99 protein-coding genes, 2 tRNA genes and 3 pseudogenes (1 of these 104 running past the window's edge) are annotated in these 115,343 nt (G+C 41.6%); 29 read left to right on the forward strand and 75 right to left on the reverse strand.

Translation table 11 applies throughout. The features are described 5' to 3' along the window. From ACGF63_RS08505 to ACGF63_RS08595, 19 genes and pseudogenes are all read right to left on the reverse strand, one after another. On the reverse strand, nucleotides 1-648 hold a 648-nt coding region (locus ACGF63_RS08505), incomplete at its 3' end, for a tail fiber protein (RefSeq protein WP_387630098.1). Between the two features lie 2 nt (nucleotides 649-650). After that, nucleotides 651-1,223 carry a DUF2612 domain-containing protein gene (locus tag ACGF63_RS08510; protein ID WP_387630101.1) on the reverse strand — a complete coding sequence of 191 codons (573 nt, stop codon included), beginning with the start codon at nucleotides 1,221-1,223 and terminating at the stop codon, nucleotides 651-653. Beyond that, complete coding sequence (locus ACGF63_RS08515; RefSeq protein WP_387630103.1) at nucleotides 1,220-2,413, reverse strand: baseplate J/gp47 family protein; 1,194 nt, start codon at nucleotides 2,411-2,413, stop codon at nucleotides 1,220-1,222. Before ACGF63_RS08515 ends, ACGF63_RS08510 begins: the two co-directional genes overlap by 4 nt. Beyond that, the gene (locus ACGF63_RS08520) at nucleotides 2,406-2,753 is read right to left on the reverse strand and encodes a hypothetical protein (protein WP_132352640.1); all 348 of its coding nucleotides are present in this window, start codon (nucleotides 2,751-2,753) and stop codon (nucleotides 2,406-2,408) included. Before ACGF63_RS08520 ends, ACGF63_RS08515 begins: the two co-directional genes overlap by 8 nt. Further along, nucleotides 2,750-3,505 carry a Gp138 family membrane-puncturing spike protein gene (locus ACGF63_RS08525; protein WP_132352638.1) on the reverse strand — a complete coding sequence of 252 codons (756 nt, stop codon included), beginning with the start codon at nucleotides 3,503-3,505 and terminating at the stop codon, nucleotides 2,750-2,752. The genes ACGF63_RS08520 and ACGF63_RS08525 overlap by 4 nt, the downstream gene beginning before the upstream one ends. Beyond that, the gene (locus ACGF63_RS08530; protein ID WP_036848146.1) at nucleotides 3,505-4,458 is read right to left on the reverse strand and encodes a phage protein; all 954 of its coding nucleotides are present in this window, start codon (nucleotides 4,456-4,458) and stop codon (nucleotides 3,505-3,507) included. The genes ACGF63_RS08525 and ACGF63_RS08530 overlap by 1 nt, the downstream gene beginning before the upstream one ends. A 247-nt stretch (nucleotides 4,459-4,705) precedes the next feature. After that, nucleotides 4,706-4,882, reverse strand: coding sequence for a hypothetical protein (locus tag ACGF63_RS08535; RefSeq protein ID WP_192903078.1), 177 nt, complete (start codon nucleotides 4,880-4,882; stop codon nucleotides 4,706-4,708). Between the two features lie 93 nt (nucleotides 4,883-4,975). After that, a complete protein-coding gene (locus ACGF63_RS08540) occupies nucleotides 4,976-5,512 on the reverse strand; it encodes a hypothetical protein (protein ID WP_132352634.1) in 537 nt (178 codons plus the stop codon). Between the two features lie 297 nt (nucleotides 5,513-5,809). Then, nucleotides 5,810-6,115, reverse strand: coding sequence for a phage baseplate plug protein (locus tag ACGF63_RS08545; RefSeq protein WP_036848149.1), 306 nt, complete (start codon nucleotides 6,113-6,115; stop codon nucleotides 5,810-5,812). Next, nucleotides 6,100-6,705, reverse strand: coding sequence for a phage baseplate protein (locus tag ACGF63_RS08550; protein ID WP_036848153.1), 606 nt, complete (start codon nucleotides 6,703-6,705; stop codon nucleotides 6,100-6,102). Before ACGF63_RS08550 ends, ACGF63_RS08545 begins: the two co-directional genes overlap by 16 nt. A gap of 2 nt (nucleotides 6,706-6,707) precedes the next feature. After that, a complete protein-coding gene (locus ACGF63_RS08555; RefSeq protein WP_387630110.1) occupies nucleotides 6,708-8,477 on the reverse strand; it encodes a hypothetical protein in 1,770 nt (589 codons plus the stop codon). Continuing rightward, the gene (locus ACGF63_RS08560) at nucleotides 8,467-8,637 is read right to left on the reverse strand and encodes a DUF6889 family protein (RefSeq protein WP_165577095.1); all 171 of its coding nucleotides are present in this window, start codon (nucleotides 8,635-8,637) and stop codon (nucleotides 8,467-8,469) included. The genes ACGF63_RS08555 and ACGF63_RS08560 overlap by 11 nt, the downstream gene beginning before the upstream one ends. A 32-nt stretch (nucleotides 8,638-8,669) precedes the next feature. Then, a complete protein-coding gene (locus ACGF63_RS08565; protein WP_152961670.1) occupies nucleotides 8,670-9,080 on the reverse strand; it encodes a phage tail assembly chaperone in 411 nt (136 codons plus the stop codon). Nucleotides 9,081-9,179: 99 nt separating this feature from the next. Next, entirely contained in the window at nucleotides 9,180-9,620 is a 441-nt protein-coding gene (locus tag ACGF63_RS08570) for a DUF3277 family protein (RefSeq protein WP_036848161.1), read from the reverse strand. Nucleotides 9,621-9,629: 9 nt separating this feature from the next. Then, nucleotides 9,630-11,099 (reverse strand): DUF3383 domain-containing protein, encoded by a 1,470-nt coding sequence (locus ACGF63_RS08575; RefSeq protein WP_387630114.1) that lies wholly within the window; start codon nucleotides 11,097-11,099, stop codon nucleotides 9,630-9,632. Between the two features lie 3 nt (nucleotides 11,100-11,102). Continuing rightward, a complete protein-coding gene (locus tag ACGF63_RS08580; RefSeq protein WP_387630117.1) occupies nucleotides 11,103-11,648 on the reverse strand; it encodes a hypothetical protein in 546 nt (181 codons plus the stop codon). Continuing rightward, on the reverse strand, nucleotides 11,635-11,784 hold the full coding sequence (locus ACGF63_RS08585; protein ID WP_387630120.1) for a hypothetical protein: 150 nt from the start codon (nucleotides 11,782-11,784) through the stop codon (nucleotides 11,635-11,637). Before ACGF63_RS08585 ends, ACGF63_RS08580 begins: the two co-directional genes overlap by 14 nt. Before the next feature lie 180 nt (nucleotides 11,785-11,964). Beyond that, a pseudogene (locus tag ACGF63_RS08590) lies at nucleotides 11,965-12,246 on the reverse strand (antiterminator Q family protein); the annotation flags it as partial. A 67-nt stretch (nucleotides 12,247-12,313) separates the two neighbouring features. After that, a complete protein-coding gene (locus ACGF63_RS08595) occupies nucleotides 12,314-12,823 on the reverse strand; it encodes a DUF6622 family protein (RefSeq protein WP_387630123.1) in 510 nt (169 codons plus the stop codon). Between the two features lie 521 nt (nucleotides 12,824-13,344). Between ACGF63_RS08595 and ACGF63_RS08600 the strand changes: the two are divergent. Then, nucleotides 13,345-13,720: pseudogene (locus tag ACGF63_RS08600) on the forward strand (transposase); the annotation flags it as partial. 218 nt (nucleotides 13,721-13,938) lie between these two features. Here ACGF63_RS08600 and ACGF63_RS08605 read toward each other — a convergent pair. The 14 genes from ACGF63_RS08605 to ACGF63_RS08670 form a co-directional block, all read right to left on the reverse strand. After that, complete coding sequence (locus ACGF63_RS08605) at nucleotides 13,939-14,697, reverse strand: hypothetical protein (protein WP_387630125.1); 759 nt, start codon at nucleotides 14,695-14,697, stop codon at nucleotides 13,939-13,941. A gap of 8 nt (nucleotides 14,698-14,705) precedes the next feature. After that, complete coding sequence (locus tag ACGF63_RS08610) at nucleotides 14,706-15,767, reverse strand: citrate/2-methylcitrate synthase (RefSeq protein WP_387630128.1); 1,062 nt, start codon at nucleotides 15,765-15,767, stop codon at nucleotides 14,706-14,708. Further along, nucleotides 15,757-16,575: a hypothetical protein gene (locus tag ACGF63_RS08615; RefSeq protein ID WP_387630131.1), complete on the reverse strand. Its 819-nt coding sequence runs from the start codon at nucleotides 16,573-16,575 to the stop codon at nucleotides 15,757-15,759. Before ACGF63_RS08615 ends, ACGF63_RS08610 begins: the two co-directional genes overlap by 11 nt. A gap of 78 nt (nucleotides 16,576-16,653) precedes the next feature. Further along, nucleotides 16,654-17,469: a hypothetical protein gene (locus ACGF63_RS08620; protein WP_387630134.1), complete on the reverse strand. Its 816-nt coding sequence runs from the start codon at nucleotides 17,467-17,469 to the stop codon at nucleotides 16,654-16,656. A gap of 3 nt (nucleotides 17,470-17,472) precedes the next feature. Then, entirely contained in the window at nucleotides 17,473-18,654 is a 1,182-nt protein-coding gene (locus tag ACGF63_RS08625) for an AMP-binding protein (protein ID WP_387630137.1), read from the reverse strand. 1 nt (nucleotide 18,655) lies between these two features. Next, nucleotides 18,656-19,321 (reverse strand): class I SAM-dependent methyltransferase, encoded by a 666-nt coding sequence (locus ACGF63_RS08630; RefSeq protein ID WP_387630140.1) that lies wholly within the window; start codon nucleotides 19,319-19,321, stop codon nucleotides 18,656-18,658. A gap of 220 nt (nucleotides 19,322-19,541) precedes the next feature. Continuing rightward, nucleotides 19,542-20,090 carry a hypothetical protein gene (locus ACGF63_RS08635; protein WP_387630142.1) on the reverse strand — a complete coding sequence of 183 codons (549 nt, stop codon included), beginning with the start codon at nucleotides 20,088-20,090 and terminating at the stop codon, nucleotides 19,542-19,544. 110 nt (nucleotides 20,091-20,200) lie between these two features. Continuing rightward, nucleotides 20,201-21,616 (reverse strand): AMP-binding protein, encoded by a 1,416-nt coding sequence (locus ACGF63_RS08640; RefSeq protein WP_387630145.1) that lies wholly within the window; start codon nucleotides 21,614-21,616, stop codon nucleotides 20,201-20,203. Between the two features lies 1 nt (nucleotide 21,617). Beyond that, the gene (locus ACGF63_RS08645; protein WP_387630148.1) at nucleotides 21,618-22,913 is read right to left on the reverse strand and encodes a beta-ketoacyl-[acyl-carrier-protein] synthase family protein; all 1,296 of its coding nucleotides are present in this window, start codon (nucleotides 22,911-22,913) and stop codon (nucleotides 21,618-21,620) included. 7 nt (nucleotides 22,914-22,920) lie between these two features. Next, on the reverse strand, nucleotides 22,921-23,985 hold the full coding sequence (locus tag ACGF63_RS08650; RefSeq protein ID WP_387630151.1) for a hypothetical protein: 1,065 nt from the start codon (nucleotides 23,983-23,985) through the stop codon (nucleotides 22,921-22,923). Between the two features lie 9 nt (nucleotides 23,986-23,994). Continuing rightward, nucleotides 23,995-24,372, reverse strand: coding sequence for a hypothetical protein (locus tag ACGF63_RS08655; protein ID WP_387630154.1), 378 nt, complete (start codon nucleotides 24,370-24,372; stop codon nucleotides 23,995-23,997). A 1-nt stretch (nucleotide 24,373) separates the two neighbouring features. Continuing rightward, the gene (locus tag ACGF63_RS08660) at nucleotides 24,374-25,144 is read right to left on the reverse strand and encodes an SDR family oxidoreductase (protein ID WP_387630157.1); all 771 of its coding nucleotides are present in this window, start codon (nucleotides 25,142-25,144) and stop codon (nucleotides 24,374-24,376) included. 344 nt (nucleotides 25,145-25,488) lie between these two features. Next, complete coding sequence (locus ACGF63_RS08665; RefSeq protein WP_387630160.1) at nucleotides 25,489-25,908, reverse strand: antiterminator Q family protein; 420 nt, start codon at nucleotides 25,906-25,908, stop codon at nucleotides 25,489-25,491. Nucleotides 25,909-27,123: 1,215 nt separating this feature from the next. Further along, a tRNA-Thr gene (locus tag ACGF63_RS08670) sits at nucleotides 27,124-27,199 on the reverse strand. Between the two features lie 669 nt (nucleotides 27,200-27,868). Here ACGF63_RS08670 and ACGF63_RS08675 point away from each other — a divergent pair. From ACGF63_RS08675 to ACGF63_RS08710, 8 genes are all read left to right on the forward strand, one after another. Further along, the gene (locus tag ACGF63_RS08675; protein WP_387630163.1) at nucleotides 27,869-28,222 is read left to right on the forward strand and encodes a Dabb family protein; all 354 of its coding nucleotides are present in this window, start codon (nucleotides 27,869-27,871) and stop codon (nucleotides 28,220-28,222) included. 1 nt (nucleotide 28,223) lies between these two features. Then, on the forward strand, nucleotides 28,224-28,646 hold the full coding sequence (locus tag ACGF63_RS08680) for a DUF2000 domain-containing protein (protein ID WP_021325278.1): 423 nt from the start codon (nucleotides 28,224-28,226) through the stop codon (nucleotides 28,644-28,646). Nucleotides 28,647-28,652: 6 nt separating this feature from the next. Beyond that, the gene (locus ACGF63_RS08685; RefSeq protein ID WP_387630166.1) at nucleotides 28,653-30,056 is read left to right on the forward strand and encodes a phenylacetate--CoA ligase family protein; all 1,404 of its coding nucleotides are present in this window, start codon (nucleotides 28,653-28,655) and stop codon (nucleotides 30,054-30,056) included. Beyond that, nucleotides 30,053-31,000 carry a branched-chain amino acid transaminase gene (locus ACGF63_RS08690; RefSeq protein WP_387630169.1) on the forward strand — a complete coding sequence of 316 codons (948 nt, stop codon included), beginning with the start codon at nucleotides 30,053-30,055 and terminating at the stop codon, nucleotides 30,998-31,000. The genes ACGF63_RS08685 and ACGF63_RS08690 overlap by 4 nt, the downstream gene beginning before the upstream one ends. A gap of 19 nt (nucleotides 31,001-31,019) precedes the next feature. Next, the gene (locus tag ACGF63_RS08695) at nucleotides 31,020-31,598 is read left to right on the forward strand and encodes a prephenate decarboxylase (protein WP_387630172.1); all 579 of its coding nucleotides are present in this window, start codon (nucleotides 31,020-31,022) and stop codon (nucleotides 31,596-31,598) included. 193 nt (nucleotides 31,599-31,791) lie between these two features. Beyond that, the gene (locus ACGF63_RS08700) at nucleotides 31,792-32,334 is read left to right on the forward strand and encodes a carboxymuconolactone decarboxylase family protein (protein ID WP_387630175.1); all 543 of its coding nucleotides are present in this window, start codon (nucleotides 31,792-31,794) and stop codon (nucleotides 32,332-32,334) included. A 28-nt stretch (nucleotides 32,335-32,362) separates the two neighbouring features. Next, a complete protein-coding gene (locus ACGF63_RS08705) occupies nucleotides 32,363-33,313 on the forward strand; it encodes an ornithine cyclodeaminase family protein (RefSeq protein ID WP_387630177.1) in 951 nt (316 codons plus the stop codon). A 152-nt stretch (nucleotides 33,314-33,465) separates the two neighbouring features. Next, complete coding sequence (locus ACGF63_RS08710; protein ID WP_036848188.1) at nucleotides 33,466-34,092, forward strand: LysE family translocator; 627 nt, start codon at nucleotides 33,466-33,468, stop codon at nucleotides 34,090-34,092. Between the two features lie 140 nt (nucleotides 34,093-34,232). Here ACGF63_RS08710 and ACGF63_RS08715 read toward each other — a convergent pair. Continuing rightward, nucleotides 34,233-34,320: transfer RNA gene (locus ACGF63_RS08715), tRNA-Ser, on the reverse strand. A gap of 215 nt (nucleotides 34,321-34,535) precedes the next feature. On the opposite strand from ACGF63_RS08715, the gene rcsD reads away from it, so the two are divergent. Beyond that, on the forward strand, nucleotides 34,536-37,226 hold the full coding sequence (gene rcsD / locus ACGF63_RS08720) for a phosphotransferase RcsD (protein WP_387630180.1): 2,691 nt from the start codon (nucleotides 34,536-34,538) through the stop codon (nucleotides 37,224-37,226). Between the two features lie 5 nt (nucleotides 37,227-37,231). Next, on the forward strand, nucleotides 37,232-37,885 hold the full coding sequence (gene rcsB / locus ACGF63_RS08725; RefSeq protein ID WP_036848192.1) for a response regulator transcription factor RcsB: 654 nt from the start codon (nucleotides 37,232-37,234) through the stop codon (nucleotides 37,883-37,885). A gap of 67 nt (nucleotides 37,886-37,952) precedes the next feature. Here rcsB and rcsC read toward each other — a convergent pair whose 3' ends face one another. Then, complete coding sequence (gene rcsC / locus ACGF63_RS08730; protein WP_071992991.1) at nucleotides 37,953-40,799, reverse strand: two-component system sensor histidine kinase RcsC; 2,847 nt, start codon at nucleotides 40,797-40,799, stop codon at nucleotides 37,953-37,955. Nucleotides 40,800-40,973: 174 nt separating this feature from the next. Continuing rightward, complete coding sequence (gene gyrA / locus ACGF63_RS08735) at nucleotides 40,974-43,601, reverse strand: DNA topoisomerase (ATP-hydrolyzing) subunit A (protein ID WP_387630185.1); 2,628 nt, start codon at nucleotides 43,599-43,601, stop codon at nucleotides 40,974-40,976. A 167-nt stretch (nucleotides 43,602-43,768) separates the two neighbouring features. Here gyrA and ubiG point away from each other — a divergent pair, with 167 nt between their 5' ends. The 4 genes from ubiG (at nucleotide 43,769) to yfaE (ending at nucleotide 48,563) form a co-directional block, all read left to right on the forward strand. Continuing rightward, nucleotides 43,769-44,491 (forward strand): bifunctional 2-polyprenyl-6-hydroxyphenol methylase/3-demethylubiquinol 3-O-methyltransferase UbiG, encoded by a 723-nt coding sequence (ubiG, locus tag ACGF63_RS08740; protein ID WP_387630187.1) that lies wholly within the window; start codon nucleotides 43,769-43,771, stop codon nucleotides 44,489-44,491. Nucleotides 44,492-44,862: 371 nt separating this feature from the next. Continuing rightward, a complete protein-coding gene (gene nrdA / locus ACGF63_RS08745; protein WP_036848199.1) occupies nucleotides 44,863-47,154 on the forward strand; it encodes a class 1a ribonucleoside-diphosphate reductase subunit alpha in 2,292 nt (763 codons plus the stop codon). 12 nt (nucleotides 47,155-47,166) lie between these two features. Then, entirely contained in the window at nucleotides 47,167-48,297 is a 1,131-nt protein-coding gene (gene nrdB, locus ACGF63_RS08750; RefSeq protein WP_036848200.1) for a class Ia ribonucleoside-diphosphate reductase subunit beta, read from the forward strand. After that, nucleotides 48,297-48,563 carry a class I ribonucleotide reductase maintenance protein YfaE gene (gene yfaE, locus ACGF63_RS08755; protein ID WP_036848202.1) on the forward strand — a complete coding sequence of 89 codons (267 nt, stop codon included), beginning with the start codon at nucleotides 48,297-48,299 and terminating at the stop codon, nucleotides 48,561-48,563. Before nrdB ends, yfaE begins: the two co-directional genes overlap by 1 nt. Before the next feature lie 99 nt (nucleotides 48,564-48,662). Here the strand turns inward: yfaE and ACGF63_RS08760 are convergent, their stop codons facing one another. Together ACGF63_RS08760 and ACGF63_RS08765 are read right to left on the reverse strand one after the other, a co-directional pair. Further along, nucleotides 48,663-49,082 carry a type II toxin-antitoxin system VapC family toxin gene (locus ACGF63_RS08760; protein WP_036848204.1) on the reverse strand — a complete coding sequence of 140 codons (420 nt, stop codon included), beginning with the start codon at nucleotides 49,080-49,082 and terminating at the stop codon, nucleotides 48,663-48,665. Continuing rightward, complete coding sequence (locus tag ACGF63_RS08765; RefSeq protein ID WP_036848206.1) at nucleotides 49,079-49,318, reverse strand: Arc family DNA-binding protein; 240 nt, start codon at nucleotides 49,316-49,318, stop codon at nucleotides 49,079-49,081. Before ACGF63_RS08765 ends, ACGF63_RS08760 begins: the two co-directional genes overlap by 4 nt. Nucleotides 49,319-49,943: 625 nt before the next feature. Between ACGF63_RS08765 and ACGF63_RS08770 the strand changes: the two genes are divergently transcribed. From ACGF63_RS08770 to ACGF63_RS08780, 3 genes are all read left to right on the forward strand, one after another. Continuing rightward, nucleotides 49,944-50,942, forward strand: a complete 999-nt coding sequence (locus ACGF63_RS08770) for a Gfo/Idh/MocA family protein (protein WP_036848208.1) — start codon at nucleotides 49,944-49,946, stop codon at nucleotides 50,940-50,942. 109 nt (nucleotides 50,943-51,051) lie between these two features. Continuing rightward, the gene (locus ACGF63_RS08775; RefSeq protein WP_036848211.1) at nucleotides 51,052-51,330 is read left to right on the forward strand and encodes a DUF1778 domain-containing protein; all 279 of its coding nucleotides are present in this window, start codon (nucleotides 51,052-51,054) and stop codon (nucleotides 51,328-51,330) included. Nucleotides 51,331-51,334: 4 nt separating this feature from the next. Then, on the forward strand, nucleotides 51,335-51,838 hold the full coding sequence (locus tag ACGF63_RS08780) for a GNAT family N-acetyltransferase (protein WP_036848214.1): 504 nt from the start codon (nucleotides 51,335-51,337) through the stop codon (nucleotides 51,836-51,838). Between the two features lie 134 nt (nucleotides 51,839-51,972). Here ACGF63_RS08780 and ACGF63_RS08785 read toward each other — a convergent pair whose 3' ends face one another. From ACGF63_RS08785 to ACGF63_RS08810, 6 genes are all read right to left on the reverse strand, one after another. Then, nucleotides 51,973-52,479 (reverse strand): contact-dependent growth inhibition system immunity protein, encoded by a 507-nt coding sequence (locus ACGF63_RS08785; protein ID WP_036848215.1) that lies wholly within the window; start codon nucleotides 52,477-52,479, stop codon nucleotides 51,973-51,975. Nucleotides 52,480-52,707: 228 nt separating this feature from the next. Further along, on the reverse strand, nucleotides 52,708-53,322 hold the full coding sequence (locus tag ACGF63_RS08790; protein WP_036848217.1) for a rhomboid family intramembrane serine protease: 615 nt from the start codon (nucleotides 53,320-53,322) through the stop codon (nucleotides 52,708-52,710). A 184-nt stretch (nucleotides 53,323-53,506) separates the two neighbouring features. Continuing rightward, nucleotides 53,507-54,013, reverse strand: coding sequence for a hypothetical protein (locus ACGF63_RS08795; RefSeq protein ID WP_131601519.1), 507 nt, complete (start codon nucleotides 54,011-54,013; stop codon nucleotides 53,507-53,509). 514 nt (nucleotides 54,014-54,527) lie between these two features. Then, on the reverse strand, nucleotides 54,528-55,034 hold the full coding sequence (locus ACGF63_RS08800; RefSeq protein ID WP_036848221.1) for a contact-dependent growth inhibition system immunity protein: 507 nt from the start codon (nucleotides 55,032-55,034) through the stop codon (nucleotides 54,528-54,530). Beyond that, complete coding sequence (locus tag ACGF63_RS08805; RefSeq protein ID WP_387630251.1) at nucleotides 55,034-60,460, reverse strand: DUF637 domain-containing protein; 5,427 nt, start codon at nucleotides 60,458-60,460, stop codon at nucleotides 55,034-55,036. The genes ACGF63_RS08800 and ACGF63_RS08805 overlap by 1 nt, the downstream gene beginning before the upstream one ends. Before the next feature lie 63 nt (nucleotides 60,461-60,523). After that, a complete protein-coding gene (locus ACGF63_RS08810; protein WP_387630195.1) occupies nucleotides 60,524-62,203 on the reverse strand; it encodes a ShlB/FhaC/HecB family hemolysin secretion/activation protein in 1,680 nt (559 codons plus the stop codon). 301 nt (nucleotides 62,204-62,504) lie between these two features. Here ACGF63_RS08810 and tyrP point away from each other — a divergent pair, with 301 nt between their 5' ends. Next, nucleotides 62,505-63,710, forward strand: coding sequence for a tyrosine transporter TyrP (gene tyrP / locus ACGF63_RS08815; protein WP_387630197.1), 1,206 nt, complete (start codon nucleotides 62,505-62,507; stop codon nucleotides 63,708-63,710). Nucleotides 63,711-63,767: 57 nt separating this feature from the next. Here tyrP and ACGF63_RS08820 read toward each other — a convergent pair whose 3' ends face one another. Next, nucleotides 63,768-64,310 carry a YfaZ family outer membrane protein gene (locus tag ACGF63_RS08820; RefSeq protein WP_036848232.1) on the reverse strand — a complete coding sequence of 181 codons (543 nt, stop codon included), beginning with the start codon at nucleotides 64,308-64,310 and terminating at the stop codon, nucleotides 63,768-63,770. 286 nt (nucleotides 64,311-64,596) lie between these two features. Here ACGF63_RS08820 and ACGF63_RS08825 point away from each other — a divergent pair, with 286 nt between their 5' ends. Next, the gene (locus ACGF63_RS08825; RefSeq protein ID WP_152961652.1) at nucleotides 64,597-66,045 is read left to right on the forward strand and encodes a catalase; all 1,449 of its coding nucleotides are present in this window, start codon (nucleotides 64,597-64,599) and stop codon (nucleotides 66,043-66,045) included. A 92-nt stretch (nucleotides 66,046-66,137) separates the two neighbouring features. On the opposite strand, the gene menE is transcribed toward ACGF63_RS08825, so the two are convergent. Genes menE through menD form a run of 5 tightly spaced genes read right to left on the reverse strand, consistent with a single transcriptional unit; the run spans nucleotide 66,138 to nucleotide 71,804 of the window. After that, nucleotides 66,138-67,538 carry an o-succinylbenzoate--CoA ligase gene (menE, locus tag ACGF63_RS08830; protein WP_152961651.1) on the reverse strand — a complete coding sequence of 467 codons (1,401 nt, stop codon included), beginning with the start codon at nucleotides 67,536-67,538 and terminating at the stop codon, nucleotides 66,138-66,140. Beyond that, the gene (gene menC / locus ACGF63_RS08835) at nucleotides 67,526-68,497 is read right to left on the reverse strand and encodes an o-succinylbenzoate synthase (protein WP_387630201.1); all 972 of its coding nucleotides are present in this window, start codon (nucleotides 68,495-68,497) and stop codon (nucleotides 67,526-67,528) included. The genes menE and menC overlap by 13 nt, the downstream gene beginning before the upstream one ends. After that, nucleotides 68,497-69,354: a 1,4-dihydroxy-2-naphthoyl-CoA synthase gene (gene menB / locus ACGF63_RS08840; protein ID WP_152961649.1), complete on the reverse strand. Its 858-nt coding sequence runs from the start codon at nucleotides 69,352-69,354 to the stop codon at nucleotides 68,497-68,499. The genes menC and menB overlap by 1 nt, the downstream gene beginning before the upstream one ends. Nucleotides 69,355-69,366: 12 nt before the next feature. Beyond that, nucleotides 69,367-70,134, reverse strand: coding sequence for a 2-succinyl-6-hydroxy-2,4-cyclohexadiene-1-carboxylate synthase (menH, locus tag ACGF63_RS08845; protein ID WP_387630254.1), 768 nt, complete (start codon nucleotides 70,132-70,134; stop codon nucleotides 69,367-69,369). After that, complete coding sequence (menD, locus tag ACGF63_RS08850) at nucleotides 70,131-71,804, reverse strand: 2-succinyl-5-enolpyruvyl-6-hydroxy-3-cyclohexene-1-carboxylic-acid synthase (RefSeq protein WP_387630204.1); 1,674 nt, start codon at nucleotides 71,802-71,804, stop codon at nucleotides 70,131-70,133. Before menD ends, menH begins: the two co-directional genes overlap by 4 nt. Before the next feature lie 1,199 nt (nucleotides 71,805-73,003). Here menD and ACGF63_RS08855 point away from each other — a divergent pair. The 3 genes from ACGF63_RS08855 to ACGF63_RS08865 all read left to right on the forward strand — a co-directional run bounded on the left by ACGF63_RS08855 (nucleotide 73,004) and on the right by ACGF63_RS08865 (nucleotide 76,238). Continuing rightward, the gene (locus ACGF63_RS08855; RefSeq protein WP_152961647.1) at nucleotides 73,004-74,230 is read left to right on the forward strand and encodes an alpha-xenorhabdolysin family binary toxin subunit A; all 1,227 of its coding nucleotides are present in this window, start codon (nucleotides 73,004-73,006) and stop codon (nucleotides 74,228-74,230) included. Nucleotides 74,231-74,280: 50 nt separating this feature from the next. Further along, nucleotides 74,281-75,342 carry an alpha-xenorhabdolysin family binary toxin subunit B gene (locus tag ACGF63_RS08860; RefSeq protein ID WP_387630207.1) on the forward strand — a complete coding sequence of 354 codons (1,062 nt, stop codon included), beginning with the start codon at nucleotides 74,281-74,283 and terminating at the stop codon, nucleotides 75,340-75,342. A gap of 365 nt (nucleotides 75,343-75,707) precedes the next feature. After that, the gene (locus ACGF63_RS08865; protein WP_387630210.1) at nucleotides 75,708-76,238 is read left to right on the forward strand and encodes a hypothetical protein; all 531 of its coding nucleotides are present in this window, start codon (nucleotides 75,708-75,710) and stop codon (nucleotides 76,236-76,238) included. Between the two features lie 114 nt (nucleotides 76,239-76,352). Here the strand turns inward: ACGF63_RS08865 and ACGF63_RS08870 are convergent, their stop codons facing one another. Further along, entirely contained in the window at nucleotides 76,353-77,804 is a 1,452-nt protein-coding gene (locus ACGF63_RS08870; protein WP_387630213.1) for a transposase, read from the reverse strand. 54 nt (nucleotides 77,805-77,858) lie between these two features. Between ACGF63_RS08870 and ACGF63_RS08875 the strand changes: the two genes are divergently transcribed. Next, complete coding sequence (locus ACGF63_RS08875; protein WP_387630216.1) at nucleotides 77,859-78,032, forward strand: hypothetical protein; 174 nt, start codon at nucleotides 77,859-77,861, stop codon at nucleotides 78,030-78,032. Between the two features lie 1,355 nt (nucleotides 78,033-79,387). Here ACGF63_RS08875 and nuoN read toward each other — a convergent pair. From nuoN to hexA, 14 genes are all read right to left on the reverse strand, one after another. Then, a complete protein-coding gene (gene nuoN / locus ACGF63_RS08880) occupies nucleotides 79,388-80,845 on the reverse strand; it encodes an NADH-quinone oxidoreductase subunit NuoN (protein ID WP_152961643.1) in 1,458 nt (485 codons plus the stop codon). Nucleotides 80,846-80,851: 6 nt separating this feature from the next. After that, nucleotides 80,852-82,372, reverse strand: coding sequence for an NADH-quinone oxidoreductase subunit M (nuoM, locus tag ACGF63_RS08885; RefSeq protein WP_152961642.1), 1,521 nt, complete (start codon nucleotides 82,370-82,372; stop codon nucleotides 80,852-80,854). Between the two features lie 20 nt (nucleotides 82,373-82,392). Further along, complete coding sequence (gene nuoL / locus ACGF63_RS08890; RefSeq protein WP_387630219.1) at nucleotides 82,393-84,240, reverse strand: NADH-quinone oxidoreductase subunit L; 1,848 nt, start codon at nucleotides 84,238-84,240, stop codon at nucleotides 82,393-82,395. Further along, on the reverse strand, nucleotides 84,237-84,539 hold the full coding sequence (gene nuoK / locus ACGF63_RS08895) for an NADH-quinone oxidoreductase subunit NuoK (RefSeq protein WP_036843392.1): 303 nt from the start codon (nucleotides 84,537-84,539) through the stop codon (nucleotides 84,237-84,239). Before nuoK ends, nuoL begins: the two co-directional genes overlap by 4 nt. Further along, nucleotides 84,536-85,081 (reverse strand): NADH-quinone oxidoreductase subunit J, encoded by a 546-nt coding sequence (gene nuoJ / locus ACGF63_RS08900; protein ID WP_132354647.1) that lies wholly within the window; start codon nucleotides 85,079-85,081, stop codon nucleotides 84,536-84,538. The genes nuoK and nuoJ overlap by 4 nt, the downstream gene beginning before the upstream one ends. 12 nt (nucleotides 85,082-85,093) lie before the next feature. Then, nucleotides 85,094-85,636, reverse strand: coding sequence for an NADH-quinone oxidoreductase subunit NuoI (gene nuoI, locus ACGF63_RS08905; RefSeq protein WP_036843389.1), 543 nt, complete (start codon nucleotides 85,634-85,636; stop codon nucleotides 85,094-85,096). Between the two features lie 14 nt (nucleotides 85,637-85,650). Then, nucleotides 85,651-86,628, reverse strand: coding sequence for an NADH-quinone oxidoreductase subunit NuoH (gene nuoH / locus ACGF63_RS08910; protein WP_036843387.1), 978 nt, complete (start codon nucleotides 86,626-86,628; stop codon nucleotides 85,651-85,653). After that, on the reverse strand, nucleotides 86,625-89,351 hold the full coding sequence (gene nuoG, locus ACGF63_RS08915; protein WP_387630223.1) for an NADH-quinone oxidoreductase subunit NuoG: 2,727 nt from the start codon (nucleotides 89,349-89,351) through the stop codon (nucleotides 86,625-86,627). Before nuoG ends, nuoH begins: the two co-directional genes overlap by 4 nt. Nucleotides 89,352-89,426: 75 nt before the next feature. Beyond that, the gene (gene nuoF / locus ACGF63_RS08920) at nucleotides 89,427-90,791 is read right to left on the reverse strand and encodes an NADH-quinone oxidoreductase subunit NuoF (RefSeq protein ID WP_036843385.1); all 1,365 of its coding nucleotides are present in this window, start codon (nucleotides 90,789-90,791) and stop codon (nucleotides 89,427-89,429) included. After that, on the reverse strand, nucleotides 90,788-91,336 hold the full coding sequence (nuoE, locus tag ACGF63_RS08925) for an NADH-quinone oxidoreductase subunit NuoE (protein WP_152961638.1): 549 nt from the start codon (nucleotides 91,334-91,336) through the stop codon (nucleotides 90,788-90,790). Before nuoE ends, nuoF begins: the two co-directional genes overlap by 4 nt. 2 nt (nucleotides 91,337-91,338) lie before the next feature. After that, nucleotides 91,339-93,138 (reverse strand): NADH-quinone oxidoreductase subunit C/D, encoded by a 1,800-nt coding sequence (gene nuoC, locus ACGF63_RS08930; protein WP_203448896.1) that lies wholly within the window; start codon nucleotides 93,136-93,138, stop codon nucleotides 91,339-91,341. 90 nt (nucleotides 93,139-93,228) lie between these two features. Further along, nucleotides 93,229-93,903, reverse strand: coding sequence for an NADH-quinone oxidoreductase subunit B family protein (locus tag ACGF63_RS08935; RefSeq protein ID WP_036843380.1), 675 nt, complete (start codon nucleotides 93,901-93,903; stop codon nucleotides 93,229-93,231). Between the two features lie 15 nt (nucleotides 93,904-93,918). Next, nucleotides 93,919-94,368, reverse strand: coding sequence for an NADH-quinone oxidoreductase subunit A (locus tag ACGF63_RS08940; protein WP_023045489.1), 450 nt, complete (start codon nucleotides 94,366-94,368; stop codon nucleotides 93,919-93,921). 708 nt (nucleotides 94,369-95,076) lie between these two features. Continuing rightward, nucleotides 95,077-96,009, reverse strand: a complete 933-nt coding sequence (gene hexA, locus ACGF63_RS08945; protein ID WP_036843378.1) for a transcriptional regulator HexA — start codon at nucleotides 96,007-96,009, stop codon at nucleotides 95,077-95,079. An 807-nt stretch (nucleotides 96,010-96,816) separates the two neighbouring features. Between hexA and ACGF63_RS08950 the strand changes: the two genes are divergently transcribed. Next, a complete protein-coding gene (locus ACGF63_RS08950) occupies nucleotides 96,817-98,031 on the forward strand; it encodes a pyridoxal phosphate-dependent aminotransferase (protein ID WP_152961637.1) in 1,215 nt (404 codons plus the stop codon). Between the two features lie 521 nt (nucleotides 98,032-98,552). Next, nucleotides 98,553-99,152, forward strand: a complete 600-nt coding sequence (yfbR, locus tag ACGF63_RS08955) for a 5'-deoxynucleotidase (RefSeq protein ID WP_162524052.1) — start codon at nucleotides 98,553-98,555, stop codon at nucleotides 99,150-99,152. On the opposite strand, the gene ACGF63_RS08960 is transcribed toward yfbR, so the two are convergent. Next, nucleotides 99,149-100,981 (reverse strand): SLC13 family permease, encoded by a 1,833-nt coding sequence (locus tag ACGF63_RS08960; RefSeq protein WP_152961635.1) that lies wholly within the window; start codon nucleotides 100,979-100,981, stop codon nucleotides 99,149-99,151. The genes yfbR and ACGF63_RS08960 overlap by 4 nt on opposite strands. 121 nt (nucleotides 100,982-101,102) lie before the next feature. Further along, nucleotides 101,103-101,558 carry a terminus macrodomain insulation protein YfbV gene (gene yfbV / locus ACGF63_RS08965; protein ID WP_152962240.1) on the reverse strand — a complete coding sequence of 152 codons (456 nt, stop codon included), beginning with the start codon at nucleotides 101,556-101,558 and terminating at the stop codon, nucleotides 101,103-101,105. 392 nt (nucleotides 101,559-101,950) lie between these two features. Between yfbV and ackA the strand changes: the two genes are divergently transcribed. From ackA to ACGF63_RS08980, 3 genes and pseudogenes are all read left to right on the forward strand, one after another. Beyond that, nucleotides 101,951-103,153, forward strand: coding sequence for an acetate kinase (ackA, locus tag ACGF63_RS08970; protein WP_036843372.1), 1,203 nt, complete (start codon nucleotides 101,951-101,953; stop codon nucleotides 103,151-103,153). Between the two features lie 84 nt (nucleotides 103,154-103,237). Continuing rightward, nucleotides 103,238-105,364, forward strand: coding sequence for a phosphate acetyltransferase (gene pta / locus ACGF63_RS08975; RefSeq protein WP_152962239.1), 2,127 nt, complete (start codon nucleotides 103,238-103,240; stop codon nucleotides 105,362-105,364). 183 nt (nucleotides 105,365-105,547) lie between these two features. Beyond that, a pseudogene (locus ACGF63_RS08980) lies at nucleotides 105,548-105,972 on the forward strand (type II toxin-antitoxin system HicB family antitoxin). A 97-nt stretch (nucleotides 105,973-106,069) separates the two neighbouring features. Here ACGF63_RS08980 and ACGF63_RS08985 read toward each other — a convergent pair. From ACGF63_RS08985 to astE, 8 genes are all read right to left on the reverse strand, one after another. After that, nucleotides 106,070-106,711: a hypothetical protein gene (locus tag ACGF63_RS08985; RefSeq protein ID WP_387630232.1), complete on the reverse strand. Its 642-nt coding sequence runs from the start codon at nucleotides 106,709-106,711 to the stop codon at nucleotides 106,070-106,072. Nucleotides 106,712-107,395: 684 nt separating this feature from the next. Further along, nucleotides 107,396-108,028 carry a hypothetical protein gene (locus ACGF63_RS08990; protein ID WP_036843363.1) on the reverse strand — a complete coding sequence of 211 codons (633 nt, stop codon included), beginning with the start codon at nucleotides 108,026-108,028 and terminating at the stop codon, nucleotides 107,396-107,398. A gap of 600 nt (nucleotides 108,029-108,628) precedes the next feature. Continuing rightward, the gene (locus ACGF63_RS08995) at nucleotides 108,629-109,453 is read right to left on the reverse strand and encodes a class I SAM-dependent methyltransferase (protein ID WP_036843361.1); all 825 of its coding nucleotides are present in this window, start codon (nucleotides 109,451-109,453) and stop codon (nucleotides 108,629-108,631) included. An 11-nt stretch (nucleotides 109,454-109,464) separates the two neighbouring features. Further along, nucleotides 109,465-110,619: a cysteine desulfurase family protein gene (locus ACGF63_RS09000; RefSeq protein ID WP_387630237.1), complete on the reverse strand. Its 1,155-nt coding sequence runs from the start codon at nucleotides 110,617-110,619 to the stop codon at nucleotides 109,465-109,467. Between the two features lie 12 nt (nucleotides 110,620-110,631). Further along, entirely contained in the window at nucleotides 110,632-111,516 is an 885-nt protein-coding gene (locus ACGF63_RS09005) for an LPD16 domain-containing protein (protein ID WP_036843357.1), read from the reverse strand. A gap of 567 nt (nucleotides 111,517-112,083) precedes the next feature. Then, nucleotides 112,084-112,713 (reverse strand): hypothetical protein, encoded by a 630-nt coding sequence (locus tag ACGF63_RS09010; RefSeq protein WP_387630241.1) that lies wholly within the window; start codon nucleotides 112,711-112,713, stop codon nucleotides 112,084-112,086. A gap of 508 nt (nucleotides 112,714-113,221) precedes the next feature. Next, on the reverse strand, nucleotides 113,222-114,667 hold the full coding sequence (locus tag ACGF63_RS09015) for an amino acid permease (RefSeq protein WP_387630243.1): 1,446 nt from the start codon (nucleotides 114,665-114,667) through the stop codon (nucleotides 113,222-113,224). A gap of 99 nt (nucleotides 114,668-114,766) precedes the next feature. After that, nucleotides 114,767-115,343, reverse strand: the 3' portion of a protein-coding gene (astE, locus tag ACGF63_RS09020; RefSeq protein WP_036843351.1) for a succinylglutamate desuccinylase. 416 nt of this gene lie beyond the right edge of the window; the window shows 577 of its 993 coding nt (coding positions 417-993); its start codon lies off the right edge, out of view; the stop codon is at nucleotides 114,767-114,769.

The following is a 115,343-nucleotide window of genomic DNA, read 5'->3' on the forward strand; positions in this document are numbered from 1 at the left end:
CTCACTCTTATTAGGGATATCTGCACCATTTTGATTTTTTGCCAACCGGCTATTGGCATTATCTGTAGCCCTATTTGCTTCATCATGAGCATTCTTAGCTGCTACATTTGCCGTATTGGCAAAATCATATGCGCCCTTAACTGCTTTAGGAGTCGCAGCTAAGGTTTCATTCGCGCTATCAGTAGCACTGCTTAACTGTACAATCCCCTTCTGGCTTAACGTAGCATCAGCAACGCTACTTAATTTACCTTCAGCCATTTTTCTAACATCGTTCACCGCTTTCGGCGTTGCTGCCTGATCTTCTCTGTCAGAATTTGTCGCGTTGTTCAGTTGCGAAATGCCTTTCTGCGTAAGCGAAGCATCCGGAATTTCCGCCGTAATTTTTTGTTTTAATGCCAAATCTAATTGCCCTACGAGTTTCTCAAGATCTCCATCATCAATAACATCTTCACCCGTTTTTTCTGCAATATATTTCCCAATCACCGCAGCGATAATTGAGGATTGCCGCCAAACTTTATTAAGCTGTTCACTCCTCGCTATTCCTGATTTAAATCCCTCTTCAATAAAACCTAAACTTTCATATTCTTCTTGCGATAATGTATTCGCGTTTTCGCCAGTGGCAAACGCTTTAAAGTCATTTTTAGCCATTTCTAACCCTCAACGACATGGTAATTAACCGTTATTCCCATTGGTTTAATGGAGAGATAACCCTGACGGATAATTTCTTTGGTGATAGTACTAATTGATTGACCTTTTACAGTCACGGTAAATGACATATCCAAGTTATCTTCAAAAGATATGGATATGTTATGGTTTGAATGAATGAAACTCAGGATGTGATTAAGTGATTCCCCCGTTCCATCCCAGTTGTTTTCCCCTATTTTGGCTTTAATCACGATTCGGTAATTGTTATCATCCAGGTCGATATAACTTTTGTCACTATCAAACCGATCTTTCCATGTGCCGTAATCAAATCCTAATTCAGGAATATCAAAGGAAAAGTAATAGTATTCAATCGGAGCCTGGATTGTTCGGTTTCTCCCTACCCATTCGCCGATAATATCAAGCTGTTTACCCACCGCTTTATCAAGGTCAAAACTGCTAATCAGTAAGTCATTTGTAAGTGCACTTTGGTTTAATATATCGGTAACCGCTTCAAGCATTCTGACGTATTTTTTACCCTCCATGTGATACGCCGGAATCAGTTTCATATATTTATTCATTTGAGCACCGTCACTATTTTTATATTTTCAGGTGAACAAGTCGGTGCTTCGTTAAAAGCAATGTTGATGTTCACCGAATCTATTGTTGATGCTGTTTTACCGGCCATCACAGACAAGACTTCATATGTCTGGCTGCCGTTTTTATTGCACAAGTTTGCCGGAACAAACAGGCGGGTAACATATATCCCATCACCAATGTAAAGTGAGTTGATATAGTCAGATATCTCTGTACGAATGCTGTTCCCAATATCCGAGGTGTATCCGACAAAGGGCCTAATCTGAATTTCAATGTAAATTGGCACCAGCGAAGGACGATAGAAGTTTATCGTTTTTTCATTGCCAGCACTGTCTGTGACAATTTCAGCAGTGGTGCCAAATGTCGGTATGCCCGGCGTTTTCTTTTTTAAGATGGTCTGAGCAATTTCTTTCGAGTCTCCACCATCAATCACAATGGCTATACTGTGCGCGGGTATGCCATTTTCGTCGGTTTGATCCGTGTCGTTGTCGTATCCCCGATAACGTGAGACGCCATGCAGGTTAGCAATCGCACCGATTAATCCATCCATAATGGTTTGTGAAGGCAATGCAACTGAAACCGCCTGGCGTATTCGCAGTTCTGCATCGGATTCAATTCCCCGACCAAGTGTGGCAGCCACAGGGTTTGTCACTGTTTGCCAACCCAAGGTTGGCGTCGCAATCTGATTAACCGTGTGAGGCAGTGCGCCAATCGCGCCGGTCTGTTGACATATGGCCGTCACAATAGCCTGCCCGTGCGTGTCGATAATCACTTCATCAGGAAGTGACCAAGTGTTTCCGGCGTCGTCCCGAACGGAAGCGTTGCGAATAACGGTTCCTGCCCGACCGGTTACCAATACATCCACCGTTGAGTTACTGGGGCTTTTTCTGGTAATGCCATTGATTTTGACACTGCGGGAAAGCCCTTCACCCACCGCGGTTGTCGGGCTAAATGAGTTGTAAGAAGCAATGGTGGCGTTGTTACAACCGTGAATAACGTAAGCTATCAGCGACAGAAATACACCGTCTTTACTGTCAGATTCAACGTAAATATCGTTCCCGTAGATGTCCCTGAATATCGCCTTCCAGCCATTTAAGATGGTTTGATAATCAGGCGCGTTGATCCCGTTTCTATCAATAGCAGGTAACATTGAGGTGATAATACTTTCATACATCAGCAGTTACTCCTGTCTGTCCATAAATCGTGTCAATCGTGGCGGTAATGGTGATTTTTCTTGTGTTGGGGTTTCTTTCACTACGGTAGTGGATAATTTCTGACACACCCTGCGTTTGCCGTATTCGCTGTCTGATAATCAGGTCATAAAAACCCGATGTGCCTTTACCCAGTACTTTGTCGTAATCGGTTCCTTCCCGGTCATCAAGAAACCATTCGCCACTGCGCAACATCAGGCGGGTTTTCACCGCCTGCGCGACCGCTTCCGGTGAGTTGATAAGAAAACTCGCTTCTCCACGACCAAATACATAGTCGTTATCAATTTCTCTTCTGTATCTCATTGCGGTTTCCTCGTGCTACCGCTACCGGTTTGTACACCACCGTGCGTATGGTTCATCAGGCTTATGCCACTCGCTGTTAGATCGTTGTTCACCGTGACCGGGCCTTGCAGGGTTGCTGTACCGCCACCCGACCCCATTCCCTGCGATAAGTTGCCGTTAATGGTGACGTTGCCGTTCAGGGTGATTTCAGGTGAGGTGATTTCAGTACCGCCATGTGCAGTGGCAATGAGTTTCGCCGGTGTGATCACTGTGACATTATGGCTACCGGGATCGAGTTCGATATAAGCGGCGCCATCATCACTTCTTAGCTGCGCGGTGCTGATGCTGATATCGGCTATTTTTTGTTGCTGGGATTGTGGACCAATGATCGCAAATCCATCGGAGAGGTTGTGTTGCCGGGGATCTACCGGCTCTTGTACGCCGCCAGATTGCCACCAGTAATCAATACAGCGATCAGCAAATACAACCAGGCATTCATCACCCGCTTTTACCGGGAAGGTTAATGTCACTCCCCCGCCCCTTGGAAATATTACGGGTACATCGACTAGCAGCGGCAAAGATACGGATTCCAGTTCACCGTCTTTTTTCCTGATTTTCCATCTGATAGCGGGTTGTGCTGTTACTGTGACCGCATCAGCGTTAAATGATTGAATAATGCAAGGTAAAGAGACATACAATCCGGCGCTAATGACCTCTTGCATAGAAAAAAAGACCGCTTCGGGCCTATTTAGTCGTTCATCAGTATTTATCATCAGGTGGTTGCCTTATCTTTATTGCTCATTAATTTCTTCAGCAATGTGTGATCGCTTTTAGCAACACACATCATCTCCATGTACCAGTCAGTTCCGCGGGTGTCGCCGGAATAATTTACGCTGAAGACGATGTAATCACCGTCAGAATCCAATGCTGATGGTTGCTCTTTTGCATCTTTATGATTGTCAGATTTAGGTGTTTCATCGCCAGAAGGCTCAACCGGCTTGATTGAACGATTATCCAGTCTGATTAATGTGCCGGGGCCGATATTGGGATTGATTAAGCATTTAACGTTAATACCTGCGCCGATGGTCTGTTCAGGCATACCAATCAGACCGGTTTTTAATGTCAGTACAACCGCCTCTGTCAGATATTTATTCCTGGGCACAATATGCAACTGGTTATCTTCGTAACGCCAGTTAGCGTCACATTGCTTTGCCAGATTAGAAACTTCATTACGGTGCATACCAAAAAGCACTTTTCCCCTCGGGGATGCTGATTTGCGGAATTCCGGGCGCAAACCGGCGGTAATGCCATATTTGGCAATATCACGCATCAGTAAATGGTCTAAATCTGCTTGCGAATATCCAGCGGCAATAGTGGTATTTACGGTCGCGTAATTGTGTGGCTCATCCCCATCCGCAGCCTGAATAACAACACAGGTGTCGGTTGCGCTTTCTCTCTTCACATGTGTGTATTGGATTTGTCCTGAAAATATTTGCCCTGAATTCTCCTTGTAGCCCGCGACAAATTTAATTGTTTTAAACTCATTTCGGCGTAATTTATTACTGGTTTCGTCATTGAGGTTATATATCGTGAAAACACCCGTAGCCGGATAGGAGTGTTCAGCTCTGTTGATATTAAATATGATTTTCAGGTTTGATAAATCTACCTTTTCACCCTTTTCGTCTACAACGATAAGGTGGCATTCTCTTATCCATTGTTTTGACATAATTCACCTAATTAACAGAAACAAAAAAACCGCAATTAAGCGGCACGTGTAATAAATCATAGGAAGTTAAAGGTTGTGGCTATAAAACTGCATCGGAATAAGACTCTATAAATGACAATGGGCACCATTACTGGTGCCCATTCACAGGAACGGTGGGCTTGTCATCGCCTTTTTACCGTACCTAACTTCCTGTTTCCAAGAAGTCTCACAAGTCCCCCGAAGGGTACATGAAAAAAACTGTAAAAACTTACGCTACTGCTTTTTTGCTACCGCGCAACTTTCCCTGTTGCTCACAACATGCAACCTTGTATTCAAAAGCATCTGGAGCCGCTTTCTTCAAAACATCAACAGCAGCACCCATTCTTGCAAATGCACCTTGTGTGTCAAACCTGGCTTCTTTTTTGGATACTCTTTGCTCTTTCATATATACCTCTCTGGGAGCCTCTTAGCACCCTCCATTGAGGGGCGATCGTCATATCACGCTAACAGATTCACCTACTATTTCCATAATAAAATCTTATACCATCCTGGCGAATTTCCCAAAAGCTGTCTGTAATCCGTTAACATCTGAAACCATAATATATCCGCATTCATGCATTGTAAAACCAAAGCTAGCATAATAATCACACAGCTCGGAAACAGGCTCCATAATATAGACACCTTCAGCTTCCACCGCCACACTAAACAAATATGCAGACATCAAGGTAAGCAGAACCATACGGCCCGTTAAAGGGTGATTTTTATCATTTTTGGAAAAGTTTTCAATCATGTGAATTCTGAAAATTTTATCATTGACACCATATACGCAAAGAGCAACTCCTGAGGGCACCGTTTCTATTGCCATATTCACTAATTTCACGCAAAATTCAAACCTATCAGGATCATTTCCATATTCTGCCAGACCAAATTCCCACTCCAAATCTCCAAAACCACCAAAAAGAATTCTAAAATCCTGATCAGTTATAGGACCTACAGCTAATGGCAATTCTTGAGAATCAATGATTAGTTGTAGATTATTCCGCACTGATTGACCAATTTCTTCCAGAGAAAGCATCCTAAAAACCTTTAGAAATGAGATTATAGCTATATATAGTATTGCCTGTTTCTTTTCAGAAAATCTTCCACACTATGTCACTATATACCCTACATATTTACCAAAATCTACAATATCAATTCCATTCCATTTCCTGATAAAATAATATCGGAGATTGCTTCTGTCTTATTATCCAAAATCCTCACTGCCTCCAAAGTAGCATATTTAGGATATTAAATATATAGCCATACTCGTTACTTGGCTTAAATTTTTCCATAACCAATTTGAACAGATGTATTACCCTTCATTCTTACCAAGTTAACTTACTACAAAGTATAATCTATCTTCCTTGCCAAGATTATTCCTGTAAGGTTTCTGCTGATTTATATCACCATAAAAGATTAATGAACCATTAAAACCAAGATGACAATATTGTTCAAGCAGATTAACCCCAAAAACCAGCGGCAAGCCATTGATTATGGGTTCACTGTCCGGCGTCATAATATCTAATATCCAGCCCGCAATATCACGCCACATCAAACGCATTTTATAGTTAATTCCATTTAACTGAACATCAAATTGCTGGTTTTTAGGTGATAAAGGAATTTCTACAATCCCAGCCATTTTTTACCTCGTTCTATAATAAAGTCAAGAATTCTTTGTGGTAATGACGGCTTCACCGTGACTTTGGTTCCGACATTAACCACAGGTGCCGTATCTTCAGAGTGTTTCATATTTTCCGCCGGCGCGGTCTTATTCGGCGATGTTTCAACAATCATAACTTCACGCAAGGTTAAAGTGACTGACAAAACGTTTTCACTGGTTTTATCCGTTGTAACACTTATATTTTGAATTAGCATGTTGTTGTATAAACGTTTCCCTGTCGCAACATCAAAAGGTTTATATGATGATTTCAGATCAAGCAACTGTTGATATACCGCACGCGGGTTGGTTCCCAGGCTCAATCCGGTAGCAATATCAAATACTTTTGTGGTATCCACAACATCAAGCAACGAACCACCACCAGCAAAACCCAAGCTCATTATAACTTCTGATGGCGTGTCATAAGCATGATCGCTGATTGTCGCCCCTTGCTGGACCGGATGATCTGTTATATTGGATGTATCCGTATGGGTTTCTGAAATAACAACACTCGGTACAATGACACCTATTTTTCTCGTTTGCTGAGAAAACATGACTGATAATATATCCATTGTTATCTCACCTGTGTTTGCATATTTCGAAGTAGCATACTGTGAGTGCGTTCTACTGTTTCCCCAGTCAGTCTTGCTGCCTCTCTGGGAGATTCAACGCCATTAACCTCAATATGATAATTTACTTCCCCTATCCCCATCACATTATTACCAGCTGGTATTGGCGTATGCAGCAGTAAATGGGGAGTCATTACCTGATGATTCATCATACTGTTGATATTTATCACCGCACCACTGATTATTCGGGGATCAATCGAAATATTTTTCAAAGAATGAACGACATTATTCAGATGCCCGGCCAAGCCTGAAGGTTTATTCGCTGGCGGTGGCGCCCCGGTAATTGCCGCCCTGATAAGTTCGGGTGAATAAGGATTACCACCACTTTCTACTACCATCATGCTATCAATCATCCTTTGCATCACATTAGGATCGGTGAGATCAATGAATGCATCCTTAGAAACTCCCATCATTTTAGACACGTTGGCAATATAAATTTTAGTCTTATTGCCATCTTTTGATGGTGCCCATGTCGGGATAATACTTGCAATGGTCTGTAGCTTTTTTCCGGTAGTTTGACCACGAAAATAACGTCTCAACTGATGGGCCGAACCTTTTAATCCACTGTAGGCATCTGGATACTTAGCAAATCTGGGTTTTGGGTTATCTTCAAGTACCGCCCCTGTCTGATGTGCAAAATTCATATTTAATGGATTATTATTCCGTACCCCTCTGGATGACATTATTTTCTTTAATCTTGCCCCTGTAAGCTCACTGTTAAAAACATTTATCGACTGGTTAGCTGTAGCCATTAAACCATGATGAGCATCATGCTGTTTAACAATACTAGTCTTAAGATGAGCTTTATTTAGTGGCTTATTCTTTCGTTTCTTTTTCGTTTTACTTGATTGTTCTGATACTTTAGCAGGAATATTATCAATAACCGTTGGGCTGTGTCCTTTATCGATTATGGTTTTCCTGACATCAAGTTGTTGCTGGTATTTTTCATACTTATCTTTGCTGAAAAACAGTGTCCAGTCAGAAGCAATATAGATCCCATGTGTTGACATCCAGCTATTCAGTTGCTCAGATGTTATAAGTGGTTTTTTATTTGCTTCATACTCTCTTCGCCGCCGCATTAGAGTTTCACCCACGTTTTCGTGATTTCTTTTTGCTTCTTCCTGTAATGCATTTAACCGATTATTAAAATCAAAGAGTATACCCAGAGTGATTTTTCTTCCTGTGAATTTCCACAATTCATTCAGTGTCGCCAATAAACCTTTCGCTGAGATTTCCCCTTTGTCTAACCATTTGACTAATTCCTCAACGGCATTAAATATGTCATCACTATCAAGTGTGCCGGTGGATTGACCAGCACAATCCATTGGTGTTTTTAATAACTGTTCACTTATCAATGAGACCAAAGAAGCCGTATTACAATGGTTGCTCTTTGTATCACTGGCCTGAATGCCCATGTTGGGCAAAAGCCCCTCAACATTTGCCCCAACCTGACTGACACCACCATCAATAGATTTAATTTTTTCAGTTGTTACGCCTGTTTTCTGCAATTGCCCACTGAGCTTATCCAGGCCGTTAGCGATTTGAGTGATAAAATTAACCACCGCTAATGTTGCGCTTTCAATTTCCGCCCGCATTTTAAGAACGTTAGACGTGACTTCCGTGATAACAGCCATGAATTTACGCTGCCCCACCTCGTCAATATCAAACCTAAGTGATACCAGGAAATCTTCAATTGTTTCAGTGTTATTGCTCACTTCGCCACCTCTCTATCATGGCCTCATTTTCTGATTTAACGTCAAGGGCATCATTCATCAGTGCAATATCAGCCAGGTCAAGAACGCCATCTTTCAAAGATTCATAACGGCACATCCCCGCAATGACCGGGCGTAACAGGTAATCACGCCCTTCCGGCAAGGTTTCAAAATTTAAGCTGGATTGTCCCGGGATTACACTGCGCTCTCTAATGGGGCGGGAAAAAAATTTCCCAGTGAGTCTCTGATAATAAACCCCACAATTTTCAATAACTCTAAGCCATTGATGTCATCGAACATCAATACCTGACCATTAGATTCATAAATTTTGCTCCAGATACCATTCTGTTCACGGGAAATTATTGATAAGCAAATGTCATTAATTTCATATCGGTTGGATTTTCCCAGCGCATTGATTGATTCAACCAAATAAGGCAGCAATTCTTCAAAGCTGGTCTCTCTTTCATCATTGTTGGCTGTAACAAGCTTTTTCATGAGCGGTCCAAGTGCCGGAATGGCTGGCGCCAAAGCCACTGCCAGATCCTGTTGCTGAAAAGCGTTCAGTTTGCCACCGCGATACTTTTTGCCGTCAATTTCAAATTCCATGATCACCCCTTAAAACCTATCCGCAAAATTGCTCAAGCCACCGAAATATAAGTCCAATGCTGGCTTGAGCGTTGTTTCAGCGTCTGTGAAGTCAATTCGTTAGAATGTGCCTAACATGATGTCGATTTTTCCGCAATCAAATATCCAGGCAACGGTATTGCCGGCTTTAGCATTCTGCAAATCCGGCTGCTTCTGAAATGCGACAGAACGGGCAACAGCTGTGTCGTTACTCTGTTTATTGCGAATAACAATGACGTTATTACCCCATGCTGCCGATGAAAGCGATTGTGTACTCAACATCGCGTTCAGTTTGGCGTTTACCGGGCTGGTTTTAAGTAAGTTAACGGTGATGGTGCCAGATTTGGTCGCATGCAATGAATGCATCACTTCACCGTCTGCGCCTGTGGTCATGGTGTTTTTACTTTCTGACATCGTGACGGTGATACCCTCATCAGAGAGAGCTGCGCCGTTGCCAAGATCAAAAGAACCACCGACTCCGGTAATAGACGCGGAGACATCAAGAAAAGAATATGTAGCCATTTTCAACCCTTATCTGTTTACATTAATAATGACATCAGCGTAGTGAACAGCCCCTGCTAATTTGATAGCACACTGGATAACCGGTGCTTTTCGGGCTTCCCTATCGACCTGCGCTTGTGTCGCGATTGGTGGTGCGTAAACGTAATAACCTTTCGTCAACGTTGCACCACTATTCAACGCACCAATGGGATCGCCGCCCCATACACCATGAGCGATCAATCCATTGGTCACCGCTTGATCAAGTGACTGTTCAACATTGGTAATCAAACGCGTGACACCTTCATCAGTCTGTGGGATCTTGCTGGTGCTGGTGTAAAGTAAGTTATAAAGATTGTTCTGAACGTAGTTCTGTAACCAATCCAGACCATGGCGTTCATCAATAAAATCGCCGTTTGCCATGACACCTTCCTGAATAATGGCCGTGTCGTTGTTGTATTTAACAAAAACGTTGCCGTTTTTCTTCTTCAAGGCGTTAGCTTGGGTTGCTGTCAGGCTTTCAGCAGTAACAGCAGGTTCCTGTTTGAATTTCAGGGTAATAGTGGTGTTATTGCCATTGAAATTCACGGTAAACATCCGCCCCATCAGAGAAGCGACGGTATACGGTTTACCAGATGAATATTGCCAGAGCGTGCGCTGATAATTTCCGCCTTTCAGCTGTGATCCGATATCAGTAGCAACGTCAGCCTCCAATACGTCTGTTTTCTGTACTGTATGCCCATAGATACGAGAAACAGACGCGGATTCGATGTAGTCGGCAACAGACAAAATATCTTTATCTGTCAGAGTGTCATCAGCAATAACCAACCCGTACCAACCACTGGATAGCGCTCCCAGTGTCGCCACCGCCTCAGCAATCGTTTCTGCTTTCGTCGGTTCAGTAACCATAGCGCCAGAGACTTCATCCAGTTTTAACAATTCGCCAATATAAGTTCCGGTCGTTGCCGGTAAGATATAATCCATAGTGCCCGAAGAATGCGGTACGATGGTGAAACGTGAAGATGCCATGTCATAAGTGACTGAACAATCTTTCAACTTATCCTCTACCCGTTGGGCAACGCCATTAAGATTCGTCTCTTTACTCAAATCTATGCCGCTGCATATCACCTCTTTACCATTAATCATTAACTTAAAAGAACCATCCGTCACAGCAGTAAACTTATTGATTGTTTGCTGTTGCTTATTCAGTATTGCACTCTGCAAAGAGGAAATAACGTTGTCTTTCGCCCATCGACCGATATATACATCAACCGGGCGTGGTGACTGAGAGTAATAAAGCGCTGCGGCCTGATATTCCGGTGAAGTCAGTCCAAAATCAGTACCAACACCATCAATATCAGAATACAGACGTAAACGTTCTTGAGTGTTGATCACATTGCTTGCACCGATGATCAGTAACGCACCAAAGTTTCGGGACTGGGCCGCATGAGGAGCCATATTCAACGTGACATTGATAATGTTTGAAACAGGTAAACCCTGCATAATTTAATCTCCAAAGAATTTGACAGGCGCTTCCACCAGTGATTTAACACCGTATTCACGCACTACTTTTCGCCGCAAGGTGATCGTCATGTCATAACGACGCACCCACTGGTTATTGATAAGCTCAGGTAAAGCAATCAACTGGCTGGATTTATCTACTGAGAGGCCGAAACGTCCCAGTTCGTCATTGTTCTGATTGACCGCCAGCCCATCACGAAAACAGGTGCCGTACCGCTGGCAGTTCGGGCCATAAAATGAAATCAAGCATTCGATTTCTTCATGACGCCATAATTCAGTACTTTCTTTCGTCTGATTCTCAAAAGCAGGCGTAACATCCGAAATAATGCCCATAATGCCAAAATCACACCCGTCATCATCCGCCGGTAACGGTGGCGATGGTACGGATGTCCAGCGGGAACGCACTTTATCGTCAGGCAATCCAGAAACACCACTCACCCAACAACTCAGTGTGTGCTCCAGTTCCTCATCGTACTCAGGCCCAGGAGTGACAGACGTTAACCAACCAGTTTTATCACTACCGTTGCTCATCAAAAACACCTCCATCAAACAGCAATAACTCACCATGTGCCTGGGTAAGCCAAGCACAATGCAGGCTTCGCTCCCAGTAGCGGGTTATGATTGATTTAACAGGGATACCAACCGCAAAAAATAAGGAAATAGCCATGAGCGATTCGCGGTGGCAAATACGAAAAAGGCCGCAACAAAATGCGACCTCTACAATTATTATTTAAATTTTCACTTCTATCGATACGTAACAACAGATGCTGCAAGAGCCGAATGAAATAAGCCCCGATAAGAATATCGGAGCTTATTAGCTTTAGCGCTTATTCGCAACTTTAACAGATTAGTACACTACCATAGCTTTTTGCGTACGCGTAAGCTTTTTGTGCTCTCGTATTTCATCATCCATTTCTAACTTAATATCGAGCATAGCCAGACATCCCTGCACAAAACTTTCTCCCTTTTGTAACCGGGAACGCACTTCAATATCCGAGACTTCAATTAAACGCGCTATGGACCGTTTGGAAAACCCTAAAGAGTAGTACATAAATAAAACTTCAATTTCTTCAGACTTATCTACCGTTTGTAGCTTTGCAATACAAGCATCAATGATCAAGCCATCGTTATCACAACAGTTTCCTTACACACGCTGACCAAAAAAATAACCTAACGAGAAGTAATATTGATCTTGGTTATGAACTCTTATTCTTACACCATGAAATAAAAAGATTCAGTGTGCCTCCCCAAAAAATACCATCAAGAAGGCCACTCAATAGCCCGAAGAGTAAATTATAATGTAATGAGTGTAGCAATATTGGGTAAATAATTAATAAAGCCATCATGATAAACTTACTTACAAAAGTAACCATGATCACCATCAATGTCAAAGGCGTACCTGGGCGAATAATTAAGTTGCTGTTAGTTTTTTTTCTTAATCGTGGCTGTGATCTCCATAGTATCCAACCAATAGTAGTACCGAGAATCAGACCGATTCCCATCATCACCAGTGATAAATTTGAGAAGTAGGTTTCCGTGAGAACACTATGTATTCCCCAAACTAAAAATACGGTAGGCAGCAAGAAAATGCGCCCTATACTCATTTCACGGTCTGAAAGAGCTTTAATGCCTCTTATGACAAGAAATACAAGCAGAATCCAGACCCATATAGGTGTGTCTTTTATAATAGTGATGTATTGTGGCATGTTGTCACTCATTAGTCTTTTTTGTATGAGAAGTTTATCATTAAGGTGATTTTGCTTTCTTTCTGTAATAATCCCTCATTATTTAGGGTAAATATTTAGATACAAGCATGGTGAAAACAATAGTGCTTAAAGATAATAAGCGGGAATGCGACTTTGATGTAAAAATGTAACCTATGATCCCATTTATTACAAGAACAAAAATCCATATTAATGTTATATTTTATTAATTTTATAAAAAACAACATGATTGAGCTTATCTTCTGAAAGCGAATCTCACGACTATGCAATCGTGAATGGCTTTTTTATGATTAAATTGGCTATAGCAATAATAGATAAAATTGTGTAACAGAAACTTGCACGATAGTCAGAAATTAATGGAATCCAATCGAAACAATAGTTAACCTGAACTCTGGATAAAAAATGGAATTAAACGCCTGTTCCAAGGTCAGAATTTTCTGACCAAGAAAAAAGAGAGCTTATAAGGAACAGGCATGGATAAATTAGTTGAACTCTTCTGCGAAGTCGATGCTCGGGAGCCCGTGCGTGAATTAGCAATGGGATTAACAGGAACATTTTACGGCAACAAGGGATATATCAGTCAAGCTCTGTTTGATGATTTAAACGCAACAAGTGTGACATTCATCACCCATACGCGCATGTAACATGAAGGCAGAAGCGCTCTCGGTGTAGGATAAGATGATATTATCAAAGCGTTTCATCATAGAAACCATCAATGATAAATTAAAGAATATTTCTCAGATAGAACATTCACGACACCGTAGTGTGCAGGGATTAATGTTGAATGTATTGAGGGGACTCATCGCTTATTACCTCAAAGAGAACAAACCGTCACTGAATATTTCCTGCTCAGAAATGGATATGTTAGTGACGGCTTAACCAGAACTCAGGTTAGTTAATAAAAATAAATAGAAAATTGAATAAATTTCATAAAGTTATCGATTCATACTATGAAATAAGATGACGATTAATTACGATTAGAAAGGCTAAAAGCAAACCCCATATTGTAAATTTTGTTTCTATGCTTAATGAAGTAAACATCATATAAGAATAGAGATTCCAGGGAATCAGAGAGATAAAAAATTTTAACAAATTATTCATGGCAGTGCCTGCAAGAAGGAAAAACTGCCATTAGTATGACGTTCACCATTTTCATCACAGATAAAAAAATTACCTAACATTCCTTCACTATTAGTTTTGAGTGATACTGTATAATTATGATCAGGTCTTACCGCTTTCAGGAATTTGACTTTGTGTAATTTAATGATATCAGTCTTACTTTCATTCCTTTTACACAGAGAGAAAACAAGATCTATAAGTAATGAGCCGGGGCAAACAGGCTGTCCCGGAAAATGTTCCTGAAACAAATAATGACCTGAATTCAAATGGAAACCATAACAGTGGTTGCTGATAGGCCAGACTTCCCATAGGGAAATAGCAGAGTTTTCAATAGAAATCTCAGCGAAAGGCGTCGTTGATAATTCTACCTCACTGACGATAATGCTGGCTTGCGCAACAGTTTTTTCTCTAAATTTTCCACTATAAACTCGGCAGTTAACACGGAAGGTGTTATAGATTGGCTCAAGTCCCCCTTCCACGATCATCTTATTGCTACATGATGCCACCTTACAGGAAAAATGTTCAATCATAACAGGGAGAAAACGCTGCTGCATTTTAGCCGAAAACCGTGAGGATACATAACGAACCGCAAACTGGTTTAAGGCTTCAATCAACAGACTAATGGCACTGTGATTTTGATGCCCTTGCCAACTTGAAAGTAGTGCAACACCGGTTGCCATGTCTCTCCTTGATTCAATACTCAAAGGTAAGCATATTGCAAGAAATTGTGTTTCCATATTGCACCTTATAACCAGTGTTTCGGAAGTTCTTTGTATTTTTCACGCAACTCCTTCGAACTCATACCAAATGCATGTGCATTAAAACGTTGTCTATAATGACTCAATAGGATAGGTGCTCGACAAACAAAGAAAGCAAGTACAGCAATATAGGGATCAACCCGTCTCTGGCTGAGTACACAGCCTAATAAATAATCTACATTAGCGTTTAATCCACAATAAGAGGTAATGGTATTAGCGAGTATTTTATAAGGAGTGAATGTATCATTATATTGAGAAAAAAATGCATCAACACGCGTATCTCGTGGCATAACTGGATGGCCGAAGCCCGGATAGGGTTTAGTGACACAATAGTTATGCATGGCACTCTTGATATTTCCTCGTTTTAAATGAGAAGATAAAGCGTTAAGTTTTTTTGTAACGAGTTGACAAGCACCTAAATGTGACGGACCGGCTGCACATAAAGCCCCTATTAAGGCATAATTAACACTGTTTTTAGTACTGGCAATAAATCTTACTGTCGCGGTGGTTGGTGTAACTATACCGAATCCCCCTAATAACAGCGACATCATAAAACTGCTATCAATAGTATTATCAGTACAATCACTAAGTGACGTCAGAAACCATTGACTAAATGCGCGGCAATTTGTTAGTTGTGGAAGAGGAGGGGTGTACTCTTTGCGTCTTGCAAGTTCGATTAGCCACGGTAACAACAGTATTACCATCAAATCAGATTGATCTTCTGTAATTGATTGTTCGGTAAGAAAAGACTTATCTATTTCTACTTGCATTAGTAACATGATGAAGCGCTGTAAGGGAGATAATTCCTGGTTGCAGGGTAACAATTGGTGCATTTTTTGAACCCTTACTACACACGCACTGTTTTGTAAGGCTGTGCTGGCTTTCATTACCAGACTATCCATTTCTTCAAGTGATAAAGTATCACCGCTTAGAGAAAACCAAGTATTTTGTAAGTAGTGATAATTTTTCGCTAAGGTTAAAATGTTTTTCTGGCGAATATATAGAGTGTTTTTTTCAATGTCATAGTAATCAATTGAGTTATTTTCCATGTTGTTCTCCATTGAGTGCAGGAAACCGATAAAGTCTCAAATTCATGTCGTTGCGCTCTTTGGTAGCCAACAAATAATGTTCAAAACTTGTTGAACCTCTAAATTGAGAGTGATAAAGAAAATGAGGGATTCGCTCGATTACATTTACAATATCAATAGCTGAATTGAGAATGGCAACATAAACGTTTTCTTTATTTACGATAGACGATGAGAGCAGAATCAGATCAATGCCAGCATAGTTAAAATTTTCTCCGGCTTCAGTGATAAACGTTGCTCGTTCAATAGCCATTCCTTTATGGTGCCGCCAGTTTTCAAATACTTCCCGAGCTGACTCAATAGCATCTTTGTCGTAATCAATTGCAGTGACCTTGGCATTTGTATATTTCATCCACATCAGAATCGATGCAGGCATTGGGCCACAGCCAATATGACATATATGCTTAGGTGATTGTTCTAATAATTCTCTTTCGTCGAAATATAATGAGCGATAATGCTCAGTATAGAATTTTAGACTTTCACTTAAAGTAGACATTTCATTCTTGGTTAGTGTTTTTTTTCCACACATAAAACTGGCAATAATTGTTTCATGATTTTTCTCATCGAGAATAATTTTATTATCCAATTTTGAAAGTAATTGCTCCTGATTATGGCTAAATTTATGATATAGATCAGGATGATTTATTTTAACAAACAAAAGATCATCACGTATTTGTTTTACTATAAGATCAAACTCTGGTAATAATCCAGATTGTTTTTTTATAGGGTAACCTATTGCCTGATTTATTTTATCTATTATGTCATTTAACATAATTTAATATCCTTTTATCTATTATTAAAATAGGCTTTCCCCTTAATGAAAGAGGAAAGCTTTCCTGCCTAATTTGTGTTATCCCTCCCCACGCCATGAGGAAAATTTATACAAATTAAGGTTCGTATCATAACGTTCTTTAGTCGCTAACTGATAACGTTCAAAACCTTTCGGACGGTAGAATTCTAAGTTATAGAAGTACCTGGGTGCCCTTTCAATGATGCTTACTGTATCCTTATCTGAATTAAGAATGGCAGAAAAAACGCCTTCTTTATTTAAGATAGCCCTGGAAATGATAATCAGATCCATACCCGAATAATTGAAATTTTCTCCTTTTGTGGCAATAAATGTTGCTCGGTCAGCAGAGATTTGTTTAGGCCGTCTCCAGGCTTCAAATACCGCACTGGCTGACTCAACAGAATATTTGTCATAGTCAATTGCTGTTATGTGTGCATCAGTATATTTCAGCCACATTAGAACTGATGAAGGCATTGGTCCGCATCCAACATGACAGACATATTTAGGGTGGGAAAGAACATTCTTCAATAAGTCTTTCTCATCAAAATATAATGAACGGTTACGCTCAATATAGTAATTTTTCATTTTATCTACGGCTGAAGCTTTATCTCCAGAGAATGGCAACGTCCCAGTCATAGAGTCAGCAATCATGATTTCCCAATTTTTACTATATGCTAGCGCTTTATTATCTAAAACTGACAGCAAATGTGACTGATTTTCGCAAAATCTATTATATTGACCAGAGTCATGTTTTTTTACATCTAGAAGGTCATCACGTATTTCTGTGGTAAGCTCATTAAATTTTGGTGATAACGAGTATTTCTCTATTGGATAATTTATTGCTTCATTTATCTTATTTATTATATCATCAAACATTATTTAACTCCGATTATCTATGATTAACAAATGCTTTCCTCGTGGAGATAGAGAAAAGTCGTTATAGTCTGTTTTAATTAAACAGACATTTCCTCGCTTTCTACTATAAACTTCAGCTAACTCTGGTATATTTCGTATTTCTTCTTCTAGGCTATCTAAATCAGCTTTATCATTTTCTTTAGATAAAACTCTTATCATGAGACATTCTTTATTCTTATTATCAGAAGATAATTCAATTTGTATTTTAGCATCGGGTAATTTATTGACAATAAGGCGTGTTATTTTTTTACAATTAACAACATTCCCCATGAAATTAAATTCATCTATATTACGTCTGATATCAGTTAAGAGCAGATTCTCGTCTCTATAACTGATTTTTGCACTATCACCAGTAGGATATCGGATCAAACGATATGACGCTGTGTGATCCAATGAAGTAACTAATAACCCAAACTTATTATCATATTCAAAAAAGAAGTCCTCTTTAAAGAGAATATATTTATCATGATTCTCAGTAGAAAGTCCCAGAAAACCACACTCAGACAACCCATACAGTCCAATAATTTTTAAATCATTCCCTAATATATCCAGAATATATTTTTCCTGGTCTTTTCGAAGAGATTCACCAGTAAAAACTATCTTTTTTATTGATAATGAAATATCAAAATACTTCATTGCCTCAATAAATTGAATAATTGAGGCAGGCACGCCAAATAATACAGAAAGACCAACTTCTACGAGAAAATGAAAATGTTTTTTATCTAAGAGTATAATATCTCCAATTGGAATTACGCTGGCATGACAGTATTTTGCTATTTCACAGGCAGAGTAGTGTAATGATGAGAACAAATTAATCGTAAACAGATTACCTACTACGTCTTGGCAAGTAAAAATCTGTTGTTTTTTCAGCCTACCAATAAGATTATGTTCACTATTGGAAGCTGAATTTTTGCTCACTTTGAAAGTAGTCCGTACAGCCTTCATTGTTCCTGTGGTTCCGCTGGTTGTGCCTATCAAAGCAGGAAAATAAGCCGCTTCTATCGGTGTATTCACAGGTAAAAGTATTTGCTTGTTTACAGGCACTATACTGCAAAATTCTTGATAATCAGAAAAATAGCGTTGTGTTATTGTTGCCAGACGTTTCCGTTCACTCTGGAATAGTTGTGAATTGTCATAATTTTTCATATTACACCTTCTTTTTTATAAGAATTTCACAACCTAAAGCACCTATCCCGGTTCCTTTTTTCACATGGTATTCAATGTTTTTCATCTGGCATGAGGATAGTAGTGACTGAATTTGTTCTAACGTATATTTATCATCGATACTCATATTGGGAACACCACATTTTTCTCGCTCTTCGTTAAATAACTTAATGGCTTTTTCATCTGCATCAGCCAATGGCTCATGAATAATGGCAATCCCACCTTTATCCAATACACGGCATACTTCCTGTAAACCTTTTTGGGGTTCTGACCAATGATGAATAATTGACCTTCCATAAATTAATGAGAATATCTGTTCATTAAATGGTAATGCACTGGCACTACCTTCATACACGGTTATTTTCGATTGTACCGCGTGTTTTTTTATTTTCTCCCTGCAGAAAGTAACCATACGTAAATCAAGATCAATTCCGTTTAAATGGTAATGGCTAAGTTCTGGAGCATCTAATAAATTAAAAAGCATATGGCCTGTCCCCATGCCCACATCCAATAAACTATTTTTTTCTGAGGTGATAGTTGCCATCTCTTCAAGGAGGCGTTTTCTAAGATAGGAGTTCCATATTGAAGTTCCTACAATTGCAAAATTTTCGTATTGCTCAGGAGTTAAATCAACAAATAAATCTTTCATTATTCATGTCCTTATAGTGTATGAATAGAAAATAAAATCACCTAATCTAATGCATTATTGTGATGATTGTCTATGTGATTGAAATTAGGTTTTACCTATATACATGACTTACCACATGATGCATATTTAATTTATTTTTTAATTTAAATATTTTTATATTTCAATATCTGAAAATAAATAATTTTTCGAAAATATTAGTGAGCTTATGTAAATACTATTGTTACACTAACGAATTACTATCATCTAAGACAGAAAAAAGAGAGTCATTCATTAACGTAACCGCAATTATTGAACCATCAATTTCGTAATAAGCACAGTGTATTTTTGGAATTTTAAGTTTAATTTCACTCCCAACATAAATAAACGTGCACAGTTGATCATCTAATTTTTCCAGCACATAATCATCAATATTAAAGGTAAATGGCTGAAAAGAAAATAATGCTTTATAGATACTCTCCATACAGCAAAAAACAACTGTTGATAAGTAAATCTTATCTGTATTTGGGTTTAAATAACTCTCATATTTTCGTAGATAATCAATCATAAAATGGCGTACTTTTCTATGATAATAAAGATACTCAATATCAACACCAATATAGACAACTTCCGGTATATGACTTAAGAGCAGTGCAGTAAGCTGCTTACCATGACTGACACTGTAATAGCTGTTAACAGCAGCATAATCAGTACTAAAAAATTCCTTTAATAAGATCAAACCATATTGCTTAGCAAATTCTCGTTGGCGTATAGCATTACTGGCTTGGCTCATAAAAGAAGGTAACTTTATAGGGTGATGTTTTTTTTCATTTAGTAAAGTATTTTCAGTATGTGAAAACAAGCAAAGAAACAGATTTGATTTTAAATTAATAAAAACCCTTATCACTTTACCCCCGATGATATGAATTTTATTTTACCTGTATTAGTTGTAGGAATAAGGGAGATAGTATTTACTATAAAGTCAAAACGGTGCCAAGACTGTAATAGCAAATTTTTTATATTACTAACCGTTTCTTTTTCCACAGTTGATTCGATATTTATCTCAATGAAACCTTCAGAGTTTTTGCTAAAGTAGTGACGGACGTAACCCAGTTCCTGCATAATTTGATTAGATATTTCTTTTTCAGGGAAAAATTTTCCATTAATTTTAAACTCGTTCACAGTACGTGAAATCCAATAATAACAATCGTCACTATCTTTTTCGAAGAGATCACCAGAGTTAAACCAGCCATCATTATGTAAGAGAGTCAGGTTACTATCGACATATCCATCGGCAGAATATGGTGTTTGATAGTGCATTTGACTAAAGCCAGTTGTAAAATCAGTATTTTTTTTCAATTGAATTTGAATTTCGTCAGATATAACAAAACCTGGAGCAACCACGCTATTACGGCTTCTTTTTTCGATATCGCTGGTTGTTTCAAATTTATGGCAAAATAAACGAGGACCAGATTCAGTCTGACCAAAATTGTTCCATAATACATCACAACAATTCATTATTTGTGTCGCTTGAAAGGTAAGTAAACAATCTGATGCATTTAGAACGGTTGCTAACCGTGTACGGCTTTCAGTTAGTACTTTACTTAGTGGAAGCATCAAATCACCAATCAAGGGCAGGGTATTAATAGAATAAAAATGGATTATTTCATTAATACTGTTCAATCGATAGTGTTCGAATATTAATCCTCCTTCTGAAATTAGCGTGCTTAACATAGTAGATAGCCCATACATATACTGTACAGGGAAAATACACAGGGTATTATTGTCAGAAGTTATCTTCAGATAACACCGGACTTTTTCAGCATTCGCGGTAAGTCTAATTTCCTTGTATTGCATCAGCTTGGGCTTACCGGTTGTCCCAGAAGTCATAAAGTAAAAATAGGCATATGGAAACGGAGTAAAATCGTATGTAGATCTGATATAATTTGAACCAGCACAATGAGCAGTAAGTACAATCTTCTTATTTATAGGGATTCTTGCTTGACATGCTGGATTCATCACGTAAGCAGCAATATTATCCTCTTTTACTAACATTTGGACTGTGGTGATATCACGGATATTCACAATCATCGCTTTTAGTTTAAGTGCAGAAGCAAGAAAATAATAGAGCATTCCTTCTAAGTTATTTCTGATTAGAAAAACGAATAGCGCTTCTCGATTAGTTTTATAATGAGCAGAATGAGTGAGGATCTGTGTGATACCACTTTGCACCATTGCCGTAAAATCGGCACCATTATAACTTTGATTTTTAACTTTAACGCGCCAATTGTTCTGTAATAAAGATACGATAGTTAACATATCAATTATTCTCAATAATGTTAGGGTTGCCGAGTACTAAGCTGACTGCACTGCCACCCATACCAAATGAATTTTTTATCGCATAATGCAAAGGCATATAAGTATGTTGTCTAACTAGAGAGATATGTTCCGGTAATTGGGGATCTGGTTCATCAAGGTTTAAAATACCGGGTAGGAAATTATGCTGAAATGACACAATAACCGTAAGTATTTCCATAGCACCAGCTGTCGCGATCAGATGGCCATGATTTGATTTAGTTGCAATAATTGCCGGTTGATGTTCACCAAATACTCTGGAAATAGCTCGGGATTCATGAAGATCGTTTTGTACCGTTGATGTACCGTGAGCACTAACAAAATCGATATGACTCTTAGCAATCTTCGCATCTTTCAGTGCCCTTTCCATCGAAAGCCTCATTTCTAGTTCATCATGGTGTGGGGCCACTATATTCTCAGCGCACAAGGAACTGCCATATCCCAGTAACCGCACCAGTGGTATTCCTTGGCGTGCTCGAACGGCTGATTCTTTTTCAATAACAAATAAAACTGCACCTTCTGCTAATACAAAGCCACTACGATTGCGATCAAAGGGACGTGATAGTTGTGAACCCGTATAACGATTATCAGTCGTAATGACCCCCATCCCTTCTAAGCGTGCCACATTTAATGGAGTAACCTTAGCAGAAACCCCTCCTGTGATAGCCGCCTTTATCTGGCCTCTCTGGATAGCACGCATAGCCAGTCCGATACTTTGCGTTGAGGCTGAACAAAGTCCAAGATGAGCAAAACTGGTGCCAGTGTACGGAATAATATTATGAATAGATTTAAGAATGGCACCGCAATCTAGGTCGAATAATTCTCTGACTTTAAAATATTCAATTGATGCTTTGATACGATTTTCTCTAGTGGCATTCAATGGTAGTTTTCTAGTAAATTCAATACACTGCTCTATATCCATAGCAGGTTCATCTGTGCCAATTATACAACCTATTTCATTGGCTGAATAATAATCCGTTAACCTTATCTGACGGGAAAGTTCAATAGCTGCTTTTTCTGCATAGAAAAGTTCACCATTACGGAAATGTTTTTTCTTTGGCCACTGAAGTAATTCATTTCCTTCATCGGGTATGCCAGCATAAGATGAATTCAGAGAGTGATGGTCAAATTTTTTAATAGGCTTAACTCCACTGATATTATTTTTCAAATTAAAATATATATCTTCCAATTTATTACCGAGTGGAGTTATTGCACTATATAAACTAATACACAACGGGTCGTAAGGTAGATTTTTATCCATTTTCACGTCACTTTTTAGTTAAAAAAACACATCCCAAACCGTAATTTATTCCTGCGCCATTTAACAATAATCTGCAGCCATTAGGAATTTCTGGGTCATTCAGGCAACATAGAATATCAAGGATATTGTTTAGCCTACCGGTATAACCTGTAATTAACTTGTAATTCATAATTTTTGCATCTGGAAATATCTTTTCTATTGAATTATATTCAGCTTCTTTTTGTTCTAAAATCCCATTATCATAACTGATTATTATATCGGGAGTACCGTGTTTCTTTTTTTGTTCGACAAAAATATTTTTCCAATCTTTATGTGTGTATTTTACTTTAGGGGCGTAATGAATAATAATGGAAATTATTTCAGCTAGTGCTTCATGCGGATCGTGATCCAAATGAAGAATTACACAACCCCAGCTAGGAATAATACCTGAGTTCATCGACGCATTTTCACGAATTTCACCAAATTTACCAAATACGGTTAAGATATCAGAACTTAACATATTTGCGCTGTTTATAATTAATGCTCCTTGCTTAACATCATTATGAATAATGTCTTCTTGGGCCATTTTTAAAGCACTCATGCCACTTAATGATGCGGAACGCAAAGGAATTCCCTCTTCATGATTAGCGAGTATCTTGGAAATATGATAAAGAGGATTAGTCGGCAATAAGCGAAGCATTTCCAATGGGTTATCTAACTTATTAAAATAAGATAGATTTTTCCAAAAATCATCAGCCCCCTTATGAACAACCTCTTTCAACGTATTCAAATTATGTTCTTCACTATCACAAGCTGAGTAAAGTCTTGCTTTTGATAAAAATTTAAGATTGGTTTTTTTCCCCAGATCAGCTAATGCATTGATTGATAATTTAGATATAGTATTTAATACAGCCCGATCTTCTCGTTTAATCAATGTAGGATCACTGATAGAAATTTTAGATTCAGAATAAATATTTACTAATGGAAAACTTCTAGCCGTTTTAGATTTATAGATCATTAATGAAAGTAAATCTGCACTACTTTTAGCATACTGATGATAAACACCATAATTTTTAATATATGATCTTCTCATATTTTATTCCTAGTTTTGTAGAGAATGAACTAACTTTTGATTTATATAATAAATAGTGAAGTATTTGTATAATTCTTTAAACTCTATTTCAAAATCATTAATTACAGCTTTATCGGAAAATTTTAGTTGTCTGTTTAGATGGGAAATCCCTTCGGATGTCCATTTTTTATCTTTAAATGAATAGTTTTCTTCCAGTGTAGCCATTTTATTTATAGGCCATAAGGTATCAGGGGTAATGTCAATATTAAGATTTTTCTTCAACTCAAAAGAAAAATCAATAGATGTCATATCATAATCTAAGAACAATGACTTATTTACATCTATTTTTGTATCTTCACTAATGTACATAACGTCTTTGAATATTTTTTCTATCACAGAAATATACATATTAGATTAACCTCTCACCGTTTCCTAATGTTAACGTGATACCTGTAGTAGTTATTTGGTTATTAATAAAAGAGTTTATAGTATTAACAATGTCTTGTGGTAAAAGTAGTTGACGGGTGGGGATGTTTTTTTCAATGTCACGTAAAGTAATACCTTTTTTATCACAATATTCTTTCAACATATGTGTTTTTATATAACCGGGGCTAAGGCATAAAGTTCGTATGTTAAATCTTGCAAACTCTAATGCTATATTAGACATATATCGCTCCATAGCTATTTTTGTTGCTCCATAAACACTATTACCAATATTTATCTTGTGAGCGGCTACGGAACTAATATAAATAAATTTTGTTTCTGATTCTTTGTATAATTTCATGTTTTTAGCAATGACATTAAAAATAAATGTAGCAGAAATAAAATTTATCCAGGTGATATTTTTTATAGTATCTGGATCTAAATCATCACATAGTTTAGCTGGGTTAATCCCCGCACAATAAATTGTTACATTAATTTTTTCGCTCTCAATAAGTTGACAGAATTCAATGACTCGTTCTTCGTTCATTAAATTAAGTTGTACTGGTTTTACGCGAGCACCATATTTTTCTTCTATATTTTTTACTTTTTCATCTCCTTTCCACCAAGTAAATGTAATATCATAATCTTGCTTAATTAGATCATTAATTATCGCCTCTCCTATTTCTGAAGTACCAGCCAAAATTAGTGCCGAACGTTTATTTGTTAATTTCAAGTCACTATCAACAATAAATTTCATAATAAAATTCCATCAAAATAGAATAGTCATTTACTTTATCGTAACGTTATTTCCTATAATCAGTTACATTTTTCCTTACCAATCACATTGGTTGATTTTTATATTATTATTTTTATGTTATCATTTTTATAAGTAATTACTTTAATTGGTTCTGTCGCATTAGCGGAACATGAGGTAAGTTCCGCTAATGCGACAGAACCACAAAATGCGACCTCTACAATTATTATTTAAATTTTCACTTCTATCGGTACGTAACAGCAGATGCTGCAAGAGCCGAATGAAATAAGCCCCGATAAAAATATCGGGGCTTATTAGCTTTAGCGCTTATTCGCAACTTTAACAGATTAGTACACTACCATAGCTTTTTGCGTACGCGTAAGCTTTTTGTGCTCTCGTATTTCATCATCCATTTCTAACTTAATATCGAGCATAGCCAAACATCCCTGCACAAAACTTTCTCCCTTTTGTAACCGGGAACGCACTTCAATATCCGAGACTTCAATTAAACGCGCTATGGACCGTTTGGAAAGCCCTAACGCGTAGTACATAAATAAAACTTCAATTTCTTCAGACTTATCTACCGTTTGTAGCTTTGCAATACAAGCATCAATGATCAAGCCATCGTTATCACAACAGGAAGGACGCAATGGACGAGTTGACGCAATCAGACCTTTAAATCCAGCAGCGATTGATGGCCAATTGACACCCGTGGCATCATCAACCCAGCCGCCCCAACGCTCTAAAACTTGTTGAATATTACGCATACATTTTGACCTTTTAACTTTTAGTAACAAATAGTAGTAAAAATTATTTTCGGAACGGTCTCATGCATCCATGCATTCGGTATTATAACAAATTTCTTATTCTCTATTTCTGTGTTTCTTTGTTGCTTAACTACATCGTTTAAATACATTTTCTTACTGAATTTATTAAATGAAAATACTAAAAAACCCCTATTCCGATCAGGCTTAACTTCAGAGGTAACCTCATAATATCGTTGTTAATCCAGATAGCTACAAGGTGTTTTTCTTCCTCATCTAAATATTTCTTATTTAACTTTATAAGCTTATCTTAATCCTCTAATATACCTTCTTTGGAAACATTCAAAACCTAAAACAACACGAATTCTCTTTATTGTTTCTTGAAAATCTTCAAACAACATACCAACTCCTCTTATTATAAGATAAGAAAACACATTAAATAAAAAATAGCACAGATTTCTTATCTCATAGATATTAAAGTGTAAAAAATATTCTGGATCGGCTTTAAAATCGGTCGTGAAATGTGGGTTTCTACACCGAAAATCAAGGATACAGAAATCATACTGTTGGTAGGGTAATAAACGATAAACCAGCGTAAATACGGGATTTAACCAACAGTGTTTAAAGTATTTTAACCAGATTAAATAAAGCATTTAAAGCATAAATAGGACTCATGTTGCCAACGACAAATTACCAATTATCAGGTAAATATCTATGCGAAAAGTTTTAATGCTGTCAAATATACCCTTCTTTGACCAACGAGTTTTTTAATTCATACTATTCAATAGACAGTTTGTAGAAAATATTTTGCTACTCTAAAGTTACTTTTATCTAATCCGTTTTTACAATATCAATACCTTTCGCTATTTCTGTCATGCCTCATCTCTTTTTTCCCGACGCTCATCAGACTAATAGATAAATACACGCCATAGCAAACATTTTCTTACGCGTGAAAGACTGACATCACAAACACTAATATTTTTCTCTGTTAGCTTTGACAAGCATAAATAAACTTGTATCACCTGAAAGTTTGTATTTATTTTATTTATGTTTTAGCTGTTTCAAGCTGATAAACTATTAATTTTTGCAGGTACCCATTTTAACAAGAAATTATAACGGAAAACGGCAGATTTTTCTGGATATATAAACAGTATTGCTGTGCGACAAGCATGAAAAAAGCCGCCATCTTCTAAAAAGATGGCGGCCTTTCATTTGATTTGGTGCCGGCTACCGGAGTCGAACTGGTGACCTACTGATTACAAGTCAGTTGCTCTACCAACTGAGCTAAGCCGGCGCATTTCAGGGGTAACCCCCTGAAAGCGAGCGCAGTATATGACAATCGGATGCAAACAATCAAGTATAAATAATAAATTATGTAAAAACACGGCCAAAACCCTACATTAGTGACCTATTCAACGACATACAACTATCTCAAGGCACTCTGATGTAAGGCTACTACCGCATATTCTCGGCATCAACAAGCACGTCACTTCTGACAAATCAGAAATAACAAAGAAATGCTTTATTACAATTTATCACCTATTAGAAGATAGCCGCTGATCATAAAGCAGCCTTATTGTCTGACCGCAATGGAAGATAGGACATTCAAAGTCCCCAAATTATATGAAGGTTTGTTAGCATGTTAAAAAGCAAATACTCAAAAAAGGCAACAAGACAAGTTTTCAAAAAGTGGATAGGCAACCATTCCAGTATTCAATTAGGCTTCTTTTTAACACGCCAAAAGCGAGCTATAGCAGATTTTCTATTCTTAATCAAACAACAATCTTTCTACTCATATTTAATTTATTACCATCTGGAAATAGTTGACTGCTATAAATGCAATATGATACTTAAATTAGACGCAAATCAAAAAAACTAAATCAGGTATGCGCTAGGATTAGGTATAAATCAGACTATTTCTAAACATTACTATAACTCAAAATTACTAATTATGAGGTAAATTATGCCGGGCAAAAATAACTTAATTGCACATCAAGTTTTTTTTACCTTCAAGGATGGAATAAACTGGGATAGTGAAAAGGCTATATTAGCAGAGAAAGTGACTTTAAATCATATAAATGAGATAAGTGAAATAAAAGGATGGTTTTGTGGTCGCAGTACAGTAGATAGAAAGCAATCGGTTGATTTTAGTTTAGTTGGTTACTTTGAAAGTTATGAAGACCTGAATATATATATAAATCATCCGGATCATGTAAAAGGCGTGGTGCTATGGAAAGAAATCAGTACATGGGCCGTTTCAGATATTATTATCGACAAAAACAAGTTAATTAATTTTGCTCAGTTAATAGGAAAGTAGTATGGAGTTTGACGAAAGTCTGCATAAAAGCGTAGTCGTTATTGCTGATAGCCTGCCACTTGGTTTGGCAATGAATGCCTTAAGTGTCATTAGTGTTTCAATCGGTAAAACTATTAATGGAATCGTCGGGCACGATGTTTTTAGTAAAGACAGCATTTGTTATCCCGGTGTTGTTAAAACACCTCTGCCTATTTTGAAAGCAAGCCATGATGTCCTGGATGCTATTCATCATAAATTAAAATCTGACGATAATTTTAAGTTGAGCCCTTTTTCTTGTTTGGCTCAATCATGCAGAACATATGAGGAATATGAAGGTAAATTATCCGCTGAACATTCTGATGAATTGAAGTTATCTGGAATTGGCATAGTTGGACCAAAGAAAGATATCAATAAACTCACTGGCAACTTACCACTTTACAGGTAACACATTATGTATTCTATTTTTAGAAGCGATCTTCATGAATCAGGGCTGAAATACCTAGCTGAATTAAAGCAATATATGTCTGGCGAGATAGATATCTCTGCACTGGAAAAAATACAACATAAAAAATTGAAAGAAATCATCCATTATGCAAAAGATGGATCATCTTTCTATAATGAGCGTCTGAATGCAATAAATTCGAATGATGATAACAACCTATCTTCACTCATTGAAAAACTTCCCTTTACAACAAAGTCAGATTTAAGTAAAGCAGGAAACACAATATCTTCTGACAGCCTGAATAACGCCTGGATATATTATGAAACAACAGGTACAACCGGGCCTTCAACACCTTGTCCCCGTAATGAAATAGATTCTTTAGTGAATAATAGTTTTCTGACACTGCAATATGAGTCTATTTTCAATCAGGAAGGTAAACAACATATTATTGGCGTCATGGGGCCAACAGAATTGCACTCCACCGGCGATACATTTGAAGATGTATTTCGCAGTTTAGGACATACCGTCATCAAAATGTGGCCTCGTTCGCCGGTTGTCGGTATGCACAGAGTGCTAAGGCTGATACAAGATCTCAAAATAACCGCTTTAGTTTGTACCCCTGCGGTCGCTGCTGAGTTGCTAAAATATTGCCGGGACAATGGATGTAATCCACAGAAATTAGGTATCGAAATCATTTTAGTACTTGGCGAACTTATTACACCAAACCGATTAAGAAACTTATCCCGCAACTGGGGAGCTAAAATTTACAACTGCATGTATGCATCACAAGAAACCTCAATTTTGGCGGCTTGCAATGATACTAATAAGCTTATTACTATTCCATTCAATAATTACTATGAACTGATTTGTCCTTTTACTCATCAAAAATTAAATGTTGGTGATAACCACGTTGCCGGCGAATTAGTGATTACACACTTATATAAAGGGAATAAGCCACTGATTCGCTACAGAACAGGCGATATGGTTCGATGCAAAGCAATCGGCTTAGATCGCTGGGAAATAGAGCCTATCGGTAGAGTAAAAGATGTATTAGTGTTGAACAATACCAATGTGTACGCTTTTGATATTGAAAACGCAGTATTTGAAGAGCTTGAATATTGTTTTGAATATTTTATTGAAATCAACAATATATCCGGTACAGATGAACTGAAAATAACGTTAGAGCCAAGTGATGAATTAAATGATGCTTTACTCATTAATAAAATAAAGGAAAAAATGGAATCCAAGTTCAATATGAAGGTCAATGTGCATGTAGGCGATGTCGGCGGGCTGATTGGCACGGCGGCGATGGTCAGCTGGAAAGCCGCACGGATCCATGACCTGAGAGATGATAACAACAATATTGAGCGAAATTCAGCTTTAGAAATCATGAAAAAGAGGGCAGCTAAATGACAACCAATATCGTTAGTCCGGTTCATAAAGATTGGATCGTATTTATGGACGGAGAATATATCAACTTTAGCAGCGCAACCTTTCTCGCAAGTACCCAGGCTTTAAATTACGGCACCGGTATTTTCGAAGGGATACGGGCTTATTGGGATCAGGATAACAACCAACTCAATTTATTTAGAGTACATGAGCACTATGAACGGTTAATTCAATCGGCAAAAACACTGAAAATTGAATTACCTTACACCAGTCATGAATTGACCGATATTACCAAAAATATCATTATTAAAAACGGATTTAAACAAGACATTTATATAAGACCATTGGCGCTTAAAAAATCATTAATGCCTGGTGAAAAATTTGGCGTTAAGCTAAGTGGTGTAGATTCAACCCTCTGTATTAATATGTTGCCTATGGGCGCTTACGCTAAAAAAACAGCTTCCAAGTGTCTTATTTCAAAATGGCGGCGTGTATCAAATGCAGCCATTCCCTCTTCTGCTAAAATTACCGGCACCTATGTTAATTCTGCACTTGCTTACGAAGATGCCAAAGAACATGGATTTGATGATGCGATTATGCTGAATGAACAAGGCATGTGTGCAGAAGCAAGTACCTCAAACGTTTTTATTGTTAAAGATAATTGTATTATCACACCATCGCTTGACTCTGGCATTCTTAATGGAATAACCAGACAATCTGTTTTCGATATTTGTAAATTCCACAATATTCCCTGTATTGAGTCAGAAGTTCAACAAAAGGATCTCTATGAAGCAGATGCCTGTTTCTTAACAGGTACCGGCATTGAAATATCAATTGTTTCGCAAATAGATGATATATCATATATTCAAAAAGAAGATTCCATAGCCAATATTATCGCTAAAGATTATCAAAAAATAGTGAGAGGCAGAATCGGTGAGTTTTCACATTGGTTAAGTCCGGTTTATTAGTGTAAATCCAGGAGACACCATGGAGTGTGTTTTTTTTAGTTTCGACAAAGAGATATTTGATGTTTTAAATATAGCGACTTTAGGCCCGTCAGGTACAAGTAGTGAGCAATCGGCTATCCGTTTTGGTGAGTTTGCAATTGAAAACAAAGTAGCCAAAAGTTACCAGGTTGTTCTATGTAATACTTACGAAGAAGCCAGCAATCAGATTATTTTAAAAGACTGCCAGGCATTGGTAGTAGCCAATGCTTATTACAACATTAGTGAGTTTTACATGGACAATAGATTTAATTTGTCAGCCGCATTTTTAAATTACACACCAAACTATGGTATAGCTATTCGTGACGAATTAACTAAAGATAACATAGTCATTGCAACCCATCCGGCACCAAAGGCATTAATCCCAGAATTGCTGCCCGATAGCCTAAAAATAGCGGATATCATTTTTAAAGATTCAACAAGTTCGGCCGCTAAAGCGGTCGCCAATTTAGAGGTAGATGCCGCACTAACGACGGAAGTGGCAGCAAAATTACACAAACTAAAGTTTATTTCTCATATTCGACCAATTAAAATGCTTTGGTCAGTATTTACATCTGCATAAGAGCCAATATCGCTCTGAAATATGCAACTATATATACCCTATAGATTTCAAGATGCATCGAGACGGCAAGGGAGCGAATCCCCGGGAGCATAGCGAACTATGTGACCGGGGTGAGCGAGTGCAGACAACGAAGAGGCAACTTGAAAGATAACGGGTATAGATCTATTTAAAATTTCGATATACAGAGGTTATTATGTCTTTACTTACTTTACACTCAATTACTACCACACCTGAAAAGAGCAAGAGATTACTTCAGAGTTCCATTGATGATTTTGGCTGGGTACCTAACCAAAGTGGTTATATGTCGGAATCTCCTTCATTATTAGCCTCTTATCAACGCGCACATGACTTATTTATTGATAGCTCACTGAATGAAGAAGAAAAAGCGGTAGTGTGGATCACCACTGGAATAGAAAATGGTTGTGACTATACCGTTCAGGCACATGCTTTTATTGCCGTTCATAATGGTGTAGATAAAAAAACAGTTAAAGCATTAATTGAAAAAACAGATGATCTCTCCCCACGATTACTAGCGCTGCGTGAATTCACTGTAGACGTTATTTACTGCCGGGGACAATTGAAAAGAAGTGCCATTGATTTGTTCTTAAGCCGTGGTTTCAGTAAACAGAATATGCTGGATGTCGTGTTAGGTGTTTCTCAAAAGAATATGTCTACCATTCTCAATAGCATTGCCGGAACTGAAATTGATGATAATTTCAAGTTGGGCGACCTTTAATTGATCACTGATATTGAAAGGCATCAATATGCTTTATGTCGATAAAGAAGCCGTTGCACGTTATTTGACGATGGAGCTTAGTCTTAAACTAAGCGAAATAGCCTTTAAATTGCAATCGGAAAGAAAAGTAGAGCAACCTTTACGCAATATCGTAAAAGGCGAAGACGGCAGCTTAATGGGCACCATGCCAATTTATATAAAGGAAGGGCCATATCAAGGATTTGGGTTAAAGTCAGTGGTAGTAAGATTTCAAAGTAATGGTAGTAAACCTTCACACGTTGGTAGTGTGCTGGTTTACGACGAGCCAGGTGTTTCAGGTATGGCTGTAGTGGATGCTGGCGCTATTACCGAAATTCGCACCGCGGCCGCTTCTGCTTATGCAACCCATCTTCTCGCTGCAAAAGACGCCAGCCGGTTGGCGATACTTGGCACTGGTCTACAGGCAAGAGCACATTTGCAAGCTATGCTATATATACGTCCGATTAAGGAAATCACCTTATGGGGTCGCAGTGAAGAAAGATGTCGTGAGTTTGCCATATGGTGTGATAAAACTCTCAACCTTGCTATTTCGATCAAAGCCTCACCGGCTGAGGCGGTGCTCAATAGTGACATTATTTGCACAACCACAGCATCACGAAACCCTATAATCAGTAGAAAAGAGTTGCCGGCTAAATGCCATATCAATGCTATTGGCGCTTCGGCATTGAGCTTCCAGGAATTAAACGAAGATGTGTATAGCAATACCACCCTATTTACTGATTCCAACGAATCGGTATTGGCCGCCTCGCAATCTGTCATTAAAGCACGGGAGAAAGGCATTCTTAGCGAGTCAGCCATTGGGATAGAAATTGGTACCGTTTCTCAATCTCATCCCAGTTTGTTCGAACAAGGTGTGACTATATTCCAATCTGTTGGTTTGGCAGTTCAGGATATGGTATTTTCCCGGGAAGTCATTCGACAACTAATAAAAATGTCTTAACTGTTTTAGATAAAAATGTGCCAAAGTTAAGCCAATCCATGTTAGAAAAATGTTGTTGTCGTTCTATACTAAAATCCTTACTTGTCACTTGCGTATGCAAGTGACATTTCTATGTTTAATTATTTCGATGGGTTATCTTTGAGAGGGAATATATGCTAGAAGTGTCACAAATACTCACTTATACAGCAGCACTTGCTGTTGCAGCCGCGATACCTGGCCCTGGTATGGCTGCCGTGGTTGCCAGAAGCGTGAATGGTGGCGCGTTAACGGCATTTAGTATGTTGTTTGGTCTGGTTATTGGCGATCTAACTTATCTGTCTTTTGCTATATTTGGTTTGTCCATTATTGCGAGCCACTTTGACACTTTATTTGCTATTGTGAAATGGGGCGCTGCATTATATTTGAGTTATTTGGCATGGCAATTCTGGTTTGCAGATCATCAGCCGATTGGTGAAGGCCAACCCACTAATAAGAAAGCACTGGCTGCGGCATGGTTATCTGGTCTAACCATAACATTAGGCAACCCTAAAACCATTGCCTTCTATCTTGCACTGTTACCTTTGGTCATTAACATGGAATCTATCTCGTTGCAAATCTGGGGATTCATGTTAGTGCCATTGACTATTTTTGTCTTACTCGCCGTGGGAGCGGTATTTATTTTCGGTGCCCTCAGTATTCGGCATCTGTTATCAAGCCAACGTGCACAACAGCTTATGTATAGAGGCGCATCGGTTATTATGTTAGGTGCTGCGGTCGCTATGCTGATTCAAAACGTTTGATTTCTTACTCTTTCCACGGTCTATTTCCACGGTTTTATTGAATAAGAATCTGTCCCAGCAGACGTTATTGTTGCAAATCATCATCTGAGTAACACACCACAATAAAAAAACCCCATGCACGTATGCATGGGGTGAGTATTTGGCGGAAGGATAGAGATTCGAACTCTAGGATGGTTTCCCATCGGCGGTTTTCAAGACCGCTGCCTTCGACCGCTCGGCCATCCTTCCATGGCGCAGGATTATGCTCTATAGCATGATAATATGTCTAGTCTTTATCGCAAAAATTCTGTGATTTCTTTACTGTTTGCTCAATCCTCGATCGACAATATCATTCCCTGCCCCGATCCTGCTAGAATTAACATAAATACATCGGATCATCAGATTCATCAACTTAACGAGCTCGCTAGCACAGCCAAGCAATTATTAAGGCTTTTACTCAACGAATGTATAACAAACAATCTTCTATTAATTCATCAACCATAAACCGTTACTATGGCCTGTTCATTGTTCTGCTTTTTGTTTCCCTGTTTTTATACAGCTATAACTACTTCAACGCTTGGCTGATGGGAAAAAAGTATGCACTGAATAGCGTTTCAACCAAAATAGTATTACAGATAGAAGATTATCGTTACCACGCTAATGCTATCTTTGAACAAGCCAATATCTCATCTTTTAAACCACAGGAACCCGTTTCGCTAATGAAGCTACGGCCTGATGTTTACTGGCTTGAGAGTCGTTATCAAACTGTCGATACCATTATTTTTGGTCACCATAGCCCTGCAAGTGCAGAGTTGGCGCAACGCCTTTCCAATTATATGGAGATTTTGTGGGGCGCCCGCAATGAATACAACTCGATGTACTATCTGAATGGCAAAGATAACAGTCTGTTTCTGATAACAACTTATTCTATTCTTAAACCAGAATTAAGATTCAAAGAAAGTTATCTCACACTGACCGCCGAATCGAAACGTTCAGAAATGCTGATGCAATCCACAGCGTTAGATGAACGGGAAAATATTTCATCAATCCGCAAACTCAGTAGCGAAAATATCTATTTCTATACTTACCGGGCAACGTTTAATTCACCCGGACAACTGGCAACCGTTATCGCTTTTGATCTGCCTATCTGTCATCTTCTTCCTATGGATATGTCGGCAAAAAACTTCATCTTATTGTCTGACGACACACAAAATCCCCATGAAACTAATAAAGTGAATATCTCACAGAATGGATTCTGGCTGGAATTTTCTCAACCGCTCAAGGGTACGCAATACAAACTACTGTATCGGATATCACTCAAAGATTTACTGCTCGATTTATTATACAGAAATATCTGGTTGTTACTGGCTGATTCAATTTTTATTATCCTGTCTTTAGGGGGGCTTATTTACATTCGCAGAAAATATATTACCCCAAATGTACTTATGAATCATGAGCTGCAAATTAAGGATGCGTTAAGCCACGAGATTATCTCCAATATCCCAATTGGCTTACTGATTTATGATTTCTCAATAAATCAGATAATTATGAGTAATAACATTGCCGATCATCTGTTGCCTAATATCGACTTAAACAAAATTAAGATGATGGCAAAACAGCATCATGGCGTCATTCAGACATCCATTGACGATGCAGTCTATGAAATTAAGGTGTACAGCATCCACCCGTTACCTGAAACTTATCTGTTTTTACTGCAAGATAAAGACCAGGAAGCATTAATTAACCGACGCCTACAACTTGCCCACCTGGAACACGATAAAAGCGTACAAGCCCGGCGTTTTATGCTGACTAATATTCGTTCTGAATTAAAACAACCAATAAAGGAATTAAATAATATCGCTTGCCAACTTAAGCAAATGCTCATAGCAGAAAATAGTGATCGTATCGTCGACAATTTATTAGCTAAATCCACAGATATATCCGATTGGATCGAGAATATCTCATTACTCAATGAATTAGAATCAGGTGACTGGCAAGCAAAAAATGAGCAATTTTCATTATCATCCACATTAGAAGATATTCTTAAAGAAGTATTTCCAAAGATGAATAATAAGGGATTAAATTATTATTATCATTGTAATATTAATCCTGAATCACTATTGATCGGCGATGGCTTCATCATCCGTAAAATCGTCCTGATGTTGGTTAATTATGCAATCACGATCACATCTTATGGAAAAATATCACTTATAGTTAATTATTCTCAGGAATACAAAGATCACATCCAGATCGAAGTAATGGATACCGGTTCCGGGCTTAATGCAAAAGAATTGACCAATTTGAATTACCCATTTTTAATCAAAACAACCGGCGATAAATATCAATCCAATTCAGGAATGACCTTTTATCTATGTAATCAATTGTGTAAAAAATTAAATGGTCATTTTACGATAAATAGCAAACCCAGCCTTGGAACACATTACACTATCAGTCTGCCCTTGATAATCGACCAAGACCAATGCCCGCAGCTACTGGAAGACATTACCGCTTTACTGGATATCAGCAATACTGAAATCTGTCAGATTACACAAAATCACCTGAATCATTATGGCGCGGCTTACTTTGATAAAAAGAAAGAAAATATGCGCAGAGAATACGATATCATATTGACAGATAAGCCGTATAACTCAACGAAATCGACTATATTATTGGCTGATGATTTGGCTGGCTTTGAGCAGATAAAACCTGACTATATTCGGTGTAATTACAATCTAAGCGAAGCTGTTATCAATGCCATTTCGTTATTAATTGAGAGAAGCTTCAGTTTTAACGAATTGGATGTCGATTCAGAAATGTCAGTATTTACCGATAAAAACCCTGATTACGATTTTGACAATGTTATAAATAGTTATCAAAAACAGTTGTCTAATAGCGATTACCGACAATTATTTATCGAGACAGTACCGATAGATATTAATAAACTGTATACTGATATAGAGCAATATGATTTGGTATCACTTTCGCAAACAGCACACCGCCTGAAAGGCGTCTTTGCTATGTTAGACCTGGAATTCCTCAAACTTTCTTGCGAAACACTGGAACAACGCATAACAGACAGTCACAAAATAGAAATTAAAAATAGCATTAGCCACATTGACGCCATCGTCAAAAGGCTATTGCAGCAGGGTAACTAAATAAGATGAATAACCTTAATGTCATTATTGCTGATGACCATCCAATTGTTCTGTTTGGCATCCGCAAATCACTTGAACGGCTTGACTGGATCAACGTTGTAGCCGAGTCCGAAGACTCTACTACATTGATCAACAATCTGTCCTGTATTAAAGCAAACGTACTGATCACTGATTTATCCATGCCTGGTGACACCTATGGTGATGGGATCAATTTGATTAAATACATCAAACGGCATTATCCCAGGTTATCAATCATTGTTCTGACTATGAACAATAATCCAGCAATTTTAAGTGCTGTACTTGAACTTGATATTGAAGGAATAGTCTTAAAACAAGGAGCACCAACAGATTTACCTGATGTACTGACCGCCCTGAAACAAGGGGAAAAATTTATACCGGAGAGCGTTGCCGAACTGTTGAAAAAAGTGACGAAAACCCCCTACGGCGACAAACCAATATCACAAAAAGAGAGCGAGGTCATACGCCTGTTTGCCCAAGGCCTTCTGGTAACAGACATTGCCAAAAAACTCAATCGCAGTGTCAAAACAATCAGCAGCCAGAAAAAATCAGCAATGGTAAAGCTGGGGGTCAATAACGATATTGCACTACTCAATTATCTTGCTTCTGTCGCTGTCAATACAGATGATCATATTCAGTAAATACGGTCCGTTATTTTAAAATGAAAGTCATTCTGATGCCCGGCAGCTACTTGTACCGGGCATTATTTCAGGTGCCAATATTCCTGACCTCACTCAATATTTGTCTAAGCGTAATCAGAGAAACAGGCTTAGACAAACAGTCATTCATTCCTGCATCAATACAGCGTTGCTTTTCTTCTGCAAGTGCATTTGCCGTAATACCAATAATCGGCAGCGCATACTCTGCATTGCGTAAATGCGTTGTCAATGCATAACCATCCATATTAGGCATATTGACATCCGTCAGAATGATATCAACACGCCCTTTCTGCAAATACTCCAGCGCATCTAATCCATCATTCGCCATCGCTGTCTGAAAACCAATAGATTTCAACTGGTCAGTCAATAAATGGCGGTTGATAGGATGATCATCCACCACCAAAACCATAATAGTATTAAACGGGGTAATCGTATTAAACGGGGTATTTGCCGGTAAAACAGGCAATACGGTATTCAACACCTCGTTATTACCCGGTGAAATCAGCTTCTCAATCAGTATGGGTAAATCATGCAAATGGTAAGTATTATGTAGCCAATAACTTTTTCTGATTTGTTCCGGCGAGCCAATATAGTCCGTCGATAACTCAATACAAGCATATACGGAGGAAGTCACGGCATCAGGGAAATCACTGATAATAATTTCACTGCCATCAGTGTTCTGACCACTATATAAAACAATGTGTAAACCATGATGAATCAGAAAACGCTGTAAAAAATCCTCAAGATAAAGATTACGTATAGCCAAAATAACTTTTTGCTGATGCTCATTTGTTAGCTGAATTTTTGGCTTATATTTCGCGTTGTATAAAGGCAAGCGGATAGAGAACATACTGCCTATCTGTGGCTGTGAAATCACTTCAATATCACCATCCATCAGGTTGATCAATTTTTCACAAATTGCCAGGCCAAGACCGGTTCCCTGAGATGAGCTTTCCATATTTGGCATTATTTGAAAAAACGGATCAAACAACTGAGTCAGCGCTTTATCAGAAATACCGACTCCCGTGTCCTTTATTCTGACGTACAAGTAATCGCTATCCACTGTCATATGAATAATCACACACCCAGTATCAGTGAATTTAATCGCATTATTTAACAAGTTAGAGATGACCTGCTGCAATCTAACAGGATCATTGCGGATATAATCCGGTACATCCGGTTCGATATAGCAATATAAAGTCAACGGCTTTTTCACAACTAACGGCAGATAGTTAGAAATAACATGAGAGATAACTTCCTGACAGGAAAATTCTCTGGATTCAATTTTGAGCTGTTTAGATTCAATCTTTGAGAAATCGAGAATATCACTGATAATTTTCAGCAACAGAGCCGAAGAGTTACTCATTGTTGATAACAAACGAACAGATTCAGCCGGCAATGAATGAGCCTGTAACAACTCCAGATTGCCAATAATACCGTAAAGAGGCGTTCTCAATTCATGGCTGACCGTGGCCAAAAACATCGATTTAGAGTAGTTAGCCTGTTCCGATGCCAATGCCATTTCCTGTAATGATTTTTCCATCCGTACACGGACACTAATATCAACCAATACACAAATTGCCACCTCTTCATTTCTGTAGCGGGAATGGACAAAACTGATTTGCAAATGATGATGATTACTGGTTACCACATCAACATAACTGCTGGTTCTGTCACAAATAATATGAATAATACGTTCCCGGTCTTCATGAGTCAGCATTCTCAAATAATTATGCGCCAACTCATTACTCAGAATATTACTGCCATCACTTACCCGCAATATACTGATCCCAACCGGGGCTGACGCGACAATTTTATGATTAAACTGTTCATGCTCCTCCAGACGAATGGCATTTTCTTCAGCCGGAACAAACATCTTGCGCTCAAACAGATACACCAAAGTAATAATGACAAAAGCAGATAGTACATTAAGCACAATACTGCTAATAATCTGTAGTTTAAAACCCTCGAAAATGTTTTTCAGTGGAAGCGCGTAAATGATACTGAATGAAGATGGCATTAGCCGACGTTTTAACAATAAATCAGTAAAATTATCATCATAGCCAAAATAAGGTGCTTCCAGCTGATAATCGGCATAATGAAGTTTGTACTCGTCATTTGCCGGATAGTGCAAAACCGGTTGATTACTGCGATTTAATAAGGTTATTGAAATCGGACGGTCTTGTCTTTGAATAAAAGTATCTAATCTGATGAACTGTTCAATACCTATCATTGCAACCATCTGACCATTGACATATACCGGTGCCAACACATAGAGATGGCCGCTATCAGATCTTGCTCCAGGCGTAACCCAATAAACATTTCGTTCTTTACCCTGATCTTTCAAGCTAATCAGTCTGCGTGAGTTCTCATAGACTATTTTTTTCAGCGTATCAAGTTCAGTCGTGGTATTACGAATAGAAAAATTCACCATACACATACTTTTCGTTCCCACCAGGAAAACCTGATTCAAACCCTGAGGAGCGGCAAGATTATCTTTCCAGTAAAAGATCAGGTTATTCAACGAATTTAAATAACTATGGGTATTTTTGCGAAAGGTATGGCAATCAGCGCTTTGATTCAAAGGATGATAAGAAAACGCCGGGTTATTATGTGGAACATCGAGAATAGCAATTTTTTCATTAGAATTGAGCAAATGCTTTTCTGTCATATATTGAATATCCCGCAAAACACTGGCTGTATGACGCACATAAGAGAGTGTGGAATCATAATTAGCATTGTATTCTTGCCGGATATCAGACTTTACTTCATTAAAAATGTTAACCAGGTAAAAAGCCGTTAATAAGGCGCCCAATGCCCACAACATAAAACCAAGCACCCGAAAAAGATAACGGGATATTTTCAGCGATGTACGAAAAGAAGAAAGATATCTCAAAAGGCTACCTGATAACAACGAACATCATTCAATGTAATGAATGACAGGATATACCAGAGTTCAAGGATCACAAAGAATCACCTGTTGCATATTTCGATATTAATCAAAATCTTTTTTTAAAAAAAACAGGTACCAAAGTACCTGTTTCTTCATTGAGTGAAAAAATGTCTTCACTTAAACCGGGTCAATTGACTCGCTGTTGCCAGCATCAGATGAATGGGTATTATCGTTTTCCAATTCCTCCCCTTCTTCCGCCAGCCCATCGTCATCATCTTCAGGTTCAGCAACCCGTTGCAAGCCGACAACTTTCTCATCCTCAGCGGTACGAATCAGTGTTACACCCTGAGTATTCCGGCCAACAACGCTGACCTCAGATACCCTGGTACGTACCAATGTACCAGCATCGGTAATCATCATAATCTGATCAGTGGGATCAACCTGAATTGCGCCGACCACATTACCATTACGCTCGCTGACTTTAATTGAGATAACCCCCTGAGTTGCACGGGATTTGATTGGATACTCGTTTTCAGCGGTACGTTTACCGTAACCATTTTCAGTGACAGTCAGAATCTCCCCTTCTCCACGCGGGATAATCAGGGAAACAACTTTGTCTTCACCGCTCAGTTTGATACCACGTACACCAGTAGCTGTACGCCCCATTGAACGAACAGCGCCCTCTTCAAAGCGGACAACTTTACCCTCAGCGGAGAACAACATAACTTCGTTACTGCCGTTAGTCAGGTCAACGCCGATCAGCTCATCACCTTCATTGAGATTAACCGCAAGAATACCGGCACTGCGCGGACGGCTGAAATCTTGTAATGCCGTTTTCTTCACTGTCCCACTGGCCGTAGCCATAAAGACATACAGCCCTTCTTCATATTCACGCACCGGCAGAATCGCAGTAATTCGCTCATCTTGCTCCAGCGGCAAAAGGTTCACAATCGGACGACCGCGAGCACCACGGCTGGCCTCAGGTAATTGATAAACCTTCATCCAGTACAGGCGGCCACGGCTGGAGAAGCAAAGGATCGTATCGTGAGTATTCGCCACCAGCAGCCTGTCAATGAAATCTTCTTCTTTGATACGTGCTGCGGATTTCCCTTTACCACCACGGCGTTGCGCTTCATAGTCAGACAATGGCTGATATTTGACATACCCCTGATGTGACAATGTGACAACAACATCTTCCTGATTAATCAGATCTTCGATATTGATATCAGCGGTGTTCTCCGTGATTTCAGTACGGCGGGCGTCATTATATTGCGCTTTAATTGCCAACAGCTCTTCACGGATCACCTCCATCAGGCGCTCCGGGTTTTCCAGAATGAACATCAGTTCGCCGATTAATGTCAGCAATTCACGGTATTCATCCAGCAATTTTTCATGCTCAAGGCCAGTCAGTTTCTGCAAACGCAGATCCAGAATTGCCTGTGCCTGTTGCTCGGTCAGATAATATTTACCCTCATGCACGCCATATTGGGGCTCCAACCATTCAGGACGGGCGGCATCATCACCGGCACGCTCCAGCATAGAAGCAACATTGCCTAACTCCCACGGTTGAGCAATTAATGCGGCTTTTGCCTCGGCCGGTGCCGGAGCACGGCGAATCAGTTCGATAATTGGATCGATATTCGCCAGCGCCACCGCCAATGCTTCAAGAATATGGGCACGATCACGGGCTTTACGTAATTCAAAGACCGTGCGACGAGTGACCACTTCGCGGCGATGGCTGACAAACGCAGAAAGAATATCTTTCAGATTCAACAGCTTTGGTTGCCCCTGATGCAGAGCCACCATATTGATACCAAAAGAAACCTGAAGCTGAGTCAAGGAATAGAGGTTATTCAGAACCACTTCCCCCACAGCATCACGTTTCACTTCGATCACAATACGCATGCCGTCTTTATCAGATTCGTCACGAAGAGCACTAATCCCTTCGATGCGTTTCTCTTTCACCAGTTCGGCAATTTTTTCAATCAGGCGGGCTTTGTTGACCTGATAAGGAATTTCGTGAACCAGGATAGTTTCACGGCCATTTTTCTCATCAACTTCAATTTCAGCACGGGCACGGATATAAATTTTACCGCGGCCAGTCCGGTAAGCCTCCTGAATACCCCGACGACCATTAATGATCGCAGCAGTCGGGAAATCCGGGCCAGGAATATACTGCATCAGCCCTTCAATGCTGATGTTTTCATCTTCAATATAAGCCAGACAACCATCAATAACTTCGGATAAGTTATGAGGAGGAATGTTAGTCGCCATACCCACTGCGATACCCGAAGAACCGTTGATCAGCAGATTAGGTACTTTGGTCGGCATAACTTCCGGGATCTGCTCTGTACCATCATAGTTCGGCACAAAATCGACAGTCTCTTTTTCCAGATCCGCCAGCAGCTCATGGGCAATTTTCGACATACGCACTTCGGTGTAACGCATCGCCGCGGCTGAGTCACCATCGACTGACCCAAAGTTACCCTGACCATCGACCAACATATAGCGCAGGGAAAACGGCTGCGCCATACGAACAATCGTGTCGTAGACCGCGCTGTCCCCATGTGGGTGGTATTTACCGATGACGTCGCCGACAACACGGGCAGACTTCTTGTAGGGTTTATTCCAATCATTTCCCAGTACACTCATTGCGAAAAGTACGCGACGGTGTACCGGCTTCAGTCCATCTCGAACATCTGGTAGTGCGCGCCCGACAATAACAGACATCGCATAATCCAGATACGAGCTTTTCAGCTCTTCTTCGATATTGACCGGTGTGATTTCTCTGGCAATGTCGCTCATGAAGCCCACTATCCCTCATAATTCCGGATTCAAAGGTTTAGAACTATACCACAAATCAACAGTTTTATAAAAATCAGATACGGGTATTTAAAAATTAAGCCATGTATACTATGACTAAAACGGAGTAAATCCACCTGTAAAGCAAGTTTAAGGAGCGACAACCGCTGATGAACGTTAACACCCCCTCCACAACAAGCAATGTTGACCAACAGGAAATCGAGAAATTTGAAGCGGTTGCTTCCCGCTGGTGGGATTTGGACGGTGAATTTCAGCCACTGCATCGGATTAATCCACTGCGCCTGAATTATATTTTGCAGCGTTCCGCAGGCATTTTCGGTAAGAAAATCTTGGACGTGGGTTGTGGCGGCGGCATTTTGTCGGAAAGCATGGCCCGTGAAGGTGCAGACGTGACCGGGCTCGATATGGGTACTGAACCGCTTCAGGTAGCCAGACTGCACGCCCTTGAAACAGGCATCCCTGTGACTTATGTACAGGAGACCGTAGAAAGCCACGCAGAAAAATATCCACAGGCTTATGATATCGTCACCTGTATGGAAATGCTGGAGCATGTACCGGACCCACAGTCGGTTGCCCGTGCCTGTGCGCAGTTAGTCAAACCCGGTGGGCACGTCTTTTTCTCTACCATTAACCGCAACAAAAAAGCCTGGCTCATGGCGGTAATCGGTGCGGAATATATTTTGAAAATGGTGCCAAAGGGAACCCATGATGCGAAGAAATTTATCCGCCCATCAGAATTAATCGGCTGGATTGACAGAACGCCACTGCAAGAACAGCACATTATCGGCCTGCATTATAATCCGCTAACGGATAAATTTAACCTCGGTCACAATGTGGACGTTAATTATATGTTACACACCCAGTATGTCTGACATATTCATCTGATAGATTAATAAAACGGCAAATAAACCCTATTTTCAGGAATTTTTTTACTCATTTTTGCCGGTGTTCCTGTCAAGGTAACCGCTAGTAATGATGCAGGCTTCCGGCTTTTTAATAAATTTAGTCCTCAAGTTATCCACAAAAATCCGTGTTTTTGTACACTTGATAAAAGCTGTTTTTAACATTATCTTGTTGTCATTATTTAGTGTACCCCCTACATATTGTGTTCCTTAACATTCCATTACCACTACTCTCTCGTTGGTTTCTTCACCACTGAGGGGGTTATGTTTTGGTCTGAGTAAAGACACAAAGCAGGTGGGAGCAAGTCTGAAAGTAAATGTAATGTAAGGTATGCCTGTCCATGAACCATAGTCTGCTAGTAACAAAGCGTGATGGCCACAAAGAACGAATTGACCTTGAGAAAATCCACCGGGTTATTAACTGGGCAGCCGACGGTCTGAAAAATGTCTCGGTATCACAAGTAGAACTGCGTTCCCAAATCCAATTTTACGACAGTATCAAAACCTCAGATATTCACGAGACGATGATCAAAGCTGCTGCGGACCTTATCTCCGGTGATGCGCCAGACTATCAGTATCTGGCAGCCCGCCTGGCAATTTTCAACCTGCGTAAAAAAGCCTACGGTCAATTTGAGCCACCAGCCCTGTATGATCACGTATCCCGTATGGTGGAAATGGGCAAATATGACAAACACTTGCTGGCAGACTACTCGAAAGAAGAATTCGAGCAAATGAACGAGTTTATTGACCACTGGCGTGATATGAATTTCTCTTACGCCGCAGTCAAACAGCTCGAAGGTAAATATCTGGTTCAAAATCGTGTTACCGGTGAAATTTATGAGAGCGCCCAGTTCCTTTATATTCTGGTAGCCGCCTGCCTGTTCTCCGGTTATCCGAAAGAAACCCGTCTGGGCTATATTCGTCGTTTTTACGACGCGGCTTCCACGTTTAAAATTTCCCTGCCGACTCCCATCATGGCAGGTGTCCGCACCCCTACCCGTCAATTCAGCTCCTGCGTGCTGATTGAGTGTGACGACAGCCTGGATTCGATTAATGCCACCTCCAGCGCCATTGTGAAATATGTTTCCCAACGCGCAGGTATTGGCATCAACGCGGGCCGTATTCGTGCATTGGGCAGCCCAATTCGTAACGGTGAAGCCTTCCACACCGGCTGTATTCCGTTCTACAAACATTTTCAGACAGCGGTAAAATCCTGTTCGCAGGGAGGTGTTCGTGGCGGTGCCGCGACGCTGTTCTATCCACTGTGGCATCTGGAAGTTGAAAGCCTGCTGGTGCTGAAAAACAACCGTGGCGTTGAAGGCAATCGTGTCCGTCATATGGACTACGGCGTACAGCTCAACAAATTAATGTATGAGCGCCTGATCAAAGGTGAAGATATTACCCTGTTCAGCCCATCTGACGTCCCTGGATTATATAATGCATTCTTTGCTGACCAGGATGAATTTGAGCGCCTGTATACTCAATATGAGCAGGACAGCAATATCCGTCAGCAACGCCTGAAAGCGGTTGATCTCTTCTCTCTGATGATGCAGGAACGTGCTTCCACCGGACGTATCTACATTCAGAACGTAGACCACTGCAACACTCACAGCCCATTTGATCCATCAGTCGCCCCTGTGCGCCAGTCAAATTTGTGTCTGGAAATTGCACTGCCAACCAAGCCATTGAATGATATCAATGATAAAAACGGCGAAATCGCGCTGTGTACGCTGTCCGCATTCAACCTGGGCGCAATTGAAAATCTTGATGAGCTGGAAGAACTGGCAACTCTGGCTGTCCGTGCGCTTGACGCCCTGCTTGATTATCAGGACTACCCGATCATTGCCGCAAAACAAGGGGCAATGGGTCGCCGTACTTTAGGTATTGGTGTCATCAACTACGCTTATTATCTGGCAAAACATGGTGCGCGTTATTCAGATGGCAGCGCTAACAACCTGACGCACAAAACATTTGAAGCTATTCAGTATTACCTGTTGAAAGCCTCTAATGAGCTGGCGAAAGAGCAAGGCGCTTGCCCGTGGTTTAACGAAACCACCTATTCTGAAGGTATCCTGCCTATTGATACCTACAAAAAAACGCTGGATACATTGGTCAATGAGCCACTGCACTATGATTGGGAAACGTTGCGCCGTGATATCAAACAACATGGTCTGCGTAATTCAACATTATCCTCTTTGATGCCGTCAGAGACATCTTCACAGATCTCTAACGCCACCAACGGCATTGAACCGCCTCGTGGTTACATCAGCATCAAAGCATCAAAAGATGGCATTTTGCGTCAGGTTGTACCGGAATATGAACGTCTGAAAGGCGCTTATGAACTGCTGTGGCAAATGCCGGGTAATGATGGCTACTTGCAGTTGGTTGGTATCATGCAGAAATTTATCGATCAGTCGATCTCTGCCAATACCAACTATGATCCGACACGTTTCCCTAGTGGAAAAGTGCCGATGAATCAACTGCTGAAAGATTTGCTGCTCGCCTACAAATATGGTGTGAAGACACTGTATTACCACAATACACGTGATGGTGCGGAAGACGTTCAGGGTGACCTGGAAGAAGTCGTGGAATCGGCTGATTCCGATTGTGAAGGCGGCGCGTGTAAGATTTAATTTGAGGAAGTTATGGCCTATACCACCTTTTCGCAGGTAAAAAACGATCAGTTACAGGAACCGATGTTCTTTGGTCAGCCGGTAAACGTAGCCCGTTATGACCAGCAAAAGTACCCGATTTTTGAGAAACTGATCGAAAAACAGCTCTCCTTCTTCTGGCGTCCGGAAGAAGTTGACGTGTCCCGCGACCGTATTGACTACAATGCGTTGCCGGATCATGAAAAGCATATTTTCATTAGTAACCTGAAATACCAAACGCTGTTGGACTCTATTCAGGGTCGCAGCCCGAACGTGGCGTTTCTGCCCTTGATCTCCATTCCTGAGCTGGAGACCTGGGTTGAAACCTGGTCTTTTTCCGAGACGATTCACTCACGTTCTTATACGCACATCATCCGTAATATCGTTAACGATCCGGCGGTTGTGTTTGATGATATTGTCACTAATGAAGAAATTCTGAAACGTGCGAAAGATATTTCCGCTTACTACGATGATCTGATTGAGATGACCAACAACTACCAGTTGTTTGGTGAAGGAACGCATCAGGTTGCGGGTAAAACCATTACTACCAGTCTGCGTGAACTAAAAAAGCAGTTGTATCTATGCCTGATGAGCGTTAACGCACTGGAAGCGATCCGCTTCTACGTCAGCTTTGCCTGTTCATTTGCTTTTGCCGAACGCGAACTGATGGAAGGTAACGCTAAAATCATCAAACTGATTGCCCGTGACGAAGCACTGCATCTGACAGGCACTCAGCACATGCTGAATCTGTTGCGCTCTGGTCAGGATGACCCGGAAATGGCTGAAATCGCCAAAGAGTGTGAACAACAGTGTTACGACCTGTTTGTTCAGGCGGCGGAGCAAGAAAAAGAGTGGGCGGATTACCTGTTCAAAGAAGGTTCTATGATCGGTTTGAATAGAGATATTCTGTGTCAGTATGTTGAATACATCACCAATATCCGTATGCAGGCTGTTGGGCTAAAACTGCCATTTGAAACACGTTCTAACCCAATTCCGTGGATTAACTCTTGGCTGGTGTCCGATAACGTTCAAGTCGCGCCACAGGAAGTTGAAGTCAGTTCCTATCTGGTTGGTCAGATTGATGCTGAAGTTAACCCAGAAGACCTAAGTGACTTTGAACTCTGATGACAAGCTATAAAATAACCCTGCATGGTATGCAGGGTTATCATATTCACAGCTCTCCTGAGCTACATAACAGTCTGCTGGAAGCGCTGGAACAAGGTAAAGTACAGGCTGAATACCAGTGCCGTGAAGGTTATTGCGGCTCCTGCCGTGTCAGATTGGTAAAAGGCAAAGTCGGTTATCGGCGTAAACCACTGGCTTTTGTCAATGAAGGTGAAATTCTGCCCTGCTGCTGTCATCCACTCAGTGATATTGAGATTGAGCTTTAATCATTAAGATTGGTCTTCATGGTGGGCAGATAATAATGATTATTTGCTCATTATTACACGCACCAAGAATGTAAACCCAAAGTAATAACAACTATGTTATTAGCCCTTCCAAGGGTTAATAACAGTAAGCCCGGCAGCTTCAAAGGGTGATGTGTCGCGGGTTGCAACAATCAGCCCATTCGCCGCTGCGATAGCCGCAATATACCCGTCAGCCTTCCCGATGGCTTTCCCCTCGCTCTTCGCTCGCGCCATGATCTCGGCATAAGCTTCCGAAGCGGCCGCATCGAACGGCAAGATGCGACCGGTAAACAAGGGAACAACACTCCGCTCTAGGTTTCTATGCAGAGTATCTTTGCGCTTACCATTGGGCAGCACTGCGACCCCAAAGCGAAGCTCAGCCAAGCTGATCGCGGCCAGGTAAAGCGTCTCGACATTCTGTTCATCTATCCAGGCAACCACAGCGGAGTGACCACTGAGCCGCAGCGGCTCGGAAACCACGTTCGTATCTAGCAGTATCATTCAAAACTCATCGGCTCGGCAGGTGTCTTATCACGCTCAATCTCAAGATCGACGCCCCCCGCCTCGCGGCCGATTTTTGCCAGCAAGGAACCCAGCTTGATACGCCCAGCAGGTTGTACGGCGTTTTCCAGAATAAACCGGATTTCGGCCTCAGCACTACGACCGTGTGTGGCTGCACGTACCCGCAAGGCGCGATGCACTTCGTCCGGTACATTTCTGACAGTAATAGATGGCATAAATTCATTTCCTCATTTAGCATGCATTGCAAGCAATATATATTATTGCAATCATACCTGCAAGCATATGGGATAGAAAGAGAGTTAATTACATTCAATCAAAGTCCATTAACCATTAACAAAGAGTTGAAAAGAAATCAGCAAAAAAAATATTATTCGAATAACAGAGAGTTAAGCGTTTTCTTGCCATTATTTTACGAAGCAAATCATAAAAAACAATGCAATAAAAAAATGGATAAAACGGTTAATGTGGTAGGGTTTAAGCCCTGAAAAAACTTGATTATCGGAAAAGACATATAAGGAGTATCTTTATATCATCAAGCTATTTACTGACTGATTTATCCCATTCATCTTTCAAATTGCTACTTTGTTAGTTGCTTTCACTTGCCACCATGCTGCAATTTGAAATCTAATTGGGAATAGATGTGAACCCACATGTCACTTTGGTATAATAGATTATAAGAAATACGATGAAGATTATATTAACTCACTTGATTCAGAAGTAAGAAACATGTTATATAATCATATATTAGAGTAAAAAATGTGATAAACCAGATTTAAACTATAATCTTCATCAATATTTTATTAATAAAAAATTCGACATAAGCATATTGGGAAAATAAAAGTGAAAAAAACAATAAAATGGGGCATTATTGGTTGTGGTGATGTTACTGAAGTAAAAAGTGGGCCCGCTTTTTATAAATTGGATAATTCTGAATTAGTTGCGGTAATGAGGCGCAATGCTAACTTAGCAGAGGACTTTGCCAGGAGGCACAATGTCCCTAAATGGTACTCCGACGCAAATTCACTGATTAATGATAAAGACATTGATGCCGTATATATTGCAACCCCACCCTCTACACATAAAGAATATACTATTTTGGCCGCTAAAGCGGGCAAGGCGATATATGTAGAAAAGCCTATGGCATTAACATTCGAAGAATGTAATGAAATGATATCGACTTGTAAATCGCAAAATGTCCCATTATTTGTTGCTTATTACAGGAGAGCATTACCAAGATTTTTAAAAATCAAAGAATTAATTGAATCAGGCGCGATAGGAATACCCAGAATAGTAAATTGTATACTTTATAGAGAGATAGAGCCCTGCTATCAAGATCCTCATCATTTACCTTGGGTTGTTAAGCCAGAAATCTCCGGTGGTGGATTATTTGTTGATTTAGCGTGTCATACTCTTGATATATTAGATTTTCTTTTAGGAAAAATTATTTCTGTCAAAGGACATGTAAATTCACAGGGGAATGCTTATCCAGCAGAAGATTGCGTATCAATGTCATTTATGTTTGAAAACAATATTCAAGGTGTAGGTATATGGAATTTTGTATCGAATTCCAGACATGATAATGTTGAAATAATTGGTGACAAAGGAAAAATATCTTTTTCCACCTTTGGAAATTCAGCCATTTCATATTATGACCAGAATAACAAATTACACCAATTTAATATTGACAATCCAGAACATATAGAAATGCCATTGATTAGTACGATAATTAATGAATTACAAGGCAAAGGCTTTTGCCCTTCAACCGGAGAATCAGGCTCACGAACCAGTTGGGTAATAGACCAAGTATTAAAAGATTATAGAATGAATAATTATTTATAAGGAATTTGTTTTAAAAAAATATATTGTAATGTCACACTTGTAATGTAATGGCAACAGCGTTACATTAGTGTGTTATTTATACCATCTCTACAGCCAAAGGAGATTTAGAATGAATGTAACAATTGAGAATCGTAAAAATAAGACGCTCAACTTGAGGATTAGGCAGGAAGATCGAGATTTAATCGATAGAGCAGCAAAAGTAAAAGGCAAAACCGTCACCGAATATGTCCTTGATACAATCAAGCGTGATGCTGAAAACACCCTATTGGAACACTCATTTATGGTTGTTTCTCCAGAGGTTTTTGATGCTTTTATCGCTAAACTTGATGATCCAGCAGCACCAAACGAACGTCTTATCAAAACAGCAAACATGAAAAAACCGTGGTGATACAATGACATGTAATGGCCCAACTCCATTAACAGACGATCACAATTTAGATAGCTTTAATTCAGGGGTTGACACCCTTGACAATTGGTTAACAGACAGAGCATCAAAAAACCAAAAAGGAAATGCCTCACGAACATACGTTGTAAGCGAAGATAAAAATGTTATTGCCTATTATTCGTTGGCTACCGGCTCAATTATGTCGCAAGAAGCGATAAGCAAATTTAAGCGCAATATGCCAAACCCCATTCCGGTAATCATTTTGGGCCGTCTGGCTGTTGATAAAAATTATCAAGGAAAAGGGTTTGGCCGCTACTTAATTAAAGATGCTGCCATTCGTGTCACGCAAGCCGCAGATTTAGTTGGTATTAGAGGGTTAATTGTCCATGCTATCTCAGAAGACGCTAAAGCATTTTATAAATCTGTGGGTTTTGATGAATCGCCTTTAAACCCAATGACGTTAATGATCACATTAAAGGATTTAAAGACGGCTTTCGGAATCAAAGGTTAATGTATATTGAATAGCTATCTAAACCTTTTTAAATAATTAGCGGACACATAATAGATATTACGTGTCTACTTTAATTAACTCTATAAATCAAAGATTATATCTAATCAATGCAAAAACAAACTGCTACTTTATCGTCAAACATAGCTTCTACAACGTGAAAAAGCCAGTCGTAATGCTGCACCAACTTCCTCAGGGGAACTGTCCGCAGAAATTACGACATGATCAGATTCAGAAATACCATCTTCAGACCAGCCATCCAATTTTTCATGGCGGGATGGTCGTATCATTATTTGACCATCAAGCATGCAGATACCACAGCTTAACATTTTTTTAAATAATTGACGTTTTGAACGATAGCCATAAAATTCCATCATCTTAGTTATCCAATTTTTATACTGCTCATTACTTACATCATGATCAAAATAATCTCCACATTCATCAAGCGAGATTATTCTGCTTTTTGATAAAGCATCAAGTACAGCCTTTCCTAATTCTTGATCAGATACAATTGGCTGTAATAAATGTTTGCTACCTAAGGGATCTGCCCTTAATAAGCCGTTACCTGAATAAGTTTTAACAGAGTAAAAATCTCCATTAAACATAGCGGTTGCATTTAACCCTTGCTTAAAATCCATACTCATTATTCCACCACTGTAATTTTAGAGGTAAGGCTCACTTAATAACTATTCAAAGACGGATTCGACTAATAAGCTACCCTTCCATTTTTATACTTGCCTGTAAAATATGATCCATATCCAAGAATAGCTAAGAATTTTTCTTCTCTATTTATTTTTTCTACAATTTCTTTTAAGCATTCTTTAATGCCGTCCATACTACTGATTAGTCGAATCCACCGATAATTATTATTTTCAAATAGCAATATTATCAAAATAAGATTTATTTTTCCTATAGAAAAACAAACTCATTGCAAGCCCAATACAAATAGAAAGAACATGACCTGGCTTAGGGTAGTGAATATAAATAAGATCTAAAGCCATTGCCGGTAGCATGGAAAAAACAACAGCAAACTTTAATATACTAGAGGTATGCTCTTTGACAAAAACCATCAGCAATGCAAAGGAAGATACGCCCAAAACAGCTTGTGATGCTCCTGTACCAATATTCCAAGGGTAACTAACAAAGTTAGTGCTATAAAGAGTTCCCAAAGCACCAGAAGTAAACCATAAAACTAATAAAAATTTAGATCCAAGATGTTTTTCTAATAAAATTCCCAGTATGAAAAATGATAGCACATTGTAGACCATATGCAATTGTTTAACATGTATGAACTGAGAAACCAGAAGTCGCCAATACTCAAATTCATATAATCTATTTGGTGTTAACCCTCCATATTTCTCTAGATCTATAATACTTATTTTACCGATAAAGCTATCTGTTAATGAATATGAAACAAATGTGGAATAAACAATTGTCACACATACTATAAATACTGTTGTTATAGGAAATTTTTCAATTTGGAACATTCAATACTTCCTTCATAATCATTACATGACATCATAAATTATATCAGGTAAATCTTTCAGTTCAATATCTATATCATTCATTTTACTTTATTCTATGCTACGCTTAAAGTTAGTTACAATCTCAGGATTATCCAACCATCTTTTTATTAAGCTAGACCCATTAGATTGATTTTAAAAATAAAAACTAAATTTTCTTTTGTTTGTCAACTCCACTATCCATTGATAACCCAAAGAAATGTACTAGAACTGGTAAAGTGAATCTAATTGATTCCAATACTGTGTTTGGACCAGATTTGGAGTATAGAAATGATCTGTTGTTTGTTGAAGCCTCTAGTGCCAACTTTAGAATGCATGCTCTATCTGCATACTTCCTATTTAAATCTATGCATTCATCATACAATTTCTTATTCCAAACAATAGCCATAAATATTTTAGGTTTCGATGGATGTTCTAAAGAAGTTTTTAATACATCAAAATAACCTTCTTCACATCCATTGCAGAGAATTAAAATAGAAGGAATGTCCTGCTGATCGATTTGATAGTTTGAAACTGGCTTAAATAATGGAACAGTCTCTAATCTATGAAATTTTTCAACCATATCAGAATTTGGGTAATAATTTGTAGTTCTAATCGTCAAATCACTACTAAAATATTGATGTATTTTAATATCTAACAGACCAGGATTAGTCATGAAGTTCACGGTGTTGAAATCAAAATCGAATTTTTTTGAATGCATGGACTATTTGTGCAATAACACCTTTTGTCGATATAATTAACGATGGAAAATCATTTTCAATGACACTCGATAATGATTCATTTAATACCTGCTCATTATTAAAATTACTAATCCACGAATCAATATCATCTATCAACTCATCATATAGCTTCAATTTAATGTGAGGATCATAGTAACTTGCAGCAATCTCTCATACACTGAACCTTAAGCATTAAGTCTCTCGAAATAACCCGAATAACTTGTTATTGAATAAAAATCACCATTAAATACACATCTGGCATTTTTCCATCGTTCAAAAATCTCACTCATTATTTCACCACTGTGATTTTAGCGGTAAGGCTAATTTATAACTATTTAAACCTTTTTGAGATAATTAGCGGACACATAATAACTATTATGTGTCCACCTTAATTAACTCTATAAATCAAAACTCATAACTAATCAGTGAAAACAAACTATTGCTTTATCGTCAAACATAACTTCTACAACGCGAAAAAGCCAGTCGTAATGCTGCGCCAACTTCCTCTGAAGAACTGTCTGCCGGAATGACGACATAATCAGATTCAACAATGCCTTTTCCTGTCCAAAGCTCAAGTTTTTCATGGCCTGTAGGCCGGATTGTGATATTTCCATCCAGCAATTGTATTCCACAATCTCGCATTCTTTTAAATAATTGACGTTTTGAACGATAATCATAAGTTTTAATTAATTCATCAATCCATTCTTTATATTGTTCATCACACTTTTCAGGCTCAAAGAAATCATCTATCTCTTCTAGAGGAATGAACCTACTCTTGGATAACGCATCAAAAACTGCCATACCTAATTGCTCATCATCTATATCAGGGGATAGTAAATAATAACTCCCTTGTGGGTCAGCACTTAACATCCGATAACCAGAAAAAGTTTCAACACAGTAAAAATCGCCGTTAAACACGCATCTAGCATTTCGCCATCGTTTAAAGATTTCGTCCATTATTTCACCACTGTGATTTTGACATTAATATTTTTTTCTGCACCATAAGATATTGCACGGTTAATTTGCTCCCATTGATCTACCGTTGTAGCTTTTGGTACAGCAATCCGAACTTCACGCTGTGAAATCATTCCTGCATTTATAACCTTTTTATCCAGTCTCGCCTCGGTAAAGTTTACCGTGGCATCTATATTCCCTTTTATGGAAGTATAAAGTTGCTTAGGATCTTTAATTCTTGCCGCAGTACCAGTATCCAATGTCTTAACACTGGTAGCTATACCTGTTTTCTGATCATAAAAATCAAAAGTCTTAAACCCTTCGGGTAATCGAGTACCTTTAGGCATCTGCGTAGCAACAAAGTCCTCAAAAGGATACCCCTGTTTATAGTTACCTTCTCCCCACGTCATTTGGGTTTTGCTACCATCTTTTTCTACCCGATACACATGCCTTATGTCTACTGTTGGGTGCGGATCTTTTGATATCACTTTCGATAATTTAGCTGCACCAGATGTCGATCCCTTGACCGCGCCAAGGCCACCGGCTGCCATACTGGCTATTTCAGTAACAATTTTTCCTGCTTCCAAGCCAGCGTTATAGGCTCCCTCAGGACCCGCTTTTTCATATTCAGCTTTGACAATATCAAGCTGCTTGAGATAACCCTCCTTTGTTGCCTGCCAGATAAAGCCGGGCATATCCTCCTGAATCAATAGCGTTTTAAGTGCTTCAATGACTTCCGAAGGATTAGATACCGCTCCGACAATTGCCATCACACTATCATAAAGTTCTGACGGAATACCGGATATAAAACCCGCCGCTAAAGACCCGTCTTGCGTGTTACTAATCAAGCCCCATTTAGCAAAAATCTGCGCTTTTTTAAGGTAGTTGGATTCTGCGGCAAGCTCTTTCTCCATTAATTGCTGTTGGTGATGAGCCAGGTAATTGTAACGGAAAGTATTCTCCGCACCGCTTGCTCCACTATAAGCACCGTCTGCTTTACCGGTAAATACCGCACCGGCAAAACCACCAAAAGCACGGGCAATTTGCGCTTGCCGTTCCGATGTTCTCTGCCACTCTTCAGCTTTGATGATGTTATCACCCATCATGATACCAGCCAGTTCCGCAGCCAAAGCCCCCGCCATTGCACCTTTGGCATTTCCCCGGCCAATTTCAGCGCTGATCCCTGCCACAACTGCGTGGCTCAACGTTTTGCCCGGCACTCCCAATACCTCGCCATTATCACCAATCAATCTGGCACCCTCAGCATGAATCTGGCTGCCAATATTAGCCAACAGAGCAGTAGTCAAATTATCTTTAAAACTGCCGCCGTTAATGGTGGTATTCAGGCTGGAACTAATAATAGATTGGCCCGCTACCCGCTGGACGACTTTGTTCCAATCACCATTGCTGATTTGGGGTAATTTCGCTTTTGTCGGATCTAATTTAGTGCCATCAGCTGCTTTATCCCATCCCATATAGGAATCAAATCCGGCCAGTGCGCCACCAATCGCCATTGAGGTAATCGTTGATTTAATGACATCACTGCTACCCAATGCTTTTAGCGCTTTGGATATATCACCCTGATTGTCTACAATAGCGACAGCCGCCTGTGCAGCCAGTGATGACATACCCGCAGTTAACGCGCCACCCGCAACGCTATTACCCGCATAAGATGCAACAGATGCTGACAGAGAGCTGCCTGCTGTTGCCGCCGCCGCTGCAATAGCAATCACCGCAGAAATCACTGGATTTAAATGCTTGCTCTTATGATCCCAACTGTTATAAGCATCTTTGACCAAATTCCACTGAATATCTTTGTTCCCACTAAGCCCTTTCAGCCAGGCTGTTTCTGGCGTATTTCCCAATACTGCCAATACATTTTGTAATGATTGACCATTTTTTGCTTTAATATCAGCGCTAACACCATTTGCTGCATCTACGGTAAGTTTTCCGCCGATATGAATAGCAGGAAGAATCCACGTATCTTTGGTATAACCTTTATCCCTGTGTTTGATATAAAAACCTTTGGAGTTGGTAATGGTCTGCTCAAAAGTGGTATTTTTTACCGCCTTAAAGTTGACTTTACCGTGAGTGCTGGTCAGTTTGGCATTTTTATTAGTGGAGATTTTACTGGCTTCATAAGTGCTGTCATCCCGGCTTAACAGATTAATATCACCACCAGCGATAAATTCAGTGACTTTGTTAGTGACATCATGACGGGTACGTTTAATGGTTTTCTTCTTGCCATACCATTTACGCTTTGTCTCTGTTTTCTCATAGTGGCTGGATTCTTCCATCGCCTGAGCGTATAGATAACCCCCTTTTGCCGCGACATCCATCGCACCTTTAGCAGCCAGTTTGGTGGCCTGGAAAAGAATGCTGCCGTTTGAGATAACTGTTAGTACACCGCCGCTGGTCAATTCACTGCCTTGCTGAGTCACTGATTCGGTGAATTCCCTGCCACTTTCCCGGTAAGTGTGATTCTGCACCGATTCAAAACGCATATTGCCACCGGAAGAAATTGTTGTATTTCCTCCTGAGCTTAATGTGGCTCCTTGAGTCATCAGCGTTCCATTAGCAGCTACAGTAAGTTGTTTTCCACCATTGACTACAGCAACAATATGACGATCATCCTTATTGTTATCGTTCTTGTTATCAATAGCGGAATAGCCCAGTGCTAACAGATTAATATTACGACCTGCTGATAATAATGTGTTACCTTTGGCGTTAATTTGAGCCGCCTTTCCATTGATATCTGCACCACTGATAACACTAATATTATTTCCTGCGGTTATACGACTACTTAATTCCCCGGATCGAGACGAGGGAAATAACTCATTCTTGGGGAGGGGGACAAAACCCATTTGAAATAACCCATCAAATGTTCGACCTAATTCACTAGGATTAAATGGTCTATATGAGGGAACTGATTCACTTAATAAATGAGGAAATTTACGATGATTCAGTACAATATCTTTTGCAGAAGTTAAACTGATATCTTTACCTGCTGAGATATTAACACCTTCAGCACGTAACGTTCCTCCAGCATTAATCACAACAGAGCCTTTGGTGTCTAATTTACCTATTTTGGAGAACATATTATTAAAGAATTCTTGTTCTCTGTTGCCAGATAAACCTCCCCTCATTCGTTTATGTGTCAATAATGCGTTATTGTTATCAATAGTAATGTCATTGTTTGCGGCTAGAGAGATACTATTACTCTTAGTTAGGAATAAATTTCTCAGAAGAATATTCTTACCAGCATGTAATAATAAATCACCAGTAGCTTCCAAACTACTTATTTTACGCGTACCATCAAGATTAAAATACCCGGTATCCTCACTGCTTTTAAAACTTAAATCAGCATTTTTACTAATAGCGGTAATATTTTTACCCTTTAATTCCCCTTGTACAGAATTAATATCATTTGTAGCTGTCATAGATAAATCACCACCAGCTAAAATCGAGCCATATTTAATATCAATTCCGTCACCCGCAAGAATATTTATCCCATCAACAGATTTAATATTATTATCTGTGACATTTATCTTTTTTGAGTTCAACAATATATTTCTTGCTACTAATGCATCAGGTCGTTGAACCCCAGAGATTTCTGAAACTCCCTTGATATTAGAGATAGATGGAGTGTTAATATCAATATCATCTCTAAAATCAGCAACTAAATCCCCACCAGCTGAAATAGTAGCTAAATAATATTTTTTATTTTCCCATTCATTGGCCGATCCTGTATTTTTAAATTCAATATCATTCTCCATATACATAGGAAACTCATCTATCAAATGTTCCAATCCGATAATTAAATCCCTACTACTCTCAGTATCATTCAATGGATTGAAATCAGTTGAGAATTTAGTAAAATAATTTATCACCCCTAAGTTTTTAGTGAAATTTTGAAGAGTCAGGCCCGTAAGAAAAACATTTTTTAATGCTTGTATTGAGCTTGCTTCATTTAATATTTTATTTGAATTGACATACATATTACCACCGGAAAAAATGACAGCTTCTGATGTCGATTTACTTAAAATCAACTCTTTTCTACCGGTATTTATCCAATTATTTTTATTAAAATCGACAGTACCAAACCATTTCTTAACTTCAGTGTTCTCTAATACTGGTTTAAATCCATTTAAATGGTCACGAAATAGCAGTTCAAAACCCAAATATTCAATCTTATCCGAATCTGGGTTTTGTATTTTCCACCCAGTAACAAATTCACTACGAACATTATTTAGTTCATTAGTCCTAACAACCAAATCCCCTTTCACGGTCTTTATCGTCGCAGATTTATTCTCAATCAGTATACTCTTATTCCCCTGAGCATCTTTCTGTAACCACATATTATTATTGGCTTGCAGAAGTGCTTTATCTCCAGTATTGCGTAAAGTATCACCCAATATCCGCATATCCCGACCCGCAGTTACATTCCCTTTATTATCCAGTTTAGTACTTGCCAAAGTAATATCCCGTTCTGCCTGTACCTTGATATTAGGGGCAATATGCGTTTCTCTGGCACTGAGATTAAAATCCGTCTTAGCTTTGGCATTTCCCAGTTCGATTTTGCCATTAACGTTTAAAGTAATATCACGCTGGTCGCTGGTTAAATCTTTCAAATTAACCCCAACGCCATCTTCAGTAGCAACCAAGCGAATTTTATTGGCATACATGCCACCTAATGCCTTGGTATCAACGGCTAATTGAGGTTTAACGCCTTCCCCAGTGATTTTCTGCACGGTACCATCGTTAAAATCAATCCGATTAGCACCCTGTGTAAAGGACAAGTTGTTAGCCTGAATTTTTCCATTTAACTCAGTCGCCCGGCTGATAATGTCAATATAATCCGTCGCCTTGCCATCCAGCCCTTTGCCACCAATCGTAATCTGGCCTTTTTTGACTTCCAATGCTTCCAATGCACCCTGTTTGTCAAACTGAGGTTTCCCGGTAGTCACTGTTGCGCTGGAGGTATTAATAAAGCCACAGCCATCACAGGTAATGCCGTTAGGGTTGGCAATCATCACATTAGCTTTATTACCGACTACCTCCAGTTTGCCTTGCAGGTTAGACCGCCCGTTACCAGTGACTTCATTAATAATTAATTCGGCTGCTTTACCTTTCAAGTTGCTATTTGCATTTAATTGCCTGGCTAATTGAGATTTAGCCGCCTGAGTAGCGTTATTTAATACAGCTCCCTGAGTAGCAATATTAAACTCTTTATAGGTATTATGAGATATTCCGGCGCCATTAGGAGTAGCAATATTGACAACCGGCACATTGCCCTGATTTTGTACCTGTGTACGGTTATTGTCAGGTGTGATCCCAGCCGCTATAGCGGGATGCAGGGGGTATGTCGCAGTCAGATAAATTAAAAGATAACAAGCGCCCCTTGCCATAGGGTTGTTACATCTATCCATCATTCTATCCTTTTTTCTTAATTTAAATACAAGGTTATTGGTATAACTCCCTGTATTGCATCGCTAAAAAATCAGTGATGCAGACCAGTAAACCACCCAGTTATCTGGTTTCAGATGATCAGGGTGAGTCAATGGTGTTCCTAAAGTCATAGTCTGATTAAACCTGCGATTGGTCAGTGAGACGCCAAGCGCAGTGCCGGTGACATTACCGCCATCAATTTGTCCGGTTTTTTTCTGTAACCAGCCGGTATCCAATGCACCGGTTAAAGCGAGCTCCCCCAACACAGGAAGTTCTGCAACCCGCCAATTCAATTCATTACGCCAATATCCGCCGCGATTGCCGGTAAGATATTGCTCCTTAAATCCCCGGACAGAATATTGCCCGCCCAGTGATAGGCTTTCACTGGCGTAAAGGTTGTCCGGTGTGGTCTGGCCGTAAATAGATGAGAGGTAATAGATGAAATCCGTGACCGGAATAAAATAGCTGGCACTTAGACTAAATTTGCGAAATTGACTCCGTGGCATATCGGGGAAATGTGGGTCATCTTTTGTGGCACCTAACACGGATAAGCCACGGCTCAATACAGGATTGAAAGTGATATAGCCACCCGCCAATACTGAACTGTAATTAACGCCAAAGTTGATAACACTTAATGTCGAGCTGCTAATGGATAATTTCTTTCCCGCCATCACGTTGGTCGTCTGACGGCGCGTCATTCCTACATTCAGTGCCAGTTTCTGCTTACCATCACGATATAGCGTCCGATTTACCGCCAACCGATGAGTCTGGCTATCACCTTCATAGCGATTGGTTCGTGAACCTATCGGAATATCCTGAAAAGAATCATTCCACGCATATTGATAACTGAACAGCCAGTAACCATAAGGCACGGTCACATGGGAAGAGAGGCTCCGGCTCTGATGGTTATTACGAAAGTCACTGTTCCGACTAGCAGATAATGACCACTGATCAGCAAAATGTAACAGATTATCCAAACTCATACTGGCATTGAGTTGCCCAGTACCTGTACTTTTTTGACCGCTATTATCCGCACCAAAGCTGACACTGACCGGTAAACGAGTCGATATTCGTTTCAAGATAACTGTGGAATAACCGAGTTGCTTTCCCGGCTGAATATCAATCGTCATTTGTTGAGAAGGAAGCCGATTCAGTTGTTCCATCCCCTGTTCAATATCCCGTAGATTCAACGTCTTACCAACTATTCCTGGAAAGGCCATTTTCAATGAGAGCGGAGTTTCATCGTCAAGGCTGATTGATTCAACTTTACCTTCGCTCACGGTAATAATGAGAATACCGGTAGATAAATCCTGCGCCCTGAGTCCAGCTCGGGAAATGACATAACCCCGTTCGATATAGGCATTCGATACTTTACGCACCAGCCCATTAATATCCTGTAAGGTTAAGCAATGGGATAGATAAGGCTGTGTTAAACCGTCCCGCACTGATCGGGAAAGACTTTCAGCACCTTCAAATTGAATACGGTGAGTGGTATGACAAATAGATTCAGCGCCATCAAGCTTGGGCTCTAAAGATGGAGATAAGGTAATGTTATTACGTATAGCATCACGCTGCTGTTGAGCTTGCTGCAACAATGCCTTCTGTTGTTGAGTGATAATCTCCTGATCTGCGGGGCTAATGAACTCTGAAGCATAAGCCTCCCCTGATATCGCTAACTGAACAGATACCACCAACCCTCTTAGACAAACAAATATTCTTTCCATTGATAAATTTTATTTCATAATAAGTGAATTGTTAAAAGAATTAATAATGCTTATCTTACCCGCCAAATCAGATAGTAATAATGAGCACAACCTTTAAATGTGATCAATAACCTGATTAATTGACAATTAATAAAATTAGTAATTATTTATATTTACTCAAATACATAATTCAGTCTAATGCAAAAATATATAATGTAATTATTTATTTACATTTTGTGTAACCGTTATTTGACATAAATAAATTGATCCTTTAGCCTCCCTTTCTATAACTATTTCAATCAGTTCAGAAGCAGAGGAAAGCGTGAAGAATCGCACTATTGGCAGTATTTTTATCGTCGCCGGGACAACAATTGGTGCAGGGATGCTGGCTATGCCACTGGCTGCGGCCGGTGTTGGTCTTGGGACAACCTTCGTGATGTTAGTCGCTCTTTGGGTTTTGATGAGCTATACCGCTTTATTGCTGGTGGAAGTTTATCAGTACAGCCCAGCAGATACTGGCTTAGGAACCGTGGCAAAACGCTATCTGGGACGTGGTGGTCAATGGCTTACCGGTTTCAGTATGCTATTTCTGATGTATGCCCTGACCACCGCTTATATCAGCGGTGCCGGTGAATTGCTTGCAGGCAGCCTGTCTTCATGGCTGGATAGACCCATTCCAGTCTCATTTGGGATACTGATTTTCACCGTTGTCGCGGGTTGTGTTGTCACTATCGGTACTCAATCTGTCGATATGATTAACCGCCTGCTGTTTACTGCAAAAATCATCTTCCTGGTGATTATGTTGGCAGTCATGATGCCTCATATCAAAAACACTAACTTGCTTTCCATGCCCCTGGAGCAAGGTCTGGTATTATCAGCCATTCCCGTAGTATTCACCTCTTTTGGCTTTCACGGCAGTGTGCCAAGCATCGTGAGTTATATGGGCGGCGATACCCGCAAGTTACGCAAAATATTTGTTATCGGCAGTGCAATCCCTCTGACTGCCTATATTCTGTGGCAATTAGCAACACTGGGAGCGATTTCTTCCCATACTTTTGTCGGTATTCTGGCAGAACAGGCGGGGTTGAATGGGCTGTTACAGGCAGTGAGAGACGTCGTTGCCACTCCTCGTGTAGAGCTTGCTGTCCGTCTGTTTGCTGACCTGGCACTGGCAACCTCATTTCTTGGTGTCTCTTTAGGTCTATTTGATTACATGGCAGATCTGTTCAAACGCCGTAACAATGCGACAGGCCGCCTGCAAACAGGGGTGATTACTTTTATTCCGCCATTGCTTTGCGCGTTATACTATCCAAACTTTGTTATGGCTCTGACTTTCGCCGCAGTAGCACTGTCTATTCTTGCTCTGCTGCTGCCTTCGATGCTGGCATGGCGCAGCCGACAAATTGAACAAACAGCTTATCGGGTAATAGGCGGAAAACCCGCGTTGGTGATGGTATTTCTTTGTGGAATCGCAGTTATTGCTATCCAGATTGGTATTGTCAGCGGATTGCTGCCAGAAGTGGGTTAATCCTAGGTTGAAATTGTCCGCATCAGAAATGATGCGGACTGAGCCCATAAAAACCGTTTAGAAATTCAAACCGGCACCAACATAAAATCCATCAGCCAGTTTGTTATCCCTGTGCCCCTCTTTTCCTCTCATATTCATCACTCGATAACCCGCATCCACTGTCAGCGGTTTAAATACGGTAAAACGCAAGCCACCCGTCGCTTCAGTATAAGAATCAATGCCAGAAGTTAAACTGGATGGCGCACCGTAAACTTCACTGTACAGAGATAAAGATGGCATAACCGCCCAACTCAAACCCACACCGCCTGCCAATGCCTCACCCTTTTTCCCATCTTTAGGTGATAAATAGAGAACCTTACCGCCAATGCTGGCAGTCAATGGGCCGACGGGCAGACTAAAGGCCGTTCCCAAACTTCCCAGTTGCCCATTATGATCACTGCGTGCCCAGTTACCGTTAAAAGATAATCCAGCACCGTTATCACCAATTGCCGCTGAAGTGTTGGTGAAATGGCGACCAGCCTGAACATTCACCGAAATCGCATTTGCTGTCCCGGCAATGAACAATAAACTGGTTGCTGCTGCGGCAAGATAAGCCTTCATATATTTCCTCTTTATTTACTTAATGTTAAGCATCTTACTTAAATAGAACTAAACCTGTAGACAACAAAAGGAAATGAATCATCTATACTTACTAAATATGTGTGAATTTTTCATTTCATTTACTTAATAATTAACTATGCAAATAATTTTATATTAAACAGTAAAGAAAAAAACAATAAATAACTTATAGAAAAAACACAACATTTGAATTTTAACATTTGACCAGAACTGTTTTTTTTAATCAGCGATTACGCTGTTTTTTTTCATGTAAAACAGGAGAAGTGTGATGAAAAAGAGAGGACTGACAACGAATGCCGGAGCCCCTGTCGTTGACAATAATAATGTCATAACCGCAGGCCAACGTGGTCCTATGTTGTTACAAGATGTTTGGTTCTTAGAAAAACTTGCCCATTTTGACCGTGAAGTTATTCCAGAGCGTCGTATGCACGCCAAAGGCTCTGGAGCTTATGGGACCTTTGTCGTTACTCACGATATCACTAAGTACACCAGCGCTAAGATTTTCTCTGAAATAGGCAAAAAAACAGAAATGTTTGCCCGTTTCTCAACCGTCGCCGGTGAGCGCGGAGCAGCAGATGCGGAACGTGATATTCGTGGTTTTGCGCTTAAGTTCTATACCGAAGAAGGTAACTGGGATTTAGTCGGTAACAATACCCCGGTATTCTATCTTCGTGACCCCCTGAAATTCCCAGATCTTAACCATGTTGTTAAACGTGATCCGCATACCAATTTGCGTAATCCCGCCTATAAATGGGATTTCTTCTCTCATCAACCTGAATCACTGCATCAATTAACCATTGATTTCAGTGACCGTGGTATACCCAGATCTTTCCGCCATATGCACGGTTTTGGTAGCCATGCATTCAGCTTTATCAACTCAGATAATGAACGTTTCTGGGTGAAATTCCATTTCCGTTGTCAGCAGGGCATTAGAAATCTGTTGGATGACGAAGTGGAAGCGCTGGTCGGTAAAGATCGCGAAAGTTCTCAGCGTGACTTGTTTACCGCAATTAAGCAAGGAGATTATCCACGCTGGAAATTAAAAGTTCAGATTATGCCAGAGAACGAAGCTTCTCAGACGCCGTACAATCCGTTTGATTTGACAAAAGTATGGCCTCATGGCGATTACCCAATGATTGATGTCGGTTATTTCGAGCTGACCCGTAACCCTGAGAACTACTTCTCAGAAGTTGAACAGGCCGCTTTCAACCCTGCTAATGTTGTGCCAGGTATCAGTTTCTCCCCTGATAAGATGTTACAGGGCCGCCTGTTCTCCTATGGTGATGCTCAACGTTATCGTCTTGGTGTTAACCACCATCAAATTCCGGTTAATACACCTCGTTGTCCGTTCCATAATTACCACCGTGATGGTGCAATGCGCGTGGATGGTAACAGCGGAAACACGGTGACTTATGAACCAAACAGTGCAGGATTGTTCCAGGAACAACCTGAATTCAAACAACCATCATTGTCTTTAGAAGGAGATGCCGATAACTGGAACCATCGTCAAGATGAAGATTATTTCAGTCAGCCCTGCGCACTGTATAACTTAATCAGTAGTAAAGAGCATCAGCGTATGTTTGACCGTATCGCCAGTGAACTGTCACAAGCACATGGAGAGACTCAACGCCGTCAGGTTGAGCTATTTAGAAAAGTTCACCCAGAATATGGTGCTGGTGTCGAAAAAGCACTGCAAAAATTAAAGACTGATTGCTAACAACACCGTATCATTAATTATCTCTGCCCATGACTCCATTAGCGATAATGGGCAGTACGAAATTCAACATATTGATAGCAAATCAAAATAGCTCAAGAGCAACCGGGTAAATCCAATACCCAGTTTTTGATCTGCTGACGGGATATTTTAATACCATCATTTTTAAACTGCTGAGGTAAGAGATAGTAAGCTGCCGGACGCTGAAAAGCCGCCAGTTTATCAACCAACCATTCAGGTAATAAGTCAATAATTTCAGGTGAGTCACTATCAATGACAACAACAGGCCGATAACCAAATTCAGGATCGGGCACCGGAACAGCAAAACTCTGTTCTACCTGCGGATAGGTGTTAATCATTCGTTCAATCTCTTCCGGTTGAATGCCTTCTCCACCGCTGAAAAACTGATTATCCATCCGGCCAAGTATGCGTAATTCACTCTGTTGTATTACTCCCCGATCACGGGTATGAAACCAGCCATCACGATCAACCAATGGTTGTAATTTTCCATCCAGCCAATATCCACAGGCTAGGCTGTCAGAACGAATTTGAATCTCCTCCTTGATTAAACGAACTTCCTTGCCCGGTAATGGATTTCCCACGCCAGGAAACTCATCTGCCCGTTTAACGCATACCGTTGAAGCCAGTTCGGTTAAACCATAACTACACCAACAACGAATACCTTGCTGCTCTGCCCTTTGCGTCAATTCAACGGGGATCATTGCCCCACCCAACAGCACCTCTTTCAAATTCGGCGGCTGATTTTGTGACTGCTCCAGTAACCGCCAGAGCTGAGTCGGAACCAATGAAGCGTGAGTACAATCGGCTAAAGCATGCTCCAGTGGATTGATATTTCTCAATACCAAAGAAGCCCCTCTCATTAACCAACGCCAGATAATCCCCTGACCAGATACATGAAACAACGGCAATGAAAGCAACCAGCTATCTTGCTGCTGAAAATTCATCACAGAAAGGACATCCCGCGCACTGGAAAGATGTGCATGAATTGAGTGAACGGCAGCTTTCGGTAACCCGGAAGAGCCGGAAGTCAAAATCATACTGGCGGGACGCATTGCATCCCATGCTACTGAATTATCATCAGAATTCAGTGGCTCACTTTGCCAATCAAGGGATCTGGCCTCTATAGCGGGCAAGTCGCCACTATAGAAATCAGCAACAAAATCAATATTCAAATGTGGCAGTAATTCAGATAGAAGCACTTCAGGCAATTGAGGATTCAGCGGCAACACCCGCGCACCACACTGTAATGCAGCGAGATAACTCAGTAACATCTGTTCGCTATTTTTCCCCCGCAGCATGACGCCACTGCCCTCAACTACCCCTTGTTGGCGGAAATTTGCCGCTATCGCATCCAAAGTAGCAACCAACTGATGCCAGTTTAAAACGCGATCACACAACCTAATGGCAATATTTTCGGGGCTAAAAGATGCCCAGTAGCGCCACGGCCACTGGGTAAATGGATTTAACTGCACCATGCGATTTCCAATTCATCCAATCCTGTCACTGGCATCGTGCTATCCGGCCAGCAGCGCACTAACTGAGACTGAACAAGTTCCAGCGTATCCAACCCTGGAATGGAAGCAGGCGTCAGCCAATGAGCAATGCGGGCAAGTTGAGTCAGACCAAAACTGGTTTCAATACTGGAACTGATCACCGCTTCCAACCCAGCATTGCGCGCTGTTGAAATCAACTGACAACAACGGGCAAGACTTCCTGTCAAAGTAGGTTTGATTACAATAGCCGCAACACCTTCCTGAGCCTCCACATTAAAACCTTCATCACGGAGACTTTCATCCCAGGCAATGGCGATCCCAGTATCACGGGCAAAAGCGAGAGAGTCTGCCGGGGTTTGGCAAGGCTCTTCCAAAAAGGCAATCCGGTGGCGGTAATCAGGATCGATATATTTAGCGAAACCATTCGCTTTAGCACGACTCCAACTACGGTTAGCATCCAGTCGCAAAGATAAATCGGGTACAGCTTCCAGCAGAACATTAACCACCATACCGTCACGCACCGCTTCGTACAGCCCGACTTTCACTTTGGCAACTTTTTGCCCACTCATTTCACCAAGACGAACAATCAGCTCATCAGGATCACCGTTACACAGTGGCGCTTTCCGGTAATCAGCTGCTTCCGGCAATTCACCCTGTAATTCAGCTAAAGCGCAGCTAATCCCAAATGCCACAGAAGGCAATTCACTTTCGCCCGGTTCAGCACCAAGGCACCACTGTTTAAGCCATTCCACCGTTGCTTCCCGCGCCAGCTCAACAGTTTCTTTGCTAAATTCCGGCAGGGGTGAAATCTCACCCCATCCCTGGTGATCATTTTTCTGCAAGTGCACCAGAAAGCCATCGCGGGTTTTAAGCCGCTGATATCGCAGTATAACGCCGGCCTCCATCGGCAGTCTGAACCGGTATAAAGTCGCAATACGCATTATGGGTTACGTTTAAACTTGCTGAAATCAGGTTGGCGTTTCTCATTAAAGGCGTTACGCCCTTCCTGACCTTCTTCTGTCATGTAGAAAAGCATTGTGGCGTTACCGGCCAGCTCCTGCAATCCAGCCTGGCCGTCACAGTCAGCATTCAACGCCGCTTTCAGGCAACGCAGGGCTATTGGGCTATTTTCCAGTATTTCACGGCACCAGCGGACCGTCTCTTTTTCCAGATCTGCATAAGGTACAACCGTGTTAACCAACCCCATATCCAGTGCTTGTTTTGCATCATATTGACGGCACAGAAACCAGATTTCGCGGGCTTTTTTCTGACCGACAACCCGTGCCATATAAGATGCTCCCCAACCGCCGTCAAAAGAACCGACTTTAGGCCCAGTCTGACCAAAAATAGCGTTATCAGCAGCAATAGTCAGATCACACACCAAGTGCAATACATGACCGCCCCCAATCGCATATCCGGACACCATAGCAACGACGGGTTTTGGACAGGTGCGGATCTGGCGCTGGAAATCCAACACATTCAGGTGATGGGTGCCTCTGGCATCTTGATAACCGCCGTAGTCACCCCGGACTTTTTGATCGCCACCGGCGCAAAAGGCCTTTTCACCCATACCGGACAGGATAATCACACCGATAGTGTCATCATAACGAGCATCATCCAGCGCTTGCATCATCTCTTGAACAGTCAATGGGCGGAACGCATTACGTACTTGCGGGCGATTGATGGTGATTTTAGCCATGCCATCGGTGGATTTGTGATAAAGAATATCTTCAAATTTTTCAGAGCAGTCCAGCCACTCAATCGGGGCATATAGCTCTTCTTCGCTCGGGTAAATCATATTCGTATTCCTTCAACCAAAGAGTGATAAAAAATGGTTTACTGCCGCAGCAAACGCCGCCGCGTTCGATCGGTGAGCATTATGCCCAACATGCGCAATGGTTTGCAGTGGTAAAGCGCAGTACTTTGCTACTTGCTGAAATTTTTCGTCTTTTTCGCCACACAGATAAGCAAAAGGCAACGCCAGTTGTTGCAGTTCAGGCACCAACCAAGGCTGATAACCAAGCGAGGTATTTTCCAGCATATCAGCCACACCACCGCCATGATTATGGCGGCGCATCTTAATCAGTTGTCGGCGCTGCTCAGGTAATAGATCAGAAAAAACCGCCTGCTGATACCAATCGGACAAAACCTGTTCAATCGGCTGAAAACGAAAACGTCTGGCCCAGCGTCTATCATGCTCAAGACGGGCATTTCTTTCCTGTTGGGAGAACAAACCAGGATTTCCTCCTTCAACCAACAACCCACATAATCCCCGATGATGACCATAGCAAGCATAATTCATGGCGATACGGCCCCCTAAGGAGTAGCCAATTAGCCAATATTTATCAATTTGCTGCTCAGTTAACGTTTCAGACAGAAGACGGCTCATTTCCGTGAAATTTTTTACCTGAATATCCCTGGAATCACCGTGACCGGGTAGATCGATGACTAATGAGGGATATTGAGCACACAAATTCACTAATGGCAACCATTCATCGCCACTGCCCAAGAATCCATGCAACCAAACCAGCCAAGGACGGTCATTGTGACCGTTGAACTTGCGACAAGCCAAACTCACAACATAGCCACCTGTTTTAAAAGCTGTTGCAAACACTCAGCCCCTTCTCTATCCGGTACTTTCAGCTCAATCAGCAAAGTTTCATTTTGTTGCCATGCTTGCTCAGTACATTGCCGCAATTCAGCCAAATTTTGTGGACTGGCATATTTCAGGCCGAACATCGCCGCAACATGGTCAAAATTAACGTACTGAGGCATACAGTAAAAACGTTGCCTTTTTTCTTCCGATGTGGGAAGTAAAGAGAAAATTTGTCCGCCGTTATTATTCACCACGATTAATACAGTTGGCGCAGAAGGATGACGTAACAGTGCCAAGCTATTCAAATCATAAAGTGCAGATAAATCACCGATAATCGCCAGAGTTGGCTTGGCCGTTGCCCGTTGCACGCCTGCCGCAGTGGAAATCAATCCATCAATACCGCTTGCACCCCGGTTACTGTAAACCGGATACCCTGCCGGTAATTGCCCCAGTGCATCTATCAAACGAACAATCAAGCTGTTACCCACAAATAACTGCCCACCCTCAGGCAGTAATTCATGTAATCGATAAGCTACGACAGCTTCACTGAATTTACCTGCTAATTCTGATCTGACGCAGTTAACCGCTTTCTCTGACCAGATCATAAGCGCTTCTGCCCACGATGTACGCGATTGTGCCGGATGAACCAGTAACCAGTCAGCAATATTGCAGGTTAATTTTCTGCCACGATGATTAGCGGGATCAAGCCGGCCTGGGATTGGATCAATAATCCAAAACTCCTCCGGCTGGCATTTAGCCTGCCACTGTAACAGGCGTTTTCCTATCAGACTGGAACCAAACTGAACCACCAGTTGCGCTTGCGCTAAAATTGCCTGTGCGTGAGGATTATCCAACCATAAATCGGCACAAGGCAATGGTTGCCCGGTCTGTGAAAGCGCATTGCCAATCAGCGGCCAGCCCAATGTTTTCGCCCATTCAGCAACATAAATTCCCTCTTCAGCACTCATTCGTCCAGCCAATACAACCCCTTGTTGCTGTTGCCAATAGCTCCAATCCGGCACTTCTGCCACAGCACAGGTCGCCGGTTGACTCAACCAAGGCCGGTTGTTTTTCCACCAGCTGCCCAACTGTTGCTGCCACTCATAATAAGCAGGCTCTTCATTACCATATAAAGGTTCAGCGAATGGACAATTAATATGCAAAGCACCATGTTGCAAGTTCGCCATACCATTATCTATGACAGAAACCAGCCAGCTTGCAGCGATATCGTCTGTTGGTCTTGGCAAAGAAATTGTCTGGGATGGATGAGAAGCAAAAATACCCTGCTGATGAATAGCTTGATTCGCCCCACAATCCATTAACTCCGGTGGCCGATCGGCAGTCAGGAAAACCACGCGTTCACCCGTTAAGCCGGCTTCGATTAATGAAGGATAAAGGTTCGCCACCGCCGTCCCGGAAGTGACGATAACGGCGACAGGCTCTTTACTTGCTTTGGATAATCCCAACGCCAGATAGCCCAATCCGCGTTCATCAAAATGGGTATGACAAATCAGTTTGTTATTCTCCGCTGCGGCCATTGTTAAAGGTGTGGAACGTGAACCTGGCGCAATGCAAACATGATGTAATCCGTGGCGGGTAAGTGCTTCCAATAAAAGTTCCGCCCAGCGGCGGTTAAATGCGCTGTTTGACATATTTTACTCAACAAAACATTGTAAAAGCCCGCTGTCAGCCTAACGACACAGACAATTTTTTCTTTATCCTAGTTCAATGAATTGCCATTTAATCGAAGACTTATCCCATCAAATCACATTCTCGATCATATGCAGGCGCATACTTTTCCTGTATCAGCGACCACCTTGGCAGTTTGATTTACAACCTTGTCCCAAAAGACATGATAAAAAGTAAGATTATACGGAGCATTAATAATAATTAAAGCCCTGATTATTTGTATCGTTATGCTTATTTAATTCCATTAGCAGCGAAGGCTCTCTCTCCAACGTTGAAACCGGATAAATCAGAAGTTTTTCCCTTCCGACAACGAATATTAAGTTCATTAATATGATCAATTTGCACTATGTAATTGGCAAAAGGCGAACTCTTTCAGTTACTGCTAAAAACTTACTAAATAAAGACCGTTATTATAAGCCAGGAAATAAAACAAACCTTTATTTCCCGAATAAAATCCTTTCTCTAAAGAACATATCTTATTTGTACAATAGTAAAATAGAATTATAAAAACACCCCCCTTACTTGTTAATTCCGGCCATTATATGAACAATTAAGACTTTAGTTAAAATATGGATCTGAATCTTTATTCCATGACACAAGATAAATAGGCTGCAATCTTATCCACTTTTTAAACACGCCATAAACGGTAAATCAAAAACATCCAGCTTATCCTTTATAAAAAGACCATATTACCTGCCTCTTAAATCAAAAAGGGAGAGATTATATAATCATCACACAGCAATATAAATGTAATTATTTGTTTTAAAATACATTTTCACATAAATAGCATTTAAATATTTTATATTTTTCATTCTAACATCAAGAAATAACATAAAAACCCATAACAAATAAATAAGAAAACCAAAGTATTATTTTAAAAATAAACAACTAAATAAAAAATAAATTTACAACATTTAAATCCTAAAATTTTATATTTATCAATTTAAAATATCAATATCCAATGCAGATCAAAATACAGACAAATCTTTAATTAAAATTATGTATTAAACTGTTTTTTCAACAAACAATCACGCTAATCAATGTATTTTTAATTAAGATTATTCAATAAAAAATACAACGTAGATTCAACGGCATGGGTATTATGACATCCGGTTGTGCCTTGATGTATTTAATAATTCTTTCAATGAAGCAATAACCACTAATGGAGAAATATATGTTATTAGCTCAACTTCCAGCGGAAAAAACACTAAATGAAACAGATATTCCCTCGGCTACCTTGCAATTACTGACAGGTAAACAAGCAGGGGTTGCCCGCCCCGGTGGAATATTTACCAAAGAAGACCTTATTAATATCAAACTATATGTTAAGAAGGGTCTTTCACTACCTTTTAATCTGGAAGAAGTAAAAAACTATCTAGGTTACCAAAAGGTCAATATTCCTGGACTGGAACCAGAAGATATTCATATTTTGTTTGAAGAAATCCGCACTCACTCACTTAGCTGGAGCGGAGTAGAAAACGATATTATGCAACAGAGTATGGATCTGGAGATTGTCGGTCAACAAATTACCGAAACCGGCGGGAATATCATCAGCATCATTAATGAGATGCCAATTATTGAGCGCATAAAGAAAAAATTGGGAGAGTTATCGGATAGACAATTAGCCAGTATCACCTACACCAATGAAGATAAAGAGGTGTCACATGCGCTGGAAGAAATCCTGGATAACATGAAGAGCGATATTCAAAAACAGCAGCAGAAAACCGAAAAGGTCAAAACCGAAGTATCTGATTTCAAGTTAAGACTGATCGGCGGCAGACTCTCCAATGGCAGCATTGCATTTGGTTTACAGCCACAGGTAGAAAATAAGAAAAAGCTGATGAAAGACAATAAGATGTCAGTCAGCATCAAAGATCTGGATGACAAAATCACCGAGAAAAAAGCAGAAATCACTCAACTTAAAAAAGACTACGACAAATTCGTGGGTTTGGCTTTCTCCGGCATCGCAGGGGGACTTATCGGCCTTGCGATTACAGGGGGCATCTTTGGTGCTAAGGCAGAGGAAGCACGCAAACGGAAAAACGCACTGATCGAAGAAGTACGCGGCCTGGAAGAAAGCATCAAAGGTAAACGCGCGCTGCAAGAATCCATGACCAACTTATCTATTGATTTTAGCGACATTGATACCCGTTTACTGGACGCAGAAGTCGCACTGAACCACCTGGATTACATGTGGCAATCCATGCTAACTCAGATCAATGCCTCCAGAGATAAATTCGCCGAAATTAATGATGCACTGAAACTGACCTCTTTTATCACTAAATTCCAGCAAGTGATAAGCCCTTGGAAAGAAGTAGAAGGTTCCGCTAAACAATTGGTCAAAGTTTTCGATGAAGCGTTGAAAGAGTACAAACAGCGCTATAACTAATCACATTCCCCCTGTATTACATAGGAAATAGAAAAAAGGAGCATATTAAAATGACTGAAATCATCACCTTTCCACAACACTCTGCTACTTATCCAGAAATCAACATAAAAGTCTTGAACCAAGCGGTGAAAAACATCTGGCGTCTGGTGCAACAACAAACTTCAGGCATTGAAATAATCCAGGAAAAAACGCTACGGGTCGGCGTATACAGCCGTGATCTTGACGAAACGGTACGTATCTCTGTGCCTCACCTGCAAACTGCCCTGCGGCAGCTCCCTCCTCAAGAATACTTCCAGACCATCCTCGAAATTGATGCAGCTCTGGAAAATTCTGAGTTGGACGATGAAACCCGGGAGGCGCTGTTAGAAGCACGTTTAGAGCAGGTCCGCAACCTGAATAAAGATGTCAAAAACGTTATTCTCAGCCTACATAATGAAGCTAACCAACTGGCCGGCAAAATTGCTGATGTACGTAACGTTGTGATTTCAGAACGCCTGGGAGGCATCCTGGAAGAAGAGCAAGCACGAAAAGTAGAACTGCAAGCCAATATTGCCCAGAAAGAGCAGAAAAAAACCAAACTAACCGAAGACCGCGACAAGATCATCGAAAGCCAAGATGTCATTCGCCAATACAATCTGGCCGACATGTTCAAGGACTACATTCCCAATGCCAGCGAAGTGGACAAACTGGATATCAGCAACCCTAAAAAAGAGGCTATCAAACAGGCACTTAAGCAGGGAATTGAAATCGCCAAAAAGATCCTCGACAATATTTCTAAGGGACTGAAATATATAGAATTAGCCGATGCCAGATCCAAACTGGATGAGCAAATCACTCAGTTGAATAAGGAGTCCGATAACCTGAAAACTCAGCTGAAAGAGACAGAAAAACGGATTACCGGTATAGGCGCTGCACAGCAAATCGAGACAGAGCGCACCACACTACTGAGCCAGGCAACAACACTGGAACAAGTATGGAGTCTATTTGCCAATCAATTACAGGAGACAATAGACAGTAAAACCAACCAGCAAGATCTGACCAAATTCATACATAATCAGCTGGCCTTCCTTAATAATCTAGAGTCGCAATACAGCGCGCTTCTGTTGAGCTAAACACAACTGCCCCCGGGCTTTCACCAGGCAATACAAAGCATAAGCATAATAAGTCAATGAAACTTGTGTGAAGTGCAGCTCAGGGGAAGAAAGCGTTATCCACAACTCATAATAACCCGGTAAGGGCAACCTTACCGGGTCAGGTTATTGACCAACCCATTTAAAAACATCCCCAAAGACATAAGTAGGGCCACACGTCTGCTAGATTAGGGACGTAATACCATTACGCGGAAACTGAAAGATTTTCACAAATCTACCCTTCTAATAAGTATCAGTCCAGCATTATCGATTGTGTTGCATGATCATGATCGAGTGATGTTTTAATGCTCGTCACCATATTTTCGATATAAATTAGGAGAATGTAAATGAACAAGCTAATTCTGCCCACTGATATGTTGTTGAAAGAGGAACAAACTGTTTCGTTGACCCAAGTAGACCTAACCAAAGAAGACTCATCTCTGCTGGAGTTGCTACAACAGCAAATTGAAGCCGAGGACAGTCTCACGCAACAGACCGGACCACGTTGGTATCGCTCTGGTTTAGGCCCTAAACCCACTCAAGGCGGAACGTATATTTCTGGTACAACCTTAGCTCCCTCGAACGGACCGACACCTTCAGGAATTGTGAACACCATTCTGTGTACCTATGACCGAATCAATTGGGCTGGCTGGCAAAATCAAATCACGCTGCGTCTTTTCATCACCACCCCGGATAATTCTGCTGCATGGGAAGCATTTCTGGATGTAGCCAGCGACTCGGCCACGATCAATGCCGCAGGAGCGAATGTTCCAGCAGACTGTAGGATTACCCTGCAAATGAAAGTCGGAAATATCACAGGTGGGTTGTATCAGCCGCCGTACATTTCATCCTATGACTGCTGGGTAAACTACAACTAACACGAACTGTTGAAGACGCGTCTTTGGTTATGTGCCAAAGGCGCGTTTGTGACTGCTCCCCGCCGTAAAGAGGGTGTCGCAAAAGGTCAGCATTGAAAATAACCCCACAGAAATTTATTGCCTGTTATTGGGACTGGCAACCCATGACAGGCTAAAAATAGCCCATAATATCAGGGCAACTGCCCTTGATAAGTTATACGCTATGGCATGCAAGGTAAATTCCACTCTGACTGCCGATAAACCTCTACGCCGAAAGCGTTCCAGTCCCTGGATCCCACGTAAAGCGGAAAATACCGGTTCTACCATGATTTTTCTCTGACTCAATATCCGTTTTGACTCCAGTTTGGTCATACGTGAACGCAGTTTATCCCGCGCTTTATCTTCCGGGTAACGTTTAATTTTTCTGCCCTTTTTCGCCTGCGTACATTTTTCTTTTTTCGGGCAATCGGCACAGTTTGCTCCCGTATAAACTCGATGCCCACGGCTCTTTTCGGAAGGTTTTACTGTACTGACAGGAAGCAACCTGTCATTGGCCGGGCAGATATAAAGGTCTTTCTCCGCATGATAAATAAACCGCGATTTTGGGTAGATTTTTCTTAGGCTCTGATGCTCATTGCCTTCCGGGCAGAACAACAGAATGTGATGTTTTTGCGTCTCAGCAATCACCTCGTCATGGAAATAACCGGCATCCAATAACAGCTTGTCCGGGTGACGCCCCGATAGATTGAAATTCTGTGCCAATAACGCGGCTATCACTTGGGTTTCACTGGAGGGGTCTACCGTTTGAGCGACAATAATACGTCTGCTGTTGACCAAAACAGACGGTTTATAAGAAGTTGAAAATCCTCTTCCCCGCTTGAGTTTCTGGACGACGGCATCGGGTTCGGTTGGATTGATACGCAGTTGGCTGGCCTCCTTCCCCTTTTTTTCCCGATTTTCTTGTCGGTGCCGTAAGACGTCGGCTCCCTGTTCCAATTGTTTCCTGCGTTTCTCTATCTGCACTGTGGCAGACATTGCCGTGAGGGCAGTTTTTTCGCGTGAAATCGCTTCCTGAGTTAAAAGGTGGTAATGAGAACAGGCCGCCTCTATCACTGTCCCGTCACCGGCCAGACACGAAACCCCCGAATGGCTACGGTGCAAAATGGAGAAGGTCAGTGCTTCAAAAAACGGCCCGGTCAGGACAGATTGGTGCTGATAAATGAAACGCCCCAGACTGGCGTGATCGGGCGTAATTCCCTGACTGACAAAAATACAGCCTAAATCGAAACGCGCAAGTCGTTCAAGTTCTCTGAGCGAGCAGTGACCTTTCATGATCCCATAAAGTAGGATCCCCATCATGGAACGGGGAGAATAAGGGGCTCTGCCTGTCGAAGCATAATGGCGTTCAAAGGGAGCCCAATCTTGCTCATCAAGAATGTCAGCCACAATAAATGCGCTACGCTCCCCCATTTGCCTGAGATAATCAGAAAGGGAAAGAGAACCCGCTAAGACAGGTAAGTGCTGAGCGGTGACAAACTGACGTCCAGTATGAATAGAAGGTTCCCGTTTTCGAATGAATAAGGTCATAAAAGATCTGCGCTTAAAAGAAGTACGCAGATCTTAACAGATAACACGCGCCTTTTGCGACACCCTCGCACTGGGCAAGGGTTTACGGCGGGTCTTGCTAAAATATATCTATTACCCCCTTTGGTTTTAAGCCTAAAAATCAAATACAAGAAAAAAGAAAAAAGAAAAAAGAAAAAAGAAAAAAGAAAAAAGAAAAAATCAGAATATCGATTTAATGAAAATGGGTAAATTTAAATTACAGGCTCAAAATAGCTCAATAAAAACCATTCATAAAATGAATTTTTAATTAAAAAATAAGAAAACTCTCGGAATGAGAATCGCTTTACTCGACATCACCTTTTTAACCATATTCATTTTATCTTTTTACCTGCATTTCCCTTAAAAGACGGATTTAACTATAAGTGAAGATTTTTAAAAAGATGTTAATAAAATTTAATCGAATCCTATTAACCATTAACAGAAAATTGAAAATAAATCAGCGAAAAAAGAATATTATCCGAAAAAACATAAAGGGGCATCTTTATACCATCAAGCTATTTACTGGTTGATTTATAAAGATAAAAGATAAGAAGGTAACTTATGAAAACTGTTCAAAATTGCCATTAAAACAGCATCAACAAAGATAAAAATCAAGTATGATTAACGTTGAATGAACAACCCCGCCGCAAGCAGCGGGGTATCAAACCAATGGCCAACTACAGAGTAGTTCGCCCCAAGGGGCGGGGAATTAGACCCTAAGAGATTAAACGTAAAACACAATATACCATGATGATTAAACCTAATAGAAATCAGGTATTAAGAGTAATAAAAACAATGATTAAAACCAGAGGTCAAAAAAATGGCTTTTAATAACCGATTAAAACCCGATCACCATAAAACCATCAGTGAAAAATGAGAAAAAGAATTGGCTTTATTAATGATTATACACCCTGTAAAAAAGGAAAATAAGAATATAAAATAGATTAAAAAGACAATATATTAAAAAAAACAAACCGATTTTAATAATGTTTTCAACTGGGGATTAAACTTTTTATCAGCCAGTTAAATAATCGTTTATAAATAATCCCAATGACAAAATTCGCAAATAAATGATTTAATCAAATCGAGCTGGATTACTTTTATCGTTATTATGTTGCATTTATTATGCAACACCGCGACACGTTAAATATGCCCTTTTAAACTTATTTTACACTAGCCAATAACATTGCTTTTCTACGGTTTCATTTAAATCATACCTATTTTCACACCTTTAATGTAATTTAACGCTAAAATAAATTTATGTCGTTATTTTCCAAAGCTATTTTCGCACTCTGTTAACGTTTAAACATCCATTTAATTATTATAAATTTTCTGGTTGATTAAATCCCCTGTAATAAAATATTATTAAATGAATTTACTAATTTATTTAAACATCATTTAAATAGACATGGTTTTAAGAGAAAACTTAAAATCATATGACGAGACTATTTTAATAAATAAAAGATTTTATTTTTATAACCCAAGTCTTTTCAAAACTGACCCGGTAAGGACAACCTTACCGGGTTTTGATTATTCAAAATAGTTCATCACAACCGACTGACTATTTAGAGTATGATTTTCGCTTGTTGTACCACATCAATCAGTGGCTGAGGCCAGATACCCAGCGCCAGTACCAATAATGCAGAAATCAGCACAACCATCCCGCCGGCAGTTAAGGCCCAATTCCTCGGTGTATCACGGTTAAGGGTTTTTGGCGCATGCAAGTACAGACTCACCATCACTCTGAGATAGTAATAAAGGCCGATAGCACTGCCAAGAACCACCGCCGCAGTCAGCCACCACCGTTCAGCCTGTACACCCACGACAATCACATAGAACTTACCAATAAAGCCCAATGTCATTGGGATACCCGCCAGTGACAACATCATCACTGTCATTACCGCAGACAAAATCGGCTTATGCCAAAACAGGCCACGGTATGAGTAGAGGGAATCCGCATCCGGTCCTTTATATGGGCTGGACATCAGGCTAACGACACCAAACGCACCGATGCTGCTAAACAGATAACCCGCCAGATAGATACCCACGGTTTCTTCTGCAAGCTGGTTGTTTTGTACCGCTACCAGCGCCACTAACAGATAACCTAAGTGGGCAATAGAAGAGTAACCAAGCAGGCGTTTGATATTCGTCTGAGTCAGCGCCATCAAGTTACCGAACAACATAGAGGCAATCGCAATGACGGTTAATACCGTGCGCAACGCTTCACTGTCCGCCATCGGTGCTTCAACGAACAGGCGCATCACTACTGCGAAAATCGCTATCTTACTGGCTGTTGCCAGAAAGGTAGAAACAGGAGCAGGCGCCCCCTGATAAACATCCGGTGTCCAGAGATGGAAAGGGACCAGCGACAATTTGAAGCCAAGACCCACAACCATCATACCCAGACCTGCCAAGATTAAAGGTTGATAGATATAGCTGTCAGACAAACGATGCCCCAGTGCCGCAAAAGAGAGATCGCCGGATTCCGCATAGAGCAACGCGATACCAAACAGCATGAAAGACGATGCCGCCGCAGACAGTAGCATGTACTTAATCGCCGCTTCCAGAGAGCGTTTCTGACGATAGGCATAACCAATCAAACCAAATAGCGGCAAAGTAAGCAGTTCAATACCGATAAACAATGATGCCAGATGGTTTGCACAAGCCAGGAGAATACCGCCCACGGTCGCAATCAGCACCAGCAGGTAGAACTCTTCTTTGTTATCCGGATAGTTTTCCAGCCAGGAATAGGCAAAAGTAGACGTTGCCAGGCTCGCAACCAGTACCAGACCGATATAGAGCATAGCGTAGCCGTCCACATGAACCAGTGGGGTGACATCCATCGCTTCCTGCTGCCCAACAAAGTAGAGGGACAGCAGAGCCAGATTCAAACCTACTACGGTCAGCGTGGTATTGATAAAGTGATCGCGTCGCCACGCAATGGACAGCATCACAACCACTACCGTCAATCCGACGATCAACAGCGGTAACAGCGCGATCAGTTGTTGAGGAGTTATTGTCATGGCGAATTACGGCCTTGTAGTTGAAATTGAAGCTGAATACCAGGTCTGGATGTTATCCATCGCTGCCGCTGAAGTATCAAGGATAGGTTGTGGGTAGAAGCCCATCACCACCAGTAATATCAACAGCAACATGACAATAGATATTTCCCGCATATCCATCCGTCTTAGTGGCTCATCTGATTTTGGCGCGCCGTAATAAGCCCGCTGCATCATATACAGGGCATATACAGAAGCGAAAACCAGTCCGAACACAGAGATCGTTATAATTAACGTGTATTCACTAAAACTGCCAAACAGAATCATAAACTCACCGACAAAGTTACCGGTTCCCGGCATCCCCAGGGTCGCAACAGCAAAGCACAGCGACAACGCAGGCAAAAACTGCACACGTCGCCACAACCCCCCCATTAGATTCATATCACGGGTATGCAAGCGCTCATAAAGCTGACCACAAAGAATAAACAGGCCCGCGGCTGATAAACCATGAGCAATCATCTGAATAATCGCCCCCTGGTAAGCAAGCTGGCTGCCAGAGTAAATCGCTATCAACACAAATCCCATATGCGAGATACTGGTATAAGCAATCAGGCGTTTGATATCTGTCTGGCTGAATGCCATCCATGCGCCATAGAAGATCCCAAGCACACCCAACCACATGGCGATTGGGGTGAACTCGTGAGAAGCTTCCGGGAACAGTGGCAAGCCAAAACGCAACAGACCATAACCCGCCGTTTTCAGCAAGATCCCCGCCAAGTCAACAGAACCCGCAGTTGGTGCCTGACTGTGAGCATCCGGTAACCACCCATGCAAAGGCACAACCGGCATTTTTACCGCAAAGGCGATAAAGAAACCCAACATCAGCAGGTATTGAACGGTATGTGACATTGGCGTATTCAGTAATTTCTCATAACTGAATGTCCATTCGCCCGTCGCGTTATAGTGCACCAATACCAGCGCCATAATCGCAATCAGCATCACCAGACCGCTCGCCTGGGTATAAATGAAGAATTTGGTCGCCGCGGTGATACGGGTCTTACCGCCTGATCCTCTGTGTCCCCACAATGCAATCAGGAAGTACATCGGTACCAACATCATTTCCCAGAAGAAGAAGAACAGGAACATGTCGATAGCGAGGAACACCCCCATCACACCACCCAGGATCCACAGCAGGTTCAAGTGGAAGAAGCCCTGATATGGTTGATTTTCCGTCCATGAACAGAGAATAGCCATCAGCCCCAGCAGCGCAGTCAACACGACCATCAGCAGGGATAAGCCATCCAGTGCAAGGTGAATGCTGATACCAAAACGTGGGATCCACGGCATAAAAAATTCTGATTGCCATTGAGGGATCCCCTGCGGATTAGCCAGGGTATAGCCCCCCTGCAACCACAATTGCAGTGAGAGCACCAGAGTCAACCCCATCGAAATTAACGCGATCCAACGTGGTACACGAGTACCAAAGCGTTCAGTCTGCCAGCTCAGCAAACCTCCGATGAAGGGCAAAAGAATTAGCCAAGGTAATAGCATGGCGCAATGTGTCCCTTAAATTAAACCAGTAGCAGCAGAGCTAAAACCAGCACTGCACCCAACCCCATAGAGGCAACGTACCAACGGACTTGCCCATTTTCACTCAGGCTAAGACCTTTGTTACTCCAGCGTGATAACACCGCCGGAATATTCATCAGTGAATTTAGCGGATCGTTCCGTAATAAATGGGTAATGCTCTTGAATGGCTTAACAAATACCCAGTCATACAGAACATCAAAGCCCCAGGCATTAAACCACCATACGGAAAAGAAGCGTCCCGGAGCACTTTGCGCCACGCTATTCACCAACTGACGTTTACCTAAATACAGTGCCATCGCCAGCAAAATACCCGCAACCGCCACCACACCAGAAACCACTTCCAGCATCATTTTACCTGTATCGCCCGTTGCATGGTCTTGCGGCAACACACCCGCCAGTGGTGGCGCAATCAATGCGCCCACAAAGGTGGAAAGCACCAGCAATACCAGTAATGGCAGGTGATGGGTAATCCCTTTAACCGGGTGCGCTTTGGTTTTTGCCTCACCGTGAAACACGATAAAAATCATACGGAAGGTATACAAAGACGTCATAAACGCACCGGCCAGACCCGCTAACATGAGGTTGATATGACCATGTGACATTGCCCCCCACAGAATTTCATCTTTACTGTAGAAACCGGCAGTGACGATTGGCAACGCCGATAGCGCCGCGCCACCGACCAGGAAGCAGATATAAACCAACGGAATGGATTTACGCAATCCACCCATTTTGAAAATATTCTGCTCGTGATGACAAGCCAGGATGACGGAACCCGAGGCCAGGAACAACAGCGCCTTAAAGAATGCGTGCGTCATCAGGTGGAAGATTGCCGCATCCCACGCCTGAACCCCCAACGCCAGGAACATGTAGCCAATCTGACTCATCGTTGAGTAAGCCAGTACACGTTTAATATCGGTTTGCACCAACGCAGCAAAACCTGCCAACACCAGAGTAACAGCGCCAATAGTCCCAACCAATTGCAGGATTTCCGGGGCCATCAAGAACAGACCGTGACTACGGGCAACCAGATAAACCCCGGCGGTCACCATCGTTGCGGCGTGAATAAGCGCAGAAACCGGCGTCGGGCCGGCCATCGCATCAGCCAACCAGGTTTGTAACGGCAATTGAGCTGATTTACCGACTGCTCCCCCTAATATCATCAGAGTCGCCCAGGTAATCACCGAAGAACCGGCTTCCAGATGTTGCGGTGCCAAAACCGCCAATTCGCGGAAGTTCAGGGTTCCCAAATTGTCATACAGAATAAACATGCCGATAGCCAGGAAGACGTCACCCACACGGGTAACGACAAAGGCTTTCATTGCCGCGGCACCATTTGCCGGGTTGGTATAGTAGAAGCCAATCAGCAAATAACTGCACAGCCCCACCCCTTCCCAGCCGAGATACATCAGCATCATGTTATCTGCCAGAACCAGTATCACCATGCTGGCGATAAACAGGTTGGTATAAGCGAAGAAACGGGAATAACCCTCTTCACCACGCATATACCATGAGGCATACATATGGATCAGGAAACCAACACCGGTGACCACACTCAGCATGGTCAGAGACAAACCATCAAGAACCAGCGTGAAAGGAATACTGAAATCCCCAACCTCCATCCAGTTCCACAGGTTTTGGCTGTAAACCAGATCACCCGCCACATTCTGGCTGTTGAAATCAATAGCAACCCACAAAGTCACCAGCACAGCCAGACCAACAGAACCAATCCCGATGGTGGCTGATGTGTTTTCAGACCAGCGGCCACGGGAAAATGCCAACAGCAAAAATCCCAGCAGTGGCAGCAGAATTGTTAAATAGAGTAAGTTCATCCGCGCATCTCACTGACTGTATCAATATTCAGACTCTGGCGACGACGATAAAGCTGCAATAACAACGCCAGGCCAATACTCGCCTCTGCCGCAGCCAAACTAATCGCCAGAATGAACATCACCTGACCATCCGGCTGCCCCCAATAGCTGCCTACCACCACAAAAGCCAGGGCCGCAGCATTAATCATCACTTCAAGGCCAATTAACATAAACAACAGATTACGACGGATGATGAGCCCGGTCAGGCCCAGAACAAATAGGATTGCCGCCAAAATCAGTCCATGTTGAAGAGGTATCATGGTTGTTCCTCCGCATTTCGGTTACTGAGCACTTCACCCTGTTTGTGTTCACGGCCTATGTGATAAGCCACCACCATACCGGCCAGTAACAACAGAGAGGCCAGTTCAACAGCCAGCACATAGGGGCCAAACAGGCTGATACCCACTGCTTTGGCGCTGACAACTTCACCCGAGATATTGTCGGCAATATCACCATGAGAAACGTTGACAATGGTATACACCAGCACGATAAGCAACACGGCTGACAGCAGACCCGGACCAACCCAGGTTCGCGGTTTCAGCCAAATACGCTCCTGTTCAACAACAGATCTGCCAAGGTTAAGCATCATCACCACGAAAACGAACAGCACCATAATGGCCCCGGCGTAAACGATGATCTCCAGCGCTGCGGCAAAATAAGCACCCAGCGAAAAAAACACCGCTGAAAGCGCCAGCAGAGAAACAATCAAATACAAAAGCGCGTGTATTGGATTGGTGTGTGTAATCACCCTGATGGTTGCCAATATCGCAACCAGCCCGGCGGTATAAAACGTAAATTCCATGAATATCGCTCCTTACGGCAACAGGCTTTTAACGTCGATAGGTTTTGCTTCGTCGTCGGCTTCACCTTTTGATTTGCCGTCAATCGCCATACCTGTCTTACGGTAAAAGTTATAATCAGGATATTTACCTGGCCCTGAAATCGTCAGGTCATCTTTTTCATACACCAGATCCTGGCGCTTAAACTCCCCCATTTCGAAATCCGGTGTTAACTGGATTGCGGTAGTCGGGCAAGCCTCTTCACACAGACCACAGAAAATACAACGTGAGAAGTTAATGCGGAAAAACTCCGGATACCAGCGACCATCTTTATGCTCGGCCTTTTGCAATGAAATACAGCCAACCGGGCAAACTGCCGCACACAGGTTACAGGCAACACAACGCTCTTCGCCATCCGGATCACGTGTCAACACAATACGGCCACGGTAACGGGGTGGCAGATAAACCGGTTCTTCAGGATACATTTGGGTTTCGCGCTTATGAAAAGCATGCAGGCCAATCATCCAAATACTGCGTACCTGGGTGGCGAAACCAACCGCTAACTCTTTTAATGTCATGGTTCATTCCCCCCTTATTGAGCGTTGTACAAAATCACTGCCGCAGTCGCCAGCAGGTTTAGTAAGGTCAGCGGCAAACAAATTTTCCAGCCAAATGCCATTACCTGGTCATAACGCGGACGCGGTAAAGAGGCACGTATCAGGATAAACATCACCATGAAGAATGCAGTTTTCAGCGCAAACCAGACAAACGGCGGCAGGAATGGACCGTGCCAACCACCAAAGAACATTGTCACAATCAAGGCAGAAACCGTGACAATACCGATATATTCACCCACGAAGAACAGACCAAATTTCATACCGGAGTATTCAATGTGGTAGCCATCAGCCAGTTCCTGTTCTGCTTCCGGCTGGTCAAATGGGTGACGGTGACACACGGCCACACCCGCGATAGCAAAAGTCAGGAAGCCAAAGAATTGAGGAATGATATTCCACATGTGTTCCTGTGCGTTGACGATATCCACCATATTGAAGGAATCAGCCTGTGCAACAACGCCCATAAAAGAGAGGCCGAGAAACACCTCATAACTCAGTGTCTGTGCAGAAGCACGCATCGCCCCCAACAGGGAGTATTTGTTGTTACTTGCCCATCCGGCAAACAAAACCGCGTAGACAGCCAGACCCGCCATCATCATGAAGAATAAAATGCCGATGTTGAGGTCCGCGGCCATCCAGTTCGGGGTGATCGGCACAATGGCAAAGGCAAGCAACAGAGAGCAGAAACCAATAACAGGCGCTAAGGTAAAGATCAACCGGTCAGCAAAACGAGGTACCCAGTCCTCTTTGAAGAACATTTTGATCATGTCGGCCACGATCTGTAATGATCCGCCCCAACCGACACGGTTTGGCCCATAACGGTTCTGAAACAACGCCAGCAAACGTCGTTCACCAAAGCTCATTAATGCCCCACAGGCAACCACCACCACCAAGATCACCACCGATTTCAGAATAGCGATCAGTACATCAATAACGTCGGGGGTTAACCAACTCATTGTGCCGCCTCCCGCAGATTATTCACTGAAACACCCGCCAGTACCGGAGGAATACCCGGCATTCCCATTGGCAAGCCAATCTGACCTTGAGCGAGCTTTTCACTCAAACGAACTGCCAAACGCAGTTGCTGACCAAAACAATCAAACTCCAGAATAGAACCTGTTTTCACTCCCAGTTGATCCGCATCTTTGTTATTGAGCATCACATAAGGCTCCGGCATACGTTCCTGAATCACATCGGAACGTTGGGTTAATTCTTCACTGCCAAACAGGTGGTGGTAAGGCGCGACGACCCATTGGTTATCCCGTACAGAAAATTCAGCCGGAATCTGATCAAAGTAGTTCAGACCACCGTCAGTCGTTTCAATCAGACGTACACCCGGATCACCAAAGCGCAGATGACCACCGACTTCCGCCTGGAATTTATTCCACGCCTGCGGTGAGTTCCAGCCCGGCGCCCAGGCAAACGGAACCTGCTGACGATTTGCATCAGGGCTATTGTTGCCTTCCATTGAGAAAGCAAACGCTGAATCAATATCCTGTGGCTGACGCTGCTCATGGACACTGAGATTCGCCAGCATCGCAGTACGGCCACTGTAACGGTGCGGTGAACGCGCCAGTTTCTGACCACGGATGCGGAATGTGGAATCAGGCGCAGCATCAACAATGCCCTTAAGCTGTGGCATCACGCCAACACAAGCATCAATAACATGGTCAAGCTGAGTCCAATCCAAATGACATTCGGTATAAGTCGCGTGCAGAGAGTGCAGCCAACGCCAGCTCTCCAGCATCACCACGGATTTGTCATAGAAAGAAGGCTGGAAAACCTGGAAGTAACGCTGTGCCCGGCCTTCCTGATTCACTAGCGTGCCGTCGCTTTCTGCAAAGCTGGCAGCCGGAAGGATCAGATGGGCTTTATCCATGATAGCCGTGCGCTGATGGTCAACCACAATCAGGTTTTTCAGCGTGTTCAGTGCGTCATCGACTTTATCGGCTGCCGCATGTCGATAGAGATCATTTTCCATCACGATAGCCGTATCAGATTGACCACTGCTAATACGTTGCAAAGCAACATCCAGTGGCTGGGCCTCCATCATTCCCAATCCAATGCTGTTCGCATAGATCGCGACAAACGACAGGCCGACATCAGAGCCTTTATCTTTCAGCGCCCAGGCAACATTGGCCGCCGCCTGAATGATCGCATCACTACCCACGTTACTGCCGCTGATAATCAGTGGTTTCTTCGCGCCAATCAGTGCCTGCGCAACCATTTCCACTTTCGCTTTCAGTTCGTCAGGTAAATTTTCGACCACCGGCGCAGTGCTATCCAATGCATGAGCGACGGCAAAACCAAAACGAGCCTGATCATCAACTGGCGCACGGTAATTCCACGCCGCGATATCATCCAGATGGGTATCATCCACGTTAGTCACAAACAGGGGATATTTAGCACGCTGACCGATATTCATCACCGCGGCAATCTGCCAGTCAGCGACTTTCTGAGCTGCTGCCATTTCGCGGGCTTTGCCTTTCACCGCCTGACGAACGGACAGTGCCATACGGGCACCGGTCTGAGTCAGGTCTTCACCTAAAATCAGCACCGCATCGTAGCTTTCAATTTCACGCAGCGACGGCGTATAAACGCCACCCTGCTGGAGAATTTCCAACATCATATCCAGGCGTTGCTGTTCAGCAGCAGCAATCCCGCTATAGAAGTTTTCCGCGCCCACCAGTTCACGCAGGGCAAAATTGCTTTCCAGGCTGGCCCGTGGTGAACCGATACCAATGGCATTTTTGGCCTGACGTAAAATATCCGCCCCACCCTGCATAGCTTGTTCAGCGTTAAGCGAGATCCAATGATCACCACGCAATTGTTGTGGCTGACGAGGCCGGTCTTTACGGTTGACATAACCGTAGCCAAAGCGACCGCGGTCACACATAAAGTAGTGGTTTACCGTACCGTTATAACGGTTCTCAATACGGCGTAATTCACCATAACGTTCCCCAGGACTGGTGTTACAGCCAATACTGCACTGCTGGCAGATGCTTGGCGCAAACTGCATATCCCATTTACGGTTATAACGTTCGGAATGGGTTTTGTCAGTGAATACCCCAGTCGGGCAGATTTCTACCAGATTACCGGAGAATTCACTTTCCAGCGTGCCGCTTTCAGGGCGACCGAAATAGATGTTATCGTTAGCGCCATAGACACCAAAATCAGAGCCGTCAGCGTAATCTTTGTAGTAGCGCACACAGCGATAACAGGCAATACAGCGGTTCATTTCATGAGAAATAAACGGCCCCAATTCCTGGTTAATATGTGTACGCTTAGTGAAACGGTATTTACGGAATGTATGGCCGGTCATCACGGTCATATCCTGCAAGTGGCAGTTGCCCCCTTCTTCACACACGGGACAATCATGCGGGTGGTTGGCCATCAGCCACTCAACCACACTCGCACGAAATTGTTTGGCCTCTTCATCATCAATAGCGATGAAAGTGCCATCCGTTGCCGGAGTCATACAGGACATAATCAGACGACCGCGCGTATCATCCGCGTTTTGGTATTGCTTTACCGCACATTGGCGGCAAGCGCCAACGCTTCCCAGCGCTGGATGCCAGCAAAAATAAGGAATATCTAGCCCTAAAGAGAGGCAAGCTTGTAACAGGTTATCAGCCCCGTCTACATCATATTTTTTGCCGTCTACATGTATCGTAGCCATAGTCAGCATGCTTCCAAGTGACCTGCTTTTCAGCAAGTGTTAATCAAAAATTCTGCTAATTTCGTGAAGAACCCATTACCAACGCTGCTTTAGCAGGTTTGGTTGGATACCCGCAATCAGGTGAGTGTTCCCATAGTCTTGGGTCACAATTCCAGCTTCGAATTCATCACGGAAATATTTGATGGCACTCTGTAAGGGTTCCACAGCCCCGGGTGCATGAGCACAAAATGTATTACCCGGCCCAAGGAAGCGACAGAGCTGTTCCAGCGTTTCGATATCCCCTGGCTGCCCTTCTCCACGTTCTATTGCACGCAGAATTTTCACGCTCCACGGCAGTCCGTCACGACATGGGGTACACCAGCCGCAGGATTCACGGGAAAAGAATTCTTCAAGATTACGGGTCAGAGAAACCATGTTAATTTCGTGGTCAACAGCCATTGCCAACGCAGTACCCAAACGGCTGCCCGCTTTAGCGATATTTTCAAAATCCATTGGCAGATCCAGATGTTCAGCGGTCAGGAAGTCTGTTCCTGCGCCACCCGGTTGCCACGCTTTGAATTTCAGGCCGTCACGCATGCCACCAGCATAATCTTCAAGAATTTCACGGGCAGTCACCCCGAATGGCAATTCCCACAACCCCGGATTTTTCACCCGACCGGAGAATCCCATCAATTTAGTACCGGCATCTTTACTCTTGCCCGCACTCAGGCCGATATACCACTCTTTACCGAATTCAAGAATTGAGGGAACGTTGCATAAGGTTTCAACGTTATTGACACAAGTCGGCTTGCCCCATGCGCCGGAAGTGGCTGGAAATGGCGGTTTTGAGCGAGGGTTAGCCCGGCGGCCTTCCAGGGAATTAATCAGCGCGGTCTCTTCACCACAGATATAACGCCCTGCGCCAGTATGAACAAACAGCTCAAAATCAAAGCCGCTGCCCATAATATTTTTACCCAACAAACCTGCCACCTTAGCTTCTTCAATGGCTTTACGCAGATGCACCGCCGCTTCCACATATTCACCACGCAAGAAGATATAGCCACGATAAGCTTTCAGGGCAAACGCGCTGATCAGCATCCCTTCCACCAGCAGGTGGGGAAGTTGCTCCATTAACAGGCGATCTTTGTAAGTACCCGGCTCCATTTCATCTGCGTTACACAGCAGATAACGGATATTCATGCTTTCATCTTTTGGCATCAGACTCCATTTCAGACCGGTGGAGAAACCGGCACCTCCACGACCTTTCAGCCCGGCGTCTTTTACCAAAGAAACCACTTCTGCCGGAGCCATGCCTTTCAGTGCTTTTTCAGCACCGCGATAACCACTTTTGCTGCGGTACTCATCCAGCCATACCGGCTGTTTGTCATCACGCAAGCGCCAGGTAAGAGGATGGGTTTCCTCAGTACGGATAATTTCTTTTATTCCTGAATGTGCTGTCATGGATACTGCTCCAGTAACTTCTCAATCTCTTCAGGTTTGACAGAACTGTGAGTATCGTCATCGATCATCATGGTCGGGCCTTTATCACAGTTACCCAAGCAACAGGTTGGCAGTAGCGTAAAACGCCCGTCTTGCGTCGTCTGGCCCGGACAGATCTTCAAATGCCTTTCAATAGCGGCCTGGACATCCTGATAACCGGTAATGTGGCAAACCACGCTGTCACAGTAACGGATAATATGGCGGCCCACTGGCTGGCGGTAGATCTGGCTGTAGAATGTTGCCACACCTTCCACATCACTGGCGGGAATACCAAGCACATCAGCAATCGCGTAAATGGCACCATCCGGCACCCAACCACGATGCTTCTGCACAATTTTCAATGCTTCGATAGAAGCGGCGCGCGGATCTTCGTAGTGGTGTTTTTCATGCTCAATCGCATCGTGCTCTTCGGTACTCAGTACAAAACCTGCTTTTGCCTGAGACTCTGTCACGTTAACCACATCAAGGCGCGCCTGTTGAGCATTCGCGTTAATTTCACTTTGCATAGTTAGCGATCCACATCAGACATAACAAAATCAATACTGCCCAGATACACGATCAGGTCAGAAACCAAGCTACCGCGGATCACCGAAGGAATTTGCTGCAAATGAGGAAAACTCGGTGTACGAACACGGGTGCGATAACTCATGGTACTGCCGTCACTGGTCAGATAGTAACTGTTGATACCCTTGGTTGCTTCAATCATCTGGAAAGACTCATTTGCTGGCATTACCGGCCCCCATGACACTTGCAGGAAGTGGTTAATCATGGTTTCAATATGCTGCAAAGTGCGTTCTTTCGGTGGTGGCGTCGTCAGTGGGTGATCGGCCTTGAATGGGCCTTCCGGCATATTTTTCAGACACTGTTTCAGGATCCGCATACTTTGGCGGACTTCTTCAACTTTCAGCATCACACGGTCATAACAGTCGCCGTTATTACCAATCGGCACGTCGAATTCAAAATTTTCATAACCAGAGTATGGGCGCCATTTACGTACATCAAATGCAACACCCGTTGCCCGCAAACCGGCCCCGGTCGTGCCCCAGTCAAGAGCTTGTTTGGAATTATAGGCAGCAACGCCAATAGAACGGCCTTTCAAGATGCTGTTTTTCAGCGCCGCTTTCACATAGGAATCAAGGCGTTTCGGCATCCAGTTCAGGAAATCATTCAGCAATTTATCCCAACCACGCGGCAGATCATGCGCCACACCGCCAATACGGAACCATGCCGGGTGCATACGGAAACCGGTAATCGCTTCCACCAGATCATAAATTTTCTGGCGGTCGGTAAAGGCGAAGAACACCGGTGTCATCCCACCGACGTCCTGAATAAAGGTCGAGATATACAACAGGTGGCTATTAATCCGGAACAATTCCGACAACATGACACGAATGGTTTTCACCCGATCAGGCACCTCAATACCCGCCAGCTTTTCCACCGCCAGCACATAAGGCATTTCGTTGACGCAACCACCGAGGTACTCAATACGGTCTGTATAGGGAATATAGCTGTGCCAGGACTGGCGCTCACCCATTTTTTCCGCACCGCGATGGTGATAGCCAACATCCGGTACACAATCGACAATCTCTTCGCCATCCAGTTGAAGAATGATACGGAATGCACCATGAGAAGAAGGATGGTTAGGACCAAGGTTAAGGAACATGAAGTCCTCGTTATCGGTACCCCGTTTCATTCCCCACTCTTCCGGCTTGAAAGTCAACGCTTCCATTTCCAGATCTTCTTTCTGCCGGGTTAGCTCGAAAGGATCGAATTCTGTCGCACGGGCCGGATAGTCCTTACGCAGCGGATGCCCTTCCCAAGTCGGCGGCAACATAATGCGGCGCAGGTTCGGATGGCCGTTAAAGACAATCCCGAACATCTCCCATGTTTCGCGCTCATACCAGTTGGCATTTGGGAACAGAGGAGTTGCCGTCGGGAGATGCAAATCTTTCTCACTAAGCGCAACCTTCAACATAATGTCGCGGTTACGCTCAATAGAAAGCAAATGATAAAACACAGAAAAATCCGCGTCAGGCAGCCCCTGGCGGTGAGTACGCTGGCGTTCATCCATGCCATGCAAATCAAATAGCATGACATAAGGCTTAGGCAGTTTTTTCAGAAAAGTGATTACTTCCAGTAATTGTTCACGCTTCACCCAGACTACTGGTATACCGGTGCGGGTTGGCTGAACAGTAAAGGCATCCGGGCCAAAATGGTTACGCAGCTCACTCACAACCGGATCATCAAGATGGTCATGAGTTTGCCACGCAGGCCGGGCGCTTTCTTGCGCTATCTGATCTATCATCATTCTTCACCACAACGCTTTGATCAGTGTTTGTTTTGATCAGGTATTGTTATCGCAACACATTGCTCTGGTTACGCTGTACGGCTAAAAGCCCTAAACTTCGTCTGGTGTACGCAGATTTTTCACTGCGATACGTTCCCCGTGCTTACGTTCTCTTTCTGACTGCATATTGGCACGGTAAACCCCTTGATCGCCCACGACCCAAGACAACGGACGACGCTCTTTGCCGATCGACTCCTGCAACAACATCAGAGCCTGCATATAGGCTTCAGGGCGGGGAGGACAACCAGGGATATAAATATCAACGGGGATAAACTTATCAACCCCCTGAACCACAGAGTAGATATCGTACATACCACCAGAGTTGGCGCAGGCTCCCATTGAGATAACCCATTTCGGCTCAAGCATCTGGTCATAAAGGCGCTGAATAACCGGAGCCATTTTGGTAAAACAGGTTCCAGCGACCACCATAAAATCCGCCTGACGGGGTGACGCACGCAAAACTTCAGCACCAAAACGGGCGACGTCATGAACGGCAGTAAATGATGTCGCCATTTCCACATAACAGCAGGAAAGACCGAAGTTATAAGGCCACAGGGAGTTTTTACGTCCCCAGTTCACCAAATCATGCAGAGCGTGTTCCAGTTTGCCCATATAAACACTACGGTGGACGTGTTGCTCCAGTGGGTCAACGACAATTTCCTGTTTTTGCAGGGGATAACGGTCATTCTCACCGTTCGGATCTATGCGGGTGAGCGTATAATCCATCTTTATGCCTCGCTATTACTGCGGATGACTATTGTTAATGTTAATCACAACGCTTGGTTTACTCACCTGGCGACTTGATCGGGATGGCGTCCAATTCAGCGCACCAATACGCACCAGGTAAAACAAGCCTGCCAATAACACCAAAATGAAAATACTTGCTTCGATAAAGCCTAACCAGCCACTCTCTTTGATAGAAACTGACCATGCATATAGAAACAGGGCTTCGACATCGAAGATGACAAAGAACATGGCAACCAGATAGAACTTGGCCGACATACGGAGACGAGCACTGCCGACAGAATCAATACCTGATTCATAAGGGATATGTTTTGCCCGGGCTTTAGCTCTCCCGCCCAGAAAAAACGCCCCTAACAGCATCAAAGCACACAGACCGAAAGCACCTAAAAGAAATACCGCGAATGCCCAGTGATGGGCAAAGAGTTCAGTGGATGTTGACATACTCATTGCTTACTCATCAAAAGTGGTGTCAAAAATGTCTGCTCTTTTGTCTGGCAGTGTTGCACCACATCGATTCAAGGGAAGGGGTAACAACCAAATCTGAAACACTGCTAATCAATGATTGATGGAGTGAATCTTCTTGGTTTTTACTCCTCTCAACAATATTTTGTCTGTTATGACAAAATTAATCTAACATTTATTTACAAACAACAAACTTAATCTTAACAGATCGTGCTACCGCACGGCTAAAACGTGTCAGTCACTTGACAGGCAAACAGCGTCGGAATCTAGTTTAACCGATAACTCGCTTTTACTACATCATTATCTCAGGAAAAACCGGCCTTTCCACTGTTTCATAGGGGGTATTTCTTTGATCAAGTACACAGTTTGGCAGAAAAAAATGTTAACGCTGATGATAATTCATTCAAATCTGAGGAAATTATATTTTTCATCCGTGAGATAAGAAAAAAACCACGGTTAACTACAGAAACGCTTATTTTATCAATTCTGCAAATTATTACTTTGTTAACAATATAACAATTTGTTAACCAAATCAGGAAGGGGTTAGGAAAAAAGCCACCGTATATTCAATGATCATGATAACGGCAAAATAAGGTGAGTTTAGTTGATGATTACTTATAAATATATCTGGAAAGCTAATACCTCCTTTCATCCATAATGGAGGTATTAGCAAAAGATTAAGTGCTTTAGATATTACTCTTTAATAATGTCGCCATCATCAGAAAGCGGTTCTTCAGAAACACCCGATATAGTGTATAGGGTTTTCTTATTCTCTATCGCACTAAAAACAGTCAGAACAGATTCATTCTGTTCATTACTATGTCTATATAGAGAAAACTGAGTTTCAGGCAAACGAGGAAGCCCTTCACTCTCGCCTAAAATACGCAGATCAGCATTTTGCATTTCCAAAGGACGGGCAGTAATACCGACTTCGGCATTCACTGCCGTGCGAACAGCCGACAGAGAAGCAGCCTCATAAGCAATACGCCACGATATCCCGACCTCATCCAGCGTATCCAGCGCCAATTGGCGGAATGGATTCGTTTCATCCATCACAACCAGCGGCACAGGCTCGTTCGTCTGTAGCTGAAAATCAGGGGCGCAATGCCATAATACCGGTGTCGAACGCAGAACAGTCCTTGGATGATGACTGATCTTTGCCGTTGTTAGCGCTAAATCGATCTCATGGCTATCCAGCATACTTTCAATAAATTGGGTTCGCTTTATACGAACATCTATTGCCATCCGCGGATAAACCGAAGCGATGCGATTTAACAAAAAAGGGAGCAGTGTATCCACAGTATCATCGGATGCACCGATTCTTAACTCACCTTCTGCATCGCTATAGGTTAATGATGCACTGGCATCATCATTAGCGCGCAGGATCTGTCTTGCATAGCCAAGAAGTTGAAGACCATGCTCTGTAAGAAGCTTATTACGGCCGTGGCGGGCAAACAACTCTCTACCCACCAACTGCTCCAAACGTTGCATTTGCTGACTTACAGCCGATTGCGTTCTGCAGACTGCTGCTGCTGCTGCCGCGAACGTATTTAAATCAGCAACAGCAACAAAAGTTCTTAGCAGATCGAGATCGAGATTCATTATCGGACGATTTGCATTTATCATTGTTTATTCATCACTTTTTTTTGATTTTAATTACTACTAGCCTGGTGTTTTTACGTAAGCACTATCAAATTAAATAACATCGGTTAGACAGTACTCTACTCTATTAAATAGGGCAAAGATTTACTGCTGTTTTTTTACCTATTGAACCCATAGTGGGTTTTATTTTCTCCTCTCTGTCTTAGCAAAAGTTACTCGGATTCCTAAATAAACTAAGGACAATCCCTATTTACAACACCCTATATGTGATTTCCAGTTTGGTTATTTTGTTTTCTGACTCACGTCAAAGAATAACATAAGTTATATCAGAAAAACTAAATATAAAGTAAAAATCTACAATATTACTAATGTTTGATAATTCTATTCAGATAAATTTACAACTAGTTTCCAGAAATGATCAAAATATTGTTCGATCTTTCTAAAATATATAGTTCTAAATTGCCAATTCAAGACAAATCTTATACATAAGAATAAATTATACAAACACAATCATTTTTATTGGCAAATTGAGCCGTGCTCATTTCCCCCCCATAACCACGTAACCACGCCGCTGTGACGTTAAAAATGCTTCATATCCACACTAAAAAACAAGAACAATTCAGATTATAAATTCAACATTACAATAAATTTAAGAATTTAACACTGACATAATTTGCATAAAAAGATACTAAAATAACAACACCCCTACTAAAACAACCATTTTAACCAAATATATCAATGCATCTTCAAAACACCTGGAGGGAAGAGTACATTAAATGTCAGACGCTATATGCCAGGTACCCCTTTTTACCAAGATTAAGGTAAGACTCTATGCTAGCAGTTAAAAAATCCAGCAAATTGGATAATGTTTGTTACGACATCCGCGGACCCGTACTCAAGGAAGCTAAACGCCTTGAAGAAGAAGGTAACAAAGTCCTCAAATTAAATATCGGTAATCCAGCCCCTTTTGGTTTTGAAGCACCCGATGAAATCCTGGTTGATGTTATCCGCAACTTACCAACAGCACAGGGTTATTCCGATTCAAAAGGTCTATATTCTGCACGTAAAGCGATCATGCAACATTATCAAGCCCGGAATATGCTGGATGTGAGTGTTGAAGATATTTATATCGGCAATGGTGTTTCTGAATTAATCGTTCAGGCAATGCAGGCATTACTGAATACCGGTGATGAAATGCTGGTTCCCGCCCCTGATTATCCTCTCTGGACAGCAGCGGTTTCACTCTCCAGCGGAAAAGCCGTACATTATATGTGTGACGAAGGGGCAGATTGGTTTCCTGACTTAGATGATATCCGTAACAAAATTACCCCTCGCACGCGCGGGATTGTGATTATTAACCCCAATAATCCAACGGGTGCTGTATATAGTAAGGCGCTGTTACTGGAAATTGTTGAAATAGCCCGTCAGCATAATTTGATTATTTTTGCTGATGAGATTTACGACAAAATCTTATATGACGATGCCGAGCATCATTCAATTGCCGCACTTGCCCCTGACTTGTTAACGGTAACATTTAACGGATTATCTAAAACATATCGGGTAGCTGGTTTTCGTCAGGGCTGGATGGTATTAAACGGTCCGAAAAAGCACGCCAAGAGCTATATTGAAGGTTTAGAGATGCTGGCATCAATGCGTTTATGTGCAAATGTGCCAATGCAACACGCTATTCAAACCGCATTAGGCGGTTACCAGAGTATCAGTGAATTCATTTTACCGGGTGGTCGTTTGTATGAACAACGCAACCAAGCATGGGAATTAATTAATCAAATCCCTGGCGTTTCCTGTGTGAAACCTAAGGGAGCTTTATATATGTTCCCGAAAATTGATGCGAAGCGTTTTAACGTTCATGATGACCAGAAGATGGTACTTGACCTCTTATTACAAGAGAAGGTCCTGCTCGTGCAGGGAACGGCATTTAACTGGCCGCAACCCGATCATTTCCGCATCGTAACACTGCCAAGGATTGATGAACTGGAGATGGCCATTCAGAAATTCGCCCGATTTATTGGCAAATATCATCAGTAAAAATAAGAACCATTCGATAAGCGGATATTACTGATAACAGACATTATTCATACCATGAGTTCTCTCGGTGTAGAAGAAAACCGACTTTCTTCTGCACCGATTACACCGATAAATTAACCTGACCGATTTGTCTTCACTGGTGAACACGTCACCTGTCAGCCAGAAATCTCTGGTAACCATTTCTATTACTTTCTTTATTGATATCAAATGACGACATTTTACAAAATTAAGGTCAGTCAATTTTCATTTTTTACCGGTAACACAGACTCGTTTTTTTTATTTTCACTGGGAATTTTATGGCGATTATATAAGGCATTGACAGGATATAAAAGAATTAAACATCGCATTTATTAAACTTGATAAAGGAGATCGCTTGAAGGAATAATGAACTATTGTAAATTATATGAAATTTTTGTATACGTTTTGTATATAAAATGGAGTGGAAAAATAAATTTCTTTAAAAAAAAGAAACCCATTATGATTATAACACTGCCAGTTAATAGTAAATGTAAATTAAGAGAATGAATATGAGCCACTTTTTTGCCCACCTTTCCCGTCTGAAACTGATTAATCGTTGGCCTCTTATGCGCAATGTACGCACAGAAAATGTTTCTGAACACAGCCTGCAAGTGGCCTTTGTCGCACACGCTTTAGCGATTATTAAAAACCGCAAATTCAGTGGCAATGTGAATGCTGAACACATTGCGCTGCTGGCGATGTATCACGATGCCAGCGAAGTTATCACCGGGGATTTGCCCACCCCTATCAAATATCACAACCCGCATATTGCACGGGAATATAAAAAGATAGAAAAAATCGCGCAGAAAAAATTACTGGAAATGCTGCCGGCAGAGTTGCAAGAAGATTTCCGTCCGATATTGGATGACAGCCAGCATACAGAAGAAGAAATTTCTATTGTTAAACAGGCTGATGCCCTGTGCGCTTATCTCAAATGTCTGGAAGAGCTATCAGCAGGTAACAGTGAATTCAATCTGGCGAAAGCCCGGCTTGAAAAAACCCTGGCTGCCCGCCACAGCCAAGAGATGGATTACTTTATGACAGTTTTTGTGCCGGGGTTCAGCCTGTCACTGGACGAGATTAGCCTCGACATCCCAGATTAGAATGGAAACAACCAAGGGATAATCAGCACACTAATCACCATCACTAAAATGGTAAACGGCACGCCCAAACGGACAAAATCAGAGAACTTATAACCACCTGGACCAAGAACCAGCGTATTCACCGGTGATGAAACCGGGGTCATAAATGCGGCAGAAGCGGCCACACCAATAATCATGGCGAATGGCATAGGCGATACTGCCATTTCACGCGCCGCAGCAATGGCTATCGGCGCCATTAATACCGCCGTTGCCGTGTTGGAAATAAACAAACCGATCATGGCACACAGTACGAACAGACATAACAGCATTACCCTCGGCCCCATATCACCCGCAATATCCATCAGGCCGCGGACAATCAAATCAATCCCGCCGGTTTTCTGTAATGCCAGTGCAAACGGCATCATCCCGACAATCAGGATAATACTGGGCCAATGAATAGAACGGTAAGCGCTTTCCATATCAATACAGCGGAATTTCCCCATCAACAGACAAGCTATCAACGCAGCAATCACATTGGGGACTTCATCGGTAAGCATCATGGCAACCATCAGCGCCAGACTAAAAAGTGCATGTGGAGCCTGAGATGTTGCCGGCGCGACTTCCTCAATCTCAACGGGCAAATTGAGAACAATAAAATCGCGCATTTTAGTTTGCAGAACACGGATCAGTTTCCAGTCACCAATAACCAGTAAAATATCCCCAAGTTGCAGTGGTTCATCTACCAATTTACCCAACAACGGTTCACCATCACGCCGAATGCCGACAACATTTAAACCGTAGCAGGTACGAAAACCTATTTCCCGCAGGGATTTACCCAATAAATCTGACTCTGGGATCAAAGAGACTTCGGCCATACCCACATTACGGGATTGTTCGGAGAAATATTCCCCGCGCAACACCATCGGCTCCAACAATTGTTCGCTGCAAAATTCACGCAGATCCACCTCACTGCCTGACATATCAATCAGCAAGACATCCCGCTCTCTCAATTCCGTATTGCCGACCGCGCTGACCATAACACGCCGGAAACGCCGCCAGCGCTCAATACCAACGACATTAGCCCCATAGCGGGCACGCAAATTCGATTCATCAAGAGAGAGGCCAATCAGTGGGGAACCTGACCGGATTGCCAGGCGACGGGCACGACCTGATAATTTATAGTCGCGGATAAGGTCACGGAAAGTGCGGCGGTTCCATTTATCATCACCACTATCAGACTGGTTTCTTGCCAGCCAGTGACGCGCGACCAGCATATAGCCAATGCCAGCAAACAGAATCAAAACACCAATAGGGGTAATGGAGAAGAATTTGAAACCGGGCAGCCCTTCCCTTATCAACTCACTATTAACGACCATATTAGGCGGTGTCGCGACCAACGTCATCATTCCACTAATAAGCCCGGCAAAACTCAGAGGCATCATCAACCGCCCCGGTGAAATTTTCATTCTGGCCGCAACACTCAGCACCACCGGAATGAAAATCGCCACCACCCCCGTGGAGCTCATAAAAGCACCAAGACCGGCAACTGTCATCATCAGTAACGCCAACATCTTGGTTTCACTGTTTCCGGCAACCCTTACCAGCCAGTCCCCCATTTGATAAGCGACACCGGTTCTCACCAGCCCTTCACCGATAACAAACAGAGCGGCTATCAACAAAACATTAGGATCACTGAAACCACTGGTTGCTTCACCCAGCGTCAAAGTTCCACTCATGACAAATGCGATAATCACCAATAACGCGACAATATCCATACGAAGTTTATTGGTAGTGAAAAGAACGATAGCTATCAATAACAGGGTCAGCACCCACAAGAGTTCGCTATTCAAAATGGCCTCTATCAACAAATAAAGAAGATATGGTGTCGAAAACGTGATTAGTAGACTATTTTATTGAGGGAAAATCTCCAGTTGCGATCAACAATGCGTTTGTTTTTTCAATTTTTTCCGGTTAAATATCATCAAGAAACGACCGATCGAGTTGCTTAAACGCCAGTTTCAGCAGTTCTGCGAGAGATTGATAAGTCGGCGTTTGTCGCACCGGCACCATTGCGATACCGGCTTCGGCAAATTTATCACGGATCTCATGAAACCATTTCAGCAACGTCGCGGGCAAAGGTGTTGATGCCCGTTTCCCCAACCACCATAATCCTTGCATCGGTAAACTACACGCAAACAGCGCAGTCGCAACAGCCGGGCCCAGTTGACCACCCAGTGCGATTTGCCACGTCAGCGTAAAAATAGCCAACGGTGGCATCAACCGGATACCAAAACGAGTTGCTTTAATAATCCGGTTTTCAGGAAACATTGGCGCAAGTTGTTTCTCAATCGGCCAAGTCTTCATATATTGCTGTCCCAATCGCATCTTTCTTATCCATCCGCTACTGGCAGGAGGCATTGTGCTCATCATGACCTCGATCAATTAAAAACATAATTTTTAAAAAAAGAATGTAAAAGATAAAATATTTTTTGTAGGATTAAGTATATTTTGTCTTTACTGCTGGCTATCGGTATCCTACACCCACGTTTATACTGTCCATAGCAGTAAAGCAGCATATTTTACCTTTTTTACTGCATTTAGGCTCATTTTGTTAACAAATCACCCTATGATTTAACACCAGGCGGGTAAAAAAGGTTCTTAAAAAAATGTAAACCTTATCATCATGCTCTTTACACCTGGCATGATGTTAATCATTTAACGTCATCACTGCTATGCGCTATGCTGATGAGTAATTGACGTTTTATTAATCACATGTCTTATCTGTAAGACACAATGACAAACAAGATATAGGTATTTCCATGTCAAGTAAGCTGGTACTGGTTCTCAATTGCGGTAGCTCTTCTCTGAAATTTGCTATCATCGATCCTACTAACGGTGAAGAATATCTTTCTGGTCTAGCTGAGTGTTTTAACCTGCCTGAAGCCCGTATTAAGTGGAAAATGGATGGCGCAAAACATGAAGCCGCTTTAGGTGCTGGTGCAGCCCACAGTGAAGCATTGAACTTTATTGTTAATACTATTCTGGCGGAAAAACCAGAACTTTCTGCTCAAATCGCCGCCATCGGTCACCGTATTGTTCACGGCGGTGAAAAATTCACCGCTTCTGTCACCATCAATGATGACGTTATTCAGGGCATTAAAGATGCAGTTCCATTCGCACCACTGCACAACCCTGCTCACCTGATTGGTATTGAAGAAGCGAAAAAAGGCTTCCCACATCTGGCGGACAAAAACGTTGCTGTTTTCGACACCGCTTTCCATCAAACCATGCCGGAAGAAGCTTACCTGTATGCCCTGCCATACAATCTGTATAAAGAGCATGGTATCCGTCGCTATGGCGCACACGGAACCAGCCACTTCTTCGTTTCCCGTGAAACGGCAAAAACGCTCAACAAACCGGTTGAAGAGCTGAATGTTATCGTCTGCCATCTGGGTAATGGCGGTTCTATCTCCGCTATCGTTAATGGTCAATGTGTTGACACGTCTATGGGATTAACACCATTGGAAGGTCTGGTCATGGGTACCCGCAGCGGTGATATCGATCCTGCTATCATTTTCCACCTGCATGACGCTTTGGGCATGAGCGTTGAACAAATCAACAAACTGCTGACCAAAGAATCTGGCCTGCTGGGTCTGACAGAAGTCACCAGCGATTGCCGTTATATCGAAGATAACTACGAAACCAAAGCCGATGCTAAACGTGCTATGGATGTCTACTGCCACCGTCTGGCTAAATACATTGGCTCGTACACTGCACTGATGGAAGGCCGTCTGGATGCCATTATCTTTACCGGTGGTATCGGTGAAAACTCCTCACTGGTGCGTAAACTGGTGCTGAAAAAACTGGCTCTGTTAGGTTTTGAATATGATCACGAACGCAACCTGGCTGCCCGTTTCGGTAAATCCGGTACTATCACGACTGACAACAGCCGTCCTGCTCTGGTGATCCCGACGAATGAAGAATTAGTCATCGCTCAAGACGCTGCACGCCTGACCGCGTAATACTTTGCACACCGCTAGCCACTGCTGGCGGTACTATTTTGACCAACGAGCAACCGTAAAGAGGTTTCCGTGTCCCGCACAATTATGTTGATCCCTACCAGCACCAGCGTCGGCCTGACCAGTGTGAGTTTGGGTGTTATCCGCTCAATGGAGCAGAAAGGCGTCAGCCTGAGTGTTTTCAAACCCATCGCCCAATCCCGTTGCTGTGGCGCACAAGATCAAACCACGGCAATCATCCGTTCTCATTCCAGCATTAAAACCGCTGAACCACTGGATATGGCCTATGTGGAATCTTTACTGACCACGAATCAGAAAGATGTCCTGATGGAAAAGATCGTGGCCCTTTACCACGAAAACACCAAAGACGCAGAAGTTATCCTGATTGAAGGTCTGGTTCCAACCCGTAAACATCCGTTCTCCCAATCGCTGAACTATGACATCGCCAAGACACTGAACGCTGAAATTGTGTTCGTACTGGCGCTGGGTAACGATTCCCAGGAGCAATTGAAAGAACGCGTTGAACTGGCTCGTGCTGAATTTGGCGGCAGCAAAAACCAGAATATTACCGGTGTTATTATTAACAAACTGAATGCGCCGGTTGATGATCAAGGCCGTACCCGTCCTGATCTGTCAGAGATCTTTGACGAATCCTCAAAAGCCATCGTCGCTAACATCGATCCAAACAAGCTGGCTAAAAATAGCCCATTGCCAATCCTTGGCTGCATTCCGTGGAATTTTGATCTGATTGCGACGCGTGCAATCGATATGGCAAAACACTTGAATGCCCGCATTATCAACGAGGGCGCAATTAAAACCCGCCGGGTGAAATCCGTGACCTTCTGTGCACGCAGCATTCCACATATGCTGGAGCACTTCCGTCCGGGATCCCTGCTGGTGACTTCTGCTGATCGTCCAGATGTTCTGGTTTCAGCTTGTCTGGCGGCTATGAATGGCGTTGAAATCGGTGCAATTCTGCTAACCGGCGGCTATGCCATTGATGAACCTATTAAGCAACTGTGTGAACGTGCTTTCGGCACTGGCCTGCCTGTCTTTATGGTTGATACCAACACCTGGCAGACTTCCCTGAGCCTGCAAAGTTTCAGCCTGGAAGTCCCGGCAGATGACCATGAACGTATCGAAAAACTGCAAAACTACGTCGCACAACACATCAACAAAGAGTGGATCGACTCGCTGACAGCGAACTCTGAACGCCCACACCGCCTGTCGCCACCGGCATTCCGTTATCAACTCACTGAGCTGGCACGCAAAGCAGGTAAGCGGATTGTTCTGCCTGAAGGTGATGAACCTCGTACCGTGAAAGCGGCGTCTATCTGTGCTGACCGGGGTATTGCGCGCTGTGTGCTGCTGGGCAATCCAGAAGAGATCCGCCGTGTTGCGGCTACTCAGGGAATAGAACTGGGTACCGGTATTGAAATTGTTGATCCGGTTGCTGTACGTGAGCGCTATGTCCCACGTCTGGTTGAACTGCGTAAAAACAAAGGCATGACCGAAGTCGTCGCACGCGAACAACTGGAAGACAACGTTGTTCTGGGTACATTGATGCTGGAACAGGGCGAAGTTGACGGCTTGGTTTCCGGCGCGGTACACACCACAGCCAACACGATCCGTCCACCATTGCAGTTAATCAAAACTGCACCGGGTAGCTCACTGGTATCATCCGTATTCTTTATGCTGCTGCCAGAACAAGTTCTGGTTTACGGTGACTGTGCAATCAACCCGGATCCGACAGCTGAACAACTGTCTGAAATCGCCATTCAATCGGCGGATTCGGCTAAAGCATTTGGTATCGAGCCTCGTGTTGCTATGATCTCCTACTCTACCGGTAACTCCGGTGCGGGCAGTGATGTTGAAAAAGTACGTGAAGCAACCCGTCTGGCACAAGCAAAACGTCCAGACCTGATCATTGATGGTCCATTGCAATATGACGCCGCTATCATGGCAGATGTGGCGAAATCCAAAGCACCAAACTCACCGGTTGCCGGTCAAGCTACCGTGTTCATCTTCCCTGATCTGAACACCGGTAACACCACTTATAAAGCGGTACAACGTTCCGCGGATCTGGTTTCTATCGGGCCAATGCTGCAAGGTATGCGTAAACCGGTTAACGACCTATCCCGTGGCGCTTTGGTAGACGATATTGTTTACACTGTTGCACTGACGGCGATTCAATCAGCACAGGGAGAAGCGTAACCGTTTCTTATCCATAGCAGATTAATGGCTGATAAAGGCTGAATCCTGTGTTTCACTGGGTTCAGCCTTTTTATTTTCCTTTTTATCCCCGGAAAGAGATAAGATTGAAAGATTGCGCCAAATTATGAAAGATGCGGATCTTCAATGAAGTAAACCAGAAACACTCAAATCAGGAGAAAAAATATGTTATATCCCGCTTTTATTGAAGTTGATACAGATGGCAGTACAAGCGGCTGGTTTCCTGATGTATCCGGCTGTTATTTTGCTGGCGATACACTTGAAGAAACCTGGCAAGATGCAAAAAGTGCTATTGAGGCACATTTTGAATTATTAGCGCAAAATGAATCAGAACTCCCCAAGGCCAGAACAATGCAAGAACAATGCAAGAACATCTCGCTGAAAATATTTGTGAATATGTTGGTGGTCGATGGTTCTTAATTGATGTCAATATGGATAAATTCGATGGCAGAGCCGAACGGATCAACATTACCTTGCCACATCGTTTATTACATCGTATTGATACCATTGTACATGACCATCCTGAATATAGCAGCAGAAGTGGTTTTCTGACTCAGGCAGCGTGTAATGAACTGCAAAAAACAATTTAATTGTGCCGCATATCTGCGGCACTTCACATTTATATTTATCTGAACAAATTTAAAATTAATAATAACATGAGTTGCAGAACAAATATTACAGCTATTTTTACGGATCTTTGGGTAATAATACATAAGAAATTTGAGCTTGTATTTCTCCGTTAGACAACCATTCATTAAATACCTTCCCTAGGCCACCCTCCTCTTTATCACCCTTATATTTATATTTGCACTTTGTTCCTGTTATGCCAAGCCCATACGATAACGTTCCATCTTCAATTTTACATTCACAGCCAGCTGAATTAAAATCACTATATAACCAACCGTTTTCTTTTGTACTAAACTCAATAACAACGCCCGGTGTTTTATTTTTCAGGTACTTTTGAGAATAGGTGTATTTTGGAGCAATTCCACAAAAATTTTTTTCTTTAGAACAAGGGACACTGATATATTTATTATCATTGAATGTTTTATATTCTGGTATGAACATCCCCCTATACCAGTATTTCGCAGTTTTTATTTCCCCATCAGTCTTAGCAGCTTCTTTATTTTCCAACCTAATTTTATTCTCTTTACCTACACTAATAACTGTGAGTGTGCAATCTCTATACATGGACATTACTTGAGTATCTGCCAACCCATTATTAGCTATTACTTTTTCTATTTCCGGATCTGTCTTACATGCCATGCTAAAGCTACTAACAGCCAATAAAAATGGGGAAATAATAATAGAAATTTTATTTAATCTCATATCCATATCCTTAATTTATTGATAATTTTTCAAATTAATATAATAAAAATAAAGTTCATTTTTTTAATTAACAAGTACATATAATCGTTAAAAAATACAGTGTTCTCACATAATGCTACTATAAATAAAAAATCAATAACAAAATAATCTTGCAATATAAATCATAATATTTAATTAGTTATCCTAAACAAAGATAGATTATTAAATAAAAAAAGACAAGTTTCAGAACAACCAAATCAAAAGATATTTTTCAATAAAAAAATAAAAAAACAATTTCAATAATATGTTTGACATATAACTCCATAGTAATTTAAATATTAAGTAGATAATAAAAAACATCTAACCATTAATTCCATAAAAATCTAAACAACATCACCAAACTATAATTAGTTCTAAAAATAAAACTCATAAAAAACCAAACAACCATTCATACCTATCGGAAAAGATTTCCAAATGAAAGTTTTATCTTACCATCTGATAATATCATTTTTGCAGATAATATTTATTTTTTATATTCTAAAAAAAACTGTAAATCCTATCATTTTATTTTACATGAAGACTAACAAGTTAACTTAAATTCACAACCAATAAAAAACACCGAAGTTATAAACATTCGGTGCTATATTTTTCAACAAAAATCATTTAAAAACAATAAACACATAATTACAGAACAAACATTAAGGTCTATTTTGCCAATAACACATAAGAAATTATAACATCTATTTTTGCTGGTTTTCCCAACCACTTATTAAATACATTCCCTATTCCAAGTTTCTTGTATTGGTCATCACAACTCGCTGATGTTCCTGTCACACCAAGCCCGTATGTGCCTCCTCCCTCAGCTTTAACTTGACACTTATGTTTAGTTGTAAATTCATTATATAACCATTTCGGTTCTATTGTACTAAACTCAATAACAACTCCAGGTTTTTTATTTGTCAGATAACCTTGCGAATAGGTATATTGGGGAGCAATTCCACAAAAACTTTCTCCTTTAACACAAGGAAGGCTTTTATACTTATTCTGGTGAAATGCTTTATATTCTTTTATTTCCATTCCTCTATACCAGTACATCGCATTTTTTGCTTCATCATCACGTTTTGCCGCTTTCTTATTGACTAATGTCACTTTATTGGGTGTATTTGCCAAGACTGAAAGTGTGCAATTTTTATACATAGACATCACTTTGGTATTTTCCAGTCCATTTTTAGTGATTATTTTCTCTATCTGCGGATCTGTTTTACATGCCGCCATACTAAAACTACTTATAGCAAGTAAAAAAGGGGAAATCAGGAAAACTTTTTTATTCAAAATCATACTTATCTCCTTGCGTTATTTAATTAAGAAGTTTAACGTTCAATGGAATAAAAATAAATTTCATTGTTGTTAATATACTTATTTTAAAACATATCATTACAGATGACATATAATAAATTAACCAATTACATCATTCTCTCTTGCTATGACCTGACTTAAATAAAGATATGTTATTAAATCATAAAAAACAAAAACAAATTCCAATATGATTAAAATAAAAAATATTTCATTTATATATCAAGACAACATAAAAATAATATATTAACAACATAAATTCAAAATAATTTCACAAATAGACAGAATGGAATAATTATCTAATTTTTTATTCTGCAATGGTCTAAAAACATATTGCAATGATAATAAAATCGAATAATCATTTAGATAAACTCTGAAAATCCCAAATATAATTAAAGAAAATACAGACATATCCCGATAACATTAAAAATATATTTTGGAACAATCTCTACATTTACTTTAAATTAAACCCGGCTTCACATAATAAGTACAACATAATGACTCTACGAGTAAACAGGTTCGTATTTATTCACATAAAATATGTAAAATACCTCTTTGCCCAATAGGGCAAAGAGGTAAAAGATATCACGGACGATAACCGATAAAGGCCACGCGCGACATCCTTCGTTCGATTGAGATTAACCGCGTGGTAGACAAGAAGTTTTGCATACGCTCGAACGCTTCTTCACCCTCCATTGCGGTGAATTGCTCCCTGCGCTTCTCGCGCCCGGCACGCCAACGCTCACTAAGCTCAACAACGCTTTGAGTGAGATCCACCTGCCTTTCGAGGCAAAGCCCCGCCTCGCTGATTAAACTCTCGTTCAATCCAATCGGGGTGTAAAGGAAATAACCCGGCATACCACGTAACACTATTTCGTCTTTACTGAGCATCCCTGTTACCAGAGTAGGATCGGTATACAAGAACCGCCCGCCCGGTTTCAGTAGCCGGCACCATTCGCGCAACAGGGCCAATCGATCCGGAATATGAATGACAGAATCGATGCACCATAACGCGTCAAAAGTGCCGTCAGGAAATGGCAGAGGCTGACGCACATCACTGTCAACGAAGTTGCTTTGGTCTTTCAGCCCGAAATCCGCCGCAAGTTGCCTGGCAGTAAGAAGGCCGTCAGGATGAATATCAACACCCGTCACCCTACAACCGTTGTTCCTCGCCAGGAACAGGGCCGGCCCCCCAGATCCACTGCATACATCCAGCACATGCGAGCGGTCGGATAATTGAAGCCATTGCGAGAACTGTCTAAACTCGTCAACAGGGGACCAGTTGTTCTGTCCCAAGTCTTCGCCATAGGTCTCTTTGCGTACCTCGGATACCGCTTCGGCAGAGAAACTACCGAAAGCCCGTTCGTAAAAGCCACTGCCAGTACTTGAAAGGGAAGTTTGCATAGTCATAGGTAGTACTCCTAACGAATAGAATTGAGTCGGAAGACAAGATGTTCGATTGCAGTATCCAGCACCGCATTGTCGAGATCCGGATCAAAACAGAACCGAACCGACGCATTGGCCTGAGCTAAGCTCAAGCCAATGCCTGTGAGCACGTGCGAAGGCTGTAGTTCCGCGGAGTTACAGGCTGAACCTGACGATATAGCCACCTGATGCAACCCAGAGATTAGCGCCTCCGAAGCGATACCTTCGAACTGAACATTCACGATGTATGGGGAACTGCAAGAGATATCGGTATTCAATACTGCATCCGGCACTCTTTGATGAAGACGAGTAATGAAATAGTCTCTCAATGCATTGACTTTTGCTTGACGTTGCATGAGGGTTGACTGAACCCTCTGGCACGCAAGGCCAAACCCTACAATTAACGGCGTTGGCAAGGTGCCGCTGCGCAAATGATTCTGACCACCACCATAGATGAAGGGCCGCAAATGCGCCGCGATACTTCTATCAACGAAAAGTGCCCCAATTCCTTTCGGCCCCCGTAGTTTGTGAGCGGAAAATGAAAGCATATCAATGCCAGTTTCCTTGACGTTCACGGGAATTTTGCCGACAGACTGGACGGCATCCACATGTAGCCAAGCGCCTGACCGACGCGTGGTCGCGGCGATCTCATCCACCAGCTGAACGGTACCTAGCTCAGAATTCACATGAGCAATGCTGACAATACGGGTGTCGGCAGTCAGTTTGGTCATGACATCTTCCGCTTGTACCCGACCATTAGCGGCAACCGGCAGGTACTCAACGGCAAGCCCCCGACGAGCCAACTCTTTACCCACAAGTAACACAGATTTATGGTCGATGGGACAAAGTAGCGCCCCCGCAGGAGCGCATTCGTTGTGAGCAAAACTCGAGAAAAAAGCCATGTTATTGGCTTCTGTAGCGCCTGATGTAAAAACAATCTCCTCTGGACGGGCACCGATGAGAGACGCAACTTGTTGGGCTGCGTTCTCAATCGCATGCCGGGCACGACGCCCCATCACATGAGCAGAAGAAGAATTACCAAATTCATGCTCCATGTAGAACCGCATGATGTCGGCAACCTCAGGAAAACATGGTGTCGTGGCACAATGATCCAGATAGATGATGCCATTCGGGTTTTCATTAACATTCATAATAACTCCCCATCAGGAAGTGAAGACGGCAACGTTAACAAGCTTCGAATAGATCTCCTGTGTCTGCATTTCTCCGCTTCCACCGGGATCCGCAACGATCACCTTCATACCCGAAAGCCCATACAGGGAGAGCGCAGTGCTTACCCCTGTTTTGACAGGTTGAAAGCATTCGCCGGGAGCAAAGATCACCAGAAGACGATGTTGCGCCTTGTAGACCTCAGAGATCATCTCAGTGATCTCTCCCGCACATCCGGTAACACCGCAAGTAATAAGAGGCTTATAGTTACCATTTTCGTCCACAAGGGAAATTTCGGTTCCGGCATCAGGGCCATTATCGAGAACGCGACGATTTAACAGCCCCGCTTTTACTAACTTATCGGCGCTTTTCTGGAACCGGTATTTCAGCCAGGTTTCCGGATAGACAAGAGGATGCTTTCGGCTGGCGAGCATGTTTTGCTCAGAGAATTGCCCGCTACGTTTCAAAACGGAGCTATACGAATCCGGCAGCGCGGAGAATTTCTCATAATAAACACTTCTTAGTTCGGATGCAGGTCCACTGGAGAGTGAAACATATTGCCAATCGTTAATGAGCAGCAGAAATTTAATCGCTTTGAATTGGTTATTAAGCTGCTCTGCGATTCGAACACCAAGTTCCCAGGTGTATCCAGGAAAGATTCCTACGCGCCGTTCAATTTTTTCTCGCATGGGCGAAGTATTTTCTTCAATGACCCCCGGTACGAGGCATCCTTGGGCTTCATCAAGGAAGAGCATGAAATGCCCTGCCATAATGACGAGATCCGAATGCGGCGTGTTAGTCACTTCGGTGAGAATAAGATCGAATAACTCTGCCTCGGATTGAACCAGACGGTGGCTGTGTGAGATGCTGATTTGTTGCATATGCTCTCGCTATTGTTGTTATTGTTAATCGAAAGTCCGTGCCATAGCGTTGAAAACAGTATGACCCCTCGAACGTCCCCGGTGGATCTCTGAATTTCACTCACTATGAGCACCTCCCTCAGAATAGTTATTCTGTGGGTAATTAATTATATATTTCAATATATTTAGTTAGCAATTAATTAATAATTTAATAAAATATTAATAATGCATATATATATTTATATATTGAATATATAGATTAAACAAAATGTTATTTATAATTAACTTGTAATTCACCATCGTAAATCATCAGTTATCGACCAGAAATAAATTATAGAGTTAACATTAACAAAATAGAACAATCACAATAATTAATTAAAATTTACTGACACATATAGGAACTTATTCATGAAATGGAATAAAGAGAGCATCCAGTACGATAAAAACTGAATATCTCTGCATTAGCGAAAGATTGAGCTGTCAATGGCGACCAAGAATTCTGTGTAACTGTACATCACCTGCTGCACAGGCATAGCACCGAAGTTATCAACATTCGGTGCTATATATTTAGAGAATATCGTTTAAAACCTATTTTGCTAATACCACATAAAAAATTATAACGTCTATTTTTGTTGGTTTTTCCAACCACTTATTAAATACATTTCCTATTCCAAGTTTCTTATATTCCACATCACAACTTGCCGATGTTCCTGTTTTACCAAGCCCGTATGTTCCTCCACCTTCAGCTTTAATTTGACACTTATTTTTAACTGTAAAATCATTATATAACCACCCCGGTTCTATCGTACTGAACTCAATAACAACTCCTGGGTTTTTATTTGTCAGATAACTTTTCGCATAGGTATATTCGGGGGCTATTCCACAGAAACTTTCTTCTGTGACGCAAGGAACTTTTGTATATTTATTATGATCAAATACTTTATATTCATTTATACCCATCCCTCTATACCAATACATTGCTTTTTCTGAATTACTATCAAGATTTAAAGCTTTTTTATTTATTAGCGTAATTTTATTCGGCGTGTTTACATCGACTGTAAGCGTGCAACTTTTATACATAGACATAACTTTGGTATCTTGCAGATTATTTTTGATTATGACTTTTTCTACTTCCGGATCTGTTTTACATGCCATACTAAAACTACTCATAATGAGTAAAAAAGGGGAAATAAGAAAAACTTTTTTATTAAAACTCATATTGTTATCCTTGTGTTATTAATAGTTTTTACACCCAATAAAAGATAAACTTCATTGTCATCATTAATAAATTAATGTTAGAATATACTATGGCGCTAAATAGCACATAATAATTTAAAACACTATTCCACTATAAAACTTATTATGCCATTAATATAAGATTATTTCGTTAGCCTCTCTCATTATCACCCACCTTTAAATAAAGATAGATGACACAATCAGAAAAAACAAATTCAAGAATGACCAAGTTAAAAAAAACTTATTGAAATATTAAAAAACAAGATAACAATAAGATAAAAAAAGAATAATTTCAATAATATGCAAAACCAACCATCGCAAATTATCATAATATTATACACACAATAGAATAATCATTATTTTTTTATTCCATAATAATCTAAATACTCGATCTACAGTTATTTTTATAAAAAAACCATTTTGATAATAAAGTCCAATAACTATTTATATCTTTTGTAAAATAGCTTTCAATAGAAAATGCAATCTTACTTTAAAATAACTGGTGACTCCTCGAACATTGTTCTTCCTGCGCCTCATTTTTCTTCTTCATGCGCCACAAAATACTTAACGCAATAAACCATAAAGGGGTGCCACAGAGCGCAACCAATGTATCCGGATCAAAAACCATAACGACGACAGTCAGAGCGAAAAAAACCAGCGTTATCCAGGTCATTGGCACCCCCAGAGGCATCTTAAATATTGAACACTTATGCAAATCAGGATGATGTTTACGATAAGCTAAATAAGCAATCAATATCATACACCAGCTATAAATAACCATAATAGAGGCAACGGTTGATACAATAATAAATAATCTCATGACATCCGGCATGATAAATAAAAGTGATGTGCCAATGATCATGCAGAAGCAGGAAAATATCAGGCTATGTACAGGAATCGCTGTATTACGGGAAAGAATTTTAAATTTCCGGTGCGCATTTCTTTCCGTTGATAAGCCATAAAGCATGCGCGTACAGGCGTATAACCCACTGTTAGCAGAGGACATTGCCGACGTTAATGCAACAAAGTTAACAATAGCGGCGGCGGCAGGCAAACCAGCCAGAGCAAATAAGGTCACAAAAGGACTGGTTTCAGATGAAATCCTTCCCCAGGAAGTCACCGCAATGATGCTTAGCATGGAGAAAATATAGAAAATAATGATTCTTATCGGAATATTCTTGATCGCTTTCGGCAATATCTTTTCCGGATCTTTTGTTTCCGCTGTCATGGTCCCCACCAGTTCAACACCCGTGAAAGAAAAAATCGCTATCTGGAAACCGGCAAAAAAACCAAAAATACCATTCGGCAGAAATACTGATGGATCAGTCAAATTATTAATAGATGCGGTCATACCATCCGGTGATTGCCAACCTATCATCACCATACCGATACCAACAATAATCAACGCTAAAATAGCAATCACCTTAATAATGGCGAACCAAAATTCAGCTTCGCCAAATAATCGCACAGAAAGAAGATTGCAAGTACAAAGTAAACCCAGCGTCAAAAACGCAGGTACCCAAAGAGAGACGCCAGGGAACCAATATTGAATATATCCGCCACAAACCACAACATCAGCAATACAGGATACAATCCAACTCATCCAGTAAGTCCAGCCGAGAAAAAAACTCGCTTTCGTCCCTAAATAATCAGATACGAAATCAGCAAAAGAGCGATAATTCAGTTTAGTGAGAAGTAATTCCCCCATCGCCCGCATCACCATATAGACAAAAAAACCCACAATGGCATAGGTAATAATGATCGATGTACCGGATATGGCAATGGTCTTTCCTGACCCCATAAATAAGCCTGTACCAATAGCACCGCCAATGGAAATTAACTGAATATGGCGTGCACTCAATCCCCGATGAAGCTCTTGCGAACCAGAGCATTTTTCTGCCGAAATGTTTTGTTGATTTTTATTATTTTGTATCATGATAATACCCGTCCGTCATTAAAGCGAAGAAACAGACCGCTGAATCTTTCTGAAGAAGAAGTTGTCACTGCTTCAGGAAGAAAATGGAGTTTATTTTATTTAATTATTTTTTTCATTTAAGGCAAGTAACAATCCCGCTCGTAATCCATTAGCAACCTCAGCATTAGGAAATAAAATAAATTTTGCCGGGAATTTAATTTTCCAATGGTGATCATGCTGGCTGGCGATTTCAAATCCCTCCGGCAATTCAGTGAAGTTCATGGTATCTGCGGGAATATGAAGCTGGAAACTTTCATCGCTCTTAATAATGGCATCCATTACCTGGTAATGTTTCAGCTCAGGTTTAACTCGTGCGGCTATTTGTGATAAAGAGATTAAACCATAAAGAGAATCCGTAATTTTTTGGAACCTTGTTAAATCATTTCTACCAAAAGGCATCGCCTTACCCATTTCCATCGTACAGCTATCCGCCCCAAACTTTTCATGCAGAAAATGGCTGAAAGTCCCTGCTTTTGAACGATGATAAACAAGCGCATCAATATCGCTGTCATTCAACCATTGCATAAATTCAGCAGAAAATGGACGGCTTTGAGCAGGTAACAATGCAAATTGTTCATGATGAGAAGCACGTATAGCGGTATGCAGATCAATATGCCAGCGCATATTTGCAGAGGAC

Origin of the sequence: Photorhabdus sp. RM322S (genome assembly GCF_042879395.1) — a bacterium.
Taxonomy (GTDB): domain Bacteria; phylum Pseudomonadota; class Gammaproteobacteria; order Enterobacterales; family Enterobacteriaceae; genus Photorhabdus; species Photorhabdus khanii.

Bases quoted from the DNA above. Each gene is read 5' to 3' on its own strand.
- ACGF63_RS08575 (WP_387630114.1), bottom strand. From the start codon at position 11,099: ATGCAGGGTTTACCTGTTTCAAACATTATCAATGTCACGTTGAATATG.
- nrdA (WP_036848199.1), top strand. From the start codon at position 44,863: ATGAACCATAGTCTGCTAGTAACAAAGCGTGATGGCCACAAAGAACGA.
- ACGF63_RS08630 (WP_387630140.1), bottom strand. From the start codon at position 19,321: ATGAAAGATTTATTTGTTGATTTAACTCCTGAGCAATACGAAAATTTT.
- ACGF63_RS08680 (WP_021325278.1), top strand. From the start codon at position 28,224: ATGGAGTTTGACGAAAGTCTGCATAAAAGCGTAGTCGTTATTGCTGAT.
- ACGF63_RS08610 (WP_387630128.1), bottom strand. From the start codon at position 15,767: ATGGAAAATAACTCAATTGATTACTATGACATTGAAAAAAACACTCTA.
- rcsB (WP_036848192.1), top strand. From the start codon at position 37,232: ATGAATAACCTTAATGTCATTATTGCTGATGACCATCCAATTGTTCTG.
- menD (WP_387630204.1), bottom strand. From the start codon at position 71,804: ATGTCAAACAGCGCATTTAACCGCCGCTGGGCGGAACTTTTATTGGAA.
- ACGF63_RS08775 (WP_036848211.1), top strand. From the start codon at position 51,052: ATGAATGTAACAATTGAGAATCGTAAAAATAAGACGCTCAACTTGAGG.
- ACGF63_RS08570 (WP_036848161.1), bottom strand. From the start codon at position 9,620: ATGGCTACATATTCTTTTCTTGATGTCTCCGCGTCTATTACCGGAGTC.
- ACGF63_RS08545 (WP_036848149.1), bottom strand. From the start codon at position 6,115: ATGGCTGGGATTGTAGAAATTCCTTTATCACCTAAAAACCAGCAATTT.
- ACGF63_RS08700 (WP_387630175.1), top strand. From the start codon at position 31,792: ATGTCTTTACTTACTTTACACTCAATTACTACCACACCTGAAAAGAGC.
- ACGF63_RS08530 (WP_036848146.1), bottom strand. From the start codon at position 4,458: ATGTCAAAACAATGGATAAGAGAATGCCACCTTATCGTTGTAGACGAA.
- ACGF63_RS08825 (WP_152961652.1), top strand. From the start codon at position 64,597: ATGAAAAAGAGAGGACTGACAACGAATGCCGGAGCCCCTGTCGTTGAC.
- nuoL (WP_387630219.1), bottom strand. From the start codon at position 84,240: ATGAACTTACTCTATTTAACAATTCTGCTGCCACTGCTGGGATTTTTG.
- yfbR (WP_162524052.1), top strand. From the start codon at position 98,553: ATGAATATGAGCCACTTTTTTGCCCACCTTTCCCGTCTGAAACTGATT.
- ACGF63_RS08805 (WP_387630251.1), bottom strand. From the start codon at position 60,460: ATGGATAGATGTAACAACCCTATGGCAAGGGGCGCTTGTTATCTTTTA.
- ACGF63_RS08635 (WP_387630142.1), bottom strand. From the start codon at position 20,090: ATGAGCCAAGCCAGTAATGCTATACGCCAACGAGAATTTGCTAAGCAA.
- ACGF63_RS08595 (WP_387630123.1), bottom strand. From the start codon at position 12,823: ATGCCACAATACATCACTATTATAAAAGACACACCTATATGGGTCTGG.
- ACGF63_RS08990 (WP_036843363.1), bottom strand. From the start codon at position 108,028: ATGATTTTGAATAAAAAAGTTTTCCTGATTTCCCCTTTTTTACTTGCT.
- ACGF63_RS08655 (WP_387630154.1), bottom strand. From the start codon at position 24,372: ATGTATATTTCTGTGATAGAAAAAATATTCAAAGACGTTATGTACATT.
- nuoK (WP_036843392.1), bottom strand. From the start codon at position 84,539: ATGATACCTCTTCAACATGGACTGATTTTGGCGGCAATCCTATTTGTT.
- ubiG (WP_387630187.1), top strand. From the start codon at position 43,769: ATGAACGTTAACACCCCCTCCACAACAAGCAATGTTGACCAACAGGAA.
- yfaE (WP_036848202.1), top strand. From the start codon at position 48,297: ATGACAAGCTATAAAATAACCCTGCATGGTATGCAGGGTTATCATATT.
- ACGF63_RS08695 (WP_387630172.1), top strand. From the start codon at position 31,020: ATGGAGTGTGTTTTTTTTAGTTTCGACAAAGAGATATTTGATGTTTTA.
- ACGF63_RS08685 (WP_387630166.1), top strand. From the start codon at position 28,653: ATGTATTCTATTTTTAGAAGCGATCTTCATGAATCAGGGCTGAAATAC.
- nuoI (WP_036843389.1), bottom strand. From the start codon at position 85,636: ATGACATTAAAAGAGTTAGCGGTTGGTTTCGCCACCCAGGTACGCAGT.
- nuoH (WP_036843387.1), bottom strand. From the start codon at position 86,628: ATGAGTTGGTTAACCCCCGACGTTATTGATGTACTGATCGCTATTCTG.
- ACGF63_RS08950 (WP_152961637.1), top strand. From the start codon at position 96,817: ATGCTAGCAGTTAAAAAATCCAGCAAATTGGATAATGTTTGTTACGAC.
- ACGF63_RS09000 (WP_387630237.1), bottom strand. From the start codon at position 110,619: ATGAATGTTAATGAAAACCCGAATGGCATCATCTATCTGGATCATTGT.
- ACGF63_RS08565 (WP_152961670.1), bottom strand. From the start codon at position 9,080: ATGGAATTTGAAATTGACGGCAAAAAGTATCGCGGTGGCAAACTGAAC.
- ACGF63_RS08615 (WP_387630131.1), bottom strand. From the start codon at position 16,575: ATGTTAAATGACATAATAGATAAAATAAATCAGGCAATAGGTTACCCT.
- ackA (WP_036843372.1), top strand. From the start codon at position 101,951: ATGTCAAGTAAGCTGGTACTGGTTCTCAATTGCGGTAGCTCTTCTCTG.
- ACGF63_RS08795 (WP_131601519.1), bottom strand. From the start codon at position 54,013: ATGACTAATCCTGGTCTGTTAGATATTAAAATACATCAATATTTTAGT.
- ACGF63_RS08940 (WP_023045489.1), bottom strand. From the start codon at position 94,368: ATGAGTATGTCAACATCCACTGAACTCTTTGCCCATCACTGGGCATTC.
- ACGF63_RS08625 (WP_387630137.1), bottom strand. From the start codon at position 18,654: ATGAAAAATTATGACAATTCACAACTATTCCAGAGTGAACGGAAACGT.
- ACGF63_RS08525 (WP_132352638.1), bottom strand. From the start codon at position 3,505: ATGATAAATACTGATGAACGACTAAATAGGCCCGAAGCGGTCTTTTTT.
- nuoG (WP_387630223.1), bottom strand. From the start codon at position 89,351: ATGGCTACGATACATGTAGACGGCAAAAAATATGATGTAGACGGGGCT.
- menE (WP_152961651.1), bottom strand. From the start codon at position 67,538: ATGGTGCAGTTAAATCCATTTACCCAGTGGCCGTGGCGCTACTGGGCA.
- ACGF63_RS08675 (WP_387630163.1), top strand. From the start codon at position 27,869: ATGCCGGGCAAAAATAACTTAATTGCACATCAAGTTTTTTTTACCTTC.
- ACGF63_RS08855 (WP_152961647.1), top strand. From the start codon at position 73,004: ATGGAGAAATATATGTTATTAGCTCAACTTCCAGCGGAAAAAACACTA.
- ACGF63_RS08760 (WP_036848204.1), bottom strand. From the start codon at position 49,082: ATGATACTGCTAGATACGAACGTGGTTTCCGAGCCGCTGCGGCTCAGT.
- ACGF63_RS08665 (WP_387630160.1), bottom strand. From the start codon at position 25,908: ATGCGTAATATTCAACAAGTTTTAGAGCGTTGGGGCGGCTGGGTTGAT.
- ACGF63_RS08660 (WP_387630157.1), bottom strand. From the start codon at position 25,144: ATGAAATTTATTGTTGATAGTGACTTGAAATTAACAAATAAACGTTCG.
- ACGF63_RS08510 (WP_387630101.1), bottom strand. From the start codon at position 1,223: ATGAATAAATATATGAAACTGATTCCGGCGTATCACATGGAGGGTAAA.
- ACGF63_RS08780 (WP_036848214.1), top strand. From the start codon at position 51,335: ATGACATGTAATGGCCCAACTCCATTAACAGACGATCACAATTTAGAT.
- ACGF63_RS08790 (WP_036848217.1), bottom strand. From the start codon at position 53,322: ATGTTCCAAATTGAAAAATTTCCTATAACAACAGTATTTATAGTATGT.
- menC (WP_387630201.1), bottom strand. From the start codon at position 68,497: ATGCGTATTGCGACTTTATACCGGTTCAGACTGCCGATGGAGGCCGGC.
- ACGF63_RS08605 (WP_387630125.1), bottom strand. From the start codon at position 14,697: ATGGAAACACAATTTCTTGCAATATGCTTACCTTTGAGTATTGAATCA.
- ACGF63_RS08985 (WP_387630232.1), bottom strand. From the start codon at position 106,711: ATGAGATTAAATAAAATTTCTATTATTATTTCCCCATTTTTATTGGCT.
- ACGF63_RS08620 (WP_387630134.1), bottom strand. From the start codon at position 17,469: ATGTTTGATGATATAATAAATAAGATAAATGAAGCAATAAATTATCCA.
- nuoF (WP_036843385.1), bottom strand. From the start codon at position 90,791: ATGACAGCACATTCAGGAATAAAAGAAATTATCCGTACTGAGGAAACC.
- ACGF63_RS08580 (WP_387630117.1), bottom strand. From the start codon at position 11,648: ATGAGCAACGGTAGTGATAAAACTGGTTGGTTAACGTCTGTCACTCCT.
- ACGF63_RS09015 (WP_387630243.1), bottom strand. From the start codon at position 114,667: ATGATACAAAATAATAAAAATCAACAAAACATTTCGGCAGAAAAATGC.
- ACGF63_RS08550 (WP_036848153.1), bottom strand. From the start codon at position 6,705: ATGGATATATTATCAGTCATGTTTTCTCAGCAAACGAGAAAAATAGGT.
- pta (WP_152962239.1), top strand. From the start codon at position 103,238: ATGTTGATCCCTACCAGCACCAGCGTCGGCCTGACCAGTGTGAGTTTG.
- ACGF63_RS08705 (WP_387630177.1), top strand. From the start codon at position 32,363: ATGCTTTATGTCGATAAAGAAGCCGTTGCACGTTATTTGACGATGGAG.
- ACGF63_RS08765 (WP_036848206.1), bottom strand. From the start codon at position 49,318: ATGCCATCTATTACTGTCAGAAATGTACCGGACGAAGTGCATCGCGCC.
- hexA (WP_036843378.1), bottom strand. From the start codon at position 96,009: ATGATAAATGCAAATCGTCCGATAATGAATCTCGATCTCGATCTGCTA.
- nuoE (WP_152961638.1), bottom strand. From the start codon at position 91,336: ATGCAAAGTGAAATTAACGCGAATGCTCAACAGGCGCGCCTTGATGTG.
- ACGF63_RS08785 (WP_036848215.1), bottom strand. From the start codon at position 52,479: ATGAGTATGGATTTTAAGCAAGGGTTAAATGCAACCGCTATGTTTAAT.
- nuoJ (WP_132354647.1), bottom strand. From the start codon at position 85,081: ATGGAATTTACGTTTTATACCGCCGGGCTGGTTGCGATATTGGCAACC.
- ACGF63_RS08810 (WP_387630195.1), bottom strand. From the start codon at position 62,203: ATGGAAAGAATATTTGTTTGTCTAAGAGGGTTGGTGGTATCTGTTCAG.
- menB (WP_152961649.1), bottom strand. From the start codon at position 69,354: ATGATTTACCCGAGCGAAGAAGAGCTATATGCCCCGATTGAGTGGCTG.
- ACGF63_RS08995 (WP_036843361.1), bottom strand. From the start codon at position 109,453: ATGACTATGCAAACTTCCCTTTCAAGTACTGGCAGTGGCTTTTACGAA.
- ACGF63_RS08650 (WP_387630151.1), bottom strand. From the start codon at position 23,985: ATGAGAAGATCATATATTAAAAATTATGGTGTTTATCATCAGTATGCT.
- ACGF63_RS08870 (WP_387630213.1), bottom strand. From the start codon at position 77,804: ATGACCTTATTCATTCGAAAACGGGAACCTTCTATTCATACTGGACGT.
- ACGF63_RS08645 (WP_387630148.1), bottom strand. From the start codon at position 22,913: ATGGATAAAAATCTACCTTACGACCCGTTGTGTATTAGTTTATATAGT.
- ACGF63_RS08640 (WP_387630145.1), bottom strand. From the start codon at position 21,616: ATGTTAACTATCGTATCTTTATTACAGAACAATTGGCGCGTTAAAGTT.
- ACGF63_RS08710 (WP_036848188.1), top strand. From the start codon at position 33,466: ATGCTAGAAGTGTCACAAATACTCACTTATACAGCAGCACTTGCTGTT.
- ACGF63_RS08935 (WP_036843380.1), bottom strand. From the start codon at position 93,903: ATGGATTATACGCTCACCCGCATAGATCCGAACGGTGAGAATGACCGT.
- ACGF63_RS09010 (WP_387630241.1), bottom strand. From the start codon at position 112,713: ATGAGTTTTAATAAAAAAGTTTTTCTTATTTCCCCTTTTTTACTCATT.
- ACGF63_RS08690 (WP_387630169.1), top strand. From the start codon at position 30,053: ATGACAACCAATATCGTTAGTCCGGTTCATAAAGATTGGATCGTATTT.
- gyrA (WP_387630185.1), bottom strand. From the start codon at position 43,601: ATGAGCGACATTGCCAGAGAAATCACACCGGTCAATATCGAAGAAGAG.
- yfbV (WP_152962240.1), bottom strand. From the start codon at position 101,558: ATGAGCACAATGCCTCCTGCCAGTAGCGGATGGATAAGAAAGATGCGA.
- rcsD (WP_387630180.1), top strand. From the start codon at position 34,536: ATGTATAACAAACAATCTTCTATTAATTCATCAACCATAAACCGTTAC.
- nrdB (WP_036848200.1), top strand. From the start codon at position 47,167: ATGGCCTATACCACCTTTTCGCAGGTAAAAAACGATCAGTTACAGGAA.
- ACGF63_RS08865 (WP_387630210.1), top strand. From the start codon at position 75,708: ATGAACAAGCTAATTCTGCCCACTGATATGTTGTTGAAAGAGGAACAA.
- ACGF63_RS08535 (WP_192903078.1), bottom strand. From the start codon at position 4,882: ATGAAAGAGCAAAGAGTATCCAAAAAAGAAGCCAGGTTTGACACACAA.
- nuoN (WP_152961643.1), bottom strand. From the start codon at position 80,845: ATGACAATAACTCCTCAACAACTGATCGCGCTGTTACCGCTGTTGATC.
- ACGF63_RS08820 (WP_036848232.1), bottom strand. From the start codon at position 64,310: ATGAAGGCTTATCTTGCCGCAGCAGCAACCAGTTTATTGTTCATTGCC.
- nuoC (WP_203448896.1), bottom strand. From the start codon at position 93,138: ATGATGATAGATCAGATAGCGCAAGAAAGCGCCCGGCCTGCGTGGCAA.
- ACGF63_RS08515 (WP_387630103.1), bottom strand. From the start codon at position 2,413: ATGTATGAAAGTATTATCACCTCAATGTTACCTGCTATTGATAGAAAC.
- ACGF63_RS08860 (WP_387630207.1), top strand. From the start codon at position 74,281: ATGACTGAAATCATCACCTTTCCACAACACTCTGCTACTTATCCAGAA.
- ACGF63_RS08540 (WP_132352634.1), bottom strand. From the start codon at position 5,512: ATGCTTTCTCTGGAAGAAATTGGTCAATCAGTGCGGAATAATCTACAA.
- ACGF63_RS08585 (WP_387630120.1), bottom strand. From the start codon at position 11,784: ATGGCTATTTCCTTATTTTTTGCGGTTGGTATCCCTGTTAAATCAATC.
- ACGF63_RS09005 (WP_036843357.1), bottom strand. From the start codon at position 111,516: ATGCAACAAATCAGCATCTCACACAGCCACCGTCTGGTTCAATCCGAG.
- ACGF63_RS08800 (WP_036848221.1), bottom strand. From the start codon at position 55,034: ATGGACGAAATCTTTAAACGATGGCGAAATGCTAGATGCGTGTTTAAC.
- ACGF63_RS08520 (WP_132352640.1), bottom strand. From the start codon at position 2,753: ATGAGATACAGAAGAGAAATTGATAACGACTATGTATTTGGTCGTGGA.
- nuoM (WP_152961642.1), bottom strand. From the start codon at position 82,372: ATGCTATTACCTTGGCTAATTCTTTTGCCCTTCATCGGAGGTTTGCTG.